Genomic DNA, 82,929 nt, shown 5'->3' on the forward strand with positions numbered 1-82,929 from the left:
TTCAACCGAAGATCATTTGGCGACAGACTTTTTGACAGGCTAGTTGTTGCAGCTGTGTCCTATAGACCGGCGTTTCAGCACAGAACCTATGATTGAAGAAAATCACTCAGTTGAGGATAATCATATATTTTTTTTATATTAGGTGAGTTTATCCGTTATTCACAAATGGAAATCATTGGCATTGCTTCTATCAGAGAAAGAATGGAATTGCAGGAAAAGAGCCTGGTCAATATGGTTCTCAAAGTCATTTTCTCTATATATCAGATTCCTTTGGCACCCGTCTAGAAGATTTGAAAAAAGTTTCAAACGAGGAATATGCCCAAACTCAAAAGTACATTTATTGTTAAATGATTAATCAGCTTCGTGGACAATACACCTCGCTGAATTGTTGGAATTAGAGAATAAGCCTGCTAAACAAAAAAGAGGACTTTTAAAAAAATCCTCTTTTCGTGTGTTGTGATTCCGCTGGGATTCGAACCCAGGACCCACGGCTTAGAAGGCCGTTGCTCTAATCCAACTGAGCTACGGAACCTGCTTTTGATTGGTGGTGCAAATGTACTGCTTTTTTAGTTTATTACCAAACTTTTCCTTGACTTTTTAAAATGGAAGTGAGCTGTCAGGCTTCCAGAATATCAGTCCCGCTTGGAAATGATTTGTGTGTCCTAAACAGATGATCCGCTAAACAACGTTCTTGTAGATGACACGTCATTCAGCGGATCAGAGAAAGAACAAATGAGTTTTTACTTATTTTTATCGATGTAGCCTTGGGCGCGTGAATCGCCTAGACTCTTGGCTTTCTCTAAGTTTTTCAGGCCTTCGGCTTTCTGCTTTTTGGCAATTTGTGCCAGTCCGAGCAACAGATAACCTTCGGGATAGGAGGGGGCGAGTTTTGTGCACTGTGTAGCAGTACTGATGGCCTCGTCAATACGGTTGACACGAAGGTCAAGAGAAGCCCAGTTAGCTAGATAAACAGGTTCTTGTGGATTTAAGAGACTGGCTCTGGCAATATCGAGCAAAGCCTGTTGCCACATTTTAGCATTGAGTTCACATTGGTACCGCATGAAAAAGAAAGCTGGATCCTGAGTATGACTCAATGAATCATAGACATAATAGTCTTTTATGGCATCCCGATACTGTTTGTTTGCATCGAAGAAACGACCGCGTGCCAGATAATAAGGAGCGGCCAGGCCCTTTCTTGAAGAAACGTTCACGGCACTGTCCAGAAGAACCTTAATGTCCTGGTTAGGAGCTTTCAACTGGATCTTGCATTGAGCGCACTCATACCATAATTCACCATTATTGAGAGGAGTCTTCGTCAACCCCATGAACATATCATAGGCCTGTTGGTAATTACCTTTGGCATAAATGATTTGGGCCTGTTGATGCTTGTAGACCGGTTCAGGTTTGATCTGATATGCTTTCTCAGCTTCTTCCAGAGCTTTGTCAAGTGTCCAGTCTTTATATTGATTAGGGTGGTAGAGAGCCTGACTGAAAATCAAAGAAGAATAGTTGGAGTGTGCTTCGTCCTTAAGAGTTGATTTCTCAATACCCTCTTTCATTTCCTTATCAGCTTCAGCGATGAGGCTGTCTGCAACATAAAGTTCAGCCAATGATTTATATCCCTGTGAGGAATTTGGGAACATATTGATGAATTCATGCGCATATTTGTAATTGTCACTTTTAGGTCGTAGGCTGCGGGCCAGGAACATTGCTGTCGTCGCATCCTTTTCTGTGTCGGGCAATCCTGTCCTGATTCCTGTCTGGGTCATCGTCTGGCTCGTGAGAGCGTTGACCTTCAGACTATTGATGTACTGAGCATCGATGATGGAAGTATGATTGGCATCCAGAGACTTGAGAATTCCGAGTATTTTTCCGGAACCGTCCACTACCGGACAGCCATAGTCTGTTTCCGGTGCAGCAAAGTCAGAGACATAATAATTGTATACGTTCTTGAATTTCTCAACCCGGCCGACTTTCAACCCTTTTACATTCGGCTTTTGATTAGAGAAAGCGACGATCCAAATATCAGATCCGGCAGGAGCAGATTGAGATGATATTCCCGCACCTTTGGTAGCATGGTCAACCTTGAATTTGACGACATCATAGTTCTCGTCAGCCCCCATGATAAAGTCCACAGGCATGGCTGCTCCGGAAGCATCCACTACTGTGGCACTGTCAGCACCAATGAAAGGTTCAAACGGTGCGATGGCCGTTCCATGATCATCAATGAACACACCACAGCTGGAAGCCTTAATGGATTTGTCTTTACTGAAAGTTGTCAGTGTGAATACTGATTTTGATACATTCTTCACGCTCCCGGACTGAGCGTAGACACTTACACTCAATGCAAGGAAGAAGAGACAAGAAAGTAATTTTATCTTTTTCATATAGTGTTTAATATCAACTCGTTCTGTTATTTTGCTCATGTATTAAGTTTGGTTCTGAAATACCAAAATCCAGGCTAAGGTCGTCAGACCTTTGTCCGACCTATTTTATTTGTCCCGCCCTTTTCAGCAAGTCCCGTGCGTTGGCAAGAGCAGCTTCGGTGACAGCACTGCCACTCAGCATTTGGGCTATTTCGCGGATACGTTGTTCCGGGGACAAGAGGACCATCTCACTGCTCGTTCCCTGCGCTGTATCTTCCTTGATCACCTTATAATGTGTAGACCCTAAAGCTGCGATTTGGGGGAGGTGAGTGATGGAGATCACCTGACGGTTCTTGCCCATATCACGCATGATGAGGGCCATCTTCTCAGCGATCTTTCCACTGACACCCGTATCTATTTCATCGAATATGATGGTCGGGAGTTTGACAACACCGCTGACCATTGCCTTCAATGACAGCATCACCCTGGCTATCTCACCACCGGAAGCGACTTGTGCAACAGGCTGCATCGGCGTGTTCTGGTTGGCACTGAAGAGGAAAGAGACTTTGTCCATTCCGCGATCACTTAAGGGCCTTTCCTGGAATTGTACGCTGAAGCGGACATGGGGGATTCCCAGTGGTATCAGCCGTTTCTGCATTTCAGATTCTATCTTGCCGGCAGAAACTTTTCTGGTTTTCGTGAGTATTGCTGCTTTAGACTGACATTCTGCCAATTTGTCATTGACCTTATCCTGAAGTTCTTTGAGTTCATCATCGCTATTGTCAATAGAAGCTAACTTATTATCGAGTTGCCGGCTGATTTCTACGAGTTCTTCCGTACTGTTGACATGGAATTTAAGTTCCAGTGCGTAGAGGGCATCCAGACGATTGTTGATTTGCTGCAGTTCTTCAGGGTTGAAATCGACTTTCTCGACTTCACCACTTATCTCTTCACCAATATCTTTCAGGTCGATATAGGAACTGTCCAAGCGAGAAGCAAGTTTGCCGGAATCCGGCAAGAACTTCCCGATGCTATGGAGTTGGTTTGAAGTCTCTTTCAACAGTTCTATGATCCCCTTTTCATCAGCGTTCAGTGCTTGATCAGCAGAATACAGTGCCGATTTGATTTCCTCGGCATGACTCATCGTTTGGGATTTCTGTTCCAATTCTTTCTGTTCTCCGGGCTGAGGGTTGACCTTCTCGATTTCCTGGTATTGGAACCTGATGAACTCTTCGTTCTGTCGTGCGTTGGCTATAGTCGTTTGAAGATCATTCAATTGCTTTTGCAACTGGTGGTATTCGATATATGATTTGTGATAGTCATCGAGTAACCTCCTATCATTTGCGACGATGTCCACAATGCCCAGTTGGAAATCATCTTTTTTTAGCAACAGGTTCTGGTGCTGAGAATGGATGTCTACGAGATCCTCACCCAATTCACGCATGAGGGCGAGTTGTACAGGAGTATCGTTGATGAAAGCGCGGCTTTTCCCCGTACTGGTCAACTCACGGCGAATAATGGTATCTTTGAAATCTTTGTCAATATCATGTTGTGAGAAGAAATCGTCCAAGTCTGAGCCGGTCAGATCAAAATGAGCCTCTATGACGCAGTGGCTGCAGCCGGATTTGACCGCTTTGGAATCAGCCCTGTTTCCCAGGAGCAGTCCGATGGCACCTATGATGATGGATTTCCCCGCCCCAGTCTCTCCCGTGATGACGGAAAAACCTGGGTTGAACTTGATATTGAGTTCATCAATAAGTGTAAAGTTCTTGATATATAGTCGTTTAAGCATCCTTGATTAATCCTTATCTTATATGTATTTCAAGACCGTTTCGGGCACAACTGTTCTTGATTTTATTGAGGGCTTCTGACAATCTCAATGCCATGAGACCATGACCGTACATTATAAGAGTTTTGCTAGTTCATCAATAATGTCAGCAGCCACTTCCGTTTTGGGTTTACGAGAATAATCTTTGCGGGCTGAAGTTGTAAGAATTGAGATCTGGTTTTCATCATAACCAAAAGTCGTCCCAGGGTTCCGTGTCGAATTGAGGACGATGAAATCAGCATTTTTCTTAATCAATTTTTCCTTTGCGTGAACTTCTTCATGATCAGTCTCCAATGCAAAGCAGACCAATTTCTGATCCGGTTTCTTCATACCTCCTAAGGCAGCAGCGATATCATGAGTAGGGATCAGGTGGAGGAGTTCGGTATCTTTTCCTCTCTTGATCTTATTTTCGGCAACCTTTTCAGGTTGAAAATCAGCGACCGCCGCACAGAGGATAGCCGCGTTGCAGAGAGGAAAATGTTTCTGAGCCGTTTCATACATTTCCTGGCAGTTGGTGACATCAATCCGGTGGATCTCTTTCCTGCAGGACCTTGACACCGGACCCGCTATCAATGTGACATCAGCACCCCTTTTATAACATTCTTCAGCCAATGCAAATCCCATCTTCCCTGAAGAATAGTTGCCTATGAATCTGACAGGGTCGATGTTTTCATAGGTTGGACCGGCAGTAATCAGGAGTTTTTTACCTTTCAGTTGGTCTTTCTTTTCATAGAAGAAACGATCGAGGACATCAGTGATCACGTCAGGTTCTTCCATCCTCCCTTTTCCTTCCAGGCCAGAAGCCAGGAACCCATGCTCAGGTTCAATGATATGGTTGCCGAAACTTTTCAGAATATTTATATTTTCCTGTGTGGCAGGATGCTGATACATATCGACATCCATTGCAGGCGCAATAAACACCGGAGCTTTCATGGCCAAGTAAGTTGTAATGAGCATATTATCAGCTATCCCGTGAGCCATTTTCCCTAACGAAGCTGTCGTACAAGGGGCGATGACCATTGCGTCAGCCCACTGACCCAAGGCGACATGAGAGTGCCACGAGCCGTCTTCCTGAGAGAAGAAATCACTGATAACCGGTTTTTGGGTCAGTGCAGATAGGGTAATAGGAGTGATGAATTCTTTACCGGAGGGAGTGATGACAACTTGGACTTCTGCGCCACGCCTTATCAGGTCCCTAATGAGAAAACAAGATTTATAGGCGGCTATAGAACCGGTAATGCCTAGGACAATCTTTTTTCCTTTTAGCATGATCGTGTCAGAATATCTTGTTAATGATTGAGTTCCTTCAGACGAATACGTGTCAGCACCTGTTTGGTGTTGAGCGTAAAGTCACTGTTGAGAATCCATGAGAAATAGCCCGGGTCACGCCGCAGGACATCAGCTACAGCCCATCCGCGATATTTTCCGAAATTGAAGACCTCATGCTTACGAGGCTTTCCGTCTTTATCCATCAGAATGTTGCCTTTACCGTCATCCATAGGCTCCCAAACGATGCGGCCGGAGAAGTCTACATTGTCATTCCGCTTTGAAAATTCAGCAAGTTCATCCATGTTGTTGTTGAGTACACGGTCAGGGTCTTCTTGCTTACCGGGCGCATACTTGTCCAATTCACCTTGTAGTACACGGTAAGTGGCTTCAGTATCCTGATCAGAACGGTGGGCGACCAAATCATCTTCCATCTTGTGTCCGGTATAAAACTTATATGCAGCTGCGAGGTTACGTTGTTCCAACTTATGATAGATGGTCTGGGCATCGATGAGACGGCATTTGGAAAAGTCGAAATCGATGCCTGCCCTGAGGAATTCCTCAGCCAATAAAGGGACGTCGAAGCGGTTGGAATTAAAACCGGCGAAGTCGCACCCTTTGAACGTTTCTGCCAATTCAGGCGCGAGCGTTTTGAATGTCGGTTTGTCTTTTACCTTTTCATCATCAATCCCGGTGAGTTCCACCACTTCAGTAGGGATATGCTTTTCAGGATTGACGAGATAGTTGCCTCGTACCTCTTTGTTTTCCGGATTGCCCGGTTCCACCTTGATATAAGAAATCTGAATAATACGATCATGAATCAGATCAAGGCCTGTTGATTCGAGATCAAAAACAATAAGAGGTTTTGTTACGTTGAGTTTCATTTCTTTTTTCTTTCTTTAGTCGTTCAGCAACATTGGCATCAGCAGCATCAGGACTTCACCGTTTTCAGGTTGAGTAGCCGGATAGACTATTCCTGCCCGAGAAGGATCAGCGAGTTCCATGATGACTTCATCACTTTCAAGGTTGGTTAAGATTTCCAGCAGACTGGTACCCTTGAAACCGATGCTCATAGCTTGTCCGCTATAGTCACAAGTCAACTGCTCTTTGGCAGATGTGGCGAAATCCAGATCTTCCGAATTCAGTTCCAGTTTCCCAGTTCCTAATTGGAATCTGACCAATTCGCTGCTCTCACTGGCGAAAGGAACGACACGGCGGAGCGCGCTGAGCAAGCTTCGGCGATCGACGGTCAGTTTGTTCGGGTTGTCTGTCGGGATCACGGAATTATAGTTGGGGTATCTGCCTTCAATCAATCGGCAGTTCAGAATACCGCCGTCAAATTTGATTTCAGAATTCCGATTATTGAACCGGATGACCACGTCACCACTTTCACGGTTCAGGATATTCTTCAAGAGTGTTGAAGGTTTTTTAGGCAGGATGAAAGCCGTCGGCGTTTCACTTTTGATACTAAAGAACTTGTTGCGGACGAGTTTATGTCCGTCACTGGCAACAATGTTCAGGCTCTCCGGCGTAAGGTCGAAGTATATACCGTTCATGACGGGACGAAGTTCGTCATCAGCCGTAGCGAAAAGAGAACGGGTCAAGTTGTCTACCAGAACGCCTGCGTCAATGGTAATGGTTGTCGTATCGCCGTCTAAGGTTTGAGCCTGGGGATACTCTTCCGCATTTTGAGCAGTGAAATTATAGAGTCCGTTTTGATAAGTGACTTTTACATTATATGTATCAGTGTCAATGTCGAAGTTCAGGGGTTGCTCCGGTAATTCCTTGACTGCATCAATGATGGTGCGGCTGGGGATCGCGAAGTTACCGTCGCCTTCAGAACTGTCCAACTTTAGAGTACTCTTGATGATATTTTCGCTATCACTAGCTGTAATGGACAGCGTTCCTTTGCTGACTTGAAAAAGAAAACAGTCGAGGATTGGCAATGAATTCTTGCTGTTGATCACCTTGGATAGCGTGCTAAGACAACTGCTTAGTGCCGTACTGGATATTGTAAATCTCATGAGTATGTATTTTTATGTTCTATTCGCATGTATACCACAAGATGCAAACTCGCACCTTATAATGCACAAAAATACGAAAATATGTGTACATAAGCAAAAATTAGCTTAGAAAATTTCGGTTTTTAGAACTATTTTAGTAATTTCGCAGACTGAACTAAATAATAAAACATACGACATGGAAATTCAAGGAAAGATTATTGCGGTTCTCCCGAAGCAAAGCGGTACGTCAAAAAGGACGGGCAATCCATGGGCATCGCAGGATTATGTCATAGAAACACACGAGCAGTATCCTCGCAAATGCGTTTTCCGGGTATTTGGAGAGGACAAGATCAATCAGTTTGCTATCAAGAGTGGGGAGGAGTTGACCGTCTCTTTTGATATAGACGCCCACGAATATCAGGGAAGATGGTTTAATAATATCTCTGCCTGGCAAGTACAGCGGGTTGATCCGGCTGCCGTTCAGGCGAGTGCTCAGGGCAATCAACCCCAAGATAGCGCAGAAGGTCTTGCCGGTGGTACTGCTAATGGTGCTCAGGCTCCATTTCCCCCAGCTCCGGATGATGACAGCAAAGGTGCGGATGACCTGCCTTTCTGATTTTTTCCTTTCAACGATTTAAATAGAAATGGTTCCCGAAACGATAATTGAAGTTTCCGGAACCATTTTTTATATATTGGAATGAAACGGGTAATCGCCGTTGCCAATAGTCACTGTTTGCATGAACTTCTCCATTTTTCTCAGAAAGTTGTCTTGTTAGAACCAAGGCAACTGACAGCGGACATAGCTGGACAGTGATCCGGAAAAGAATAGGGGAGTTTTGTATAAGTCTTTTTAATTCGTTGTAATGTACGCTTGGATGACCGTCAATGAATAGTGGCCATCTGGAGGAATTTCGTGTACTCCTGTTCGTAACCGTTGAAGACGTTGATATCGACTTCCCCATGAATACCTTGCACCCTGCCATCAGGACACAATTGCCAAAAAGCCAGACGGACATCGGGTTTGTATTCACCATAGTGAGCAATCCAGATAAAATAGTTTTGTTTGATATCCGGTGCGTCGTTCAGGTATCTGTTGACGAATATCTGATTGATATACAGTATAGGTCTAGTGCCCGTATGTTGTTGCACAATCCTCAGCCATGTCCGGATGTGACTGAACAGAACTTTTGCTCCACCCATTTTCCTGATTTGGCTCGGGTAAGGTTCTACGTCGAGTACTGGCGGAAGGTCACCCTTCTCAAATTTTGATTTCTCGAGATAGAACTTGGCTTGTTGTGCCGGATCGCTGTGGAGGGAAAAGAAATGGTAAGTTCCTACATGGTAACCGTATGCCTTGGCATTCTTGTAATCGCGGGCATAATAGGGATTGGAAACTGTTACCCCTTCTGTGTTTTTGATGAAGACAAACCTCAGGGGATAGTTGACTGTACCTGCCACTGTCTTCTTGCTCAGATTGCCGAGATGGGTAATACGCAGGTGCGCCCAGTCGATGGCATAATAATGCTTGTGCCGCGTGCCTTTGATATGCTGGTATTTAGAGACGTCGATGCCATAGATCCGCTCTGAACTATAGACCAGTCGTTCTCCCAGATAGACATCGTTTTTCCATTCGCCCACACGGAGTCTCTTCCTGTGAGAGACGGAGAATCCGAAGCCGTTGCGCTTGCCTTTCACCCAGTTGCCCTCATAGTATGATCCGTCGTTGTTCAAATGAGCGCCATGTCCTGAAGGCCTAAACTGGTCATCCATTTCTCCGATGTATATCCCGGAAGAGTCAGGGCGTTCACTCCAGATGATATGCTTTCTGATGCTTTTGCTGATGCCGATGACAATGCGTTTGGCGACAGACAGAGGCTGACTGGAAACACCTTTGGGTTTCTTGCCGTCATCGGTTTGGACAAGGAGGAAGTGGGGCTTGAGCGTCTTGATGAAATGACAACTCTCCTCCGCGCGTTTACCTTTCGAATCCTTGTAGATGACCGTAAAGAGTACCTTATAGGTAATATGGAGTTGGTTGCTGTCTTTTCTGACCCTGTCGAGAGTGTCCAGTTCCCGCCTGATCTGCTGATATTGTTTGACTTTGTGAGTCCCATACCTGGCGATCATCCCGAACCCTACATCACGTACATCGTGCACATGGATATAATATTTGAGGTCTGCGACGATGCCCCTCAGTTCAATCCTCTTTCTTTTCAGGGAATCCACATGCGCCCTCAAGAGTTTTGCAACTTCTGGAGTACTGTATTTATGTTGGAAGAGGGTATTCTCGTAAACCGCCAGAAGTTTGCCTTTACAAGAAGGTATCAGTCCCCATTGGTCCGTCCAGCATGCGGCAGTCGTGACCGTATCCGTATTGAACGACAGCACGGGTCGCCCCTTCAGTGTAAGTTCATAACAGGAAATACACCTCAGCTGCGCTTCACTCTTGTAAATTTCTTTATATCCAGCTGTATAGTTGATGGAGACTGCCACAACCACCAGAATGAGCAGTAAGAGTGGTAGGCTGAATACTTTAAGTCTTTTCTTTGCAAAAATATATTTTATCTTTTCTTGCATTTGCCCGCAAAATTACACAAGATTTTCGGGATTCGTTTAAAAAATCCAAAATTTATTTTTAACTTTGCAAAACTGGATGTCGATGACTGCCAGCAATCGAATTTAAACATACGATATGGGAAAATTAATCATCAATAGTTTTGAGGAATTCGCCTCTCATCTGGGTGAACAACTAGGAGTTTCTGAGTGGTTGCGTATCGACCAGGAACGCATCAACGCTTTTGCGGATGCCACCCTTGATCACCAATGGATCCATGTAGACGTAGACAGAGCCGGAAAAGAGAGCCCTTACAAGAGCACCATCGCTCATGGTTATTTAACGCTTTCACTACTGCCTTATTTTTGGGGTCAGATCATTCAGGTGAACAATTTGAAGATGATGGTCAATTATGGTATGGATAAAATGAGATTCGGCAATCCTGTCATCACCGGATCGAAAGTCCGTCTGAAGACCACCTTGGCTTCCATAGAAAATCTGAGGGGGATTTGCAAGGTCGGTATTGATTTCGCAATAGAAATAGAGGGTCAGAGAAAGCCCGCGCTAAAGGGTCTGGCAACTTTTCTATACTACTTTAAATAAAGCATTTTACTTTCTGGCAATAAATGGAATAGCGGATCTCCGTCGAACGGTTCAGAAATTCGCATATTGCCGTGTTGTCTGTGTCTTCCATTGAATGTAATCTGATGATTTATTTTGTCATTGCCGTAACCATCTTATATATCATTTACATGACCTATAAAAAAGGAGAGCCGCTGTCCAGTATCTCCGAGATATCCTATGTGGCGAAGCACCACTGGGAATTTATAGCCTACATGCTCTTCCTTGCCGTTTACGTTCTGCCCGTCATGTATTGGAAAAGTTCTCCGGGCACGAGATTTCTGATTTACTTTACTGCTTTAGGCATGTTCATGGCCATCATCACACCGGTCTTCCGGACTCATGGAGCTGTTTTTCATGATGTGGGTGGGGTCATTACCTGCGTGTCCTGTCAAGTGTGTGTTCTGTTGAATCATCCCATACTTCTTTTGGCATGGTTCCCCTATATTTTCTTTTTCCTTTTCTTGAGGAAAGAGAATCATATTCATCCGGTTTTCTGGGCAGAGATGACAGTCTTGGAAAACATGTTTATGTACAGCTTGGTCTGAATAGAATCCTATGGCGACAAAGGTGAACGCATTGACTTTCAATGGTCCGACCGTTGCCTGGCCAAACGTGAAAATCCCGAATAAACAGGCATAAAAAAAGGGAAGTATCCTTCTAAGATATTCCCTTCGTGACCCCGCAGGGATTCAAACCCTGAACCTTCTGATCCGTAGTCAGATACTCTATTCAGTTGAGCTACGGAGCCTCATCAAAGAAACTCATATAAAAAAGTGACCCCGCAGGGATTCAAACCCTGAACCTTCTGATCCGTAGTCAGATACTCTATTCAGTTGAGCTACGGAGCCTACTTTTCTCATAAGCGCTTGCAAAGGTACGGCTTTATTTCTTAAAAACCAAATCTTTTCAAAACTTTTTATAACCGGATCTCTCATCGAGGTTTCTTTTGATTTTTCGAGATTTGGGAGTCATAAAGCCGCCTAAGCAATTTTAGAGTTTGATCAGATCGACAGATCTCTTCAAGAACTTGTCCAGAGCCTCACCCTTCAGCATACCATTCTGCAGTAGTGACAAGTCGATGAGTTGATGAATGACATCATTCTTGGCTGCATAAGCATCTAGAATCTTGTCTCTCTTCTCGCGCTGGTCATTGACCGCATTTTCAGTATTCTTGAGGTCATCTTTTTCAGTTTGGGTGAGTTCCTCGGCTTTCTTCTTGCTTTGCTCCTCGTGAATGGCAGCCAAGCGAGCCTGACAACCCTTCAATTCACTCAGGACAGGTTGGAGAGCAGCCCCGTTTTTATTCTCTTCATCGTCGATGACCTTCTTGATTAGCGGATGGTCACTGTTGATGACCATGACATAACTGTCAGGCATCTGATTGTAAAAGTCCATTCCGGGTTGGAAGTGGCTCATCGTCTTCATCCGGCGCATATATTCACTCTGTGTGATGATGATGGGTTGGCTGTTTTCTCCGAGAGCTTGTACTTCCACCATAAACTGTGCCTTATCGAATTTAGGCACCTGAGAGTGGAACATTTCTGTCAGATTGTCACTTTTATCCTTGTCCAGGTCTGATTTCTTCGGTGTATCCTTGACAATCAGACGATCGATGATGTCGGCATCCACTCTACTGAAGCGCGACTTCTCGAATTTCTGTTCCAGCATACTGACCATAGGCACATCCAGTTCACCATCCATCATCAAGACATTGTAGCCCTTGTCCTTTGCGGTCTGTATGAAGGAATACTGTTCATCCTTGTTGGTGGCGTAAAGATAGATCAGATTGCCATCTTTGTCAGTCTGGTTGTCTTTGATCAGGGTCTTGTATTCATCGAAGGTGAAATGCTTACCATCAACATCCTTGAACAAAGCGAAATCTTTGGCACGGTCATAGAAGTCTTCGCGAGAGAGCATCCCATAGTTGATGAAGATCTTCAGATCATCCCATTTCTTCTCATAGTCCTTGCGGTCTTCCTTGAAGATCTCCTGCAAGCGGTCCGCAACCTTCTTTGTGATGTATACAGAAATCTTCTTGACATTGGCATCACTTTGCAGATAACTACGACTGACATTCAGAGGAATATCGGGTGAGTCGATAACGCCGTGAAGCAAGGTCAGGAAGTCTGGTACAATGCCATCGACATGATCCGTTACGAATACCTGATTGCAATAGAGTTGGATCTTATTGCGTTGCAGGTCGATATTGCTCTTGATACGAGGGAAATAAAGGATACCGGTGAGGGTAAAAGGAAAATCGACATTGAGATGGATCCAGAACAAAGGATCGTCTTCCATCGGATAGAGCGCCTTATAGAATTTCTTGTAATCCTCATCTTTAAGTGTCGAAGGCTTTTTAGTCCAAAGCGGTTCAATATTATTGATGATATTGTCCTCGTCAGTATCCACCTGTTTGCCGTCTTTCCAAGTGGTCTTCTTTCCAAAGACAATAGGTACAGGCATAAACTTGCAATATTTGCTGAGCAGTTCGGTGATCTTACCCTTTTGCAGGTATTCCTTACAGTCATCGCTGATATGGAGGATGACATCAGAGCCACGGTCTGTCTTGTCAGCATCCGATATCTCAAATTTTGGACTGCCGTCACAACTCCATTTGATGGCTTTAGAACCTTCTTTATAACTCTTCGTTACGATCTCCACCTTATCGCTGACCATGAATGAAGAGTAGAATCCTAAACCGAAATGTCCGATAATGGCATTGGCATTGTCCTTGTATTTAGTCAGGAAGTCGTTGACACCCGAGAAGGCAATCTGGTTGATGTATTTATCTATTTCGTCTTCAGTCATCCCGATGCCTCGGTCACTGATCGTAATGGTCTTGGCTTTCTCATCCACTTTTATCCGGACGCTGAGGTCTCCGAGTTGTCCTTTATAGTCACCTTTTTCTGTAAGGGTTTTTATCTTCTGCGTTGCATCAACTGCGTTGGATACCATTTCCCGCAGGAAGATTTCATGATCGGAATATAAAAACTTTTTAATAACGGGGAAGATGTTTTCTGTAGTAACCCCAATATTTCCTTTTTTAGCCATAAGTGTATGATATTTTTAATTATGATTTTCAATCTGTCATTCAAATTCTTTACAACCGGAATATCCATTCTGGAGATTCAATTCTTCAGGCAAGCAGATATTTCTCCGATTATAGAACAGCTTCGTATTGATTCATGCAAAATTTGTGCCAAAAACATGAGCGAGGGAGATAAGGAAAATCTGTCTTTCTTTTTCAGAACGGTGAATCCCACTTCGAGGCTAAACTTTGACAGACCTTTGATCTATATATCTAGTAGGAGCCAACTAAACTTTCTTTGTGATACTCTAAGATAGAGTGACATTTGATAGGATTCCGTCAGTTTTTAAGCTGCATTTTTTGGACATCATTGGCAAGTTGTCCTGATGTGACAGTATGCTTTGGAACGAAAAGAAGATCGTTTTGGAAATAGGCGGTTGAGTAGTCGAATATTCAACATCGTAAATCCGTCAGTACAATTATTATTTTAATATACGCAATTATGATGTTTAATATTGATAATTTTGTGGTTGATAGTTTCTCGAAAGAGAAGATCGACTTTCGAGAAACAGAGCGTTGACTTTCTCGAAACATAGACAACTGATCTTTCGAGGTCAAGAAAAACCGTTCCTGCAAGTCGTCAATCGGTCAGATTGGACGTTTGATATGACCTCTTTTTCGTTGAAGTTCATTCCTTTCCATAAGGTGATTACAGGATCTATCCATTATAGGATGAGTGTATTTCTTTTAGAAAATGTTATCATACAAAAAGAGGTTCTGACCCATAAAACGGTCAGAACCTCTATGCTGATATTCTGATTGATACGATGATCTGTCAGAAGATAAAATCAATTGTTTTTGAAAGCCACAATCTGTGTCAGGTCTTTATCCATATAGAAAGTCTGCTGGTAGTTCTGTTCTTTCCCCTGGTCACCTACTATTTTGTATTTCACGGTGATGAACAGTAGTGTAGGAGTGGGGCTACCATAAGAGATATTCCGATGGAATTCCGGCAAGCGGCTTGTCGCTTCACGCATCTTCAAGACGCGTTCATTTGTCACTAGTGTTGTCGAGTCCAATTGACCGTAATGATCTTCTTCTATATCGCCATAGGTCAAATTCTGATTCAGGAAATTCCTGATCAGGGTTTTACCTTGATGCCGTTCTCCGCATCCCGTAAAAAGAAGGAGAGACAACATCAGAAAGAAAAAAATCCTTGCTTTCATATTGACTTTTCAGTTTTTGATATTCTTCAAGATCAGGAGAAGGTGATCCCAAACCATTTGTACTGTCGGGATATACAACTTCTCATCAGGTGTATGGACATGTTTCAGTGTTGGACCGAAACTGACCATATCCAAATCAGGATATTTCTCGCTGAACAATCCGCACTCCAAACCTGCGTGAATGCCTCTTACTTTAGGCTCTTTATGGAAGAGTTTCCGATAGGCATCAACTGCGATCTTGACAAGTTTGCTGTTGGGGTTCATCTTCCATGCAGGATAACCGTCAGTTACTTCTACATCAGCACCGGCTAATTGGAATGCAGCCTTGATGGAATTGGAGAGGTTATCCAAGTTGCTCATGACGTTGGAGCGTTGACTCGTAACGACTGTCACCTTTTCATCCTCAGTCTTCACGCTGGCAACATTGCTTGAGGTCTCAACCATCCAAGCGAGAGCCTCGTCCTGGCACATGGCGAAAACACCGTTGTCAAGAGCCTGCAAAGCCCTGACCATCGGTACAGAGACAGACTGTGGAATCACACTCTGGGCACCGGTTTTATCGAAATGCCAGACCATGGACGTATCTGTGACATGATATTCATCCTCTACGCCTGCAAAGAATTTCTTCCAGTCAGCCTCAGCTTCCTTTTCCTTGTCGGCAGGTACAGCGAAGATGATCTTGCCGTCCCTAGGAATCGCATTATGCATCTTTCCTGAATCGAACGAAGCCAGACGCAGCGGCATCTTCTCCTGTTCTATATAGAGGTACCGCGCAAGGACCTTGATGGCATTGGCACGTTTCTTCTCGATATCGTCACCGGAATGACCGCCCTTCAAGCCTTTGATAGAAACCTCGATGAAAGTATAGTCAGCGGGAGCTTTCTCACGTTGGAATTTGAAGGTAGCGATCGTACTTCTACCACCGGCACAGGACACGAACAGTTCACCCTCGTTTTCAGAGTCCAGGTTGATCAGGTATTTACCCGTCATGAATCCCGGTTTCATACCTATTGCACCAGTGAGTTGAGTTTCCTCATCACGGGTGAAGACGCACTCGATCGGACCATGCTCGATATCGTCGCTACTCAAGATGGCGAGTTCTATAGCATCACCTATTCCATCGTCAGCTCCCAGGGTCGTACCCTTGGCAGTCAGCCAATCACCGTCTACATAAGTTTGTATGGCATCTTTCGAGAAGTCGAATTTGATATCCACGAGTTTGTCACACACCATATCCATGTGGCACTGCAGGATGACGGTAGGGTAATTTTCGTAGCCCTTAGTAGCCGGTTTGCGGATCAAGACATTTCCGGTTTCGTCCACTTTTGTTTCCAGATGGTGGCTTTTGCCGAAGTTCTTGAGATATTCGATCATTTTCTCCTCGTGTTTTGAAGGGCGGGGGATCTTGTTGATTTCCGCAAATTGCTCAAAGACGCGAGCAGGTTCTAGTTTAGCTTTATCCATTTTATTTCCTCTTATATTTAAAAATATTCTTTTTATCTCTTTTTATTTTGCCAATTACTTCAAAACTATTATCTTTGTGACTGTTTTAGCCATGAAGGTAATTGCAAAAGTAAAGAAAATGATTGAAACATTACTATTCAGGGTGTTAATTATTGCTATCAGTTTCACTTTGTCAGTGAATAAATGGCTGCCGATGAAAATTGGAAGTGTTTTCTCTCTTCAAGCAGTTGGTTATCCGGCTGTGTACCGACAGTCTTTTCCAAAATGTCCGGTCGAGTGAGGGAAGCATGGAGCAGTAGAGAAGCAGTGATATTTTTAAAGGAAAATTACTATTTTAGGATAGGATACATTGTAAGCTGTCCGGTCTGAAATAAATAAGAATTAAAATAAAGAAAATGAAAAAAAATGTTTTGGGAACGCTAGCCGTAACTGCATGTATTGCTCTCGGCATGACATCTTGTAACAAACAGCAACCTCAGGTAGAACCTGAGTCTGAAACTTCCAAGGCTCCAGCCAATTTGAAGGTGGCTTACGTGGAAGTGGATTCTATCATGACGCAATATACTTTTGCCAAACAGTTCTCACAACTTTTGCAGAAGAAGAGTATGAACATTCAGAACACCATTAATGCGAAGGGACAGCAGTTGCAGGCAGCTGCCGCTAATTTCCAGCAGAAGGTGCAGCAGAATGCCTATACACGCGACCAGGCACAGGCCATTCAGGAAGGTATCCAGAGACAGCAAGCTGACTTGCAGAGCCTGCAACAGCGTCTGGGCAATGAATTCCAGGCAGAGCAGAACAGATACAACAAAGCCCTGCATGATTCCATCGCACATTATCTGACCATATACAACAAGGACAAGAAATATTCGATCATCTTCAGTAAGAGTGGTGACAACCTGCTTTATGCCAACAAGGCTTATGACATCACCAACGAAGTGATTGCAGGTTTGAATAAGGCTTACAAAGGTAAGCTTAACAAGGAATAATAAGAGGTGACCAGAGAAGAGCGTTATCAATTTATTCTTGATTATTTCAGGAGAACTCAACCGCAGGTAACGACACAATTGGTCTTTGGAAGCGCATTCCAATTGCTGGTAGCTACTCTTTTGAGTGCCCAGTGTACAGATAAACGCATCAACGAGATAACGCCGGAGTTGTTCCGGCATTATCCGGATGCGCGTTCTATGTCAAAAGCTTCCCCTGAAGATATTCTCACCTATGTCCATTCTGTCAGTTATCCGAACTCGAAAGCTCGGCATTTGTCGGAACTGAGCCGGATGCTGGTTTCTGATTTCGGAGGGGAAGTTCCTTCCACACCTGATGACCTGGTCAAATTACCGGGAGTAGGCCGGAAAACTGCAAACGTGTTGCAGGCAGTATGGTTCGGGAAACCGGTGATGGCTGTAGACACACATGTCTATCGCGTGAGCCATCGGATGGGACTCGTTCCTCCAACGGCCAATACGCCCAGGAAAGTGGAAGACTATCTTACAGCGCATATACCTTCGTCAGATTTGTCCAAAGCGCATCACTGGCTGCTCCTGCACGGCAGGTATATCTGCAAGAGCCTTCGTCCTCAGTGTGAGGAGTGCTTTTTTGACCAATATTGTCCCAAGTTGTTAGCCGGAAGCAAATTGGAAAAATAAATCATTCATTAGATTTCAATGACTTATGCAAATTCATCCGATTATTCGTTTTCTTAAAGAGATAGCAGTTCATAATGACCGGGAGTGGTTTGCCGGGCATAAGGATGAATACTTGGCTTGCCAAAAGAGTTTTGAATCCGGATTAGGGTAGGCTATTGCCGCCATTTCCGAATTTGATCCGGAAATAGCACACCTGACGCCGAAAGACTGTATGTACCGTTTCTATCGTGACACCAGGTTCTCCCCGGACAAGACTCCTTATAAAACGCATTTCGGAGGATTCCTCTCCGGACATGGCAAGAAGTCCCTCCGTTGTGGCTATTACATCCATATCCAACCCGGGCATAGTTTTATCTCCCAAGGCAGTTATTGGTTGCCGACCAATATACTGACTTCTGTCAGGAATGAGATCATGGGCAATATTGATGTCTGGCGGAAAACAGTTGAAAACGGCAAGTTTGTCACCTTGTTCGGCTACCCCAATGAAGGGCAGTGCGATGAACACGGTGGTGTGATCTCAGACAAAGGTTTTGGATTCGCTCATCTGAAGACAGCCCCCAAAGGTTTTCCGAAAGACTATCCCTATATCCAGTATCTGAGAATGAAAGATTTCGCAACTTGGGTGAGGGTCAAGGACAGTTTCTTTGCCGGTGACAGTTGGCTCGATCAAATGACAGCCATCTTCAAAGTCGGCAAACCGATGATGGATTTTCTGAACGATGTCATCGATGACTATGAATGAGTACTGAAATACCGTGGAGTCCTATCCGTGGTCATTTCAAAAATGAGTATAAAAAAATCACAGGCATGAGAAGATGCCTGTGATTTTTTTATTATAGGTGAATGTGAGAATGTCAATTGATCCCGAACAGACTCATGATCCTGTTGACCAACCTGTCGATAGTCGTTGAGTCAGCTACCTGATTGATCTCCTTGTCGATTTTCTGTTCCAGTCCTTTTTGGACCTTATTGCTGATTTGCGAAGCAATCTGGTCTGCGGATTTATCGACCTTCTCAGTTGCATTATTATCCTGATTAGTCTGCTGCTGGTCAGCGGAATTGTCCAGCGGTTGATCCGGGTTCTCTGTCTGGACCTCCATCTTCGTAGGATTCAGGTTGTTGAGCGCTTTCAGAATATCATCCTCGTTGATGGTGTGGACCTTTCCCAGAATACCGAAACTGACGGTGTGGTTCTCATTTCCCCAGTTGATTGTCGTCTTGGAGAAGAGGAGATAGTTGTGGTATTGCAAGAGGGTATCCAGAGCCGTGTCGAAAAATGTCCCGGTAATCATCTTCGTGATCATATTGAACCCTTGGGTGAAGACATCATCGGATTCCTGGTTCTGGTTTTCGTTGGAGGCTTTTTCCACAGCGGTCGTGATCTCACTCTTTATGGCACTTTCATGATCCTGCTTGTTAGGGTTCGTGAAAATAAAAAAGAGCAGGGCGACGATGACGACGGCGAGAGCGATCAACCAAGGTGTACGGTTCTTCTTTTTCTTGTCAGCTTCCGCATCTTCTTTAGTCGGATCACCGGTAGGAGGGAAAGTCTGATCCGTTCCATTGCCTTCAAGAGGACCGTTTGCCCCTGCCGTATAAGCCGATTCTCCATTTTGATGAGCCATGGGAGGAATAGGTGTGTCAGAGACCTTGTCTTGCGGATTAAAAGGAGGAGGAGTCTGGCGAGGATTTCCGCTAAGGATATATTTCAATTGTTCCACCTGCCAGGCAGGTGTCCAATTAGTCATACCTTCAGCCCACACGAGCGTTTCAGAAGTAATATGCTTTTGAGCAAGTTGTTCAATCGTAAATGGACCGCTTTGTTGACCATTTTCTATGATAAAATATTCCATAGTTGTAAATTGATGAATAATTATAAAAAATTAATGAGTAGCTTTCCACCAGTCCGTTTTCTCCTTGCCTTTCAATGCAACTTTGTTGATGCTCGGATCTGAGGTGGCGATTCCGCAATAGTTCTTGATAGTAATATAAGGTGCCCTCAATCCCAGAGCGGTATAGAGGGTATCAGTATGGTCTGTTTGACGGATGAGCGACTGCAGCGTGTCTTGACAAGACTTCAGAAGAGAAGCGGGGAGACTATTGTTGTTGGCGTCTTTGAGGTACTTGACGTAATCCAAGAAATCATAATAGATGGTCGGAACATAGCCTCCCAATATTTGTACACTGTCACGATAGGATTCAGGAAGGGAATAGTTGGCGTTGATCTTCTTCATGAGCGCTGCAAGTCCGTCCATCTTCCTGCAGTCAATGGCAGACAGAGCCCCGAAAGGATATTCGTAGTTTTTATAGAAATCATAGAACGCATCGACCAGTGACGTATAAGTAGGAGCAGAAGAACTCAGATTGTTCCACATCTCTTTATAGGGCATGCCGAGGGCCATGACTTCACTCGTAGAAGCAACCAGAAAATTGGTGACGTTTCGCAAGGCAAAAGCCGTCTCCACATTCGCCATATAACAGTCGTCAAAGAGGATAAACTGGAACTTGAACCCCGCATCACTTATCCCTTGTGCCAAAGTCGGGATATCAGTGGCATAGTTCTTCAAGTCAGTGACGCTTCCGAAGAAGCGCGTCTTTGCCAAATTGCTGATCTTGAAAGCAGAGAGCATCGCTGCCGTCCCTGCTGTCCCTGTCTCATAAGGATAGTTCGTCCAATCATCCTTGTAGGTCCACCCTGTGCCATGACACCCGATGATCATCGCATAGTTCAGAGCGGGGGCCGTCGCTTTCACATCATTCAGGATTTCTGTGATTCCCGATGCAGACGTGTAGGTATGGCCGGTATAGTCCTTTATGGTCTGATGGATGATCTGACCTTGATTATAGACGATCTCATAGAGTTGGGACTGGGTAGCAGATGTGCTGAGGAATACCAACACCCTTTTGTTACTGAGACCTCCGGCATTTTTGATGCCCTGTTCCATGCTGTCCAGATTCTGCTGGAAGAAAGAGTAGAGCCCGTTGTCTGAGGTTGAGCCTGTCCAAGGCATATAGACGAACAAGGTCTGTTGGGTGATCCCGCTGTCGTCTCCGTCAGTTACGCCGTCTCCACTACTGCAACTGCTGAAGATAAATACCATCAGTAGGACGCAGAACCAACCTATGATGAAGCGCCGTCTTTTAACTTTCATATTAATGAGACTTTTCGAGTTCGCTGATCGTCTCCTTCAAAGTGTGGATCTTTTCGACAGCGTCACTCTCTTTCTTACGTTCACGCGCCACGACAGCTTCGGGAGCATGAGAAACGAAATTCTGGTTGCCGAGTTTTGCTCTGACGCCTTTCAGGAAACCTTCGAGGTGCTGGAGTTGGTTCTTCGCCTTCTCGATTTCCACATCGACGTCGATCAGATTCCCTACGGGGACAGCGTATTCGTTTGTGCCGACCATGAAACCGCTGGCATCAGCAGATTTATCTTTGACTGTCTCGATCTTGGAAAGGTTGGCCATCTTCAGGATGACTGCTCCCCATTTGTCGATATCGTGATGGTTGATGGTCTGGAGGACAAGTTGTTCTTTAGGCGCAATGTTCTTCTGATTGCGGACTGTACGAACGCCACTCACCACTTGTTTCACTTTCTCTATCTGCTCGCACAATTCCTTTTCTGAATCGGAAGGAGCGGGGATCTGCAGGATGGATTTCATGATGCTCTCACCCTCCTTGCGCGGATAGAGATGCTGCCAGAGTTCCTCTGTGATAAATGGCATGAAAGGATGCAGCATCTTCAGCAGGTCATCGAAGAACTTCAATGTTGCCTCGTATGTTGTCTTGTCGAGGGGCTGCCCGTATGCGGGTTTGATCATCTCCAGATACCAACTTGAGAATTCGTCCCAGAACAACCGGTAGGTCGTCATCAGGGCCTCTGAGATACGATAACCCTTAAACTGCTCCTCCATCTCTGCGTTGGCCATTCTCAGTCGGGACTCAAACCATTTGACGGCAATCTTGTTGACCTCGTTGGGTTCACTGTCAACAGTCTTCCACCCTTTGATCAGGCGGAACGCATTCCATATCTTGTTGTTGAAGTTGCGCCCTTGTTCACATAAACTCTCATCGAAGAGAATGTCATTGCCTGCAGGGGCACTGAGCATCATCCCCATACGGACGCCATCTGCACCATATTTATCTATCAGGGTGATAGGGTCAGGAGAATTTCCCAAACTCTTGCTCATCTTCCGTCCGAGTTTGTCTCTGACGATACCGGTGAAGTAAACATGTTTGAAAGGATAGATTCCCCTGTACTCGTAACCGGCCATGATCATTCTGGCGACCCAGAAGAAGATGATGTCCGGGCCTGTTACCAAGTCATTCGTCGGGTAGTAATACTTGATGTCTGCATTGTCAGGATTGTTGATACCGTCGAAGACAGAGATCGGCCAGAGCCAGGAAGAGAACCATGTATCGAGGCAGTCACTCTCCTGTTCCAAGTCTGCTGCTTTCACATCCGGATTTTCCTTTTGTGCCAGTTTCAGAGCTTCTTCTGCGTTTTCTGCCACGACGAAGTCTTTCTGTCCCTTCGTATTGGTGTAATAATAAGCCGGTATGCGATGTCCCCACCATAACTGGCGGCTGATGCACCAGTCCTTGACATTCTCAAGCCAGTGGCGATAGGTGTTCTTGTATTTCTTGGGATAGAACTCAATGGTATCCTCCATGACTGGGGGGAGGGCGATGTCAGCAAAATGCTTCATGCTCAAAAACCACTGGGTACTCAGTTTCGGTTCTATAGGGACGTTGGTGCGCTCGGAGAAGCCGACCTTGTTGTCATAGTCTTCTACCTTTTCCATCAGGCCTGCCTGAGTCAGATCGATGGCGATCTGCTTTCTGACTTCCATTCTGTCCTGTCCGACATAGAGACCTGCGGCTTTGGAAATGGTACCGTCGTCATTGAAGATATCAATCGTCTCCAGATGATGCTTCAGACCTAAGGCATGGTCGTTTATATCGTGGGCCGGCGTAACTTTCAAACAACCCGTACCAAACTCGATATCCACATAGTCGTCTTCTATGACGGGAATCGTCCGGTTGACAAGCGGAACGATGACGTGCTTACCCTTCAGCCAAGTATTCTTCTTGTCTTTGGGGTTGATGCACATGGCCGAGTCACCCATGATCGTCTCAGGTCTTGTCGTGGCAACGACGGCATAGAAGCCCTTGTCATCACGATGAATGACATTCTCCTTGTCCTGGAGTTGGCAATCCTGCTCTGCGACACGGTATTTCAGATAGTATAATTTAGAATGTTCGTCCTTGTAGATGACCTCTTCATCAGAAAGTGCAGTCTGAGCCTTCGGATCCCAGTTGACCATCCTGGCTCCTCTGTAGATATAGCCTTTCTTGTACAGGTCCACAAAAACTTTGATGACGCCTTTGCTGCGCGTCTCATCCATTGTGAAGGCCGTTCTGTCCCAGTCACAGGAGCAGCCCAGCCGGCGGAGTTGTTTCAGGATGATGCCACCGTGCTCATTGGTCCATTTCCAGGCTTCAGCGAGAAACTGCTCCCGAGTCAAGTCTGTCTTCCGGATGCCCTTCTGTGCAAGTTTGTTGACAACTTTGGCTTCTGTAGCGATACTGGCATGGTCTGTGCCCGGTACCCAACATGCATTCTTGCCTTCCATTCTGGCACGGCGTACAAGGATATCCTGTATGGTGTTGTTCAGCATGTGCCCCATGTGCAGTACTCCGGTGACATTGGGGGGCGGAATAACGATGGTATAAGGTTCACGTCCGTCGGGGTGAGAACTGAATAATTTGTGATCGATCCAGAACTGATACCATTTGGATTCCACTGCTTGTGGGTCATACTTACTTGCTAATTCCATTTCTTATACTGATTTTAAATTCTTTCCTGACTATTCAAAGCATCGAAAGAGTTGTCTGAGGACAACTGGATTGTAATGCCGGCAGACTGCCGTTCTCTTGTCTATCGAAAGGTCAGCGCTCTGCTGTCCCTTTGTAAATATATAATGGTGCAAATTTACTAATTTTCTTCTTAATAGTGAAAAAATCAATGATTTAATCTTTTGTTTTACGAAAATGTGCGAATATATGAGGCATTTATATGAATTATTTTGTACCTTTGTGCTTATCAATAGAACGGAATTTCTGACCAGTAAAACGATATAAAGTGCATAGTAAGGAAGAGAAGTTGGAGGCTTTCGGGAGGTTGATGGATGTACAGCACCGCCTGCGTAAAGAATGTCCTTGGGATCGAAAACAGACTTTTGAGAGCCTGCGTCCTAACACGATAGAAGAGGTCTTTGAACTTTGCGATGCCTTGATGAAAAAGGATTACCGCAATATTATGAAAGAACTTGGCGACGTGATGGAGCATGTCGTCTTTTACTGTCTTATGGGAAATGAGGACAATGAATTTGATATCGCTGACGTTTGTAATCAGGAAGCTGACAAACTGATGTTCCGGCATCCGTTCATAAATTGGTCGAATGGGGCACAGACTCCTGCACAAGGACAACCGAAATGGTCTGTCAGCAATCCGGATCTGAAAATCAATGCCCAGGGACAGGTGGTCTATCGGGATGCCCCTGATCAGCCTTCTGAGTCCGGGGCATCATCGGTTCAAGGAGATAAGAAATCCGGAAATCTGAATGACGAGGTCCGCAACTCCAAACCCTCCAATGCAAGTGAAGTGGAATCGTCTTGGGAACAGATCAAGCAGAAAGAACGGGACGGCAATCAAACGGTCTTGGGCGGTGTGCCCGAAGCTCTGCCTTCCCTCATCAAGGCTTACCGTATTCAGGACAAAGCCCGGAATGTAGGATTTGATTGGAAAGAAAAAGGTGACGTATGGGCAAAGGTCCGCGAAGAGATGGACGAACTGGAGGTGGAACTCCGGAAGGAAGACAAGGACAAATCGACTAGGGAACTGGGAGATGTCTTGTTCTCGGTCATCAATGCGGCCAGACTCTATCACCTTAACCCTGACAATGCACTGGAGCATACGAACCGGAAATTCATCAGACGTTTCAACTATGTGGAAAGAAAAATTAAAGAGACTGGTAAATCCTTTAAAGACGTTACTTTAGAAGATATGGATAAACTTTGGAATGAAGCTAAAAAGGAGGAAAAGGGATGAAGAAAAATATTTTTTTGATAGGTATTGCCCTGATGGGCATCTTGCTGGTGGCAAGTTGTAAAAATAGTGCCAAGCGTTCACAACCAGCCAAGTCGAAAGTGTCTGCCACTACTGACAAGACGGATTCGACACTCTATGGTGTTTGCGGTGATGGGACTGCGATGAACAGCCTCGAATTGATCACAGATGCCGGAGACACCATCAATTATCTGATCGATGATGAAGAAGGTGCTGAACCTGTTGTCAAGGGCGGTCTCTTTGAAGGTGACCGTATGGCTGTGATCGGACATAAAGGAGAAGGTGACTGGATAGCTACCAATGTGATTAACCTGACAGCCCTGATGGGAAAGTGGACGAGCATCGACAAGGATTTTGAGATCCTTGAAGGTGGAACGGTCAAGAGTTTTGTGAAAGAGGAGACGCACCCTTGGACAAGTTGGAAGATCTACAACGGCAGACTGGTGCTGAACAAAGACACCTTCACAATAGACAATCTTGGGGCAGACAGTCTCTATCTGGAGAATCATGCCGGCATTTTTGCCTTTAAGCGTCACAAATAATAGTGGAACCTTTCAAGATACATATTATGGGGTGTGGTTCTGCTATGCCCACATTAAAGCATCACCCCTCTTCTCAGGTCATAGAGATCAGGAACAAACTCTTTATGATTGATTGTGGGGAAGGCACTCAGATCCAGTTGCGTCGTTTCAAAATACGATTCACGAAAATCTCAGCTGTTTTCCTTTCACACCTCCACGGTGACCACTGTTTCGGACTGCTTGGGATGATCAGTACTTTTGGGATGGTCGGCAGAACGGCCACATTGAATATCTATGCCCCGGCATACTATGAACCGATCTTGAAGAAAGAGATCGATTTCTTCTGCCAAGGTCTAGAATTCGATGTGCAATTCCATCCGGTGGATACGAAGAGTCAAAAACTGATATATGAAGACCGGAGCTTGACGGTGGAGACCATACCGTTGGTGCATCGTGTCCCCTGCTGCGGCTATCTTTTCAAGGAGAAACCGACGCTTCCGCATATCAAGAGGGATGTGATCGACTGCTACGAAGTGCCGGTCTCTCAGATCAACAATATAAAAGCCGGTGCAGACTGGACGACCAAAGACGGGGAAGTGATTCCCAATGCTGAGTTCGTGGAACCTGCAGATCCGGCACGCTCTTATGCCTATTGCAGTGATACAAGATATGTGCCTGATCTGTACAAAAGGGTGGAAGGCGTCAGCGTCCTCTATCATGAGTCCACGTATGTCCAGAAAGATGCGGAAAGAGCAAAACTGTATTATCACAGCACCGCACAGCAGGCTGCACAGGTGGCCAAGGACGCAAAGGCCGGAAAGTTGTTGCTGGGTCATTACAGTTCACGCTACGATGACGAGCGTCCGATGCTCAAAGAAGCCCAAGCGGTTTTTCCGAATAGCCATCTGACTCACGAAGGAGACGTTTTTGAGGTGGGTTGAAGATCATCGGGATTTGAAAGTCGCATCGGAAGGATTGGACTGGAAATGTCGTGATTTTTATATCTAGGCACCAAATTCTAATCGATGTGGGCATTGGCTGAATACAGATGAGGAAAGAAGTCCTTTTTATTTCTAGGGAACGGATCGTAAGGTAAGAGAAAAGAATGTCCGCCGGAGCTTAATGAAGTTATCAATTGTGAAATTATTTAGATTCTTTTTGCTGGTCATCTGCTTGCTTGGCAGTCTCACGGCATGTAACAATAAATTAGCAAATCCTAATACACAACTATCGCTTCATTCATACAGTGAATTAAGATCGGATACATTGACTTTGAGTCCGTCTCGCGTTCGGGCAGAGATTGATAGTTGTATTGCCCATGATGAGGATTCATTGACCACTGATTATCGGATTCGCCAGTATTATCTGAATAGGGGAGATTTTCTATGGATAGACAGAAAAGGTGTTGATGCACGTGCAGATACCGTGCTTTCCTGGTTGAAGACGGTCAAGGATATGGGGTTCTCGCTGAAGAAGTTCCATGTCCGTCAGATCGAGCGTGATTTGCAGAGGATCCGCAGTTTACAATTTGATCATGTGAATAATATCAATGTTGTCATGGGTCGTTTGGAATACAATCTGAGTAAAGGCTTTTTCCGCTATGCGGTGGGCCAACGCTTTGGATTTATGAATCCTGATTATGTATTCAATCATCTTGAACCTTCAGAGGAGTCCTCTTCTGACAGTCAGGCTGTGACGAACTATTTGCAGCTCTTCGCTCTCCCCATGGAACACGCTACAAAGGCCTTTTATCAGTTGTCTCTCCGGAAGGTCAAACAGGACAGTATATCGGAATTCCTGCGTACTGTTCAACCCAAGAGTCCTTTCTACAACAGACTGTTGGCTCTCCTGAAGACTGCGCAGGGTAGGAGAGAAAGGAATCTGATCCTTTGCAATATGGAAAGGTGCCGCTGGCGGTTAAAGGATTATCCTCAAAGGCATCGGAAATATGTCGTCGTCAATATCCCATCCTTTGCCCTTCATGCTGTAGACGGCACCTCTGATCTGGTGATGCGTGTGGGCTGTGGAACAAGTGTGACTAAAACACCGCTGCTGATGAGCGCTGTGAAACGAATGGATATCAACCCGCAATGGATCGTGCCGAAGAGCATCATCAAGAAAAGTATCGTCCAACATGCCGGAGATAATGCCTATTTCCAAACCAAGAGGTTTTTTATCCTGGAGAGGTCAAGCGGGGAGACTGTTGATCCCCGGCGGACGACCAGGGCAATGCTCCTGAGTCCTGACTATGCTGTGATACAAGAAGGGGGGAAGGAAAACTCATTAGGGCGGATCATCTTCCGATTCAATAATGATTTCTCCATTTACCTCCACGATACGTCTTCCAAGGAATTCTTCTCACAGGAAAACAGGGGTGTGAGCCATGGTTGTGTCAGAGTGCAGAAACCATTTAAATTGGCGGTCTTCCTCTTGGGTAAAAAGGATCCTCACTTGATAGAACGGATTCGCTATTCCATGTCTGCTGATATCTCTTCCGTTCAGCATCATCTGTATGACGGGCAGGACCAAAAGGAAGACGGTGAGGATGAGGGCAAGGATGACCTCAATCACCACTTGCTGCTCAATACCGTGAGCGTACGTCCCCCGGTCCCTATCTATATCATTTATTATACCCTCTATCCGGGGAAAGACGGACAACTTAAAAGATATGACGATATTTACAGTTATGATCGTGTGATTCTACATTTTCTAAGGAATTATCAGTGAATAAAGACGACGCAGAAATCTTAAGGCTACTTAGATCTCCCGATACATGTAGAAAAGGATTTGAGAGACTAGTCAAAGTGTACAGTGAACCACTGTACTGGAAAGTGCGTCATATCGTCTTAAGTCATGAGGACACTGACGATGTCCTACAGAACACCTTCCTCAAGATCTGGTCGAAGTTGTCTCAATTCCAAGGGAAGTCCAATCTCTCGACTTGGGTCTATCGGATAGCGATCAATGAAGCTCTCGACTGCCTCCGCCACAGAAAGAATATTTCTGAACTCAGTTCTGATGATCAGATGACCATGGCAAACCGCCTTTTGGCAGATGACTATTTTGACGGTGATGAAGCTGAAGCCTTGCTTCGTGAGGCCATAGCCCGCCTGCCGGAAGTCCAGCGGATCGTCTTCAATCTCCGCTATTACGAGAAGATGAGGTATTCTGAGATGAGTCAGGTCTTGAACACTTCTGAGGGAGCGCTGAAAGCAAGTTATCATCTGGCAGTTCAGAAGATTACAAAATTTTTGAAATTGAATGATTAAACTTTTGATTTCTATACACGTCTAATCATAAAGGAGAAGATATTAGAATATGAATAAGGATATGAAAGAAGAGTCTATAGAGCGCATGTTTGGGAGAAAACACCCTTTCAAGGTACCTGAGGGATACTTTGAACAATTCCCTGCGCGACTGATGGCTGCATTGCCGGAACAGCAAAAGCCTCTTTCTATTGCTTCTGCTCATGTTTCGAAAGTACGGTTATTACACAAATTCCATATATGGCAGATTGGTGTTGCTGCCGCAAGTGTCATTGCTGTTCTGTTTACCTTGAATCTGCTCTTTTTCAGAAAGAGTGCCCAACCTGTACAGAGAGCTCAGAATCCCAGCGTTAATATGGCGGTGGACCAGGCTTTTGATTTTGGTATGATAGATAATGAGGATATCTATACAGACTTGGCTGATAATGAAAGTCATTAGATAATGAAAAGGAAATTATTTATACTTTTGATTTTTGTAATGGGGGTATTCTACTTTGCCTCCGGTTTTGACGGCAATGGCTTTAATCCTGCCCGTTTCCAGATGGAAATGGAGCAATATATCGTGACAAGGGCTGGACTGACACCTTTGGAAGCTTCTAAATTCTTCCCTGTCTATAGGGAATGGAAAGCGAAAGAGCGAAGTTATTTCGAACAATTGAGACTTTATCGGCATATCAACAGTAAGGATCCGCGCGTATGCACGGAGGCTATCCACAAGCGGGATCAGATAGATATCAATATCAAAAAGTTACAAATGATCTATCATAGGAAGTTCTTGAAGATATTGCCTGCTACGAAAGTGTATCAGATCGTTCGTGCTGAAGATAAATTCCATCGGCAGGCTTTCTGCAAATTTATATTCCAAGGTAAAGGCTTCAGATAGAAAGACGTCATACGCTTTGCCCGAAGTGGGGTATGGCGGGATAATGAGCGAAAGAAAATCCCCGTATCTTCGGGAATGAGTTAAAAATTAATAGTTCTGTCCTATAGAGTGTCGAATCCCTATAGGACAGAATTGTTTTAAAGATACTTTGAAAACACTTCTATTTGAATACAAAACTGAGAATGAACAGAATGCTTAGAATGATAAGCGTAGGATTCAACGTTTTGTATTTTCCGGTACAGATTTTGATGACGACATAACTGAGGATTCCGAGTGTGATGCCGTCGGCTATCGAATAGCAGAGGACCATCGTGATCATGGTGATGAAGGCGGGGAAGGCTTCACTGACTTCCGTCAGATCGATCTTCTTCATACTGTCAAGCATCAGGACACCGACCAATACCAAAGCCCCACTGGTAGCTGCGCTGGGAATGATCAGGAAGATGGGACTCAGAAACAAACTGACGAGGAATAAGGCGCCTACGACAAAACTGGTGACACCGCTTTTTCCTCCTTCTGCAATTCCACTGGCACTTTCAATGTATGTCGTAATGGTAGAACTACCCAGGAAAGCACCGCAAGTGGTGCCGATGGCATCGCTCATCATCGCTTCTTTAACATGAGGAATAGTCCCGTCAGACTTGACGATACCTGTTTTCTGTGCCAACCCTACCAGCGTACCTACAGTATCAAAGATGTTGACGATCAGGAGTGTAAAAACAGTGATGACAGTCTGGAAGTTCATCAGCCCGTTAAAATCGAATTTGCAAAATATCGGCATCAGGCTTTGAGGAGCGCTCACGGGCAGCCACCCTTTTGTAAAAGAAGTGACCCCCATTGGAATGCCGATGACTGTGGTGATGATGATGCTGTAGAATAAAGATCCTTTCACCTTACGCGCCATCAGAACAGAACTCAGGAGTATGGCCAGTACACCGAGCAACATTGGTCTTGTGAAGTTGCCCAGACCTACAAAGGTACCGGGTTTGGCTACAATAATGCCGGCATTCTTCAAACCGATGAAGGCGATGAACATACCTATACCTGTACTGATCGCATACCGGAGATTCTGAGGAATAGAATTCAAAATAATTTCCCGGACATTCAGGAAGGTGATCAAAAGGAAGATGACGCCCTCAATAACCATGATGGCAAGTGATTGCTGCCAGGTATAGCCGATGGCCTGACACATCGTGTAAGCGAAAAATGCATTCAGTCCCATCGAGGGCGCTTGGGCAAAGGGGAGTTTAGCCATAAAGGCTAACAACAGGGTGGCAATGGCAGCTGCGATGACTGTTCCGGTAAAAAGAGCAGCTTTTTCCATACCTGTGGTCGAGAGAACAGCCGGGTTAACGGCCAGAATGTAACTCATCGTAAGAAAAGTTGTAGCACCGGCTACGACTTCTGTCTTCAGGTTCATGCTTTTGGGATCAAATCCCAAAGCCTTTTCTAAGAATTTCATTTCTATTATAAATTGCTGTAATCTGCACTTTTCTCGATGGACTCCGGTATCCGCCACAACGTTCTTCTGTATCTCTGTGAACAAATGCCCTTTGTCGTGGTATTCGGGCGCTCAGCCTTTCTGGGTTATTTTGTCTGCAGGAGTTGTTTTCTTCAGCCAGTCATCCAAGATCATACGTGCGATACTTAATTTCTCAGGTATCATCGGGAGATTGTCTTTGGTAAACCAAGTTCCTCCACTCAGTTCTTCCTTTTGCAGATGCACTTCGCCACTGACATAATCGGCATTGTATCCGACCATCAACCCACAGGGATAAGGCCATGGCTGAGAACCGAAATAGCGGAGATTCGTGATCTTCAGAGAGGTCTCCTCCCTGACTTCACGGTACACAGCTTCTTCAAGTGTTTCTCCCGTTTCCACAAAACCGGCTACCAAGCCGTAAAAGTCCGACTTGAAATTGCGGGCATGTACCAAAAGGACTTCATCACCTCTATGGACAAGTACGATAATGGCAGTAGCTAACTGCGGCCATACTTCTTTACCGCAATTCGTACACCTCTTGCTGATGTCTGTATGCATCTTCATCGGTGCACCGCAAACCCCGCAAAACTGTGTGTTCTTGTCCCAATAAAGGAGTTCGCTGCATTTGCCTGCTTCCAGATAGAGGTCAAAGGGGATTTTATAGTAACTGGACCGAAGGCTGCACATCTCATAATGATCATTATCAGACATGACCTGCCCCGGATATTTGCTCAGGAATGTCTTGGAAGGATCATCGACACTGAATGTCTTGATCTCCATACCCGCTTTCGTCGGTGCGATATTCATGACATGTGTCCAGGGTTTGATCAGAACCGGTGATTCTTCGGAACGAGGTATGTCGTAATGCCCGTCAGGGAACTTTTCTAGTAATATATCACTCTTGCAAAATACAAACCAATATTTCATTTTTCTAATACTTATTTTAAATAGATAGGAGAGAGAATATCATTTTTCTTCTGCCGCAGTAAGTGGTCTGGAGAACAACAGTTGTTTGTCGCGTGCGATGGCAGGTTTGGTCCATTTTTCAGGAATAAAGCGCCAGTTGTTATGGGCTTTGGGATCCATGACGCCTGCACTCTCAATTTCTTTCATCAGATAGTAGCGCTGGTCCTTTTCACTTTCAAAAATGATGCGCTTCTTCAGTTCTTCCATGGAGATACCCGCACCTTTGGTCAGGAGCTCTCCTCCGCCGTTGCCTCTATAACTGTTCATGGCAACTTTGTACCATTTTTTCAGGTCGAAAGGTTGTCCGTTACTCATCCTGAGGATATGGACTTTCTGACCATCAGGTTTGGTTACGTCAACGGTATAGTCGATGCCTACGGCAGAATCAAAATTGAAGGCTAAGTTCTTGAACATATATCTTTCTGCACCGTTATTCTGATGATCACTGAGGAGCATGATATGGTCATCGGGGCTTTTCATCGTGTTGACCCATTGATCATAACTCATTTCCAGATGTTTCCTGATTTCATCACCGGTCATCCTGACGGTATAGATCTGATTCTCATACCGATAAAGATTGAAAAGGTCACTGACGTGGACGTCTCCTGCCTGGATACTTGCATCAAAAGACAAGGGAGCGTTGAAAGAGATATCTGCTCCGGTGATTTTCAATTGCAGGTCTTGGATGAAGTCGGAAAATGGGGCACTGCCAAAATAGCAATCCTTTGTGTAGATACTGTGCTTGAAGGTGCCGACCTTGCGACCGACAAATGCCTTGACACTATCGATCTCTGGTTGGAAGTGCTTGATAAAGGCGGGGTCTGATACCTCGTTGCAGACATTGACGAGTTGCCCTGTTACATTGGTCTTCAGCGTGACAGGACTTTCACCGTCAGAGACAGTAAGGGAGATCTGTGCATCGCTGACATAAAGGGCATTACAACTCGGATCGAGGCAAAGGACGTCTTTGCCTGTGATGTCGTTCTTGACGACGTCCTGATGGAGGGTATGGTCATGACCGTATAGGATGAGGTCGAATCCCGGCACTTGTTTCGCCACCTCCATAGATGCATTCTCATCAAACTTCTCATTATGGATGCCCCCTTCTTTACCGCTGTGGAAGAGTCCGATGATCAGGTTGGGCTGTTCATGCGTTTTCAGGTAGTTGACCCAATAGCGGCATGACTTGACCATATTGTCGAAATATAGTCCTTTCCACAGATTCTCATTGAGCCAATTGGGAATGGCATCTGTGATCATCCCCAGAACAGCTATTTTTATGCCGTCGCGCTTGATGATCGTATAAGGATGGACGTATGGCTGTTTGGTCTGTGAGGATACGATGTTGGCTCCAAGTATCGGGCATTTCACCTCTCTGATCCATTTGTCATAGACCGGGTGTCCCGTCTCTACATCATGATTGCCCATTGTCTCCGCATCATAACGCATATAATTCACGACACTGGCGGCAACATTGGGTTGATCTGTCTTGACGTAATTACAATAGTAACAGGTCGGTTGACCTTGCAGGATATCACCGTTGTCTAATAATATAAGGTGATCGCCGTATTTTGTTCTCAGGGAATCTACATAAGTGACGACCCGTGCCAATGAGCCCTCTTTAGGCTTCTGATTGATGAAATCATACGGAAAGAAACTTCCATGAACATCACTCGTCTCAATCACTCGTAGATTGACTGTTCTCGTTTGTGCCATAGTTGGTAAACTTAGTGAGATTGCCAGAAGGCTAATTATCAATTCTTTCATCTGACATTATTTGATTACAATGCAAATTTAATAAATAAAGTTGGATTTGGTATACTTTTTGTTGGATATCTTATCGTAATTAAAGGAGGATAAAAGAGATATGGCATTTATAGATTATTATAAAATTCTGGGTGTTGATAAAAGCATTCCACAGAAAGATATTCATGAGGCATACCTGAAAAGGGTAAAGCAGTTTCACCCCGATCTTCATCCTGATGACCCGAAGGCAAAGGCAAAGTTTCAGGCTCTGAATGAGGCTTACGAGGTCCTTTCAGATCCGAAGAAACGGGCCAAATACGACAAGTACGGCGAGCAGTGGCGCAATGCTGATGCATTCGATCAGAGTCGTACTTCCGGAGGCTTCGGTCAAGGTGCCGCAGGTGGCAATCCTTTTGAAGGTTTTGATTTCGAAAGCTTCGGGGGTGGAGGAGGCGGCTTCTCCAGTTTCTTTGAAGACCTGTTTGGAGGGAGCGGGCGTCGTACACACTTCCGTACATCATCCAATGGCTTTGGCGGCGGTTTTGGGAACTTCGGGAGTGCAGGTTTCGAAAACGCCCGTCAGAGTACTGGCGAAATGGATGCGAAGGTGAATATTGATTTGTATACTGCCCTGCTGGGTGGCGAAATCCTGATCCAGTTGAGCAACGGACATAAGATCAAACTGAAGATTAAACCTGAAACGCAGAACGGCACCAGAGTACGTGTTCGCGGCAAAGGCTATGATCGCGGTGACGGCACATATGGGGATTTGATCATTACCTATAATGTGAAATTGCCTACAAACCTTACCGAACATCAGAAGGCACTGCTTCGCGAAATGCGTCAAGGCTAAAAGATGAAGTGGAATGAAGGGAATCTGGAAACAGAATGCTTTGCTGAAAAGGCATGAAGGACAGACTCCTTGAGGAAGCAAGAGGTAACATCATATTAAAAGGCTGGAACTCAATAAATCTTATTGGATTCCAGCCTTTTCTTTTAGATCAAGTTTGTCAACAACCCTTGGACTCTTACGGGTGTGAAGAGTTGTATCTCATTAAGGATCATCTGACGTTATCTTATCACTATATGCCGAGGAACATCCCTTGCAACTTATCAGAGGATGATCCTGACCATGTTGAATGAACTGATTTTACTATCCGGTGAGACTGTAGCGCTGATACGGAACTGTGACTGTGAAGGTTGTGACGGATCTGTACTGTTGACACTTTGATTGGCAGAGAACTGTACCTGATATTGGTACTTGTCGTCTCCAACGCTGGTCTTCTTGATTTTATAATCATTGTTGATCCGCCAGTTCATGTTGACAACATTGTCTTTCCAGAGTTTATGTATAAAACTGGCGACGTCATCTTTACCGGCGTTGCTCTTCCCTAAGAAAGAAGTCATGACATCTTCCACTTGCGATGTTGCCTGGTCATCATTCCGGGAATTGATTCCTTGGAAGAATTTGCGGAAGAGGGCGCTGATCATCTGTTTTTCTACCGGCTGGAGTTGTTTCTGCTGCACCTTCTCCATGCTCTCATGAGCCAGATTGGCGAAGGCTCCCTGTGGATGTTCTTTCAGATAAGTTTGATAACTCTCTGCCGTATTGTCATTGTGTGCATCCCGCCAGTCTAAAGAGTCAATTTTGGCAAGGGCCTCCTTGGCGTGTATGGAATGTGGAAAATTCTGCAGGTAGTCTTCCAATGCACCCTTCGAATCTCTCATCACGGCATTTGTCCATTCCTGCTCATTCTGTTTGATTTTCATCAGATGGTTCTGGACGGAATCCAAATGGTCTTCAGGGGCATTCTTGTAGGTATCCAAATAACTTTGCAAGACTGTAGGATCTGTACTCTTCATCGCATATTCATAGTCCTGTTCCTCCTTATTGTCCTGCGCTGTCGCATAGAAATGGTACATGAGGCCAAAGGCGAAAAGCGCGATGATGACACCAATGACGATATAGACGGTATTCCCGTTTTTCTTCTTTCCCTTTGGAGGATAATTTCCTTTTCCGGGTCCCTTAGGAGGAACTGACGGTCTTTCAGGTTGACTGGAATACTGTGGGGCAGTATGCCCAACAGGTCTTGTTGTACTTTTTGGGGGTAGGTTGTCGTTCCTGACAGGAGTCGGCTGTGAATGTACGGGACTGACTGGTGCAGAAGTTATTGGGTTTTGGGGAGTCGTACTCAGTTTGGTGGGGCGATGGCAGTTAGGGCACATCTCTTCATTAGAGAAATACACTTCTCCACAATTCGGACAACGTATGATTTTTCCTGCTATTTCTACTCCGCAATTGGGGCAAACGGGTGCTTTGTCACTAATCTGATGACCGCACTCCGGACACTTGATAATAGCCATATCTTATATTATAAAAAACTAAAATCCTGCTCTTATTCAGTATAACGGCAGGACTTATCAATCGTATTATTGTTATTAGAACCAAATTATCGTCATCTCATTACCGGTGCCGGAATCTGATCTCTCGCAATCTATGACGTCCCATAAACCGGCTCATATCGACATAGCCGTTGATGCCATCCAACCGGCCCTTACCTGTGTACTGCCACAACTCAAAGTCACGGCCGTCTGCAAGTCTGGGTAAACGGCTTGTGTACTGGGCGATCATCAATTTGTAATTATCTACTTTTCCTGCCAGGTTCTGATTGTAGAAATTAGCTCCCGTATAAATGAGAGGTTTTTGCCGGTAAGTTCTTTCGATGAGTCTGAGAAACTTGAAGAGACTGTCACAGAATTCTTCCTCAGATAATCCACTCCTGGTCTCTATATCGACCATAGGAATCAGGTCCTGGTCCCCCGGACGGCACTGTGACAAGAAATTGTCCAACTGCTGTTGCTGGGAATATCGGGGACGGTAAAAGTGGTATGAGCCAACCTTCAAACCTTGTCTGTGCGCAAGGTCGATATTTTCCTGATATTTGCTGTCGATTCTCGAGCCGCCTTCTGTCGCTTTCAAATAGACATAAGCTACTCTTGAATTTCCTACACTTTCCCAAAAGACTGTACCCTGATAATGACTCAAGTCAATACCTTCGATAGAGCGGCACGTATCACTGTAAACAGACTGCTGTGCCTGAAGCGATAAGAGAGTAAATATACTGAACAAAAATAATAATAATCTCTTCATGAACGCAAAGGTACTAACTATTCTTCAATTTCAGATAAGGAACGTGCAAAATTATGTAAAAAGTTGAATATGGTTTCTACAGGCGCATATTCAAAATAGCGCATGCTTTGCTTGAGATTACGCCATAAAACTTTATTGTTGTTATGCACGAATCCCATATTGTTTTGACGGAAATGCCACTCTTTGGTCAGATCTTCCCATGAGTTGCACAGGGACCTGATCGTCAGTCCGTCTGCTCCATTCTCAATGTGATGGACAAAAGGGACCTCATCTTCATCGAAATGAAAGAACTTGATGAGGATACTGCCCTCGAGTTGTGCGATGCGTACAATATGAAGTTTACCGAGCCATTTATCCAGTTTAATCCAATCTATTTTACCCCCGTTCTCACTTCGGAGGTACTTGCCGAGTTGAATAATACCCTTGAAACTGACCCCGTAATTCAGCATGGCATTGATGTTGGATACGATGATGCGGAGTAAGTTGATGGTCTCTACACTGGTGTCAATGGCATGGCGTTCATGCTGTTCAATATTATTTAACTTCTTTTCCAGGAAGGGGGTTGTCAGAGTGACTGTTCCTTCTTTTGAATCGGCAACATTACTTAACAACGCTTCGAGTTTTTTAATCTTGAACCGGGTCATCGGTTCCAATACTTCACCTGATTGGAAATACTGGGAACGCAGTTTCTTAAAAACATTTCTCTGTATAAAATTCATAACTCAACCGATTTTGTTCCGGACAATTCCTCTTCTCCCTGTTTTCAGGCAGGAGGTTTGACGTAGGGTAGAAAGGCATCCCTCTTTCGAATGATGGGTCAGTGGATTCCGCTGATCTCTTTTCAGTGGGATAGGAACGTCTTTCTGTCTTCCCAGAGACACGACTTGCCGTCCCGAAATAGTCTGGGGGCGGCTGAAGTCATGATGGATTGTTCTGTATCTCTATGTATTTGACGTGGACAACTATAAAACTCCACGTCTGTTATCTTTCAATTGTTTTCTTTTCTAATATTCTGATTTTGCGTTTGATGAAAATGGTTCTGAGGACCGTCTGAAAATATTCCTGATGGCCGTCGTTGTCTCAGAGTGTGACACCGTTCTTGAAAATGGCTATACTCTGATAAGCGTTTCTCTCGTTTTTAGTTTGCTCCCCGCTGGCAACGGAGAGGACTTTGTCAACGAAACGGTCTCTCAACAGTTTCATGTCAGTACCTTCAACGAGAACACCGGCATTGAAGTCCAGCCAATTCGGTTTACTTTGATAGAGCGTGCTGTTGGACGCAATCTTTATGGTTGGGACAAAGGTGCCGAAAGGCGTTCCTCTGCCTGTCGTAAAGAGGACGATCTGACAACCGGCCGCAGCCAGGGCTGTAGAAGCGACCAAATCATTTCCAGGGGAAGACAGGAGGTTGAGTCCGTTAGTTTTCAAGCGCTCTCCATATTTGAGGACACCACTGATCAGGGCTTTCCCGCATTTCTGTGTGCAGCCCAGGGCCTTGTCTTCAAGCGTAGAGATGCCGCCTGCTTTATTTCCGGGGGAAGGGTTTTCCCCTACAGGCTGACCATGAGAAAGGTAATATTCTTTGAATCCATTGATCATATCAACTGTTTGATGAAACAGCTCCGGTGTCTTGCAACGGTTCATCAGAATCGTTTCTGCACCGAACATCTCAGGTACTTCTGTCAGGATGGTTGTACCGCCCTCAGAAACAAGATAGTCGGAGAATTCTCCGACGAGGGGGTTTGCCGTTATCCCGCTGAACCCATCGGATCCTCCACATTTCAAACCCACGCGCAGGTGACTAACAGGCACTTCCGTACGTTTGTCGTGGCGGGCTTTCTCGTAAAGTTGACGGAGGATTTTCATTCCAACCTCCAATTCGTCTCCTTGCACTTGTTGTGCGATGAGGAGTTTTATGCGGTCATGGTCGTAGTCTCCCAAAGATTCCATGAAAGGCCCCGGCTGATTGTTCTCACAACCCAGGGATAGGACCAATACTCCTCCTGCGTTAGGGTGGAGGCACAGGTCATGGAGAATCTTTTTCGTATTCTCATGATCATCTCCCAATTGAGAGCAACCGTAGTTATGGACCCACGCATGAACACCGTCGATCCCGTCAAGATGGGTCTCCTCCTTCAATTGTTGGGCCAGGTGCTCGGCAATCCCGTTTACACATCCCACAGTAGGAACGATCCATATCTCATTGCGTGTACCCACTTCGCCTGAACTGCGGACATAGCCTTGGAAAGTCTTGTGATCTTTAGGGTTGTTCTCCGAATAGGTTACGGGACGATAAGTGTATTCGAGGGTTCCTGAAAGATTCGTCTTCAGGTTGTTCTCATTGACCCATTGGCCCGCTTTCAAGTCTTCTTTTGCATGGCCTATGGGATAGCCATATTTGATGACGTTCTTGTCGCGGGCGACATCTTCCGTCAAAACTTTATGCCCCGAGGGGGTATCTTGCAATACAGTGATGGTCTTGCCGTCTATATTGATCGTCTCCCCCTTTTTAAAAGGCCGGAGACAGACCACAACATTGTCAGCAGAATTAATTTTAATAAAACTCGATTGTTTCATTTCATAGTTTGTTTAGTAGTTGTTTATAATTGTGTTCTTTTATAGAAGTCCACATTCTCTTTCGTGAGGAGTTCTATAGGCATATAGTTGACAGGTTGTATCTTTTTCTTGAGGACGATGGCTCTGAAGAGTGCGTCTACACAGTAGTAGCCCTGCATATAGGCATGTTGTGCGATCAGGAAGGAGATGCTTCCGGACTTCAGGCATCTGGCATTTTTCCCTACCATATCGTAACCCATGATCTGAATATCACGACGGTTGGTCATCAAGAGAAAATCGCCGATGATATGGGCTTTGGAACTGAGGGTGATACAATGGTGCACATCGGGATGAGACGTAAAGAAGTCTTCCAGAATCTTGTCGTACTCCTTACGTGTATTATCCAGCGGAAGTTGCAGTTCCGTAATCTTGATATGAGGAAAGTGATCGTGCATATAATGTCTGAATCCGACCTCTCTGTTATCCTGCTGTTTGCTGACCACTTGTCCGTTCTTGGTCAATTTCATCAGCATGATTTCTTTTTCATCCGAAGCGATGAGCATCAGCATCTTTGCTGCAAAGTAACCGCTGCAGAAGGAATCCTGCCCATAAAAAGCCAAAGGTTTGAGATCGGGCATATAGGAGTCGAGAAAGATGAAAGGAATGTTATTCTCATGCAGTTTGTCTGTGAAGAGACGCGTGGTATCGAGTTTTGTTGGAACCAGGATGACACCATCCGGCTTTTTCTGGAAGACCTCTTCACACTCAGCCTTAAATGAGGCATCGTCATAGCGGTTGTAATGCACGATCTCCACGCTGATATGAAAATCCCGTCTTACCTCTTCGCATTTCTTTGCCCCGTCTTCTATTTCTGCCCAGTAAGCCTCATATTCATGTTGGGGAATCAGCAAATAGAAGACATATTCCTTATTGTAGGCCAAGGCACTGGCATACATATTAGGCTGATAGTTCATTTCCTTCAACGCCTGTTCTACTTTTGCCCTTGCCGGTTTTGACACATTAGGGCGATCGTGTAATACCCTGTCGACAGTTCCTACAGAGACACCGGCTCTTTCAGCTATATCTTTGATTCTAATCTTTACGGACATGATAATAGTAAAATTGAGTTAATGTTTCGCACGACCGTTCCTTATCTTTCAGGAACAGTCTGTTTTGTCTACTTGACGCATTTGGATACCGTGCACAAATGTACACATTTCGTTTCAATTGTGCGAATGCACAACGATAAAATTTCGGATAAAACTTGTTTTTTGATCGGTCTTGGATTGAATAGTAAAATGGAGTTGGCAAATTGATAACTATTTGATACCGATCCATCATTGAAGATTTTCATTTCCCATCGGCATAATGGAAAGTTTTTTTCATTTTTATTTCGAAATATGGGAAATATTCTTTATATTTGCCCTATGAGAACAAACATACTCAAGATCTAAGTAAACTTATCAACAAAAATTAGAAAATGGCTAAAGTTGTTACATTAGGTGAGATCATGCTCCGCCTTTCACCGGAAGCGAATGATCGTTTTGTACAGACTGATACTTTTCGTATTATCCCTGGGGGAGGAGAAGCTAATGTTGCCGTGAGTTTGGCTAATTATGGGCATGATGCTTATTTTGTGACTAAACTCCCGAAACACGAGATCGGTCAGATTGCAGTCAATGCATTGCGTCGTTACGGTGTTCATACTGACTACATCGTCCGTGGAGGTAAAAGGGTCGGACTTTATTATGCTGAGACGGGGGCTTCGATGCGCCCTTCTAAAGTGATTTATGACCGTGCTGACAGTGCGATCGCAGAAGCAGATCCTTCTGACTTTGATTTTGACACGATCATGGAGGGTGCGAAGTGGTTCCATTGGACCGGCATCACACCTGCAATCAGCGACAAAGCTGCCAAGTTGACACTTCTCGCTTGTGAAGCCGCTAAGCGTCACGGCGTCACGGTCTCTGTCGACTTGAATTTCCGTAAGAAATTATGGACTTCAGAGAAGGCCATTTCCATTATGCGGCCCCTGATGAAATATGTTGACGTCTGTATCGGCAACGAGGAGGACGCACAGTTGTGTCTGGGCTTCAAACCTGATGCCGACGTAGAGGCAGGGAAGACAGATGCCAAAGGTTATTACCATATCTTTGAGGGTATGATGAAGCAATTCGGTTTCAAATATGTGGTATCTACACTCCGCGAATCAATTTCTGCTAGTCATAATGGCTGGAAAGCTCTTATCTATGACGGCAAGGAATTTTACGAAAGCAAGCACTACGATATCATGCCGATCATCGACCGTGTCGGAGGAGGAGATTCCTTTGCCGGAGGTTTGATACATGGTTTGCTGACGAAGCCTGATCAACGTGAAGCCCTGGAGTTTGCTGTGGCTGCTTCAGCCTTGAAGCATACGATTCCTGGCGATTTCAATCTGGTCAATGCTGAGGAAGTGGAAAGTCTGGCAAATGGTAATGCCAGTGGCCGTGTTCAACGGTGATTGATTATCGGTTTCAGTGAAAGAAATTACACCTTTTTATATTATATTTTTAAAAGAAAAATATGGCAAGATTCAATAAAATACAGGTGTTGACAGCAATGGGGAAGACAGGCATGGTACCTGTATTCTTCAATAAAGACTTGGACGTTTGTAAGCATGTCCTCAAGGCCTGTTACGATGGTGGCGTGAGAGTTTTCGAATTTACTAACCGCGGGGATTTCGCTCACGAGATTTTCGGTGAACTCAACAAGTGGGCAGCTGAGGCTTGTCCTGAATTGATTTTAGGTGCAGGTACGGTCATCGATGCACCTACTGCTGCACTGTATATTCAACTTGGAGCCAATTTTATTGTCGGACCTAACCTCAATCCGGAGATCGCACCAGTCTGTAACCGTCGTCTCGTGCCTTACACCCCCGGTTGCGGATCTGTCTCTGAGATCTCTGACGCTCAGGCTCTGGGCTGTGATGTGACGAAGGTCTTCCCTGCTGGCAATGTAGGAGGGCCGTCTTTCGTAAAGAACCTACTCGGTCCTCTTCGCTGGAGCAATGTGATGGTGACGGGTGCCGTTGCTCCTGACCAGGAAAATCTCACCGCTTGGATAAAATCCGGCGTGTTCTGTGTTGGAATGGGGTCGAAACTCTTTCCTAAAGATGATATTGCTGCGGGCAACTGGAAAGCCATCACACAAAGATGTGTTCAGGCATTAGGCTATATCCAGTCTGCTCGTGCTTAATATAGAGTAAGAAATTTTTCCGACGAAACTTATCGATTGTCAGGGACAAACTGGTTACAGTTCTGTCCCTGAATCTTTTGCTATTGAAACCTATCTTGAAATTTATGCGGCTTTCAGGAACCTTGTCCCTGATCTTGGTTCTCTTTCTTTCAGCCTGTACCCCTTCCCATCAAAAGGAAGTTGACGAGTTGAATGCGAGGGCGTATTATTTTCATTATAGGAATATTGACTCTACGAGAGTTCTCGCACAAAAGGCTTTGGACTTGTCCTCAGATTACGATGCCGGACAAGCGGAAGCACTTAATAACCTTGCCTTTGTCAGCATCGCGCGGATGAATTATCCGCAAGCTTCTAAACTGTTGGCTCGTGCAATATCAGCAAGTGATAACCAGGTCGAACTTCTGGTCGCTTATATCCAGCAAATGCGGTTGTGCCAACGGCAAGCCCAGAATAAAAACTTTTATGACTGTCGTGAACGGGCAATCAATTGTCTGCACCGTATAGATGAGAGTAGTGACGATCTATCCGAAAGAGCACGTCAGAGGATGATATATGCCCGTTCAGAATTCAATTTTGTCAGTGCTACTTATTACTATTATACCGGTCAGAACCATCTCTTCCTCAAAGCCTTGAAAAGTGTCAATTCCAGTGAGTGCGAATCTGATACTGCCCAATATCTGAGTTATCTTTATAACATGGGTGAAGGTGGAGCAATCAATCAAGGATCCCTGGAACAGATCGCCCAGACTGAATTTAATTACCTGATGCGTTGCTTTTATTTCGCAACGGTGAGCCACAGTCCTTATTGGATAGCCAATTCCCTTGAAGCAATTAGCGAGCATATGCAGAACCAGCGTATCTGCGATTACCTGATCCGCAACAATGGACCGGCTATGGAATGGCTGAATGTCGACCTGATGCCTTATCATCTTCTGGCAGGGAATTTCGCGCAGCGCTCTCTGGATTTGTTCATCAAGTATGGTGACGTCTATCAGATAGCGGGTGCTTACAGGACCTTAGGCAGGAATTATTGGGCAATAGGGGATTACCGTTCCGCCCTGATCTGTCTGAACCGTGCATTGAGCAACAAGAAGATACTCCAGGCTCCTGATCTGGTGGCGTCGATAAGGGAGCAGTTGAGTATGGTGTACTCGGCTTTAAATGATAAACAGGCGAGTGACTATAACCGTAATGTCTATCTTGACCTACAGGAAAAGACGCGGCAGGACCGGATGATGGAAGCACGGGCTGCAGAACTGGACAGAAATGCGACCCAGTTGAATGCGATGATCTTTGCAGTCGTCCTGATGATCGCGTTTTTCATCACGCTCCTCTTTTTCTTTGACCGCCTTCGCCGAAAAAACGATGATGCCGACTCTTTTAGAAAATTACTCCAGCCGCTCCGTCAATGGAAAGAGAAGAACGAACTCCAGATCAGCGACTTGACGGATAAGTATGAAGAGATACATGAAGACACTTCGGTGCTCCAAGCCAATATCCTCAAAGACAAACAGAGGAATCTTGAGCAGCGGGCAAAGGTACAACTGGTGATCAGCATCACCCCTTTCATTGATCAGATGATCAATGAGGTGAAGCGGCTCCAAGAAGGGAAAGACGATGTGGAAGTGAAGAGGTTCCGCTATCAATATATCAACGAATTGATAGACCATATCAATCAGGATAATATCGTCCTGACCCGTTGGATCCAACTCCGGCAGGGACAACTGAGCCTGCACATCGAGAGTTTTCCGGTAGAGTCTATTTTCGACATCGTGAGAAAAGGCAGCATGGCATTTCAGTTGCGGGGGATAACCCTGACAGTGAAGAAAACCACTGCCGTAGTCAAGGCAGACCGGACGCTGACTTTGTTCATGATCAATACGATGGCGGACAATGCCCGCAAGTATGTCGACAGTGGTGGGTGTGTCACTATTGAGGCAACAGAATATACTGACTATGTAGAAATCAGTGTGGCGGATACCGGGAAGGGGATGTCACCGGAACAGGTGGAGCACATTTTTGACCATAAGGCGATCATCAATGACGAACAAACTGTCCCTAATGCTGAAAAGAAGCATAGCCACGGTTTTGGACTTTTAAACTGTAAAGGGATTATTGAAAAATATAAGAAGACCAGTAATCTATTCCGAGTTTGCAGTATTTCTGCCAAAAGCGAGTTGGGCAAGGGGTCGCGTTTCTCTTTCACTTTGCCTAAAGGGATAGTGCGGCACTTGAAATTGATCTTCATCCCCATCATCGTATTCTTGACGTTTTTCCCGAGACAGATGCAGGCAGACAGTAGCACCATGCAAAAGAGGTATCTGGCGTCTGCCTCTTCAAAACAGGTCTCGCACGCTTCCCCTAAAATGAAAGTGTGGTTGTCCCACAAAGCTATCCAGTTTGCCGACAGTATCTATTATTCCAATATCTTCGGCCATTATCGTAAGGCCTTGGTATTTGCGGACAGTACACGCCATTATTTGAATGCACTCTATCTGCAATTGGTCCCTGACGGCAAAGTCCTGATGAAGGCGGTAGGGTCTGAAGTCATTCCTCCTGAGATACAATGGTTCCGCAGTCATTTGGATATCAATTATCTAGTGATCCTTGACATGAGGAATGAAAGTGCGATTGCCTGTCTGGCAGTACATGACTGGTCCGGATACACTTATAATAATACGGTGTATACACAACTCTTCCGAGAGTTTTCTGCGGACCAGTCCCTCGACGACTATGTGCAGACCATGCAGCGGTCTGAAAATTCGAAGACAGTCGCTATTATCATTCTTGTCCTACTGTTGTTCTCCATCTTTCCTGCCTATTACTTCCTGTATTACCGTCATAGGGTATTCTATAGATTCTGTATAGAACGCATACAAGGTATCAACCAGATTCTACTGAGCGACCTTCCTGATCAGGACAAACTCCGGGAGATCAACCGACTGTGGGATAAGCGGATGAGCCGGAACAGAGGTTTCCAATTTCATGAAACTCCCGAATACCGCTCCAAGAACGTGTTGGATCAATTGAATCAGGTTGTCAACCAAATAGCACTTGCCTTGCAGAAGGGGATGTCTGTTTACCATAATCATCAGTTGAATATCGAACTTGCACAGGATGAACTGGCACGTGCCAGGTATGAGGACGACCGCCTGCATGTTTCGAATGCCGTCCTGGACAACTGTCTGAGTACGCTCAAGCACGAGACGATGTATTATCCTTCCCGTATCCAACAGCTCATTGACGGGTCTGATAAGAATCTGGAGGTCATCAGTGAACTGGCCAGTTATTATAAAGAACTGTATTCTCTCCTCTCGACTCAGGCTTTGAGACAGATTATCGGTCAAATGAGACTGGATCCGGACTTGGTGGATTATCTTTTCGATATTCTTCAAAGAAAGAGCGGAGAGAAGCGTATAACATCTGAAAAAATAGGGGAGAGCGGCCGCTATGCCCGTATACGTATTCCGTTGCCGAAATTAGAACTGACAAGTATGGAGTGCAAACAACTGTTTAACCCTCAGACAAAAGACTTGGATTTTCTTTTATGCAAGCAGATCGTCAGAGAAATAGGAGACGTGACTAATCTCCGGGGATGTGGCATAGAGGCATTACCCTCCCAAAACGGTTCCGGAACAATTATAGAAATGGTATTACCTAAAAAAATATGGATAAATTTAAAGTAATAATAGTAGAAGATGTGCCTTTGGAACTAAGAGGCACTGAAGGGATATTCCACAACGATATCCCCGAAGCTCAAATTATCGGTACTGCAGATAGTGAACCTGTGTATTGGAAACTTCTCAAACAGCAATTACCTGATCTGATCTTACTTGACCTAGGCCTCGGCGGCAGCACAACTGTGGGTGTTGAAATATGCCGTAAAACCAAAGAGATGTACCCGAAAGTAAAGGTACTGATTTTCACAGGTGAAATACTTAATGAAAAACTTTGGGTGGATGTCCTCGACGCCGGATGTGACGGCATCATCCTCAAGAGTGGCGAACTGCTTACCCGTGACGATGTTGCTTCCTGTATGTCGGGCAAAAAACTAGTATTTAACCAGCCTATTCTAGAGAAGATCGTCGAGCGTTTCAAGAAGAGTGTCAGTCAGGAAAACATGAGGCGGGAAGCATTAGTAGACTATGAAATAGATGAGTATGACGAGCGCTTCCTGAGGCATCTTGCTTTGGGATATACCAAGGAGCAGATCACAAATCTCCGAGGAATGCCTTTTGGGGTGAAGAGTTTGGAAAAACGACAGAATGAACTGGTCCAGAAACTCTTTCCTGATGGCAACGGGGGCATCAGTGTCAACGCTACCAGACTGGTTGTCAGGGCGCTACAACTGAGAATTATTGATCTAGATGATTTACATCCTGATGAAGAATGAGTTTCTTTTTAAAAATAACAAATTGTCAAAACGGTGGAAGAACAGAATCGGCTGGTTGATCTTCATCCTGAGTTTGATGCAGTTGGTCGTGATTCTCTTGTCATGGTTGCTTACAGCCGCAGATCCGGACAGTTCTATACGCTCTTTATTGAGCAGTGAAGGGATCAGATGGTTTATCGGCAAGAATGTAGAGAATTTATGCCAACCGCTTCTTGTCTGGCTGTTGATGGTCGGTACAGCTTGGGGAACAATGAAGTCGAGCGGTTTTAACCACTTCCTCGCTTCGGGACAGTTTCTACATTTGAAACAAGCGGAATTCAGAGAGCAAACTGCTTTTAAGTTTGCTCTGTTCGAATTTTGCCTTGTTTTCATTATCATGATATTACTTACGGCTTTTCCTCATGCCGTCTTATTGAATATTACCGGACATCTTTATCCCGGTCCTTTTTTCTCCGGAATTGTTCCGGTAGCGAGTTTGACCTTTATAGGAATGGGGATGACCTATGGTTGTATCAGCGGTAAATTCCTGAACTTTGCGGATATATTTGACAGTGTCACTCTTGGCGTGAGTATGGTATCTCCTTTGATCATCATTTATATTGTAGCCATCCAACTCTATTATTCGATCCTTTTCGTATTTTGAATATTTCAGGCCCGTTGGTGGATTTAATTCGGAGCGAATTCAACTACTATATAACCGCCACCAGTACTGTGTGCACCATTATATTGGCGGAATTAATCAGGAACGAATCCAATACTCCCAATCGGTCGTCGGTTCATTTATATCATTGATATACTTTATAACTGTAAATGCTGTGATCTTCGCAATGATTCAGAAAGAAAGACCTGCAGTTTGTTTTGCGTCATTACGGAAAATCATGAATTGATCACAGAGTTGTGGGGAAGTTGGTCCCTATTCTCTTTTCTTTCTTCTCTCTCTTCTCTCTTCTGCCCTTGCATAGGACTTGATAGAGTCGGTCTCCGATTCTTCATGTTAAAGCGATAAGAGATTTCGAGTTTTCTGCCGGTACACGTCTTTGCTTCTGAAGCTGAATGGGCATACATACCATTGATGCCTATCCATTCCTTTTATTGTTGCACGACTATACGTCCTTTCCACTATTTTATGACGTACTGTTTGTAGTTTTCTTGAGGTTCTGTTCACGTACGTCCTTATACTGTAAGGACGTACGACATTGCACCCTAATAACGTACGACATTAGACCCTAATAACGTACGACATTACACCTTAATGACGGACGTCTTTATACCCGTTCAACAGTTTCTACAGATGCTAAAACCGTTTTTGAGTCAAAACCGCAATAAGAACGGTGAGAAACGAGCTGGGAACGGAGAGGGATGATTATTGATTGCGGGGGAACGGATTCGTTCTCGAGTCAGTCTGAAAGATGCAATACGATACATTGGAGGGGGCTATTATAATCTAGTATGAAGTAGGGGGACTATATATAAAAAAGGTGTATTGCCAACGCAATACACCTTTTATTAATTAATCAGTAAGAATAAGTACAAGACTTATTCAATAAAATCATTTGTTACTATCCATTTGCTCTTTCAACTTAGCCAGAGCATCGATATCACCGAGTGTTGTTCCTGCAGCGACATTATTGATTTGTGGTGCTTCAGCCTTCTTGCCGTTGTGCTTGTGAGCAGCCGGTTTGAAGTTATCCTTGACATCCTCGAATGTACGAGAGTGAGAGAGGATGATACGCTTGGTCTCCTTAACAAAGTCAAGTACCATAAAGTCAAGTTCTTCTCCAACCTTAGCCTTGGATCCGTCTTGCTTTACCAGATGCTTTGGAGTAGCGAAACCTTCACCACCTTCATTGAGGAGGATGACGGCACCCTTGTCCATGATCTGTGTGATCTTTCCTTTGTGGATTGATCCAGGAGTATAGATCGTCTCATAAGTATCCCAAGGATTCGGCTCAAGTTGCTTGTGACCCAAACTCAGACGACGGTTCTCTTTGTCGATGTCCAAAACGACAACATCAATATCTGCACCTACAGTAGTAAACTCAGATGGATGTTTGATCTTCTTCGTCCAAGACAGATCGCTGATATGAATCAGTCCGTCAACACCTTCTTCTAATTCTACGAATATTCCGAAATTAGTAAAGTTGCGGACTTTAGCCGTATGCTTACTTCCAACAGGATATTTCACTTCGATGGTTTCCCAAGGATCTTCAGTGAGTTGCTTGATACCTAAGCTCATCTTGCGCTCTTGACGGTCGAGGGTCAGGATAACAGCTTCTACCTCATCTCCGACTTTCAGGAACTCCTGAGCTGAACGCAGGTGCTGGCTCCAGGACATTTCACTGACGTGAATCAATCCTTCTACACCAGGAGCGATCTCAACGAAAGCACCGTAATCAGCCATCACAACAACTTTACCATGGACATGGTCACCAACTTTCAAGTTAGGATCAAGTGCATCCCAAGGATGCGGTGTGAGTTGCTTCAGACCCAATGCAATACGTTTCTTTTCTTCATCGAAATCAAGGATAACGACCTTGATCTTCTGATCCAAGCTGACGATTTCGTGCGGATCACTGACACGACCCCAAGAGAGGTCTGTGATATGAATCAGTCCATCGACACCGCCGAGGTCTACGAAAGCACCATAAGAAGTGATATTCTTGACAGTACCTTCAAGAATCTGACCTTTCTCCAAATGAGAAATGATCTCTTTGCGTTGTGCCTCTAATTCTGCCTCGATCAATGCCTTGTGGGAAACGACGACATTGCGGTATTCCTGATTGATCTTGAGGACTTTAAATTCCATGGTCTTGCCTACGAATACGTCGTAGTCACGTATAGGATGAACGTCAATCTGGCTGCCTGGAAGGAATGCTTCTATTCCGAAGATATCAACAATCATGCCGCCTTTGGTACGACTCTCAATATATCCCTGAATAACTTCTTCTTTCTCGCAAGCTTCGTTGATCTTTTCCCAACTCTTAGCTAAGCGGGCTTTCTTGTGAGAGAGGACCAGTTGGCCTTTTTTGTCCTCTTGGCTTTCAACGTAAACCTCAACCTTGTCACCTACCTTTAAATCCGGATTGTAACGAAATTCAGAAGCAGGGATAATACCATCGCTCTTGTAGCCGATGTTCACTACGACTTCCTTTTTGTCCATAGCGATGACCGTGCCTTCTACTACTTGATGCTCCTGGATTTTGTTAAGTGTGTCATTGTAGGCCTTTTCAAGGTCTTGTTTGTTGGCTTTCGCACTAGAACCATTTTCATATTCGTCCCAATCGAAATTTGCCAATGGTTGTACGTTCTTTAAATCTGACATAAAAAAATAAAAAATTAATAATTAATAAAGTTAGACTTTATGTTTATAGATGTGAGCACTCTTCACCCACATTGCCTGCAAAGGTACATAAAAAAGGTAAGAAGAGTCCTGAGCTACCGGAACTTATCTTGCCTTTTAAATATTTTTAACCAAGTCTTATGCTTTTGTATTTTAAACACCATTAGTCAGTGCCTTCTCAGTATCGTTTTACGCTCAGAATCAGTAAGATCTTGCGACGATGACTCTCGTGTCAGTCGGTTTCCCGCTGATCATATCTTTGCCTGGAGTAGGAGGGAATGCAAAAGGAATGCAACGGATGGTTGCCTGTGTATCTTCCTTGAGTTTTGCTTCCGTTTCAGCCGAGCCATCCCAATGGCAGAGGAAAAATCCGCCGTCTTTGATCCGCTCTTTGAATTCATCGTAGTTGTCACATTCATAGATATGTGCGTCGCGGAACTTCCGTGCCTTTTCGAAGATACTCTTCTGGATAGTATCGAGCAGTTGGCGTACGCGTTCGACGATGCCGTCGAAGGGAACGTTTTCTTTCTCGAGTGTATCCCGGCGCATGATCTCAATCGTTCCGTTCTCCAAGTCGCGGCCACCCATGACCAAGCGGACAGGTACACCTTTCAATTCATAATCGGCGAATTTGAATCCAGGCCGTTTGTTGTCATCATCGTCATATTTCACGCTGACGCCGAGTTCTTCGAGTTTGTCGATGACCGGTTGCAGTTTGGCCGTTATGGGCGCAAGTTGCTTGGCATTGTTCGCGATAGGGATGATAGCCACCTGAATAGGAGCGAGTTTAGGCGGCAGTACCAGTCCGTTGTCATCCGAATGAACCATGATCAAACCTCCGATCAATCTCGTGGAAACGCCCCATGATGTCGCCCAGACATATTGGGGTTTATTGTTCTTGTCCAAGAACGTGACATCAAAACTCTTTGCGAAGTTCTGCCCGAGGAAATGGCTGGTACCACTTTGGAGAGCCTTGCCATCCTGCATCATCGCCTCTATAGTATAGGTGTTCTCTGCACCGCCGAAACGCTCAGTAGGACTCTTGGCGCCTTGTAGGACAGGCATAGCCATCCAGTTCTCTACGAAATCGGCATAGACGTGCAGCATTCGTTGAGCTTCCTCTTCAGCCTCTTGGGAAGTTGCGTGGGCTGTGTGGCCTTCCTGCCAGAGAAACTCAGAAGTACGGAGGAACGGGCGCGTGCGCATTTCCCAGCGCATGACGTTACACCACTGGTTGCACATGATCGGCAGATCCCGATAAGAGTGAATCCAGTTCTTGTAAGTGTGCCAGATGATGGTTTCAGAAGTCGGCCGGACAATAAGAGGTTCGTCCAATTTGGCATCAGGATCAACCATGATGCTTTTCCCGTCGTCGCTAGCTTTCAGTCTGTAATGCGTGACGACTGCACTTTCCTTGGCAAAGCCTTTGACATGTTCAGCTTCGCGGGAGAAGTAACTCATCGGAATCAATAGAGGGAAATAAGCATTCTGGGCTCCTGTCTTCTTGAACATCTTATCGAGTTGCTGCTGGATCTTTTCCCAGATAGCGTATCCATAGGGTTTTATGATCATACAGCCACGGACAGGTGCTTGCTCGGCAAGGCCGGCCTTAGCTACCAGATCGTTGTACCATTGGCTATAGTTATCAGCACGTTTGGTCAGTTCTTTTAATTCTTTCGCCATAATAATTATATATACTGTATATCGTTTCAGATGAAACTAAAAGGGAAATCTCTATTTGTTATAGGTATTTTCCCTATGTTTAATCAAGGGAAATTTTTAATTTTGGGCAAAAGTACAAAAAAAAGTTGATTCTTATACAAGAATGCGGAAAAAAGACTACCTTTGCATTAAAGAATTAAAGGACAAAGAACAAATTAAAATATAAAAAAGTTATGAAAAAAATGAAATTGGCAGTTGCCGGTGCTTCTCTCCTCATGATCGTCAGCTGTGGAACAAATCAGGGGAACGGTGCTCTTATAGGAACAGGTGCAGGTGCCGGTGTAGGTGCAATTATCGGTGCGATTGCCGGTCATGGTAAAGGTGCTGCAATCGGTGCCGCTTTAGGCGGTGCAATCGGTGCAGGAACCGGGGCAATCATCGGTCATCATATGGATAAAGTGAAATCAGAGGTTACCCAGCAGGTTTCCAATGCCAAGGTTGATGAAGTTACGGATGCCAACGGCTTGAAAGCAGTGAAAGTAACATTTGACAGTGGTTTGCAGTTTGACATCAACAAAGCAACATTGCGGTCTGATGCTCAGAATGATCTGGCTAATTTCGCCAATGTCCTGAAGAAGGATCCTACACTTTCTGTAGATATTCAGGGCTATACAGATGCCACCGGTGGGGACAAGATCAATGTTCCATTGAGTGACTCTCGTGCCAAGGCTGTATCCAGTTATCTGGAAAGAGAAGGTGTACCTTCCAGCCAATTCAAGAACGTTGCCGGTTATGGCAGTCAGAATCCTGTTGTCAATCAGACCATTGCTCCTCAGAACCGTCGTGTAGAAGTTTACCTCTACGCCAGCAAGGAGATGATCGACAAAGCTAATAACGGTACTTTGCAGTAATGTTGCATAAGATTCGAAAAGTTTTCAGATGGATGGTGGTACTGTTTTTCAGTTCCACCATTCTTGCTGTTATGGCCTATCGTTTCTTACCCGTCTTCTTTACTCCTCTGATGGTGATCCGTTGTTTCCAGCAAGTCCATAGAGGAGAGTCCATGACCCTGCACCATCACTGGGTGTCCATGGATAAGATTTCTCCGCATATGCCTGTAGCCGTGATGGCCAGTGAAGATCAAAGATTCCTCAAGCATCACGGGTTTGACTTCAATGCTATAGAAAATGCAGCCAGGCATGATATCGGCGGCGGGAGAATACATGGGGGAAGTACGATCAGCCAGCAGACAGCAAAGAATGTATTTTTGTGGCCCGGCCGCTCTTGGATCCGCAAAGGCTTCGAGACCTACTTCACTTTTCTCATAGAGTTGTTGTGGGGCAAGCAGCGGATCATGGAAGTGTATTTGAACAGTATTGAGATGGGGGATGGCATCTATGGTGTAGATGCTGTTGCCGAATACCATTTCAATAAGAAGGCCGTTGACCTGTTTAGGGACGAATGCGCCTTGATTGCCGCAACTTTGCCCAATCCGATAAAATTTGACAGTGCCCATCCGAGTGAGTATGTGAAGAAACGGCAATTCCAGATCGAGCATGAGATGAGATTTATCCCTGCTTTTCCTAAAGAGGGAGAAGACGTGGACCCAAATACAGTTGTAGGCGGGTACTACTCCCATTGAGATGCAACTCGTTTTCAAGTTTTGCCGGGGTTAGTTCTTCCGAAAGAATAACGAGTGGGGTAAGTGGAAAAATATGAATGAAAAAATATTAGAAGGGTTGAATCCTTCACAGCGTGCTGCTGTAGAATATATCGACGGGCCTTCTCTCGTGATTGCGGGAGCAGGTTCAGGTAAGACGCGTGTATTGACTTGCAAGATCGCTTATCTGCTGCAGAAAGGTTATGCGCCCTGGTCTATCTTGGCCCTGACTTTTACCAATAAGGCGGCTAAAGAGATGAAGGAGCGTATTGGCAGGATCACAGGTTCAGAACGCGCAGCACAGTTACACATGGGTACTTTTCATTCTGTCTTTTCACGTATCCTGCGTATCGAGGCTGAAACCATAGGCTACACCTCTTCTTTTACCATTTATGACGAAGCAGATTCCCGTTCTCTGATAAAGGCGATCGTCAAGGAGAAGGGACTGGACGACAAACTCTATAAGCCGGCTGCCGTACACAAGCGCATCTCCATGGCAAAGAATCATCTTATCCTGCCTCAGGCTTATGCGGAAGACAGGGAGGCTTTAGCTAATGACCAAAGTTCCCACATGCCGGCAATCTCAGATATTTACACCTCTTATTGTATGCGCTGCAAAAAGGCGAATGCGATGGATTTTGATGACTTGCTCGTGCTCACCTACATGCTGTTCCGTGATCATGAAGACAAGAGGAAGAAATATGAGTCCAAATTCGACTTTGTCTTGGTGGATGAGTATCAGGATACCAATTACGCCCAACTCTGCATCTTGTTGCAGTTGACGCGTGACAAACAGCATATCTGTGTGGTGGGGGATGATTCTCAGAGCATTTACAGTTTCCGGGGTGCAAATATCGACAATATCCTGAATTTCAACCAACACTTCAAAAACTCAAAACTCTTCAAACTTGAACAGAACTATCGTTCTACTCAGCATATCGTGCAAGCGGCAAACAGTTTAATCAAACACAATAAGGCACAGATCCCCAAAGAGATATACAGTAAAAATTCCGAGGGAGAGAAGGTCGTCTTGAAGGCCGCCTATAGTGACAAAGAAGAGGCGATGATCGTCTGTCATAATATCAAGACTATCCGCAAGAAGGATTCTGCCGAATGGGGAGATTTTGCCATTCTTTACCGGACCAACTCCCAAAGCCGGAGTTTTGAGGAAGAGATGAGGAAGGAAGAAATCCCTTATCATATTGTCGGCGGATTGAGTTTCTATCAACGGAAGGAGATCAAAGACATCATCGCCTATTTCCGGATGGTCGTCAATCCCGACGATGAAGAAGCTTTCAAACGGATTATCAACTATCCCTCGCGGGGAATAGGTGCGACGACAATAGCCAAGATCGCCATGTCTGCACAGGAGTATGGCGTGAGCTTCTGGAATGTGATCCAGAACCCCGGTCATTTCGGGATGAATGTCAATAAAGGGACATTGAGTAAATTGGATCAATTCAGGAGTTTCATCGCAAAATTCCTGCAGATGAACGAGAGTACTGATGCCTATGAACTGGGATCGGAACTGATCAAGGAGAGCGGTATCAGTGCAGATATCTTCTCAGGAGTCGATCCCGAGTCGGTCTCTCGCCAGGAGAACCTGGGGGAGTTCATGGGTGGCCTGAAGGACTTTGTAGAGGAGCGGAAAGAAGAAGGATTGGACAATCAAATCGGATTGTCAGACTATCTCCAGGAGGTTTCCCTGCTTACTGATCTGGACAGTGATGACAAGAACGGTGAGAGCAGGGTTAACCTGATGACCATTCACAGTGCCAAAGGACTGGAGTTTCCTACTGTATTTGTCGTGGGACTTGAAGAAAATATCTTTCCTAGTCCGATGTCTGCCAATTCACCTCGCGAACTGGAGGAGGAGCGCCGTCTGCTCTATGTCGCCATCACCCGAGCTGAGAAACACTGTATCCTGACTTATGCCAGGAACCGTTGGCGATACGGCAATATGACCATAGATGGTCCCAGCAGGTTTATCCAGGACATCAACCCTGATTTACTGTCGGAAGATACAGATTCCTTAGAAGATACCGGCAGTACGCCAACGCGACTTAACCGGAGAGAGTATGAGCCTAACACCCCCTATACCGGTTTTCATGATTGGGGAAGTGAGCGGCCATCCTATAATTCGAGGTTGCAGAACAGTCATCCCGTTGCCAGTCAATTCAGGGCTGACCCTCAACCGAAGATCACTTCGCCCCATCGGCCTGAAAAGGCAGTAGATCCTCTCTCGCCTTCTTTCAAGCGCCATTTCGCTGCGAGCGGAGGCAATCTCCGACGTGTATCTGAAGCAATGGCGAATGGTGGGAGAGTGACAGACTCCATATCTACTGCCTCAAGTGTTTCCGAAGGTGACACGATTGCCCATCAGCGCTTTGGCGTGGGGACGGTCGTGAAGGTCGAGGGAACGGGAGAAAACGCAAAAGCTACGGTGGAATTCAAGAATTCCGGTACAAAACAATTACTGTTGAAATTTGCCAAATTCACTATTGTCGGCAAATCCGAATCCTAAACTTAAAAGGCAGGACTCCTACATGAGTCCTGCCCTTTAGTTATTGAGATGCATCAGATCTGAAAGTTGTTCCGATATACAATGGAACTATAGATCCTCTTCATTTTCCTTTTCTATGTGATGGATGGCTTTCTGTGGTAAGTTCTTTTTCTTACGAAGCCATGCTGCTTTTCTTTCTTCGTAATCGCGGCGATGCCGTTCTAGGAAATTATCTGCCATAAATGATTCGTTGCTATTTAAATCGACTGTAGATGACCGTCAATTTGATAGGATGGGTCGGCCCTCCCACAACCTTCGTACTCGAAAGTGACATGTCGTTGACCACTCGTGTGATGTAGGTCGTATTGTTCCTCGTCGCCGTTGAGATAGTCACCGGGACGATGATCGCCTTGTTGTAGTTGGCACTTACCCCTTTCTTCTTATACATGTCCTTGACCAACCCTGAGATATTATTGAAAGTATAGGTATTGTTGGCGGAATTGAAGGATGCCGAGAAACTCGTCTTGTAGTTGATCAGTTCGTCGTTTTCGAAGAAACTTTGCAAACTGTCTTCCGGTATGATGAGCAGGTCTTGGGGGATGCCCAACTTGAATTTACTGTCCGTCGTGTTGTTGATTCTTGTGAGGACCAATTTCGCGCTGTTGATGGAGTCATTCTCATGTTTCGTCATTATCTCATCGATAGGCAGGGTAGCTTCCGTAAAGATGCCTGCCGGTGTCTTCAGATAAGTGCATGAAGCGTCAGAGACCAGTCGGTCCAGTGTCGACTCATCATTTGTGATCTTGTTGGTCTGCAGCACTTCGCCCGTCCCGTAGAGATAAGCGCCTGTCGTGACATATTCCAGAGAGTCCTTTGTCGTCGTCTGTGTCTCACCGTTGACCGTTGTCGAATGCGTGACAGGGATGATGGTATCTGTCAACTGCTGCATATAGACCTGACTGATTTCCACCTTAGCCATAGCGCCCAATCCACTTTCATATTTGATGTAGAAACCCGGGAAGACCTTGTTCAGGAAAGTCTGTGGGGTCTTGAAATATTCAGGATGTGCGTAATAAGTCCTCATGATATAGGTACCGAAGTCAGGGTAGGTCACCCCGTCATGGACATATTTCTTATTGTCGAGAGAGATCGTGATGCCTTTCATCCCGCTGTTGGCAGTCCTGGAAGAATCAGAGAGGGTCATATCCTGAACGGTATAAGTCTTGCTTAATGTCAGTCCGTCTTCTTTGACGTAGCCTTCCGCCTCAGGATCGAAATCGGAATAGTAATTGGCATTCTCCGGTACAGGTTTATTCAACTCCATGACTTTCAGATTCATGGTAGCCAGAGAGTCACCGTAATAATCTTCGAAGTAGAGATTCAGATAAGTGTGGGAAGGTTTTACACCTCCGTCAGGAGCTTTTGATCGGATCGAGTCTTTTTGGATAAATCCGGGGTTAGGAAGGGTATAGAACTGGACCATGTAGTCTCCCGTCACATAAGCGCCTGTCTCAGGATCTTTGACCTTACCTACATATCCGCTGCTGTTCCTCGCCAGGACTTTTCCGGCTTTTACTGACTGCGTGTAAGTTTGGAAACTAGAATCGGTTACGTAGAGGACATCAGAATTGTTGATCAGCGATGAGCCAATGTAATCGGTTGTGTCATTACATGCTGTAAAGGTGAGAGCAGTCAAGGCTGCTATGACCAAAATTTTCAGTTTCATCTTATCTTTTTATTTATCGGAACTGATTTGATTAATGAAATCCACAAAAGCTTGTGTATCATCTCCGGGATAGTTAAGCAGTTGTTTCTTCTTGTCTGCTGCTTCTTTGAGGAGATTCGGGCTGACGTGGTTTCCGGCCTCAACAATTCCATCACTATAATCTACGGCAAGTTTTCCGAGTTCCAGAAAATCAAATTTCTTCTTATAAGAACTCAAGAGATCTGCTTTTGCTCCTTTATACTCGATGCATTTCTTGAAATTTTCTCCCAGATCAGACTTCAACTGATTCCCGAAGAGAAGGCTGATCGTCTTGACACTGGCAAAGGAAGGTTCGTCTTTGTAGGCTTTCTTGATATAGAAGGGGACTACCGAACCCATCCAACCTTGGCAGATCACGATGTCCGGAGCCCATCTTAATTTCTTGACCGTTTCAAGTACGCCGCGGGCAAAGAAGATCGCTCTTTCGCCGTTGTCCGGATACTCGACGCCTGTCTCGTCAGCTTCCATCTGCCGCTTGCTGAAATAATCATCATTGTCAATGAAATAAACTTGTATTCTGGAAACCGGTATGGAAGCTACTTTGATAATCAGGGGATGATCAGTGTCATTGATGATCAGATTCATTCCCGATAGGCGGATGACCTCATGCAACTGTCCGCGACGCTCGTTTATTGTACCCCATTTTGGCATAAATGTACGAATTTCGAAACCGTTTTCCTGCATTTTATGAGGCAGGTCTCTACCCATGATGGACATTTCACTTTCAGGTACATAAGGAGCAATCTCCTGGTTAATGAACAGTATTTTCTTAGCCATACAAGTTGAGTTTTAACAATGCAAATATACGAATAAAAGTCGAGAATTCACTATAAAACACTTTAAAACAAAGAAAAGGAACATATTATTCGCAATTTTTTAGGATAATTCTTCCTTATTTAAGAAAAAAAGTTTTATTTTGCAATTCGATATAGTATTAAAGTTTTTGGGTTATGAAAATATTCAGTAAAATTGTTGACCTTCAGAATGAACTCTTTTCTGTTCGTAAAGAAGGCAAGTCGGTCGGTCTTGTACCGACGATGGGCGCTCTCCATGAGGGGCACGCATCTCTTATCAAGCGGTCTGTGAAAGAGAACGACGTCACAGTTGTGAGCGTCTTCCTCAATCCCACCCAATTCAATGATAAGAGTGATCTGGAGCGTTATCCGCGTAATCCGGAAGCTGATCAGAAGTTGATTGAAGAATGTGGTGCTGATTATTGTTTTGCTCCTTCAGTAGAAGATATTTATCCTACCCCTGATACCCGGCATTTCGAGTTTCCTCCTGTCACGACAGTGATGGAAGGCGCTCACCGTCCGGGGCATTTCAATGGTGTCTGTCAGGTCGTGAGCCGACTTTTCTACATCGTGCGTCCTGACCGCGCTTATTTCGGGGAAAAGGATTGGCAGCAGATCGCTGTCGTCAAGCGTCTGGTCAAGTACATCGGAATGAAAGTCCAGATCGTCTGCTGTCCTGTAGTGCGGGATAAGGATGGACTGGCCTTGAGCAGCAGGAACACTTTGCTCTCGGCTGACGAACGCAAGATTGCTCCGAAGATTTACGAAACATTAAAGGCGAGCCTCGATTTCAAGAAAACTCACACTGTTGAGGAAACGCATGACAAGGTCGTTGCTGATATCAATGCTGTACCGGGGTTGTCTGTGGAATACTTTTCCATAGTCGACGGCAACACGCTACAAGACGTGAAGTCTTGGGACGACAGTTCTGATATCGCAGGTTGTATAGCAGTAAATTGCGGTGCTAAACCGATTCGCCTGATAGATCATATCACCTATCAGCAATCTGTTTGACCTGAAAATGTTATCTTTTAATTACAATGGAAATTGAAGTTCTGAAAAGTAAGATACACTGTGTCAAGGTAACTCAGGCTAACCTGAATTACATGGGAAGTATCACGATTGACGAGGACTTGATGGATGCTGCCGGAATGATAGCAGGAGAAAAGGTCCAGATCGTGGATAATAACAACGGTGAGCGTTTTGTAACATATATTATAAAAGGAGAGCGGGGCAGTGGCTGCATTTGCCTGAACGGTGCTGCAGCCAGGAAGGTCGTGGTCGGTGATATTGTGATCATCATGAGTTTTGCTCTGATGGATTTCGAAGAGGCCAAGACTTTCAAACCGACTATTGTATTCCCTAAGGAAGGCAATCTTTTATAATTGCGTGTTCAGCACTGTAACTGGAAACAGAGAAGGGAGTGGAGAACAATGAAAAATTGATTCCCTCTCCCTTTTTTAATAATGAGCTGAAAATTAATATTGTAGTGAATTTAACAAAAAGTCATTTATCAGGAGAAATAACTTTGTGGGTAGTGATGGATTCGAACCACCGAAGGCGAAAGCCAGCAGATTTACAGTCTGCCCCATTTGGCCACTCTGGTAACTACCCCAGTGTGGGCGTTGACGGATTCGAACCGCCGACCCTCTGCTTGTAAGGCAGATGCTCTAAACCAGCTGAGCTAAACGCCCTGATTGCGGGTGCAAAGGTAGGACTTGTTTATGGGAATTCCAAAAGTAGCAGGATTCTTTTTAACTTTTTTAAGAGTTCAGAATTACTGAAACCTGGTTGGGATTCTTGATAAAGTGCTGGATGACAGAATAATTGGCTTTGGACAGATGAAGGTATTCGTGAAAGATGCTTTGAGAAAATATGCCGAGTTGTATGAGATTGCGGATTTCCTGGAAGGAGACCCTTCATGGTTCATGCATCAGGTGACCGGATCGCGAAATCAGGAAGTCATGGCGTTTATTGCCTCCGCTCTGAGTTATGGCAGCAGAAAACAGTTTATGCCGAAGATCGAGTATCTTTTGGATGCTTCAGCCCATCAACCTTATGAGTGGCTAGTCAATGGGAGTTATACGAGTCATATTCCTGATGACTCTGCCTGTTATTACCGGTTGTATACGAATCACAAGATGTATGGCTTTTTGGAAGTCCTGAGGAGTTTGTATCAAGAATACGGCAGTATGGCTGATTTTGTCAGTGAAAGGGTTCAGGGACATGATGCTTCGGACAGTGGATTGATCGCTTTGAAGAGTATCAGTGGCTATTTCCATAGTCGGGGCATCTCTGGTATTGTCCCTCAGTATGGTTCTTCCTGTAAGCGACTTTGCATGTTCCTGCGGTGGATGTGCCGAGATCACTCTCCTGTGGATTTAGGATTATGGTCTTCATTGATCGACAAGCGTTCGCTTTATATTCCATTGGACACTCATGTCCTGAAGGTCTCTCAAAGTATCGGCCTCATCCCGCATCGTTCTCCCGGATGGACTACTGTTGTCTTGTTGACCGATGCCCTGAAGAAAGTCTTTCCGGATGACCCGATGAAAGGAGACTTTGCTCTTTTCGGGTATGGCATTCACGAAGACAAAACCGGCAGAGGAATGATTACAGGATAGCAGGATAGTTCCAACAGTGCTGCAACGAGTTTAAAATCTGATGCAGGCCCGTGCCCCTAAAGTCAGGATGTGTAAATATTCCTTGCTGGAAAGACCATGAGGCGGGCGGAGGTCATAATCAAGGAACAGGCTGGCTCCGAAATGATCTTCAAATTGACGGTTGACAGAAAGTCCGGTACCGAATCCCCAACCATTGTTCCTGGGGATGATGGTGGAACTGATTCGGGTATTTGTGTACCAAGTATGGTCCAATAATAATTTTGTCCCTAATGATAATCGCTCAGAGAGGGGGAGGGAGAAATAAGGGCCTATGGAAAGAGAATAAAAATCGAAGGTGTCGTCAGGAGCTTCACTACCGTTGACAATAAAACGGAGATTGGAGATCGACGCTTTTCCACCAAAACCGATATATGGGTTAATGAATCCCGCTCCTTCAAGGCCTATTGTCGTTCCAGAGGAGGTCTTGAACGACAAGTTTTCATTCAGGTCATATTTGCTGAGAGGGAGATTGTATCCCATATATAATCCCAGAAAGGATGAAGACTCATCACCTGAAAAAAGGTCAGGCTGTGATTTCCTCTGGAGACCTTTGCCCTTGCAGATCTCATCAGCAATCCAGTATCCGAACTCTGAGGAAAGTATTCCAATCCCGGCTCCTGTGATCACATCGCTCAACCAGTGCTTATTATTGGCCATTCTCATCAGCCCTGTGGCAGTAGCTATACTGTAGGCTCCAACACTGACCCATGGGCTGAGATAGCCATATTCCTTGCTTAACATCGTGGCCGTCATGAAAGCTGTGGCCGTGTGGCCGGAAGGAAAACTATGCCGGTCGGACCCATCCGGACGCATCACATGTGTAGTCGTCTTCAGGATGTTGACCGTTGTCCCCATGATTGCAGCGGAGAAAGCATCACTGATCAGCATCCGCCCCCACGAACTGCGACTTTCAACTCCTGCTGCCTTTAACCCTAACAGTATAGCCGCAGGAGCATATTGGGTATAGTTGTCCACGGTGCGATGGAAATGAGGCATAAAGTCGTTTCTAAGACTTCTGAATTGATCATCCTGCCGCTTGACAACCAATCCGCTGATAATGAGCGGTATCCCAATATGGGTTGACTGAAACCAACGGGATTGTACGAAACGACTAACATTAGGATGGATATAACGGATGGGCGTATTGGAGGTGTCTCTGCTCGTACTGTCTGTACCGTAGTATACAGATGTTGCTGCCCCTAAGGCTGTGGCTTGGGGACAAAGCAGGATAACCGCAGCAATCGTATGTATGATCGTTCTCTTGCCAAAGATGAATTGATGCATATTATGTTTTGCAATAAATAGAATCAGATGATTTAATATTATTCTTATCGTCCGGCAAACATACAAAAGAATTTTGGTGAAAATCTGAAGATGGAGGAACAAGTCTTGCAGGAATGGAAAATTCGTGATAGAAGAGTTAAATATTGTTTAATGGCGAAATTGTTTCTCTGAGAAACTTGTCTGATCGGCAGAAAGTGATTATATTTGTGAATATTTCCAGAGGAAATTATTAGTAACAGAGTATATAGAATAGATTTATGAAACATGTGATTATTGGTGGTGTTGCCGGTGGGGCGACAGCTGCGGCTAGGATCAGACGGGCTGATGAGACAGCCGAAATCGTTCTCTTGGAAAAGGGAAATTATATTTCTTATGCCAATTGTGGATTACCTTATTATATAGGTGGTGTCATTTCAGATCGGAGCAAACTCTTCGTGCAGACTCCGGAAGCGTTTTCTCAAAGGTTCAACATTGATGTCCGGACGCATCATGAGGTGACTGAGATTCATGCTGATAAGAGAACCTTGAGTGTTAAGCGACTTGATGGTACCATATATGAAGAAACCTATGACCGGCTTTTACTTTCTCCAGGTTCTTACCCCCTACGTCCTCAGATGCCGGGTATAGATCTGCCGGGGATCTTTACGCTTCGGGACGTTGGAGATACTGATGCCATTAAGGACTATCTGGATAAGCATCATGCCGGACATGCTGTCATCGTAGGGGGAGGTTTCATCGGACTCGAGATGGCGGATAATCTGAAGTCTGCCGGAATTCAGGTCTCTATCGTCGAACAGTCTGATCAGGTGATGGGACCGGTGGATTTCTCCATAGCCTCTTTCGTGCACAGGGAACTGATGGCACAAGGTGTAGGTCTGTATTTGGGACAAGGGGTGACCCATTTCGGACAGGTTGGGGAACAGATCGATGTATTCCTTTCTTCGGGGGAATCGATCAGGACGGATTTGGTGCTTCTGTCTATTGGGGTGCGGCCTCATACAAAACTCGCTGCCGATGCAGGGATCAAGATAGGGCAGAGAGGGATTCAGGTCGACCGTTATCTCGAAACGTCGGTCAAAGGTATTTATGCAGTGGGGGATGCTATTGAATTCCCTCATCCCTTGACCGGGAAGCCTTGGCTCAACTATCTCGCAGGACCGGCCAACAGGCAGGCTCGGATAGCAGCCGACAATATGGTGTTCGGCAATAAGGAAACTTATGAGGGGGCTGTCGGCACATCCATTGCCAAAGTCTTTGATTTAACGGTCGGGGCTACTGGTCTTGCGGCAAAAACACTACGTAGAGAAGGCACACCTTATCTAAGTAGTACGACAACGAGTCCTTCTCATGCCGGTTATTATCCGGGGGCATTTCCTCTGGTGACTAAATTGGTTTTTGAACCGAAGACCGGACGACTCCTTGGCGCTCAATGTGTGGGGCACGATGGCGTGGACAAGCGCATCGACCAACTCTCCATCGTCATCAAGCATAACGGCACGGTCTATGATCTGATCCAACTAGAACAGGCTTACGCGCCTCCTTATTCTTCGGCTAAGGATCCTCTGGCAATCGCAGGTTATACGGCTTCCAATATCCTCAGTGGCGCTATGCCGGTAGTCTACTGGCGGGAAATCAGGGACAACAAGAAAGAAATCTATCTCATTGACGTGAGAACTGAGGATGAATATCAGTTGGGCTCCATCGAAGGTGCTGTCAATATTCCTTTGGACCATCTGCGAGAACGCATCTCTGAAGTGCCGCAAGACCGTCCGGTGGTCGTGTTCTGTGCAATAGGTTTGCGTGGCTATCTGGCCCTGCGTATTTTATCGGGCAGGGGATACAAGAATGTGAGGAATCTGTCAGGAGGATACCAACTCTATGAGGTGGCTACCCAGAAAATCAGTCATGAGTTGCCTCGTGATACACAAGACGGGGATCAAAAGGAGGTACAGGAAACCCAAATGGAGATTTTGAAGGTCGATGCCTGCGGACTTCAGTGCCCAGGACCGATCTTGAAATTGAAAAAGGCGATGGATGACTTGCAGTCGGGAACGCGGATGGAAGTTGTCGCTACCGATCCCGGGTTCCCTAAAGATGTGAGGGCCTGGTGTCAGAGTACCGGTAACCAACTGGTGGCTTCTAACGATGATAATGGTTATCATAAGGTGGTCATAGAAAAGGGGTCGAAACAAACTCCCGACCAGTCTGTTGCCGTAGCAGGCAACAAGTCTCTCATCCTCTTCAGCGATGACCTTGACAGGGCTATAGCTACATTTGTATTGGCTAATGGCGCTGCAGCGACCGGAACAAAAGTTTCGATATTTTTCACCTTCTGGGGACTGAACGTCATCAAGAAGAAGCACAAACCTTCTGTTAAAAAAGATTTCTTCGGCAAGATGTTTTCATGGATGCTGCCATCAGACAGTACAAGATTGAAATTGTCCAAGTTGAGTATGATGGGAATAGGGGGCAAACTCATGCGGCACCTGATGCGGAAAAAGAATATATCTTCTTTGGAGGAACTCCGTCAACAGGCGATGGACAATGGGGTTGAATTCATAGCCTGCCAAATGACAATGGACATCATGGGCATCCATAGAGAAGAACTTCTGGATGGCGTGACTGTCGGAGGTGTGGCGACCTATATGCAACGCGCTGAGCAGTCCAATGTCAACCTCTTCATTTGAAAGTCTTTTGATGTAGAAACGGGGAATTGACACTTTGGCAGTTATCACTGAAATATTGTCACAGATGACATTCGGGCACAGATATTGCAATCCTGTCAGTAGCTCTGAATCTTCAAGACGAAAGGGCAAGGTAGAAAGGTAAAGATTAGAATCAGGAGGTAATTGAAAATGGCATATCTGATGTGTTTGACTGGAGTGTTCTTTATAACAACTTTGGTCGCCCGCAATCAAATGGGGCAGCACGGACGGTTGAGACATATACGTTTTTAACATCTGTTCACAACTATAGGTGATAGATTTTTCTTATCACTAAAATGGAATCCATTATTTTTAGGTATTGTGGGTTCCATTTTTTTGTCCTATCTTTGCAGCAATAAAGTTTGTTTTATGCAATTTGTAAGTAAGAATTAAAATCTGATGTATAATTTCTAAATTAAATAAGACAATGAATAAGACGTATGTAATTTATGGATCCTCTACTGGAACTTGTGAGGATATTGCTTCGAGGATCGGAGAAAAACTTGGTCTATCTAATAATGAAATCATTAATGTCGCTCAGTTGACTGCTGCCCAGGTCAACGAAGCCAAGAATCTGATATTGGGAACTTCGACATGGGGCTCCGGTGAACTTCAAGATGACTGGTATGATGGACTCAAAACACTTCAGTCTTGTGATTTGAAGGGCAAAACCGTTGCTTTATTCGGCTGCGGGGATTCTGAGAGCTATAGCGATACTTTCTGTGGGGCTATGTCTGAACTCTATAAAGGCATTAAGGACAGTGGAGCAAAATTCATCGGATCTGTTTCGACCGACGGCTACACTTATAGTGATTCTGACTCTGTCATTGATAATAAATTCATCGGTCTGGCTTTGGATGACGTGAACGAAAGTGACAAGACAGATGCTCGTATTGAGGCTTGGGTCAATCAGATCAAACCTGAACTCTGATAGTTTCTAAATCAATAAATATTTTGGATATTTGATATAAATATATATTCCCTCTTTGCATATTGAGGAAAGCACAAAAGTTTTTTTCCTTAGTAAAATTTTATAATGTTTTTGTATAATAGTAATAGGGGTGTCGGGAGATACCCCTTTTATTTTGCGTGTCTGTCCTATAGAGAAAGTAACTTTCATGAATTAGGATCGGTCCACTTTTCTTGTGTTATGTCCCCTCGCTCTTGTGCAATACCGAGGTGTCTCGGCACCCTAAAGTCATTCCAGAAATGGGGGAGGAAGTGCAGCACTTTTGAGACCTGACAGATGTCCATTGACCTCTTTTTTGTTCCTGCCAACCTGAAAAAAGAGTTACTCAGAATTATCCTGACAAGAGAAGTAAGTTTCAGCATACACCTAATCGTTAAATAATGTTACTATTTCGAATAAAGCTTATATCTTTATTACCATTTGAAAAAATCTTCGTATCTTTGAAATACTCAAAAAGAGACTAGTGTAGATACATTTAATTAATAATTTATCAGATTTATGAAAATTCAAAAAATTCATGCAAGAGAAATCCTTGATTCAAGAGGAAATCCTACCGTTGAGGTAGAACTCACATTGGAGAATGGTGTAACGGGACGTGCCAGTGTACCTTCAGGAGCTTCTACAGGTGAGAATGAAGCTTTGGAACTCCGTGATGGAGACAAAAAACGTTTTGGCGGAAAAGGTGTACTGAAAGCTGTTAATAATGTTAATAAAATTATCGCTCCGGCATTACTTGGTGATGATGTTCTGAATCAACGTGCATTAGATCTGAAGATGCTTGCGCTGGATGGTACTCCTACTAAGAGCAAACTCGGTGCTAACGCCATTCTTGGTGTAAGTCTGGCTGCTGCTCATACAGCTGCTAAAGCCCTAAATATTCCTCTGTACCGCTATATCGGCGGATGCAATACTTATGTGATGCCTGTACCTATGATGAATATCATCAATGGTGGTGCTCACTCTGATGCTCCTATCGCATTCCAGGAGTTCATGATCCGTCCTATCGGCGCTACTTCTGAAAAAGAGGCTATCCGTATGGGCTCAGAGACTTTCCATACGCTGCAGAAATTGCTGAAGAAACGCGGCTTGTCTACTGCAGTAGGTGACGAAGGTGGTTTCGCTCCTGCATTGAATGGTATTGAAGATGCTTTGGAGAGTATCGTTGAAGCTATCAAGACTGCCGGTTACAAACCAGGAAAAGACATCACTATCGCAATTGACTGCGCAGCTAGTGAATTCTCTTCTAAGGAAAATGGCAAGTATTACTATAATTACAAGCAACTTTCCAATGGTATGCCTAAGGATCCTAATGGCAAGAAACTTTCTGATGACGAGCAGATCAAGTTCTTGGATCAGTTGATTTCCAAGTATCCTATCGACTCTGTTGAGGATGGTCTTGATGAGAACGACTGGGATGGCTGGGCTAAGATGACTGCTGCTTTAGGCAAGAAGGTCCAGTTGGTAGGTGATGACTTGTTCGTTACTAATACCAAGTTCCTTGAAAAGGGTATCGAAACTGGTGCTGCCAATGCTATTCTGATCAAAGTCAACCAGATTGGTACTCTGACTGAAACTTTGGAAGCTATCGAGATGGCTCATCGTCACAACTACAATACTGTAACTTCTCACCGTTCTGGTGAAACTGAGGATACAACTATTGCTGACATCGCTGTAGCAACAAATTCCGGTCAGATCAAGACTGGTAGTATGAGTCGTACAGACCGTATGGCTAAGTACAACCAATTGATCCGTATCGAAGAGCAATTAGGTTCTCAGGCTGTTTACGGCTATAAGAAGTTGACTAAGAAATAAATTCTATTTTGCTCCTAATAAGGGCAATTAGATTTTATTGGGAAATGATATTAAGGTCGGGGAGTTGATTGAACTCTCCGGCTTTTTTTGTTTATAGTGTTTCCGTATAAACACCTGCTGTTCTTAACAGATTTTAAATCGGTTCACTAATTTCTCTTTTATGCTGCTCCCAATAAAATCCTACCATTCTTAATAAACTTTATACCAGTTTTCCGATTTTGTTTGATCGGTTTTCGTGTAAAGCCGTTTTGATTTTCTCTTGGCTGAAATTAAATCCTGTAAGGCAGAGGTTGGGATACTTTTTTCTGGTCGGTATAGGATTTTTAGACCTTATATGATCTTTATGGTAAGTTTATGGTCAAAAATCTTTTCAAGATTGAGTCCAGGTTACAGTTGATTAGATGAGGGGACTTATTTTATGAGACGAAAATCTTTTAGAAACTCGGTCATGACATACTTGGAGTAGGTGTCCTATAGCTGCGCGAGGGCACCAGAAGATCATGCGTGGACCGGTCCATCTCATGATTTCACGTATTTCATTTCTTTTTTCCGGAGCATAGCAATGGTGCGGACAGTCCTTGCAAGCTGGTTTGTTATTTCCCCAACTACAATGGTCTATTTTGAAACTTGCATAATTGATGAGTTGCAGGTATTTTTCAGGTACTTGATCGGTTCTTAATTTGTGTTTGCAATAGAGCTCGATCATCAATTTTACAATCTGTTTGTCACGCTGTTTCTCGGAATTCATTTTATTTCTTCAAGATTCAGGCGTGTTTACGTGAAAAGATGCTTAGATTATCAGAAGGTTTGAATACAACCTTATCATGAGCTTCGATTGTGATCTTGTCACCATTTGCAGGATTGACTCCTTGGCGTTCAGAAACGTGTTTCTCATAAAATCTTCCAAAATCAGGTATGCTGACTTCTTCGTCGCCGTCGCAAACATTGTCAGCGATAGTTCCCAATACCGCATTGACATACTTTGCTGCCTCAGATTTGGAGATGTTGGCTTTTGCTGCAACTGCAGCCGTTAATTGTGTCTTGTTCATATTCTAGGATTTAGAATGCAAAGTTACAAAGAAATTCTCAATCCATAAAACTTTTATAATCCGAATAAGATGCTCAACAGTTTCCTTTAAAGACTTTTATTCATAAGGCTTCTTTATCAAAGAGTGAAGTGCTATTCTTTATAATTCTATTTATTGTAATTTTATTTATAGTTAAAAATTATATATATATAGCATAAAAAATAGTTTTTTTCTTTTTCTTTGTTTGAAAAAGTAATTTTTTTCTTATATTTGTGGTAAAATGTAAATTTATTAATTTAAATAAAGGAGGAGAAAATATGAAAAAAGCTATATCTATTTTTGTTGGGCTATTGACTATTTTAGGTGTTTGTTCATGTAGCGACAATGATGTTAAGGAACCAGTAGCTAGCAATACAGAGTCGGACATGGAAGTTTTATCTCGTTTTGTTGATGTAAACGAAGCTACAAACGAGTATTACCTCAATGAAGATAAAAAAACAAGTGCATTGTCTTATATAACAGGACCTGATTTGCAGGATTTGGAAAAAGTTAGTCCTTTGAGTATTGAAAAATTTAAAACTAACTTGCGTGCTTTAAATGCTCAAGTAGCAAGTGCTGTTTCGAATCCAAATACTGCTTATATTGTTTTTTCTGTAAATGGGAAAACTCTGGTTAAAAAGGTGAAGAAAAATGCGAATTTTGATATTTCTGTATCTAAGGATGCTATTGCGGGAGCGAGGGCCAATTTCCCTTCTTTGAGTATTAATGGAGGTTCTCAAAGTTCTACGGGGTTTTTTTATGATCCCAGTCGAACTCTAAAAATGCAAGTTAATTTAAATCCTGCACTATTTTCTACTTATTATTTCTTTGAAGTATCAGATCCTAATGCGAAGCCAAGTCCAGACGATGATACAACAACACCAGAAAGTGTTGCTTTTAGTGGAACAGGATCGTTACCGAACAATACCTTTACTTGGACTTCTTATTCGGATGCAAATGTAGCAGGTAAAGGCTTCAAGTGGGAATTTACAGGAAAGGGTAATAATCCTTCTTCTGGTTTTATAGCTAATTGTACCTTTAGTTATTAAAAAACGCTTTGAGGAAATTTTGCTAGATACGAACTTATTTATTTGAATAAAGGTAAGAATAGAGCCATATCAGACTCTATATTCGAGTTCTGATATGGCTCTATTATATTTTAAAGGTACATTTAGTGACCTTGAATGGTTCTTATTTTAATTTTAACACATCCTAAAAATATATCTTTTATTCTGTGTACACAAATAAGTACCAAAAATATTTTGAACTTTGGATTTAAGTTGTTATCTTTGTCCCAAAACATTAAAGCCATGCAAATAGTAACGTCAAGGGAATTTAGGGCCAATCAGAAAAAGTATTTTGATTTAGCGGAGCGGGGAACGGTATTTGTCTTTCGTAAGAACGCACGTCCCATTGTCATTAGCGTTGCGGATGATGACGATTACCTTTCAAAGGGAGAACTTCTGTCTATCCAAAAGGGGTTGAATGACATTAAGAACGGCAGAACTTACAAGATGCAGGATGGTGAGAGCCTTACTGATTTTCTAATGCGCAAGGAAGCATGTACGAAATAGAATTTTCGAGGGAAGCCACAAAGGAACTTCTTAGATTGATGAAATCTGACGTGCAAACCTATAAAAAGTTTGAGAGTCTTATCCCTGAACTTCGGGAGCATCCCTACACAGGTACGGGGCACCCTCACCAACTTCGTCATGTCAATGGCATTTGGTCGAGAAAACTTGATAAAAAAATCGTCTTTGTTATATTATTAATGATACGACAGTGGTAGTGTTTGTAGTCTCTGCAATGGGACATTATGATGACAAATAAAAAATAAAGTGCATATTCGTATTTATCATAATGTGTATTATATTTTAGAAAGGGCAAAGTTAGGTTTCTTCATTGATGTTGTACTTGTGTCTTCGCCGATGTTGTACTTGTGTATTCATAATGGTTCTTATAGACATGGATCTTCAAGTTGTATTCAAGTGTCAGACAATCCTATAATTATTAATGTGGAATTTATTTTTATCTTAAGACTGGTATATTCCGAGTTTCGTGCCTGTGTCTTAAGAATAGTCACATGATTATAGCCGTTATATTTTTATCCTTCAGTTCGATTTCTCTATAACAGTTATGCGGTGATCTCCATAAATGTTAAACGCAGTTTGAAGAAATCTTTCCTCAAACTGCGTTTGCTTAAACCTTCAATTCAAAATTAATACCGCTTTTTCTTTAAAAGTTATCCTTTAGATCAATCTTAATACCTCTGTACCTTGATCCTGTCTTCCAAATCCTAATACCAATATAACTAAATACCTAAAACCTACAACTAACTACTTCATCTAATACCAAATAACTAAAAACCTAAATTCAAAACCAATCTTAAAACTTCATTACTAACTAACTTTCTACTTGCAAAAGTAGTACTTTTTTCAATATATTGTCTTCTAAATCACTGATAAAGCTGCTTAAGAGAGGCTTTTCTTGACTTAAATCAATGATTTGTGCACGAACACAGTTTGCTGATTTCACTCTTAATTTGTCCCAAGAAACTTAGATAATGGCCATGTTTTCATTTCAGTTTGCATTTTAGAAGAGTTAATACTCTTTTTGTCCGAAGGTATTTGGAAAGTCAGGCGACAATATCAGACCTAATTTTGTAAAACTATCCCCTACTCTGTACCTGAGAGAAATGCTCAAATGAAAAATACGTATGAGTTAATTATTCTTAATACTTGAAACAATTTTAAGGCATCATCCTACTGTGACCGATCTTTTTTGTAATTTTGTTCTCGATTTGCCGTTTAGGCTTGAATAAGTTCTGTCAGAAAGGCAGACGCCTGGCGGTAGAAACCCGTTTTAGTTTATAAATTAATGTACGCAATTGTAGAAATTAACGGTCAGCAGTTTAAGGCTGAAGAAGGCAAGAGCCTCTTCGTGCATCATATCAAGGATGCCGAGACCGGAAAGACTGTTGAATTCGACAAAGTATTGCTCGTTGACAAGGACGGAGCAGTAACAGTCGGAGCACCGAAAGTAGAAGGTGCAAAAGTGGTAGTAGAAGTGGTGAATCCTCTCGTAAAGGGTGACAAAGTGCTCGTGTTCAAGATGCATCGTCGTAAGGACGAGCGCAAGCACATTGGCCATCGGACCCATTTCACAGAACTTAAAGTTAAACAAGTAATCGCTTAAATCGGAGGAATTTATTATGGCACATAAGAAAGGTGTAGGTAGTTCTAAGAACGGACGTGAGTCTGCTTCTAAAAGATTAGGCGTTAAGATCTGGGGTGGTCAAAAGATTACTGCAGGAAATATTATTGTCCGTCAGCGTGGCAACAAGCATTTCCCCGGTGATAATGTCGCACAAGGCAAGGATGATACACTCTACGCTCTGACAGACGGTATCGTATACTTCAAGAAAGGAAGCAAGAACAAGAGTACCGTTTCAGTGCTGACGCCTGAAGACTTTGCTAAGAAAAATCAGGCGGATGCCTGACGCATAAGCAAAAACTATTCCAAACAAACAATAAGAGCCTGTTCCCATCGGAGCAGGCTCTTCATTTTTGGTTCCTTCTCCTTTCCCCTACAAAGATTTTTTTGAGAAAGATTTTCACATTCCGATTTTATTTCGTATTTTTGCTTTCTGTAAAAGTCTTTTCTGACTGGATGGAATTTAATTTATAAAAATATATAGATATATCTTATGCTTACACTTAAACAGATCAGTGAAGAAACTGAACATGTGATCAAGGGGCTTGAGAAAAAGCACTTTGAAGGCGCACGCGAATCTATTGAGAAAGTTCTGGAATATGATAAAATACGTCGCGAGGCTCAACAACAAGCTGATGCCAACAAGCAGCGACAAAACCAACTTTCCAAGCAGGTCGGTGAACTGATGAGATCAGGAAAGAAAGACGAAGCTGATAAAATCAAGACTCAGGTAGCTGACTTGAAAGCTGATTCCAAGGCTCTTCAGGAAGTGATGGAAAAGTCCCAGAAAGACATGACGGATCTTTTGCTCTCCATTCCAAATATTCCTAATGACGATGTTCCTGAAGGAAAGGACTTCCATGATAATGTAGTTGTCAAGAATGGTGGTAAAATACCTGACTTGCCTGCTGATGCCCTTTGCCATTGGGATATCTGCAAGAAGTTTAATTTGGTGGACTTTGACCTGGGCGTGAAGATTTCAGGTGCTGGTTTCCCTGTTTATATCGGCAAGATGGCTCGTTTCCAGCGTGCCCTTGAAGCCTTTTTCCTGCAGGAAGCCCGTAAGGATGGCTATCTGGAAGTACAACCGCCTTATGTCGTAAATGAAGATTCCGGTTATGGTACGGGACAGTTGCCTGACAAGGAGAACCAGATGTATCACTGCAATCTGGACGACCTCTATCTCATCCCTACTGCCGAAGTTCCGGTGACCAATATTTTCCGGGATGTCATTCTGGAAGAGAAGAAATTGCCTGTAAAACTCTGTGCCTATTCCGCATGCTTCCGTCGTGAAGCCGGTTCTTATGGCAAGGATGTACGTGGACTGAACCGTCTGCATCAATTTGATAAGGTCGAACTTGTCCGTATCGATACACCGGAACACAGTTATACTTCCCTGAAGGAAATGCTGGATCATGTAGAAGGTCTCTGTCAGAAATTGGAGTTGCCTTATCACATCCTAAGGCTCTGTGGTGGTGATATGAGTTTCACCTCTTCTATATGCTATGATTTTGAAGTATGGAGCGCAGCTCAAAAGCGCTGGCTGGAAGTGTCTTCCGTCTCCAATTTCGAGACTTATCAGGCTAACCGTCTGAGATGCCGCTACCGTCGTCAGAGCGACAAGAAGATCACGCTTTGCCATACGCTGAACGGCTCTGCTTTGGCTTTGCCGCGTATTGTAGCTGCTATTCTTGAAAACAACCAGACTCCTGAGGGTGTCCGTGTTCCGAAAGCACTCGTGCCCTATTGTGGGTTTGAAATGCTTGATGACAAAAACTTTGATGATTGATAAATAGAAAGAGGAGATTCGTTCTCCTCTTTTCTGCTTTTACCACGGAAAAAACAAAAGGTTTTCTATTATACAACTTTGAAATTTTGCTCTTTTGACCGGTTACTTTAAGAATTCCTTTTTTAGATCCCAACTGCTAATTTAATTTCTTCATTTCTTAATTATTTCTTTGCGGGTTGTTCTTGATTCTTCTGCATGACCCGTCCTATATATTCCTTCAGTTTATAGAAAAATTAAATCCAAGTGTTATGTATAAGATCCTCAAGAAAGAGCAATTCTCCGATAAGGTTTTTTGCTTGGAAGTAGAAGCTCCACTGATTGCTTCAAGTTGTAAACCTGGTAACTTTATTATTATTAGAGTTGACAATGTCAGTGAGCGTGTACCTTATACCATTGCCAAAGCTGATCCGGCAAAGGGCACTCTGACCCTTGTCGTTCAGGAGGTAGGTCTCTCCTCTACTAAATTGTGCAATTTGAATGTTGGGGACAGTGTTCATGATATCGTGGGACCTTTGGGTAACCCTTCCGATATAGAGAATTATGGGACGGTGGTTTGTGCCGGAGGTGGCATCGGCATAGCAGCGATCCTTCCTATCCTGACAGCCTTGAAGAAAGCCGGCAACAAGGTGGTCTCTGTCCTCGCCGGCCGTACGAAGGATCTTGTTATCATGGTAGATGACGTCAGACAATATTCCGATGAACTGATCATCATGACTGATGACGGGTCTTATGGTCAACAGGGCGTCGTCACAGTTGGGGTCGAAGAGGTCTTGAAACGTGAGCATGTCGACCGGGTAATTGCCATCGGTCCTCCGGTCATGATGAAGTTCACCTCTCTACTCGCCAAGAAATACAGTATTCCTAATTTCGTTTCCTTGAATACGATCATGGTAGACGGTACGGGAATGTGCGGTGCCTGCCGCTTGACTATTGGCGGAAAGACAAAATTCGTCTGTATAGATGGCCCGGAGTTTGATGGGGATTTGGTCGACTGGGACGAGATGTTCAAGCGTATGGGGACATTCAAGAATGCCGAGCATGAGAAGATGGAAAACTACCAAAAACACTTGGACTCCGTCTCCCTTGACTCTGATGAGAAAAAGGCGGCAGTCATCACGATGGACGTGCGACCAACGGACGATCCTATCAGTGTGCTTACTGACCGTAATGCACAGTGGCGTAAAGACTTGCGCTTTTCCATGAAACCAAAGGAACGGAATGCAATATCTCGAGTTATGATGCCGGAGTTGGATCCGGTTTATCGTGCTACGACCCGCCTTGAGGAAGTCGACCGTGGACTCACGAAAGAGATGGCACTGACTGAAGCCAAAAGGTGTCTGGATTGCGGAAAACCGACTTGTGTCGAGGGTTGTCCTGTAAGTATTAATATACCGTCATTCATCAAGAATATAGAGCGGGGCCAGTTTCTCGCTGCTGCCAAGGTATTGAAAGATACTTCAGCTTTGCCGGCAGTCTGCGGCCGTGTCTGCCCGCAGGAAAAACAGTGCGAGAGTAAGTGCATTCATCTGAGGATGGGTCAGAAAGCTGTTGCAATAGGTTATCTGGAACGTTTCGCTGCTGACTATGAGCGTGAGAGCGGAAAGGCTTCTGTTCCTGTCCTTGCCCCGGGAAACGGCATAAAAGTGGCAGTGGTAGGCTCAGGTCCTTCGGGATTGAGTTTTGCAGGCGATATGGTCAAGAAGGGATATGAGGTCTTTGTATTTGAAGCCCTTCATGAAATCGGCGGGGTTCTGAAGTATGGCATACCTGAGTTCCGCCTGCCCAACCGTATCGTTGATGTCGAGGTGGAGAACCTCAGGAGAATGGGCGTCCATTTCCACACGGATTGCATTATCGGAAAGACGATCAAGATCGAAGAACTTGAATCCAAAGGTTTCAAAGGGATCTTCGTCGGGTCAGGTGCAGGACTCCCAAGTTTCATGAATATTCCCGGTGAGAATCTCATCAATGTCATGAGTTCCAATGAATATCTGACACGCGTGAATTTGATGGATGCAGCGAACCCGTTGACGGATACCCCGATTAACATCGGAAAGAAGGTGATCGTCGTGGGCGGTGGCAATACAGCGATGGATTCGTGCAGGACGGCAAAGCGGCTTGGAGCAGATGTCACACTGGTTTACAGGCGCAGTGAGGCTGAGATGCCCGCCCGTCTGGAGGAAGTCAAGCATGCCAAGGAGGAAGGTATCCACTTCCTGACGCTGCATAATCCCAAATATTATCTTTCTGATGATAAAGATCAGGTCAGGGCTGCCGTCCTGGATGTCATGGAACTCGGGGAACCTGACGACAGTGGCAGGCGAAGACCGGTTGCAACAGGCCAAACGGTTACTGTGGATTGTGATCAGGTCATCGTGGCTATAGGTGTCTCTCCTAACCCACTTGTTCCCAAGTCGATAAAGGGACTGCAGTTGGGACGGAAGAATACGATTGTCGTCAATGATCAGATGCAGTCCAGCAGACCGGAAATCTATGCCGGTGGCGATATCGTCCGTGGCGGTGCTACTGTTATTTTGGCGATGGGCGACGGCAGGCGTGCTGCAGCCAGTATGGATATGAAACTCCAGGGGCAGGTGATCTGATTGATAGGGGATGTTTCGGAAGTCAGGTTCAAGGTACATTCATACTTTGAACCTGCCTTTGTTTTCAGGGTGTTTTTCCGGTTTCTTGTAGCGTGAAAGTGATCCGAAATAAAACCTAAAATGCTTGTTTATTTCCCTTACTTTTTGTATTTTTGTAGTTTCTTATTTATAAACACGTATCCATCTGAATACGATTAAAAGACAGAAACTATGGCACAATATTTTGCAGAATCGGAATTGATCATCAATTCTGACGGTAGTATATTCCATTTGCATCTCACACCTGAACAATTGGCTGACAAGGTCATCCTTGTAGGTGATCCGGGACGGGTCAAACTCGTTTCTTCTCATTTTCAAACTGTAGAAAGTGAAGTCGAGAACCGGGAATTTCATTCCGTTACGGGTGAGTATAACGGCAAGCGCATGACGGTGATCAGTACGGGCATCGGATGTGACAACATTGACATTGTCCTGAACGAACTGGATGCCTTGGCAAATATAGATTTCAAGACGCGTATGGTAAAGGATCATCTGCGCTCACTCACGATTGTCCGTGTCGGTACTTGTGGTGGTTTGCAGCCCAATACGCCTACGGGAACTTTCATTGCGAGTGTCAAGAGCATCGGTTTTGACGGATTGCTCAATTTCTATGCTGGCAGAGATAAGGCCAGTGACCTCGACTTTGAACGTGAGTTCAAGCGGCAGGTCAACTGGAATGAGAAGATCGGCAACCCGTATGTGGCTACAAGTAATCAGGCTCTCCTCAACCGTGTTGCTCAGAAAGATATGGTGAGAGGGGTGACGATTGCCTGCGGTGGTTTCTTCGGCCCTCAGGGACGTGAACTGCGTCTGCCTCTTGCAGATCCTAACTTGAATGAAAAAATAGAAAAATTTGAATACCAAGGACTTAAGATCACTAATTTCGAGATGGAGAGTTCTGCTGTAGAAGGTTTGTCGCAATTGATGGGTCATCAGGCACTCACCTGTTGCATGGTCATAGCCAACAGACTCGCCCGTAAAGCCAATGCCGGTTACAAGAATTCCATTGACGGATTAGTAAAATTGGTTTTGGATAGGATTTAAATGGATAACGATACGATTTGTGCCCTGGCTACTGCAGCGGGAGGAGCCATAGGGATTATTCGGGTAAGTGGAAAGGAAGCTATTGCCATAACAGACCGGATATTCCGTCCTGCAGGTATCAAGTCTTTATCTGAGGCTGCAGCGAATACCGTCCATTATGGAGAGATAATCGATCAGAACAAGCAGGTTGTTGACGATGTTCTGGTCAGCGTGTTCCGTGCGCCTCACAGTTATACAGGTGAGGATTCCACTGAGATCTCCTGTCATGGCAGCCGGTATGTTCTCGGTCAGGTATTGAAACTGTTGATTGACAATGGTTGCCGTCAGGCTGGTCCTGGGGAGTATACACGTCGGGCTTATTTGAATGGGAAAATGGATCTCAGTCAGGCAGAAGCTGTCGCTGATTTGGTCGCTGCTACCAACAGGGCTTCACATCACTTGGCAATTAGTCAACTTAAAGGTCATTTCAGTAGTGAGTTAGGTAAATTGCGAGAACAATTACTTAAAATGACTTCCTTGGTTGAACTCGAACTTGATTTCAGTGATCATGAGGACCTTGAGTTTGCTGATCGAAGCCAACTCAAACAATTGGCACAGACGATTGACGAGAATATTACCCGACTTGCCCGTTCTTTTGAAACAGGTAATGCGCTTAAGAATGGCATTCCCGTGGCTATTGTCGGCAAGACGAATGTCGGTAAGAGCACACTGCTCAACCAACTCCTTCATGAGGATAAGGCGATCGTCAGTGATATAGACGGGACGACTCGTGATGCTATTGAAGATACCACTGAGATACATGGTCTCACTTTTAGGTTCATTGATACTGCCGGACTTCGGAAAACGGATGATCAGGTAGAGAAACTGGGCATAGAACTGACTTATAAGAAGATTGAAGAAGCTGCCATTGTCTTATGGATTGTGGATTGCCAACCTTCAGACCGCGAAATAGAAGACATCCGGTCTCGCACCAAAGGAAAGTCCTTGATACTCGTCCGCAATAAGATAGATAAGGACAGTAGTTCTGTCAAGGTCCCTCCTACTATCCCTGTCGTTTTACTCAGTGCCAAGACTGGTACCCATATTCCGGATTTGGAGGAGAAACTATATGTTGCTGCGAATATACCTGAAATAAATGAGAATACGGTCATAGTGACCAGTGCACGGCACTATAATGCACTGATGGCCGGAAAGGAAAGCATCGAGCGGGTGCTACAGGGTTTAAAAGACAATTTGAGTGGTGATCTCTTGTCAGAGGACCTGCGGATATGCCTGAATCAACTCGGTGAAATTACGGGTGGTCAAATCACCCCTGCAGAAGTCTTGAACAACATCTTCAAGCATTTCTGCATCGGAAAATAATTGCCCATTAATATCGATTACTATCCATTACTAAAATAGTGTAAAGTGTTTGATTTATAACACTTTACACTATTTCACTTTAAACACTATCTGCTTGATAGTGTTTCTTTTTGCCCTATTTCTTGTACCCTATTTGTACCGTTGATTTTTTCTTGACATTAAAAATTGCTCTCAAAAACGTCATTCAAGGGAACGATGAGACGCTATGAGATTTTGACAAATGTGTTATTGAAGGGCATGGTGAGACGCTATGAGATTACATGTGTCGTCATCAAAGGTTCTAGTGAGACGCTATGAGAAAATGTGAGACGATATGAGACAAAAAAGGTGACTTAGATAACAAATTTTTTACAAAAATGGACATTAAAAGAACGTGTGAATGGTGTGGAAGGGACTTCGTTGCCCACACTTTGACGACCCGATTTTGCTCCAAAAAGTGCATGAGAGCGTCATACAAGCACCAACAGAGACAAAAAAAAATGGAGCAGTATGAATATGATGAGGAGGTAAAGGATACCAATTCTCAAATTCAAAATATTGATGGGAGGCCTTACCTTTCGCCCACAGAAGCAGGGATCCTGCTTGGCATAAGCCGTGCGACATGTTATAGATACCTACAATCTCAACTAATTCCGGCCCTTCAAATTCTGGGACATACCATTATCAGAAGAAGCGATGTAGAGCGTTTGTTTGATAATGCCCCACAATATCGTAAGCGTGTAAACCAATTAGGGCGTAAACCAACTTCCAAGCATTATACTATGCGTCAGATTATGGAGCGATACAACATTAGTAAGAAGATGGCAATGAACCGTCTTGCCAAATTCCCTATTACAAAGTTTTATCAGGGCCGTAATGTCTACTATAGTAAAGAGGATGTAGAAAAGTATTTTGCTAATCTACTTGTAAACTTCTCCCCTTTCGATTACTACACAATTGACCAGATTATGAAGAAATTCCAAATGTCACATGCTGCAGTACTGTCATTTGTCATGCGACATCATATTCCTCGTCTGACCCATGGTAAAGAACGCTACTACTCCAAGCTTCATATAGACAATCTTAAAGGCCTCAATAATGGCATAGAAAATTCGAACTACTATACCAAAGAAGAAATAACGAAGAAGTATGGTTTGACAAAAGACCAGATTTCTTATATCTTTAAACGCTATGATATTCCAAGAATTAAAGTCGGCAGTTATATTAGAATCTCCAGGATCGAATTTGACAAAGTTTTGTTAGAAAAAAAGAATGGAGATTTTCATATTTTTGTTGCCAAGGATTAGTAAATAACGGCATATTTTCGGTTTGCAGTAGAGTAACAACAGTTTAAGATTGCTCTATGAATAAACTGGTTAAATTTGTAAGTAATAATTTTAAAAAGGGAATTATGTATAAATCATGTACCAAAGTAACATTACGTCAGCGTCCTATCAGCAAAGGGATGTTTTCTCTTTATCTGGATTATTATCCGGCCTTCAGAAATCCATATACCTTGAAGATGCAACGCAGAGAATATCTTGGCATTTATATCTATGCCAAGCCAAAGAATAAGATAGAACGTGAATATAATGAAGAAATGTTGGAAAAATCGGAAGTTATTCGCTGTCGCCGCAGTGTAGCTCTTATAAATAATGATCTTGACTGCTTTAACAAATTTCATCTGAAGGAAGACTTCCTGGCCTACTATAAGAAAATATGCTGGAAAAAAGACCAAAAATGGGATATAGTCTATGAACATTTTTATGATTTTTGCGGTGGAACATGTACGTTTGGGGATATAAATCAGTCTTTCTGCAATAAATTTAAAGAGTATCTTCTTTCCAAAGCCAATAAAAATGGCACATTCCATACTATCAGTCAGAATTCTGCTGCGAGTTACTGGTCCACTTTTAGGGCATTATTGAAGATTGCTTATCATAGTAAAATGATAGATGAAAATATCAATGATTTCTTGGAAAAAATTGATACAGAGGATGTTCACAAAGAATATCTTACCCTTGAAGAGCTTAAAAAGCTAGCCAGAACTCCTTGTAAGATCGATGTTCTTAAACGTGCTTCACTTTTTTCATGCCTTACAGGTCTTCGCATAAGTGATGTGATGAATCTTAAGTGGGAAAATATTGAGAAAGCTTCTGAGGGCGGTTATTGCATGCGTATAACCACAATCAAAACCAAATCTGTAGCCACTCTTCCTATCAGTGATGAAGCTTTCGAACTTTGTGGGCAACAAAAGGCAATAGGAACTGTTTTTAAAGGCATGAAACGCTGTTTTTGCCAGGTGCCTCTTCAAAACTGGCTGAAAGATGCCGGTATTACCAAGCATATTACCTTTCATTGTTTCAGACACACCTTTGCTACACTTCAGATAGCGGAAGGTACTGATATTTATACGGTCAGTAAAATGCTTACCCATAGAAATGTATCTACAACACAAATCTATGCTGACCTTGTAGATGAGAAAAAGCGAGAGTCTGCAAATAAAATATCACTTAAATAGAATATACAATAAACTACAATAATAGTGTGTAAATCAATGTAATATCATCTTTTGTGCACTATTTATTGTTAAAACTTATTCTCAAATATCAGTAATTAGCACAGAAATATTTAAGTTTGTGCAAAAGAAATGCTGATATGGATAAGAAGAAATTAGTTAAATGCACACGTTATGCTGATAATACTATCATGCTGTTGATGGTGTTAGGATTCATACAGCTGGATATTCTTGGAATTCTGTATTGCAGGGAAAAAGGGGCATATATACAGACTGTCTTTAGAATGTCTTCACTGACTACTGTCTTCCTTTCCAGTTCATCCATTTTAAGCCTGCTCCTTTGTCTTGGCTTAATTTGTATGTTTGTCCATAAAGTAGTATTCTGTAAATTTCATCTTGGAATACATTCTGCTTTAGAAGAAAGTACTAGAATCTTTCGATCTGAATTTAGTTTTATCCCTATTCATGCAGAAATTGATGATAGATCAAAGAAACGCAAGCAACAACTGATAGAACTTTTTTGTGTACTTATTCAAAAATTTGTGGCTTCTCATTTGAGTTCTAATGAAGATGCTCATATCTTACTTCTTGATATAAAGAAGGTCATTGAGAACGATACCATAGACATTGATCTTGTTCCTGTAAGCAACAGAAATCTTTCAAGAGAAGATATCTATCATTTGGGTTATCATGTAAAATATTATCTGTGTAAGGATAATAACTTTGGTGCGAATTTTATTTATCGTGTATTTCATCAAGAGTTTCAGAATCATGCTGGAAAAGAAAGTGTGCGATGTTCTTCCATCTGTCGAAA

At 44.1% G+C, this 82,929-nt stretch carries 66 protein-coding genes, 5 tRNA genes and 2 pseudogenes; 40 read left to right on the top strand and 33 right to left on the bottom strand.

All coding sequences use genetic code 11. From position 1 onward, the window contains the following. Positions 1-457 precede the first annotated feature (457 nt). The 6 genes from NG821_RS03965 to dnaN all read right to left on the bottom strand — a co-directional run bounded on the left by NG821_RS03965 (position 458) and on the right by dnaN (position 7,484). A tRNA-Arg gene (locus tag NG821_RS03965) sits at positions 458-532 on the bottom strand. Between the two features lie 208 nt (positions 533-740). Continuing rightward, the gene (locus NG821_RS03970; protein ID WP_252760370.1) at positions 741-2,387 is read right to left on the bottom strand and encodes a tetratricopeptide repeat protein; all 1,647 of its coding nucleotides are present in this window, start codon (positions 2,385-2,387) and stop codon (positions 741-743) included. A gap of 100 nt (positions 2,388-2,487) precedes the next feature. After that, positions 2,488-4,158: a DNA repair protein RecN gene (gene recN / locus NG821_RS03975; RefSeq protein ID WP_252760371.1), complete on the bottom strand. Its 1,671-nt coding sequence runs from the start codon at positions 4,156-4,158 to the stop codon at positions 2,488-2,490. A gap of 111 nt (positions 4,159-4,269) precedes the next feature. Beyond that, the gene (coaBC, locus tag NG821_RS03980; RefSeq protein WP_252760372.1) at positions 4,270-5,463 is read right to left on the bottom strand and encodes a bifunctional phosphopantothenoylcysteine decarboxylase/phosphopantothenate--cysteine ligase CoaBC; all 1,194 of its coding nucleotides are present in this window, start codon (positions 5,461-5,463) and stop codon (positions 4,270-4,272) included. Between the two features lie 20 nt (positions 5,464-5,483). Next, on the bottom strand, positions 5,484-6,344 hold the full coding sequence (locus NG821_RS03985; protein WP_252760373.1) for a 3'-5' exonuclease: 861 nt from the start codon (positions 6,342-6,344) through the stop codon (positions 5,484-5,486). 15 nt (positions 6,345-6,359) lie between these two features. Beyond that, a complete protein-coding gene (dnaN, locus tag NG821_RS03990; protein ID WP_252760374.1) occupies positions 6,360-7,484 on the bottom strand; it encodes a DNA polymerase III subunit beta in 1,125 nt (374 codons plus the stop codon). 175 nt (positions 7,485-7,659) lie between these two features. On the opposite strand from dnaN, the gene NG821_RS03995 reads away from it, so the two are divergent. Then, on the top strand, positions 7,660-8,079 hold the full coding sequence (locus NG821_RS03995; protein WP_252760375.1) for a DUF3127 domain-containing protein: 420 nt from the start codon (positions 7,660-7,662) through the stop codon (positions 8,077-8,079). A gap of 266 nt (positions 8,080-8,345) precedes the next feature. Here the strand turns inward: NG821_RS03995 and NG821_RS04000 are convergent, their stop codons facing one another. Then, entirely contained in the window at positions 8,346-10,040 is a 1,695-nt protein-coding gene (locus tag NG821_RS04000) for a GH25 family lysozyme (RefSeq protein WP_252760376.1), read from the bottom strand. A 115-nt stretch (positions 10,041-10,155) separates the two neighbouring features. Here NG821_RS04000 and NG821_RS04005 point away from each other — a divergent pair, with 115 nt between their 5' ends. Both NG821_RS04005 and NG821_RS04010 read left to right on the top strand, forming a co-directional pair. Next, complete coding sequence (locus tag NG821_RS04005) at positions 10,156-10,620, top strand: MaoC family dehydratase (RefSeq protein WP_252760377.1); 465 nt, start codon at positions 10,156-10,158, stop codon at positions 10,618-10,620. Positions 10,621-10,724: 104 nt separating this feature from the next. After that, a complete protein-coding gene (locus NG821_RS04010) occupies positions 10,725-11,186 on the top strand; it encodes a hypothetical protein (RefSeq protein WP_252760378.1) in 462 nt (153 codons plus the stop codon). Positions 11,187-11,315: 129 nt separating this feature from the next. On the opposite strand, the gene NG821_RS04015 is transcribed toward NG821_RS04010, so the two are convergent. The 5 genes from NG821_RS04015 to NG821_RS04035 form a co-directional block, all read right to left on the bottom strand. Continuing rightward, positions 11,316-11,389, bottom strand: a tRNA-Arg gene (locus NG821_RS04015). A 26-nt stretch (positions 11,390-11,415) separates the two neighbouring features. Next, positions 11,416-11,489 (bottom strand) — tRNA-Arg (locus NG821_RS04020). Between the two features lie 142 nt (positions 11,490-11,631). After that, positions 11,632-13,692 carry a molecular chaperone HtpG gene (htpG, locus tag NG821_RS04025; protein WP_252760379.1) on the bottom strand — a complete coding sequence of 687 codons (2,061 nt, stop codon included), beginning with the start codon at positions 13,690-13,692 and terminating at the stop codon, positions 11,632-11,634. A gap of 825 nt (positions 13,693-14,517) precedes the next feature. Further along, complete coding sequence (locus NG821_RS04030) at positions 14,518-14,895, bottom strand: hypothetical protein (RefSeq protein WP_252760380.1); 378 nt, start codon at positions 14,893-14,895, stop codon at positions 14,518-14,520. A gap of 9 nt (positions 14,896-14,904) precedes the next feature. Beyond that, on the bottom strand, positions 14,905-16,359 hold the full coding sequence (locus tag NG821_RS04035; RefSeq protein WP_252760381.1) for an aminoacyl-histidine dipeptidase: 1,455 nt from the start codon (positions 16,357-16,359) through the stop codon (positions 14,905-14,907). A gap of 395 nt (positions 16,360-16,754) precedes the next feature. On the opposite strand from NG821_RS04035, the gene NG821_RS04040 reads away from it, so the two are divergent. The 3 genes and pseudogenes from NG821_RS04040 (at position 16,755) to NG821_RS04050 (ending at position 18,750) form a co-directional block, all read left to right on the top strand. Then, positions 16,755-17,348: an OmpH family outer membrane protein gene (locus NG821_RS04040; RefSeq protein WP_252760382.1), complete on the top strand. Its 594-nt coding sequence runs from the start codon at positions 16,755-16,757 to the stop codon at positions 17,346-17,348. Between the two features lie 6 nt (positions 17,349-17,354). Next, a complete protein-coding gene (nth, locus tag NG821_RS04045) occupies positions 17,355-18,008 on the top strand; it encodes an endonuclease III (RefSeq protein ID WP_252760383.1) in 654 nt (217 codons plus the stop codon). Between the two features lie 25 nt (positions 18,009-18,033). Next, positions 18,034-18,750: pseudogene (locus NG821_RS04050) on the top strand (DUF2461 domain-containing protein). Between the two features lie 112 nt (positions 18,751-18,862). Here the strand turns inward: NG821_RS04050 and NG821_RS04055 are convergent. Genes NG821_RS04055 through NG821_RS04065 form a run of 3 tightly spaced genes read right to left on the bottom strand, consistent with a single transcriptional unit; the run spans position 18,863 to position 23,849 of the window. After that, a complete protein-coding gene (locus NG821_RS04055; protein WP_252760384.1) occupies positions 18,863-19,861 on the bottom strand; it encodes a GYF domain-containing protein in 999 nt (332 codons plus the stop codon). 30 nt (positions 19,862-19,891) lie between these two features. Beyond that, a complete protein-coding gene (locus tag NG821_RS04060; RefSeq protein WP_252760385.1) occupies positions 19,892-21,160 on the bottom strand; it encodes a clostripain-related cysteine peptidase in 1,269 nt (422 codons plus the stop codon). Between the two features lies 1 nt (position 21,161). Continuing rightward, entirely contained in the window at positions 21,162-23,849 is a 2,688-nt protein-coding gene (locus NG821_RS04065; protein ID WP_252760386.1) for a valine--tRNA ligase, read from the bottom strand. 305 nt (positions 23,850-24,154) lie between these two features. On the opposite strand from NG821_RS04065, the gene mazG reads away from it, so the two are divergent. From mazG to NG821_RS04100, 7 genes are all read left to right on the top strand, one after another. Next, a complete protein-coding gene (gene mazG, locus NG821_RS04070) occupies positions 24,155-25,123 on the top strand; it encodes a nucleoside triphosphate pyrophosphohydrolase (RefSeq protein WP_252760387.1) in 969 nt (322 codons plus the stop codon). Then, complete coding sequence (locus NG821_RS04075) at positions 25,120-25,683, top strand: lipocalin family protein (RefSeq protein ID WP_252760388.1); 564 nt, start codon at positions 25,120-25,122, stop codon at positions 25,681-25,683. Before mazG ends, NG821_RS04075 begins: the two co-directional genes overlap by 4 nt. A gap of 2 nt (positions 25,684-25,685) precedes the next feature. Then, entirely contained in the window at positions 25,686-26,603 is a 918-nt protein-coding gene (locus tag NG821_RS04080) for a ribonuclease Z (protein WP_252760389.1), read from the top strand. A gap of 196 nt (positions 26,604-26,799) precedes the next feature. Next, positions 26,800-28,389, top strand: a complete 1,590-nt coding sequence (locus tag NG821_RS04085; RefSeq protein WP_252760390.1) for a L,D-transpeptidase scaffold domain-containing protein — start codon at positions 26,800-26,802, stop codon at positions 28,387-28,389. Then, positions 28,386-28,931, top strand: a complete 546-nt coding sequence (locus tag NG821_RS04090; RefSeq protein WP_252760391.1) for an RNA polymerase sigma factor — start codon at positions 28,386-28,388, stop codon at positions 28,929-28,931. The genes NG821_RS04085 and NG821_RS04090 overlap by 4 nt, the downstream gene beginning before the upstream one ends. Positions 28,932-28,992: 61 nt before the next feature. After that, complete coding sequence (locus NG821_RS04095; protein ID WP_252760392.1) at positions 28,993-29,367, top strand: hypothetical protein; 375 nt, start codon at positions 28,993-28,995, stop codon at positions 29,365-29,367. 3 nt (positions 29,368-29,370) lie between these two features. Beyond that, positions 29,371-29,811 (top strand): hypothetical protein, encoded by a 441-nt coding sequence (locus NG821_RS04100; protein WP_252760393.1) that lies wholly within the window; start codon positions 29,371-29,373, stop codon positions 29,809-29,811. A 160-nt stretch (positions 29,812-29,971) separates the two neighbouring features. On the opposite strand, the gene NG821_RS04105 is transcribed toward NG821_RS04100, so the two are convergent. From NG821_RS04105 to NG821_RS04115, 3 genes are all read right to left on the bottom strand, one after another. Beyond that, positions 29,972-31,273, bottom strand: coding sequence for an NCS2 family permease (locus tag NG821_RS04105; protein ID WP_252760394.1), 1,302 nt, complete (start codon positions 31,271-31,273; stop codon positions 29,972-29,974). A 111-nt stretch (positions 31,274-31,384) separates the two neighbouring features. Beyond that, positions 31,385-32,221 carry an NAD(+) diphosphatase gene (gene nudC, locus NG821_RS04110; protein ID WP_252760395.1) on the bottom strand — a complete coding sequence of 279 codons (837 nt, stop codon included), beginning with the start codon at positions 32,219-32,221 and terminating at the stop codon, positions 31,385-31,387. A gap of 39 nt (positions 32,222-32,260) precedes the next feature. Further along, positions 32,261-34,027, bottom strand: coding sequence for a bifunctional metallophosphatase/5'-nucleotidase (locus NG821_RS04115; RefSeq protein ID WP_252760396.1), 1,767 nt, complete (start codon positions 34,025-34,027; stop codon positions 32,261-32,263). A 100-nt stretch (positions 34,028-34,127) separates the two neighbouring features. Here NG821_RS04115 and NG821_RS04120 point away from each other — a divergent pair, with 100 nt between their 5' ends. Beyond that, complete coding sequence (locus NG821_RS04120) at positions 34,128-34,859, top strand: DnaJ domain-containing protein (RefSeq protein WP_252760397.1); 732 nt, start codon at positions 34,128-34,130, stop codon at positions 34,857-34,859. A 260-nt stretch (positions 34,860-35,119) separates the two neighbouring features. Here NG821_RS04120 and NG821_RS04125 read toward each other — a convergent pair whose 3' ends face one another. The 5 genes from NG821_RS04125 to NG821_RS04145 form a co-directional block, all read right to left on the bottom strand. Continuing rightward, complete coding sequence (locus NG821_RS04125) at positions 35,120-36,370, bottom strand: zinc ribbon domain-containing protein (RefSeq protein WP_252760398.1); 1,251 nt, start codon at positions 36,368-36,370, stop codon at positions 35,120-35,122. Between the two features lie 100 nt (positions 36,371-36,470). Further along, entirely contained in the window at positions 36,471-37,157 is a 687-nt protein-coding gene (locus tag NG821_RS04130) for a glycoside hydrolase family 25 protein (protein WP_252760399.1), read from the bottom strand. Positions 37,158-37,174: 17 nt separating this feature from the next. After that, positions 37,175-37,876 (bottom strand): hypothetical protein, encoded by a 702-nt coding sequence (locus NG821_RS04135; protein ID WP_252760400.1) that lies wholly within the window; start codon positions 37,874-37,876, stop codon positions 37,175-37,177. Positions 37,877-38,237: 361 nt separating this feature from the next. Next, complete coding sequence (locus tag NG821_RS04140) at positions 38,238-39,734, bottom strand: UxaA family hydrolase (protein ID WP_252760401.1); 1,497 nt, start codon at positions 39,732-39,734, stop codon at positions 38,238-38,240. 23 nt (positions 39,735-39,757) lie between these two features. Beyond that, entirely contained in the window at positions 39,758-40,822 is a 1,065-nt protein-coding gene (locus NG821_RS04145; protein WP_252760402.1) for a LacI family DNA-binding transcriptional regulator, read from the bottom strand. A 371-nt stretch (positions 40,823-41,193) separates the two neighbouring features. On the opposite strand from NG821_RS04145, the gene NG821_RS04150 reads away from it, so the two are divergent. The 5 genes from NG821_RS04150 to NG821_RS04170 all read left to right on the top strand — a co-directional run bounded on the left by NG821_RS04150 (position 41,194) and on the right by NG821_RS04170 (position 47,986). Next, positions 41,194-42,216, top strand: coding sequence for a sugar kinase (locus NG821_RS04150; protein ID WP_252760403.1), 1,023 nt, complete (start codon positions 41,194-41,196; stop codon positions 42,214-42,216). 62 nt (positions 42,217-42,278) lie between these two features. Further along, positions 42,279-42,950, top strand: coding sequence for a bifunctional 4-hydroxy-2-oxoglutarate aldolase/2-dehydro-3-deoxy-phosphogluconate aldolase (locus NG821_RS04155; RefSeq protein WP_252760404.1), 672 nt, complete (start codon positions 42,279-42,281; stop codon positions 42,948-42,950). 104 nt (positions 42,951-43,054) lie between these two features. Next, positions 43,055-46,636: an ATP-binding protein gene (locus NG821_RS04160; protein WP_252760433.1), complete on the top strand. Its 3,582-nt coding sequence runs from the start codon at positions 43,055-43,057 to the stop codon at positions 46,634-46,636. Then, complete coding sequence (locus NG821_RS04165) at positions 46,618-47,343, top strand: DUF5932 domain-containing protein (protein ID WP_252760405.1); 726 nt, start codon at positions 46,618-46,620, stop codon at positions 47,341-47,343. The genes NG821_RS04160 and NG821_RS04165 overlap by 19 nt, the downstream gene beginning before the upstream one ends. Positions 47,344-47,365: 22 nt before the next feature. Next, positions 47,366-47,986, top strand: a complete 621-nt coding sequence (locus NG821_RS04170; RefSeq protein WP_252760406.1) for an AbgT family transporter — start codon at positions 47,366-47,368, stop codon at positions 47,984-47,986. A 906-nt stretch (positions 47,987-48,892) separates the two neighbouring features. Here the strand turns inward: NG821_RS04170 and rpsA are convergent. Both rpsA and proS read right to left on the bottom strand, forming a co-directional pair. Next, the gene (gene rpsA, locus NG821_RS04175; RefSeq protein WP_252760407.1) at positions 48,893-50,665 is read right to left on the bottom strand and encodes a 30S ribosomal protein S1; all 1,773 of its coding nucleotides are present in this window, start codon (positions 50,663-50,665) and stop codon (positions 48,893-48,895) included. A gap of 219 nt (positions 50,666-50,884) precedes the next feature. After that, entirely contained in the window at positions 50,885-52,366 is a 1,482-nt protein-coding gene (gene proS, locus NG821_RS04180; RefSeq protein ID WP_252760408.1) for a proline--tRNA ligase, read from the bottom strand. 212 nt (positions 52,367-52,578) lie between these two features. Between proS and NG821_RS04185 the strand changes: the two genes are divergently transcribed. The 3 genes from NG821_RS04185 (at position 52,579) to NG821_RS04195 (ending at position 56,529) form a co-directional block, all read left to right on the top strand. Continuing rightward, positions 52,579-53,256, top strand: a complete 678-nt coding sequence (locus NG821_RS04185; protein ID WP_252760409.1) for an OmpA family protein — start codon at positions 52,579-52,581, stop codon at positions 53,254-53,256. Continuing rightward, on the top strand, positions 53,256-53,987 hold the full coding sequence (gene mtgA / locus NG821_RS04190; RefSeq protein WP_252760410.1) for a monofunctional biosynthetic peptidoglycan transglycosylase: 732 nt from the start codon (positions 53,256-53,258) through the stop codon (positions 53,985-53,987). Before NG821_RS04185 ends, mtgA begins: the two co-directional genes overlap by 1 nt. A 73-nt stretch (positions 53,988-54,060) precedes the next feature. Further along, entirely contained in the window at positions 54,061-56,529 is a 2,469-nt protein-coding gene (locus tag NG821_RS04195; protein ID WP_252760411.1) for an ATP-dependent helicase, read from the top strand. Positions 56,530-56,616: 87 nt separating this feature from the next. On the opposite strand, the gene NG821_RS04200 is transcribed toward NG821_RS04195, so the two are convergent. Genes NG821_RS04200 through NG821_RS04210 form a run of 3 tightly spaced genes read right to left on the bottom strand, consistent with a single transcriptional unit; the run spans position 56,617 to position 59,050 of the window. Beyond that, a complete protein-coding gene (locus NG821_RS04200; protein WP_252760412.1) occupies positions 56,617-56,748 on the bottom strand; it encodes a dehydrogenase in 132 nt (43 codons plus the stop codon). A 13-nt stretch (positions 56,749-56,761) separates the two neighbouring features. Next, positions 56,762-58,234 (bottom strand): DUF4270 domain-containing protein, encoded by a 1,473-nt coding sequence (locus tag NG821_RS04205; RefSeq protein WP_252760413.1) that lies wholly within the window; start codon positions 58,232-58,234, stop codon positions 56,762-56,764. A 9-nt stretch (positions 58,235-58,243) separates the two neighbouring features. Beyond that, positions 58,244-59,050, bottom strand: a complete 807-nt coding sequence (locus tag NG821_RS04210; RefSeq protein ID WP_252760414.1) for a glycogen/starch synthase — start codon at positions 59,048-59,050, stop codon at positions 58,244-58,246. A gap of 173 nt (positions 59,051-59,223) precedes the next feature. Between NG821_RS04210 and panC the strand changes: the two genes are divergently transcribed. Then, on the top strand, positions 59,224-60,081 hold the full coding sequence (panC, locus tag NG821_RS04215; protein ID WP_252760415.1) for a pantoate--beta-alanine ligase: 858 nt from the start codon (positions 59,224-59,226) through the stop codon (positions 60,079-60,081). A 26-nt stretch (positions 60,082-60,107) separates the two neighbouring features. After that, positions 60,108-60,452: an aspartate 1-decarboxylase gene (gene panD / locus NG821_RS04220; protein WP_252760416.1), complete on the top strand. Its 345-nt coding sequence runs from the start codon at positions 60,108-60,110 to the stop codon at positions 60,450-60,452. Between the two features lie 146 nt (positions 60,453-60,598). Here panD and NG821_RS04225 read toward each other — a convergent pair. Together NG821_RS04225 and NG821_RS04230 are read right to left on the bottom strand one after the other, a co-directional pair. After that, a tRNA-Tyr gene (locus tag NG821_RS04225) sits at positions 60,599-60,681 on the bottom strand. A 5-nt stretch (positions 60,682-60,686) separates the two neighbouring features. Then, positions 60,687-60,761, bottom strand: a tRNA-Val gene (locus tag NG821_RS04230). A 147-nt stretch (positions 60,762-60,908) separates the two neighbouring features. Here NG821_RS04230 and NG821_RS04235 point away from each other — a divergent pair. After that, positions 60,909-61,691 carry a TIGR02757 family protein gene (locus tag NG821_RS04235; protein ID WP_252760417.1) on the top strand — a complete coding sequence of 261 codons (783 nt, stop codon included), beginning with the start codon at positions 60,909-60,911 and terminating at the stop codon, positions 61,689-61,691. A 30-nt stretch (positions 61,692-61,721) separates the two neighbouring features. Here NG821_RS04235 and NG821_RS04240 read toward each other — a convergent pair whose 3' ends face one another. Then, positions 61,722-63,014, bottom strand: coding sequence for a phosphatase PAP2 family protein (locus NG821_RS04240; protein ID WP_252760418.1), 1,293 nt, complete (start codon positions 63,012-63,014; stop codon positions 61,722-61,724). 257 nt (positions 63,015-63,271) lie between these two features. On the opposite strand from NG821_RS04240, the gene NG821_RS04245 reads away from it, so the two are divergent. The 3 genes from NG821_RS04245 (at position 63,272) to eno (ending at position 68,501) form a co-directional block, all read left to right on the top strand. Then, on the top strand, positions 63,272-65,701 hold the full coding sequence (locus tag NG821_RS04245; protein ID WP_252760419.1) for a DsrE/DsrF/DrsH-like family protein: 2,430 nt from the start codon (positions 63,272-63,274) through the stop codon (positions 65,699-65,701). A 445-nt stretch (positions 65,702-66,146) separates the two neighbouring features. Continuing rightward, positions 66,147-66,650 carry a flavodoxin FldA gene (fldA, locus tag NG821_RS04250; protein ID WP_252760420.1) on the top strand — a complete coding sequence of 168 codons (504 nt, stop codon included), beginning with the start codon at positions 66,147-66,149 and terminating at the stop codon, positions 66,648-66,650. A 537-nt stretch (positions 66,651-67,187) separates the two neighbouring features. Beyond that, positions 67,188-68,501 (top strand): phosphopyruvate hydratase, encoded by a 1,314-nt coding sequence (eno, locus tag NG821_RS04255; protein WP_252760421.1) that lies wholly within the window; start codon positions 67,188-67,190, stop codon positions 68,499-68,501. Between the two features lie 397 nt (positions 68,502-68,898). Here the strand turns inward: eno and NG821_RS04260 are convergent, their stop codons facing one another. Continuing rightward, entirely contained in the window at positions 68,899-69,249 is a 351-nt protein-coding gene (locus tag NG821_RS04260; RefSeq protein ID WP_262921856.1) for a nitrous oxide-stimulated promoter family protein, read from the bottom strand. Positions 69,250-69,265: 16 nt separating this feature from the next. Then, on the bottom strand, positions 69,266-69,550 hold the full coding sequence (locus NG821_RS04265) for an HU family DNA-binding protein (RefSeq protein ID WP_252760422.1): 285 nt from the start codon (positions 69,548-69,550) through the stop codon (positions 69,266-69,268). A gap of 296 nt (positions 69,551-69,846) precedes the next feature. Between NG821_RS04265 and NG821_RS04270 the strand changes: the two genes are divergently transcribed. The 12 genes and pseudogenes from NG821_RS04270 to NG821_RS04325 form a co-directional block, all read left to right on the top strand. Next, on the top strand, positions 69,847-70,617 hold the full coding sequence (locus NG821_RS04270; RefSeq protein WP_252760423.1) for a hypothetical protein: 771 nt from the start codon (positions 69,847-69,849) through the stop codon (positions 70,615-70,617). Positions 70,618-70,878: 261 nt separating this feature from the next. After that, positions 70,879-71,142: a prevent-host-death protein gene (locus NG821_RS04275; protein WP_252760424.1), complete on the top strand. Its 264-nt coding sequence runs from the start codon at positions 70,879-70,881 to the stop codon at positions 71,140-71,142. Beyond that, positions 71,130-71,398 (top strand): annotated as a pseudogene (locus NG821_RS04280) (Txe/YoeB family addiction module toxin). The gene NG821_RS04275 and the pseudogene NG821_RS04280 overlap by 13 nt, the downstream one beginning before the upstream one ends. 1,047 nt (positions 71,399-72,445) lie before the next feature. After that, on the top strand, positions 72,446-72,763 hold the full coding sequence (gene rplU / locus NG821_RS04285) for a 50S ribosomal protein L21 (RefSeq protein WP_252760425.1): 318 nt from the start codon (positions 72,446-72,448) through the stop codon (positions 72,761-72,763). Positions 72,764-72,779: 16 nt separating this feature from the next. Further along, positions 72,780-73,067 (top strand): 50S ribosomal protein L27, encoded by a 288-nt coding sequence (gene rpmA / locus NG821_RS04290; protein WP_252760426.1) that lies wholly within the window; start codon positions 72,780-72,782, stop codon positions 73,065-73,067. A 207-nt stretch (positions 73,068-73,274) separates the two neighbouring features. Further along, positions 73,275-74,570, top strand: a complete 1,296-nt coding sequence (gene serS, locus NG821_RS04295) for a serine--tRNA ligase (RefSeq protein WP_252760427.1) — start codon at positions 73,275-73,277, stop codon at positions 74,568-74,570. Positions 74,571-74,818: 248 nt separating this feature from the next. Beyond that, positions 74,819-77,173 (top strand): bifunctional dihydroorotate dehydrogenase B NAD binding subunit/NADPH-dependent glutamate synthase, encoded by a 2,355-nt coding sequence (locus tag NG821_RS04300; RefSeq protein ID WP_252760428.1) that lies wholly within the window; start codon positions 74,819-74,821, stop codon positions 77,171-77,173. Positions 77,174-77,383: 210 nt separating this feature from the next. After that, positions 77,384-78,256: a nucleoside phosphorylase gene (locus NG821_RS04305; RefSeq protein ID WP_252760429.1), complete on the top strand. Its 873-nt coding sequence runs from the start codon at positions 77,384-77,386 to the stop codon at positions 78,254-78,256. Next, on the top strand, positions 78,257-79,618 hold the full coding sequence (mnmE, locus tag NG821_RS04310) for a tRNA uridine-5-carboxymethylaminomethyl(34) synthesis GTPase MnmE (protein WP_252760430.1): 1,362 nt from the start codon (positions 78,257-78,259) through the stop codon (positions 79,616-79,618). It begins immediately after the preceding gene. Between the two features lie 479 nt (positions 79,619-80,097). Continuing rightward, complete coding sequence (locus NG821_RS04315) at positions 80,098-80,904, top strand: helix-turn-helix domain-containing protein (RefSeq protein WP_252760431.1); 807 nt, start codon at positions 80,098-80,100, stop codon at positions 80,902-80,904. 104 nt (positions 80,905-81,008) lie between these two features. Further along, entirely contained in the window at positions 81,009-82,118 is a 1,110-nt protein-coding gene (locus NG821_RS04320; protein ID WP_252760435.1) for a site-specific integrase, read from the top strand. Between the two features lie 137 nt (positions 82,119-82,255). Next, positions 82,256-82,929, top strand: a 674-nt coding sequence (locus NG821_RS04325) for a hypothetical protein (RefSeq protein WP_252760432.1), incomplete at its 3' end; no start/stop codon positions are given.

Origin of the sequence: Segatella cerevisiae (genome assembly GCF_024054555.1) — a bacterium.
Taxonomy (GTDB): Bacteria; Bacteroidota; Bacteroidia; order Bacteroidales; family Bacteroidaceae; genus Prevotella; species Prevotella cerevisiae.

Coding starts and splice junctions, on each gene's coding strand:
- rpmA (WP_252760426.1), top strand. CDS start 72,780: ATGGCACATAAGAAAGGTGTAGGTAGTTCTAAGAACGGACGTGAGTCT.
- NG821_RS04010 (WP_252760378.1), top strand. CDS start 10,725: ATGATTTATTTTGTCATTGCCGTAACCATCTTATATATCATTTACATG.
- NG821_RS04300 (WP_252760428.1), top strand. CDS start 74,819: ATGTATAAGATCCTCAAGAAAGAGCAATTCTCCGATAAGGTTTTTTGC.
- NG821_RS04075 (WP_252760388.1), top strand. CDS start 25,120: ATGAAGAAAAATATTTTTTTGATAGGTATTGCCCTGATGGGCATCTTG.
- NG821_RS04030 (WP_252760380.1), bottom strand. CDS start 14,895: ATGAAAGCAAGGATTTTTTTCTTTCTGATGTTGTCTCTCCTTCTTTTT.
- fldA (WP_252760420.1), top strand. CDS start 66,147: ATGAATAAGACGTATGTAATTTATGGATCCTCTACTGGAACTTGTGAG.
- NG821_RS03970 (WP_252760370.1), bottom strand. CDS start 2,387: ATGAAAAAGATAAAATTACTTTCTTGTCTCTTCTTCCTTGCATTGAGT.
- nudC (WP_252760395.1), bottom strand. CDS start 32,221: ATGAAATATTGGTTTGTATTTTGCAAGAGTGATATATTACTAGAAAAG.
- NG821_RS04100 (WP_252760393.1), top strand. CDS start 29,371: ATGAAAAGGAAATTATTTATACTTTTGATTTTTGTAATGGGGGTATTC.
- NG821_RS04270 (WP_252760423.1), top strand. CDS start 69,847: ATGAAAAAAGCTATATCTATTTTTGTTGGGCTATTGACTATTTTAGGT.
- NG821_RS04205 (WP_252760413.1), bottom strand. CDS start 58,234: ATGAAACTGAAAATTTTGGTCATAGCAGCCTTGACTGCTCTCACCTTT.
- NG821_RS04115 (WP_252760396.1), bottom strand. CDS start 34,027: ATGAAAGAATTGATAATTAGCCTTCTGGCAATCTCACTAAGTTTACCA.
- NG821_RS04165 (WP_252760405.1), top strand. CDS start 46,618: ATGGATAAATTTAAAGTAATAATAGTAGAAGATGTGCCTTTGGAACTA.
- recN (WP_252760371.1), bottom strand. CDS start 4,158: ATGCTTAAACGACTATATATCAAGAACTTTACACTTATTGATGAACTC.
- NG821_RS04120 (WP_252760397.1), top strand. CDS start 34,128: ATGGCATTTATAGATTATTATAAAATTCTGGGTGTTGATAAAAGCATT.
- NG821_RS04155 (WP_252760404.1), top strand. CDS start 42,279: ATGGCAAGATTCAATAAAATACAGGTGTTGACAGCAATGGGGAAGACA.
- NG821_RS04260 (WP_262921856.1), bottom strand. CDS start 69,249: ATGAATTCCGAGAAACAGCGTGACAAACAGATTGTAAAATTGATGATC.
- panD (WP_252760416.1), top strand. CDS start 60,108: ATGGAAATTGAAGTTCTGAAAAGTAAGATACACTGTGTCAAGGTAACT.
- mtgA (WP_252760410.1), top strand. CDS start 53,256: ATGTTGCATAAGATTCGAAAAGTTTTCAGATGGATGGTGGTACTGTTT.
- htpG (WP_252760379.1), bottom strand. CDS start 13,692: ATGGCTAAAAAAGGAAATATTGGGGTTACTACAGAAAACATCTTCCCC.
- NG821_RS04065 (WP_252760386.1), bottom strand. CDS start 23,849: ATGGAATTAGCAAGTAAGTATGACCCACAAGCAGTGGAATCCAAATGG.
- NG821_RS04240 (WP_252760418.1), bottom strand. CDS start 63,014: ATGCATCAATTCATCTTTGGCAAGAGAACGATCATACATACGATTGCT.
- NG821_RS04055 (WP_252760384.1), bottom strand. CDS start 19,861: ATGGAATATTTTATCATAGAAAATGGTCAACAAAGCGGTCCATTTACG.
- serS (WP_252760427.1), top strand. CDS start 73,275: ATGCTTACACTTAAACAGATCAGTGAAGAAACTGAACATGTGATCAAG.
- NG821_RS04035 (WP_252760381.1), bottom strand. CDS start 16,359: ATGGATAAAGCTAAACTAGAACCTGCTCGCGTCTTTGAGCAATTTGCG.
- NG821_RS04145 (WP_252760402.1), bottom strand. CDS start 40,822: ATGTCCGTAAAGATTAGAATCAAAGATATAGCTGAAAGAGCCGGTGTC.
- NG821_RS04305 (WP_252760429.1), top strand. CDS start 77,384: ATGGCACAATATTTTGCAGAATCGGAATTGATCATCAATTCTGACGGT.
- NG821_RS04000 (WP_252760376.1), bottom strand. CDS start 10,040: ATGCAAGAAAAGATAAAATATATTTTTGCAAAGAAAAGACTTAAAGTA.
- NG821_RS04095 (WP_252760392.1), top strand. CDS start 28,993: ATGAAAGAAGAGTCTATAGAGCGCATGTTTGGGAGAAAACACCCTTTC.
- NG821_RS04005 (WP_252760377.1), top strand. CDS start 10,156: ATGGGAAAATTAATCATCAATAGTTTTGAGGAATTCGCCTCTCATCTG.
- dnaN (WP_252760374.1), bottom strand. CDS start 7,484: ATGAGATTTACAATATCCAGTACGGCACTAAGCAGTTGTCTTAGCACG.
- NG821_RS04040 (WP_252760382.1), top strand. CDS start 16,755: ATGAAAAAAAATGTTTTGGGAACGCTAGCCGTAACTGCATGTATTGCT.
- NG821_RS03995 (WP_252760375.1), top strand. CDS start 7,660: ATGGAAATTCAAGGAAAGATTATTGCGGTTCTCCCGAAGCAAAGCGGT.
- NG821_RS04130 (WP_252760399.1), bottom strand. CDS start 37,157: ATGAAGAGATTATTATTATTTTTGTTCAGTATATTTACTCTCTTATCG.
- NG821_RS04060 (WP_252760385.1), bottom strand. CDS start 21,160: ATGAAAGTTAAAAGACGGCGCTTCATCATAGGTTGGTTCTGCGTCCTA.
- NG821_RS04125 (WP_252760398.1), bottom strand. CDS start 36,370: ATGGCTATTATCAAGTGTCCGGAGTGCGGTCATCAGATTAGTGACAAA.
- panC (WP_252760415.1), top strand. CDS start 59,224: ATGAAAATATTCAGTAAAATTGTTGACCTTCAGAATGAACTCTTTTCT.
- coaBC (WP_252760372.1), bottom strand. CDS start 5,463: ATGCTAAAAGGAAAAAAGATTGTCCTAGGCATTACCGGTTCTATAGCC.
- NG821_RS04265 (WP_252760422.1), bottom strand. CDS start 69,550: ATGAACAAGACACAATTAACGGCTGCAGTTGCAGCAAAAGCCAACATC.
- NG821_RS04105 (WP_252760394.1), bottom strand. CDS start 31,273: ATGAAATTCTTAGAAAAGGCTTTGGGATTTGATCCCAAAAGCATGAAC.
- NG821_RS04195 (WP_252760411.1), top strand. CDS start 54,061: ATGAATGAAAAAATATTAGAAGGGTTGAATCCTTCACAGCGTGCTGCT.
- proS (WP_252760408.1), bottom strand. CDS start 52,366: ATGGCGAAAGAATTAAAAGAACTGACCAAACGTGCTGATAACTATAGC.
- NG821_RS04245 (WP_252760419.1), top strand. CDS start 63,272: ATGAAACATGTGATTATTGGTGGTGTTGCCGGTGGGGCGACAGCTGCG.
- NG821_RS04135 (WP_252760400.1), bottom strand. CDS start 37,876: ATGAATTTTATACAGAGAAATGTTTTTAAGAAACTGCGTTCCCAGTAT.
- NG821_RS03985 (WP_252760373.1), bottom strand. CDS start 6,344: ATGAAACTCAACGTAACAAAACCTCTTATTGTTTTTGATCTCGAATCA.
- NG821_RS04235 (WP_252760417.1), top strand. CDS start 60,909: ATGAAGGTATTCGTGAAAGATGCTTTGAGAAAATATGCCGAGTTGTAT.
- NG821_RS04210 (WP_252760414.1), bottom strand. CDS start 59,050: ATGGCTAAGAAAATACTGTTCATTAACCAGGAGATTGCTCCTTATGTA.
- NG821_RS04315 (WP_252760431.1), top strand. CDS start 80,098: ATGGAGCAGTATGAATATGATGAGGAGGTAAAGGATACCAATTCTCAA.
- NG821_RS04200 (WP_252760412.1), bottom strand. CDS start 56,748: ATGGCAGATAATTTCCTAGAACGGCATCGCCGCGATTACGAAGAAAGA.
- NG821_RS04140 (WP_252760401.1), bottom strand. CDS start 39,734: ATGAAACAATCGAGTTTTATTAAAATTAATTCTGCTGACAATGTTGTG.
- NG821_RS04320 (WP_252760435.1), top strand. CDS start 81,009: ATGTATAAATCATGTACCAAAGTAACATTACGTCAGCGTCCTATCAGC.
- NG821_RS04275 (WP_252760424.1), top strand. CDS start 70,879: ATGCAAATAGTAACGTCAAGGGAATTTAGGGCCAATCAGAAAAAGTAT.
- mnmE (WP_252760430.1), top strand. CDS start 78,257: ATGGATAACGATACGATTTGTGCCCTGGCTACTGCAGCGGGAGGAGCC.
- eno (WP_252760421.1), top strand. CDS start 67,188: ATGAAAATTCAAAAAATTCATGCAAGAGAAATCCTTGATTCAAGAGGA.
- rpsA (WP_252760407.1), bottom strand. CDS start 50,665: ATGTCAGATTTAAAGAACGTACAACCATTGGCAAATTTCGATTGGGAC.
- NG821_RS04185 (WP_252760409.1), top strand. CDS start 52,579: ATGAAAAAAATGAAATTGGCAGTTGCCGGTGCTTCTCTCCTCATGATC.
- NG821_RS04150 (WP_252760403.1), top strand. CDS start 41,194: ATGGCTAAAGTTGTTACATTAGGTGAGATCATGCTCCGCCTTTCACCG.
- rplU (WP_252760425.1), top strand. CDS start 72,446: ATGTACGCAATTGTAGAAATTAACGGTCAGCAGTTTAAGGCTGAAGAA.
- NG821_RS04160 (WP_252760433.1), top strand. CDS start 43,055: ATGCGGCTTTCAGGAACCTTGTCCCTGATCTTGGTTCTCTTTCTTTCA.